This window comes from Acidobacteriota bacterium (assembly GCA_016208495.1).
In the GTDB taxonomy this organism is placed as follows: domain Bacteria; phylum Acidobacteriota; class Blastocatellia; order Chloracidobacteriales; family Chloracidobacteriaceae; genus JACQXX01.
The window spans coordinates 1-105113 of sequence record JACQXX010000030.1 but is presented as its reverse complement, the minus strand read 5'-3'; the positions used below and the strand labels follow the sequence as shown (position 1 = coordinate 105113).

82 protein-coding genes are annotated in these 105113 nt (G+C 51.4%); 47 read left to right on the top strand and 35 right to left on the bottom strand.

Annotated features, from left to right (window positions below; translation table 11 throughout):
• Positions 1-135 precede the first annotated feature (135 nt).
• Together HY774_05705 and HY774_05700 are read right to left on the bottom strand one after the other, a co-directional pair.
• The gene (locus tag HY774_05705) at positions 136-3147 is read right to left on the bottom strand and encodes a protein kinase (GenBank protein MBI4747962.1); all 3012 of its coding nucleotides are present in this window, start codon (positions 3145-3147) and stop codon (positions 136-138) included.
• Positions 3137-3709 (bottom strand): sigma-70 family RNA polymerase sigma factor, encoded by a 573-nt coding sequence (locus HY774_05700; GenBank protein ID MBI4747961.1) that lies wholly within the window; start codon positions 3707-3709, stop codon positions 3137-3139. Before HY774_05700 ends, HY774_05705 begins: the two co-directional genes overlap by 11 nt.
• 577 nt (positions 3710-4286) lie before the next feature.
• Between HY774_05700 and HY774_05695 the strand changes: the two genes are divergently transcribed.
• The 5 genes from HY774_05695 to HY774_05675 all read left to right on the top strand — a co-directional run bounded on the left by HY774_05695 (position 4287) and on the right by HY774_05675 (position 12145).
• A complete protein-coding gene (locus HY774_05695; protein ID MBI4747960.1) occupies positions 4287-5528 on the top strand; it encodes a S8 family serine peptidase in 1242 nt (413 codons plus the stop codon).
• Positions 5525-5794, top strand: a complete 270-nt coding sequence (locus HY774_05690) for a ketohydroxyglutarate aldolase (GenBank protein MBI4747959.1) — start codon at positions 5525-5527, stop codon at positions 5792-5794. Before HY774_05695 ends, HY774_05690 begins: the two co-directional genes overlap by 4 nt.
• A 78-nt stretch (positions 5795-5872) precedes the next feature.
• The gene (locus tag HY774_05685; GenBank protein MBI4747958.1) at positions 5873-6592 is read left to right on the top strand and encodes a hypothetical protein; all 720 of its coding nucleotides are present in this window, start codon (positions 5873-5875) and stop codon (positions 6590-6592) included.
• Positions 6593-6718: 126 nt separating this feature from the next.
• Positions 6719-8518 (top strand): PQQ-like beta-propeller repeat protein, encoded by a 1800-nt coding sequence (locus HY774_05680; GenBank protein MBI4747957.1) that lies wholly within the window; start codon positions 6719-6721, stop codon positions 8516-8518.
• 279 nt (positions 8519-8797) lie between these two features.
• Positions 8798-12145, top strand: coding sequence for a hypothetical protein (locus HY774_05675; GenBank protein ID MBI4747956.1), 3348 nt, complete (start codon positions 8798-8800; stop codon positions 12143-12145).
• Between the two features lie 260 nt (positions 12146-12405).
• On the opposite strand, the gene HY774_05670 is transcribed toward HY774_05675, so the two are convergent.
• Positions 12406-12789, bottom strand: coding sequence for a type II toxin-antitoxin system death-on-curing family toxin (locus tag HY774_05670; protein MBI4747955.1), 384 nt, complete (start codon positions 12787-12789; stop codon positions 12406-12408).
• Positions 12786-13148 (bottom strand): hypothetical protein, encoded by a 363-nt coding sequence (locus tag HY774_05665; protein MBI4747954.1) that lies wholly within the window; start codon positions 13146-13148, stop codon positions 12786-12788. The genes HY774_05670 and HY774_05665 overlap by 4 nt, the downstream gene beginning before the upstream one ends.
• 158 nt (positions 13149-13306) lie before the next feature.
• On the opposite strand from HY774_05665, the gene HY774_05660 reads away from it, so the two are divergent.
• The gene (locus HY774_05660) at positions 13307-14308 is read left to right on the top strand and encodes a hypothetical protein (GenBank protein MBI4747953.1); all 1002 of its coding nucleotides are present in this window, start codon (positions 13307-13309) and stop codon (positions 14306-14308) included.
• Between the two features lie 165 nt (positions 14309-14473).
• Here the strand turns inward: HY774_05660 and HY774_05655 are convergent, their stop codons facing one another.
• Positions 14474-14986, bottom strand: a complete 513-nt coding sequence (locus HY774_05655; protein ID MBI4747952.1) for a hypothetical protein — start codon at positions 14984-14986, stop codon at positions 14474-14476.
• Between the two features lie 234 nt (positions 14987-15220).
• Here HY774_05655 and HY774_05650 point away from each other — a divergent pair, with 234 nt between their 5' ends.
• From HY774_05650 to HY774_05610, 9 genes are all read left to right on the top strand, one after another.
• Positions 15221-16864: a M20/M25/M40 family metallo-hydrolase gene (locus HY774_05650; protein ID MBI4747951.1), complete on the top strand. Its 1644-nt coding sequence runs from the start codon at positions 15221-15223 to the stop codon at positions 16862-16864.
• Between the two features lie 643 nt (positions 16865-17507).
• A complete protein-coding gene (locus tag HY774_05645; protein ID MBI4747950.1) occupies positions 17508-18626 on the top strand; it encodes a citrate synthase in 1119 nt (372 codons plus the stop codon).
• A gap of 349 nt (positions 18627-18975) precedes the next feature.
• Positions 18976-21027: a methionine--tRNA ligase gene (gene metG / locus HY774_05640; GenBank protein MBI4747949.1), complete on the top strand. Its 2052-nt coding sequence runs from the start codon at positions 18976-18978 to the stop codon at positions 21025-21027.
• Between the two features lie 295 nt (positions 21028-21322).
• Positions 21323-21805, top strand: coding sequence for a GNAT family N-acetyltransferase (locus HY774_05635; protein ID MBI4747948.1), 483 nt, complete (start codon positions 21323-21325; stop codon positions 21803-21805).
• 81 nt (positions 21806-21886) lie between these two features.
• The gene (locus HY774_05630; GenBank protein MBI4747947.1) at positions 21887-22186 is read left to right on the top strand and encodes a hypothetical protein; all 300 of its coding nucleotides are present in this window, start codon (positions 21887-21889) and stop codon (positions 22184-22186) included.
• Between the two features lie 40 nt (positions 22187-22226).
• Positions 22227-22847: an adenylate/guanylate cyclase domain-containing protein gene (locus tag HY774_05625; GenBank protein MBI4747946.1), complete on the top strand. Its 621-nt coding sequence runs from the start codon at positions 22227-22229 to the stop codon at positions 22845-22847.
• Between the two features lie 493 nt (positions 22848-23340).
• The gene (locus HY774_05620) at positions 23341-27246 is read left to right on the top strand and encodes a UvrD-helicase domain-containing protein (GenBank protein ID MBI4747945.1); all 3906 of its coding nucleotides are present in this window, start codon (positions 23341-23343) and stop codon (positions 27244-27246) included.
• A gap of 107 nt (positions 27247-27353) precedes the next feature.
• On the top strand, positions 27354-27713 hold the full coding sequence (locus HY774_05615; protein ID MBI4747944.1) for a hypothetical protein: 360 nt from the start codon (positions 27354-27356) through the stop codon (positions 27711-27713).
• Between the two features lie 570 nt (positions 27714-28283).
• Positions 28284-28622, top strand: a complete 339-nt coding sequence (locus HY774_05610; GenBank protein MBI4747943.1) for a XisI protein — start codon at positions 28284-28286, stop codon at positions 28620-28622.
• Between the two features lie 38 nt (positions 28623-28660).
• On the opposite strand, the gene HY774_05605 is transcribed toward HY774_05610, so the two are convergent.
• Entirely contained in the window at positions 28661-29149 is a 489-nt protein-coding gene (locus HY774_05605; GenBank protein ID MBI4747942.1) for a hypothetical protein, read from the bottom strand.
• A gap of 275 nt (positions 29150-29424) precedes the next feature.
• Between HY774_05605 and HY774_05600 the strand changes: the two genes are divergently transcribed.
• From HY774_05600 to HY774_05585, 4 genes are all read left to right on the top strand, one after another.
• Positions 29425-29646 carry a hypothetical protein gene (locus HY774_05600; GenBank protein MBI4747941.1) on the top strand — a complete coding sequence of 74 codons (222 nt, stop codon included), beginning with the start codon at positions 29425-29427 and terminating at the stop codon, positions 29644-29646.
• 194 nt (positions 29647-29840) lie between these two features.
• Positions 29841-31385 carry a hypothetical protein gene (locus tag HY774_05595; protein ID MBI4747940.1) on the top strand — a complete coding sequence of 515 codons (1545 nt, stop codon included), beginning with the start codon at positions 29841-29843 and terminating at the stop codon, positions 31383-31385.
• 117 nt (positions 31386-31502) lie between these two features.
• A complete protein-coding gene (locus tag HY774_05590; protein ID MBI4747939.1) occupies positions 31503-33251 on the top strand; it encodes a site-specific DNA-methyltransferase in 1749 nt (582 codons plus the stop codon).
• Positions 33252-33319: 68 nt separating this feature from the next.
• The gene (locus HY774_05585) at positions 33320-33670 is read left to right on the top strand and encodes a hypothetical protein (protein MBI4747938.1); all 351 of its coding nucleotides are present in this window, start codon (positions 33320-33322) and stop codon (positions 33668-33670) included.
• A gap of 228 nt (positions 33671-33898) precedes the next feature.
• Here HY774_05585 and HY774_05580 read toward each other — a convergent pair whose 3' ends face one another.
• The 3 genes from HY774_05580 to HY774_05570 form a co-directional block, all read right to left on the bottom strand.
• Positions 33899-35278: a sigma-54-dependent Fis family transcriptional regulator gene (locus HY774_05580; protein ID MBI4747937.1), complete on the bottom strand. Its 1380-nt coding sequence runs from the start codon at positions 35276-35278 to the stop codon at positions 33899-33901.
• 158 nt (positions 35279-35436) lie between these two features.
• Positions 35437-36117 carry a hypothetical protein gene (locus HY774_05575; GenBank protein ID MBI4747936.1) on the bottom strand — a complete coding sequence of 227 codons (681 nt, stop codon included), beginning with the start codon at positions 36115-36117 and terminating at the stop codon, positions 35437-35439.
• A gap of 192 nt (positions 36118-36309) precedes the next feature.
• Entirely contained in the window at positions 36310-38091 is a 1782-nt protein-coding gene (locus HY774_05570; GenBank protein MBI4747935.1) for a PAS domain-containing protein, read from the bottom strand.
• A 130-nt stretch (positions 38092-38221) separates the two neighbouring features.
• Between HY774_05570 and HY774_05565 the strand changes: the two genes are divergently transcribed.
• Complete coding sequence (locus HY774_05565; protein MBI4747934.1) at positions 38222-38560, top strand: hypothetical protein; 339 nt, start codon at positions 38222-38224, stop codon at positions 38558-38560.
• A gap of 42 nt (positions 38561-38602) precedes the next feature.
• Here HY774_05565 and HY774_05560 read toward each other — a convergent pair whose 3' ends face one another.
• The 7 genes from HY774_05560 to HY774_05530 all read right to left on the bottom strand — a co-directional run bounded on the left by HY774_05560 (position 38603) and on the right by HY774_05530 (position 51550).
• The gene (locus HY774_05560) at positions 38603-39838 is read right to left on the bottom strand and encodes a prepilin peptidase (GenBank protein MBI4747933.1); all 1236 of its coding nucleotides are present in this window, start codon (positions 39836-39838) and stop codon (positions 38603-38605) included.
• A 197-nt stretch (positions 39839-40035) separates the two neighbouring features.
• Positions 40036-42135 carry an elongation factor G gene (fusA, locus tag HY774_05555; GenBank protein MBI4747932.1) on the bottom strand — a complete coding sequence of 700 codons (2100 nt, stop codon included), beginning with the start codon at positions 42133-42135 and terminating at the stop codon, positions 40036-40038.
• 717 nt (positions 42136-42852) lie between these two features.
• On the bottom strand, positions 42853-43296 hold the full coding sequence (locus tag HY774_05550; GenBank protein MBI4747931.1) for an Hsp20/alpha crystallin family protein: 444 nt from the start codon (positions 43294-43296) through the stop codon (positions 42853-42855).
• A gap of 257 nt (positions 43297-43553) precedes the next feature.
• Positions 43554-45065 carry a response regulator gene (locus HY774_05545; protein ID MBI4747930.1) on the bottom strand — a complete coding sequence of 504 codons (1512 nt, stop codon included), beginning with the start codon at positions 45063-45065 and terminating at the stop codon, positions 43554-43556.
• A 417-nt stretch (positions 45066-45482) separates the two neighbouring features.
• Positions 45483-47519 carry a 3-isopropylmalate dehydratase gene (locus HY774_05540; GenBank protein ID MBI4747929.1) on the bottom strand — a complete coding sequence of 679 codons (2037 nt, stop codon included), beginning with the start codon at positions 47517-47519 and terminating at the stop codon, positions 45483-45485.
• 182 nt (positions 47520-47701) lie between these two features.
• Entirely contained in the window at positions 47702-49117 is a 1416-nt protein-coding gene (locus HY774_05535) for an aminopeptidase P N-terminal domain-containing protein (protein ID MBI4747928.1), read from the bottom strand.
• A gap of 21 nt (positions 49118-49138) precedes the next feature.
• Positions 49139-51550, bottom strand: coding sequence for a GAF domain-containing protein (locus tag HY774_05530; protein MBI4747927.1), 2412 nt, complete (start codon positions 51548-51550; stop codon positions 49139-49141).
• A gap of 512 nt (positions 51551-52062) precedes the next feature.
• Between HY774_05530 and ndhC the strand changes: the two genes are divergently transcribed.
• The 6 genes from ndhC to nuoF all read left to right on the top strand — a co-directional run bounded on the left by ndhC (position 52063) and on the right by nuoF (position 57042).
• The gene (ndhC, locus tag HY774_05525; GenBank protein MBI4747926.1) at positions 52063-52455 is read left to right on the top strand and encodes an NADH-quinone oxidoreductase subunit A; all 393 of its coding nucleotides are present in this window, start codon (positions 52063-52065) and stop codon (positions 52453-52455) included.
• A gap of 111 nt (positions 52456-52566) precedes the next feature.
• Positions 52567-53088 (top strand): NADH-quinone oxidoreductase subunit NuoB, encoded by a 522-nt coding sequence (gene nuoB, locus HY774_05520; GenBank protein ID MBI4747925.1) that lies wholly within the window; start codon positions 52567-52569, stop codon positions 53086-53088.
• Positions 53089-53105: 17 nt separating this feature from the next.
• Positions 53106-53600, top strand: coding sequence for an NADH-quinone oxidoreductase subunit C (locus HY774_05515; GenBank protein MBI4747924.1), 495 nt, complete (start codon positions 53106-53108; stop codon positions 53598-53600).
• 144 nt (positions 53601-53744) lie between these two features.
• Complete coding sequence (locus HY774_05510) at positions 53745-55013, top strand: NADH-quinone oxidoreductase subunit D (protein MBI4747923.1); 1269 nt, start codon at positions 53745-53747, stop codon at positions 55011-55013.
• Positions 55014-55186: 173 nt separating this feature from the next.
• Entirely contained in the window at positions 55187-55651 is a 465-nt protein-coding gene (gene nuoE / locus HY774_05505) for an NADH-quinone oxidoreductase subunit NuoE (GenBank protein MBI4747922.1), read from the top strand.
• A gap of 119 nt (positions 55652-55770) precedes the next feature.
• Positions 55771-57042 carry an NADH-quinone oxidoreductase subunit NuoF gene (gene nuoF / locus HY774_05500; GenBank protein MBI4747921.1) on the top strand — a complete coding sequence of 424 codons (1272 nt, stop codon included), beginning with the start codon at positions 55771-55773 and terminating at the stop codon, positions 57040-57042.
• A 355-nt stretch (positions 57043-57397) separates the two neighbouring features.
• On the opposite strand, the gene HY774_05495 is transcribed toward nuoF, so the two are convergent.
• Positions 57398-57898 carry a hypothetical protein gene (locus tag HY774_05495; protein ID MBI4747920.1) on the bottom strand — a complete coding sequence of 167 codons (501 nt, stop codon included), beginning with the start codon at positions 57896-57898 and terminating at the stop codon, positions 57398-57400.
• 197 nt (positions 57899-58095) lie between these two features.
• Here HY774_05495 and HY774_05490 point away from each other — a divergent pair, with 197 nt between their 5' ends.
• From HY774_05490 to HY774_05470, 5 genes are all read left to right on the top strand, one after another.
• Complete coding sequence (locus HY774_05490) at positions 58096-58917, top strand: hypothetical protein (protein MBI4747919.1); 822 nt, start codon at positions 58096-58098, stop codon at positions 58915-58917.
• A 45-nt stretch (positions 58918-58962) separates the two neighbouring features.
• Positions 58963-59955, top strand: a complete 993-nt coding sequence (locus tag HY774_05485; GenBank protein ID MBI4747918.1) for a hypothetical protein — start codon at positions 58963-58965, stop codon at positions 59953-59955.
• 3 nt (positions 59956-59958) lie between these two features.
• Positions 59959-61440, top strand: a complete 1482-nt coding sequence (locus HY774_05480) for a hypothetical protein (GenBank protein MBI4747917.1) — start codon at positions 59959-59961, stop codon at positions 61438-61440.
• Complete coding sequence (gene aroB / locus HY774_05475) at positions 61437-62585, top strand: 3-dehydroquinate synthase (protein ID MBI4747916.1); 1149 nt, start codon at positions 61437-61439, stop codon at positions 62583-62585. Before HY774_05480 ends, aroB begins: the two co-directional genes overlap by 4 nt.
• A 220-nt stretch (positions 62586-62805) precedes the next feature.
• Complete coding sequence (locus HY774_05470) at positions 62806-63189, top strand: hypothetical protein (GenBank protein MBI4747915.1); 384 nt, start codon at positions 62806-62808, stop codon at positions 63187-63189.
• Positions 63190-63501: 312 nt separating this feature from the next.
• Here the strand turns inward: HY774_05470 and HY774_05465 are convergent, their stop codons facing one another.
• The 3 genes from HY774_05465 to HY774_05455 are packed head-to-tail and all read right to left on the bottom strand — an operon-like array spanning position 63502 to position 65592.
• Positions 63502-64065 (bottom strand): GrpB family protein, encoded by a 564-nt coding sequence (locus HY774_05465; protein MBI4747914.1) that lies wholly within the window; start codon positions 64063-64065, stop codon positions 63502-63504.
• Between the two features lie 42 nt (positions 64066-64107).
• Positions 64108-64932 (bottom strand): metallophosphoesterase, encoded by an 825-nt coding sequence (locus HY774_05460; protein ID MBI4747913.1) that lies wholly within the window; start codon positions 64930-64932, stop codon positions 64108-64110.
• Positions 64933-64959: 27 nt separating this feature from the next.
• Positions 64960-65592 carry a hypothetical protein gene (locus HY774_05455; protein MBI4747912.1) on the bottom strand — a complete coding sequence of 211 codons (633 nt, stop codon included), beginning with the start codon at positions 65590-65592 and terminating at the stop codon, positions 64960-64962.
• A 159-nt stretch (positions 65593-65751) separates the two neighbouring features.
• Between HY774_05455 and HY774_05450 the strand changes: the two genes are divergently transcribed.
• Positions 65752-67422 (top strand): hypothetical protein, encoded by a 1671-nt coding sequence (locus HY774_05450; protein MBI4747911.1) that lies wholly within the window; start codon positions 65752-65754, stop codon positions 67420-67422.
• Positions 67423-67478: 56 nt separating this feature from the next.
• Here HY774_05450 and HY774_05445 read toward each other — a convergent pair whose 3' ends face one another.
• Together HY774_05445 and HY774_05440 are read right to left on the bottom strand one after the other, a co-directional pair.
• Entirely contained in the window at positions 67479-68078 is a 600-nt protein-coding gene (locus HY774_05445; GenBank protein MBI4747910.1) for a DUF4276 family protein, read from the bottom strand.
• Positions 68072-69265 carry an AAA family ATPase gene (locus HY774_05440; protein ID MBI4747909.1) on the bottom strand — a complete coding sequence of 398 codons (1194 nt, stop codon included), beginning with the start codon at positions 69263-69265 and terminating at the stop codon, positions 68072-68074. The genes HY774_05445 and HY774_05440 overlap by 7 nt, the downstream gene beginning before the upstream one ends.
• Positions 69266-69702: 437 nt before the next feature.
• Here HY774_05440 and HY774_05435 point away from each other — a divergent pair, with 437 nt between their 5' ends.
• A complete protein-coding gene (locus tag HY774_05435; protein MBI4747908.1) occupies positions 69703-70677 on the top strand; it encodes an ABC transporter ATP-binding protein in 975 nt (324 codons plus the stop codon).
• 242 nt (positions 70678-70919) lie between these two features.
• Here the strand turns inward: HY774_05435 and HY774_05430 are convergent, their stop codons facing one another.
• Complete coding sequence (locus HY774_05430; GenBank protein MBI4747907.1) at positions 70920-71486, bottom strand: hypothetical protein; 567 nt, start codon at positions 71484-71486, stop codon at positions 70920-70922.
• Between the two features lie 288 nt (positions 71487-71774).
• Positions 71775-72467, bottom strand: a complete 693-nt coding sequence (locus HY774_05425) for a nitroreductase family protein (GenBank protein MBI4747906.1) — start codon at positions 72465-72467, stop codon at positions 71775-71777.
• A gap of 188 nt (positions 72468-72655) precedes the next feature.
• Between HY774_05425 and HY774_05420 the strand changes: the two genes are divergently transcribed.
• Positions 72656-75457 carry an insulinase family protein gene (locus HY774_05420; protein MBI4747905.1) on the top strand — a complete coding sequence of 934 codons (2802 nt, stop codon included), beginning with the start codon at positions 72656-72658 and terminating at the stop codon, positions 75455-75457.
• Positions 75458-75643: 186 nt separating this feature from the next.
• Here the strand turns inward: HY774_05420 and HY774_05415 are convergent, their stop codons facing one another.
• Both HY774_05415 and HY774_05410 read right to left on the bottom strand, forming a co-directional pair.
• Positions 75644-76690, bottom strand: a complete 1047-nt coding sequence (locus HY774_05415; GenBank protein ID MBI4747904.1) for a TonB family protein — start codon at positions 76688-76690, stop codon at positions 75644-75646.
• Positions 76691-77057: 367 nt separating this feature from the next.
• The gene (locus tag HY774_05410; GenBank protein ID MBI4747903.1) at positions 77058-77858 is read right to left on the bottom strand and encodes an SAM-dependent chlorinase/fluorinase; all 801 of its coding nucleotides are present in this window, start codon (positions 77856-77858) and stop codon (positions 77058-77060) included.
• Between the two features lie 183 nt (positions 77859-78041).
• On the opposite strand from HY774_05410, the gene HY774_05405 reads away from it, so the two are divergent.
• A complete protein-coding gene (locus HY774_05405; GenBank protein MBI4747902.1) occupies positions 78042-78824 on the top strand; it encodes an alpha/beta fold hydrolase in 783 nt (260 codons plus the stop codon).
• Between the two features lie 187 nt (positions 78825-79011).
• A complete protein-coding gene (locus HY774_05400; GenBank protein ID MBI4747901.1) occupies positions 79012-79374 on the top strand; it encodes a formylglycine-generating enzyme family protein in 363 nt (120 codons plus the stop codon).
• A 35-nt stretch (positions 79375-79409) separates the two neighbouring features.
• Here the strand turns inward: HY774_05400 and HY774_05395 are convergent, their stop codons facing one another.
• The 4 genes from HY774_05395 to HY774_05380 form a co-directional block, all read right to left on the bottom strand.
• Positions 79410-79688, bottom strand: a complete 279-nt coding sequence (locus HY774_05395) for a transcriptional regulator (GenBank protein ID MBI4747900.1) — start codon at positions 79686-79688, stop codon at positions 79410-79412.
• A gap of 175 nt (positions 79689-79863) precedes the next feature.
• Complete coding sequence (gene mtgA, locus HY774_05390) at positions 79864-80658, bottom strand: monofunctional biosynthetic peptidoglycan transglycosylase (protein MBI4747899.1); 795 nt, start codon at positions 80656-80658, stop codon at positions 79864-79866.
• Positions 80659-80663: 5 nt separating this feature from the next.
• Positions 80664-82772 carry a protein kinase gene (locus tag HY774_05385; GenBank protein MBI4747898.1) on the bottom strand — a complete coding sequence of 703 codons (2109 nt, stop codon included), beginning with the start codon at positions 82770-82772 and terminating at the stop codon, positions 80664-80666.
• A 339-nt stretch (positions 82773-83111) separates the two neighbouring features.
• Positions 83112-84416 carry a M48 family metalloprotease gene (locus tag HY774_05380; GenBank protein ID MBI4747897.1) on the bottom strand — a complete coding sequence of 435 codons (1305 nt, stop codon included), beginning with the start codon at positions 84414-84416 and terminating at the stop codon, positions 83112-83114.
• Positions 84417-84647: 231 nt separating this feature from the next.
• On the opposite strand from HY774_05380, the gene HY774_05375 reads away from it, so the two are divergent.
• Both HY774_05375 and HY774_05370 read left to right on the top strand, forming a co-directional pair.
• Positions 84648-86267 (top strand): long-chain fatty acid--CoA ligase, encoded by a 1620-nt coding sequence (locus tag HY774_05375; protein ID MBI4747896.1) that lies wholly within the window; start codon positions 84648-84650, stop codon positions 86265-86267.
• A 443-nt stretch (positions 86268-86710) separates the two neighbouring features.
• Entirely contained in the window at positions 86711-90913 is a 4203-nt protein-coding gene (locus HY774_05370; protein ID MBI4747895.1) for an Ig-like domain-containing protein, read from the top strand.
• Positions 90914-90975: 62 nt separating this feature from the next.
• Here HY774_05370 and HY774_05365 read toward each other — a convergent pair whose 3' ends face one another.
• The 4 genes from HY774_05365 to HY774_05350 form a co-directional block, all read right to left on the bottom strand.
• On the bottom strand, positions 90976-91962 hold the full coding sequence (locus HY774_05365; GenBank protein ID MBI4747894.1) for a DUF3662 domain-containing protein: 987 nt from the start codon (positions 91960-91962) through the stop codon (positions 90976-90978).
• A 633-nt stretch (positions 91963-92595) separates the two neighbouring features.
• Entirely contained in the window at positions 92596-92973 is a 378-nt protein-coding gene (locus HY774_05360) for a hypothetical protein (protein ID MBI4747893.1), read from the bottom strand.
• A 265-nt stretch (positions 92974-93238) separates the two neighbouring features.
• On the bottom strand, positions 93239-94639 hold the full coding sequence (locus HY774_05355) for a hypothetical protein (GenBank protein ID MBI4747892.1): 1401 nt from the start codon (positions 94637-94639) through the stop codon (positions 93239-93241).
• Between the two features lie 8 nt (positions 94640-94647).
• The gene (locus tag HY774_05350; protein MBI4747891.1) at positions 94648-94872 is read right to left on the bottom strand and encodes a hypothetical protein; all 225 of its coding nucleotides are present in this window, start codon (positions 94870-94872) and stop codon (positions 94648-94650) included.
• Between the two features lie 266 nt (positions 94873-95138).
• On the opposite strand from HY774_05350, the gene pruA reads away from it, so the two are divergent.
• The 9 genes from pruA to HY774_05305 all read left to right on the top strand — a co-directional run bounded on the left by pruA (position 95139) and on the right by HY774_05305 (position 103650).
• Positions 95139-96707, top strand: coding sequence for an L-glutamate gamma-semialdehyde dehydrogenase (pruA, locus tag HY774_05345; protein ID MBI4747890.1), 1569 nt, complete (start codon positions 95139-95141; stop codon positions 96705-96707).
• Positions 96708-96977: 270 nt separating this feature from the next.
• On the top strand, positions 96978-98666 hold the full coding sequence (locus tag HY774_05340) for a DUF885 domain-containing protein (GenBank protein ID MBI4747889.1): 1689 nt from the start codon (positions 96978-96980) through the stop codon (positions 98664-98666).
• 32 nt (positions 98667-98698) lie between these two features.
• Positions 98699-98854, top strand: coding sequence for a hypothetical protein (locus HY774_05335; protein MBI4747888.1), 156 nt, complete (start codon positions 98699-98701; stop codon positions 98852-98854).
• A complete protein-coding gene (locus tag HY774_05330) occupies positions 98851-99609 on the top strand; it encodes a hypothetical protein (GenBank protein MBI4747887.1) in 759 nt (252 codons plus the stop codon). Before HY774_05335 ends, HY774_05330 begins: the two co-directional genes overlap by 4 nt.
• A gap of 23 nt (positions 99610-99632) precedes the next feature.
• A complete protein-coding gene (locus tag HY774_05325; protein ID MBI4747886.1) occupies positions 99633-100379 on the top strand; it encodes a hypothetical protein in 747 nt (248 codons plus the stop codon).
• Between the two features lie 8 nt (positions 100380-100387).
• On the top strand, positions 100388-100993 hold the full coding sequence (locus HY774_05320; protein ID MBI4747885.1) for a Uma2 family endonuclease: 606 nt from the start codon (positions 100388-100390) through the stop codon (positions 100991-100993).
• Positions 100994-101181: 188 nt separating this feature from the next.
• Positions 101182-102711, top strand: a complete 1530-nt coding sequence (locus HY774_05315; protein ID MBI4747884.1) for a TerD family protein — start codon at positions 101182-101184, stop codon at positions 102709-102711.
• A gap of 68 nt (positions 102712-102779) precedes the next feature.
• Positions 102780-103298, top strand: coding sequence for a hypothetical protein (locus HY774_05310; protein ID MBI4747883.1), 519 nt, complete (start codon positions 102780-102782; stop codon positions 103296-103298).
• A gap of 40 nt (positions 103299-103338) precedes the next feature.
• Positions 103339-103650, top strand: coding sequence for a hypothetical protein (locus tag HY774_05305; protein ID MBI4747882.1), 312 nt, complete (start codon positions 103339-103341; stop codon positions 103648-103650).
• A gap of 262 nt (positions 103651-103912) precedes the next feature.
• On the opposite strand, the gene HY774_05300 is transcribed toward HY774_05305, so the two are convergent.
• A complete protein-coding gene (locus HY774_05300; protein ID MBI4747881.1) occupies positions 103913-104950 on the bottom strand; it encodes a radical SAM protein in 1038 nt (345 codons plus the stop codon).
• Positions 104951-105113: the final 163 nt, after the last annotated feature.

Genomic DNA, 105113 nt, shown 5'->3' with positions numbered 1-105113 from the left:
ACAAAAGCTCAGACCCCATTGAAGTCTTTGGATTTCTTTTTCGTGTTTTTCGTGTTTTTCGTGGTTTCCTGTTCTGAAATTCGATCTCTCCGGGTGACTTTCGATAAAAACGGGAAGTTGTATTTTTACAGTCCCTTAGTGTCGTTTGTATTTTTCCAGGGCCATTTCAATGGTCTGGAGACGTGATTTTTCCGGAAGTGAAGGCGAAATGGGCAACAGGTGCAAAAACTTGTTGATCGTTTCGGTTGCGTGGATTGGGTCATTGAGCGTGGTGTAGGCCAGGGCCAGGACCTGAAGCGTTGCCAGATTGGTTTCCTGGGGTTGCCTGTTTGCCCGGTAGGCGTAAACAATCGCCAGCGCCGGGTTGCGGAGTTCCACTGGCTCGCAGGTCAGCAGCAGCCAGGCATATTCGGTCAATTCCCAGGGAGTGGCGGTGGCCTGTTCAATTTGCGTTTTACGGGCGGTCAGACGCTCAAGGGTGAGCCGACGGGCTTCTGCTTCTTGTCCAGCTTTGACCAAAACGGCGCTGAGTTGATTGAGAAGCTGGGAACACTGACGACCAAGCATTGCATTTGATGGGTTGGTCTCCAGGGTTGCCTCACCAAGCTCCAGCGCCTGCCGGTAATGAGAAAGTGCCTGTTTCATCTCGCCAGTTTGGAAATACACTTTTCCAAGTGCCTGGTGGAGGCCAACCAGGAATTGACGGTACTCCGCATTTGTCGGATCGGTGCTCAAGAGGGTTTCCCTGAGTAACAGCGCTGTTTGATATTTCTTGATTGCCCTGGTTGGATTCCCTGCGGCAAGGTCAATGTCTCCAAACCAGTGATTGGTCAAGGAGAGCTGAGAGCGGATTTCCACATTTTTGGGGTCGGCATCCGCCAGTTTTTCGCATAACTCCAGCGCTTTTTGAGCGGTTTGGAGTGCTTCCTGGGTGGCGCCGGTTTTGGCCAGCAGTTTGCTGACGTGAATCAAACTCGAAGCCAGGTCGTGCTGGGTTCGAGCCGTGACGTGGTCGGTGGCTGAAAGCTCCTCAACCATGGCCTGTACCTTTTGGTGTGCAGTCAAAGCTTCACGATAAATTGCCTGGACTTCGGGCAGGTCTCCAATCCGGTTGCTGGTCAGATCGGCGATGGCTTCCAATGTATTGCCGATGCGGTAATAACTCACGGCCTGAGCACGTTTGACCGGGGTTTGAGGGAGTGCGGAATTGAGCAACGATTCGCGGATGAAAAGTGCCTGCTGGTATTTGTCGAGCGCTCCGATCAGGTCTCCGGTGGTGGTCAACGTATCACCCAACTTGGTAAAGCACATCGCCAGGTGTTTTTGATACTCTCCGTTTGAAGGGGCAGCCGCCAGCAATGTTTTTTGCAGTTCGAACGCCTGGGTGTAGTGTTGGATGGCCCCGGTTGTGTCCCCAGTTCTGGCCAGAATATCTCCGACACGCTCAATCCCAACGCTCAAATCGAAGGCAACTTGCTGGTTTTGTGGGTTGTCCTGGGTCAGTTTTTCAAGGATGTGCAGTGATTTGCGATAACTTTGGACGGCTCCAGCCGAGTCTCCGAGATTCGGAGCATATGGTCGGCCCTGGATATCACCGACTTTTTGATACGCCATGGCCAGATCATATTGTAACGATTGATCACCTGCCGCTTCAGCCGCGAGATTGTCCAGATATTCCAGACCTTGTTTGACCAGTAATTCCCGGGCCGGGGTCGAGCCCTGCAGGTTTTCGATTTTATCGTGAAAGTCAAAGATGAAAGCCCGCGCCAGTTTTCGCAGTTCATTAAACCGGCGCTCGGCTTTGGCGCGTTCCACCTGTGCCACACGGGCTTGCCAGGTGGTGGTCATAATGCCACCCAGGAGCGTGATGGTCAGTGCCGCGGCGACACCGACGCCAAGTTTGTTGCGCTGGATGAATTTCCCGGCGCGATAGCCAAAGGTATCCTGCCGGGCGCTGACTGGTCGCCCTTCCAGATGGCGGCGAATGTCCTCAGAAAATTGCTCAACCGAGCTATAGCGCCGGCGTGGATCCTTGCGCAGGGCCATCAAAACAATATTGTCCAAATCTCCGGTCAATCGGCGGCGGAGCCTGTCAGCCGTGCCTTCGCGAACAAGGCTGGCGGCTTCCAGCGCCTGAAGGCTGGCGGCTTTGGGAAATACTTTTGATCGCCGGTTCATCAGTGTACTGGGCCGCCCAGGTTTTTGGGTGCAAATGATCTTGAGCGTTTCATCCGGATTGCTGGCGCTCAACTGATAGGGAAGCTGGCCGGTCAAAAGCTCATAAAGCAAAACCCCCAGACAATAAACGTCGGTGGCCGTGGTCACCACCTCGCCTCGAATTTGCTCCGGACTCGCATAGGCTGGGGTCATCGGGCGCTGGCCAGGTTGGGTCAGATCAACCTGGGTGAAATCTTCCTGAGAGGACTCGTCGGATTTGATGACTTTCGCGATGCCGAAATCCAGGAGTTTCGGGGTTCCGTCCGCCGTCACCAGGATATTTCCTGGTTTGAGATCCCGGTGAACCACCAGATTTTGATGGGCATATTGAATGGCTGAACAGACGGTGCGAAACAGTTTGAGTCGTTCGGTAATCGAAAGCCGGCGGGTATCACAGTAGGTGTGGATTGGCTGCCCATCAATGTATTCCATCACAAAGTAGGGCAACCCGTCCGGCGTCGTTCCGCCATCCAGCAACCGGGCAATGTGCGGATGATCGAGCCCGGCCAGAATCCGGCGCTCGCGGTAGAAACGGCTCAGAATGGAATCTGTATCCATCCCGCGCTTTAAAATCTTGATGGCGACAGGTTTGTAATGCGGGTCATCGGTTCGGACAGCCTGGTAAACAACCCCCATTCCTCCACGGCCAATTTCCTTGACGATGCGGTAGATCCCGATTTGTCGCCCGATCATGCTTTTCGCTTCCTGCTCAAGCACGGTGGTGGAAGCAAATTTCATTCCGGCATCCCGGACAGATGGGTCAATCAGATCGCCGGATTCTTCGTGGCGGGCCAGGAGTTTTTCGACCTGAGCCTGCAGGTCGTGATCATCACCGCACGCCTGGGCCAGGAATGCCGCCCGCAGTTCGGGTGGCTGGTCAAGGGCGGCGTGAAACAACTCCGTGAGTTTTTGGTAGCGTTCAGGCGTCATGGCTCAATTCATTCAACAGCCAGGCTCGGGCCATGCTCCACTCCCGTTTGACGGTTCGCGGTGAAATGTTGATGGCTTCGGCGATTTCTTCAATCGTGAGACCGCCAAAAAAGCGCAATTCAACAATCTGGCCTTGTTGTGGGGAAAGTTTGGCGAGGTGGGTGAGCGCATCATCGAGCGCAATAAATTCCGGTGCCCAATCCACGGCCACAAAGGCGGCTTCTTCCAGTGAGAGTTTCATATCCTTTCGAAATCGTTTATTGGCCGACTGGATCCGCGCATAGTCAACCAGGATGTGACGCATGACCTGGGAGGCGAGAACCAGGAAATGAGCCCGATTTTTCAAATTGACTTTTTCCCAGCCGACGAGCCGCACGTAGGCTTCATTGATCAGCGCTGTGGTTTGCAAGGTGTGGTCAGGGCGTTCCTGACGCAAGTAGCTGTGTGCCAGACGATGAAGTTCATCATAAACCAGGACCATAAGTTGATTGAGGGCCTGCTGATTCCCATTTCCCCAATCCACCAAAAGTTCCGTGAGATGTGTCGGCGATGCGGCTGTCATTTTCTGGTCTCTCCTTGTCTGAAGTTCCTTCCGAAATTTTTTTTTGGATAATGGCCCCAGATCAGTCCACTTCTTCGCTTTAGAAGAGTAGAGGGGGACCTTTACAGCATAATCTTCATTTCCAGGATGTGCCGTTAAGGGTTGCCTTCATGCAATACCGTAAACAAGACGACTTCGAGTAGTATTTCCAAATTTTCTTAAAAAGGTCGTGACAATTTTCTCAACACAAGGGCTGGTTTTCATCAATTTCTTGTGTGGTTATGCCCCAGGAGTTTCAAACGGAGAGAATGAAATAAAGGTATTTTGGATAGGCACTAGCATATCCAGTTAAGGCTCGGAAGTGAAGCCAAAAAGAAGATTTCTCCAGTTAGGAGGTGGTACTGAACGCGAGCAGGCAATGCCTGGACAGCTTCAGCATATATATTGATCCGATAATCATTCTGACAACTCTGTGATTTTACAAGAGTTGATTGTTACAATCACCTGAGGTTGCTAACGCTTGCATTCATTTGGTGAAAATCTATGAATGCCAGGATTTGCTGGTTGACCTCAGTGTTTCCAATGAGGTCATACCCCAATGCAAAAACACAGCCTGATGAGTGACGCTGAAGTTTTTGGTGATTTACCAGTCACCGGACGATACTTCCTGGTATTTCCTCTCGATTTGCAGGCCACCGGAACCCGGTTTCTCGCGACAAATGCCGGGTTGAAGGTGGCGCGCACCGATGATTTTGAGTCGGCTGCGCTTCGGGTGGAGGAACTCGGTGATGCTGAGGCTCTGGTCTATCACAACCTTGGAGTGGCGTTGGTTTCTGTGGATCCAGATCAACTCCAGTGGTTGAGCACTGTCCAACCGCTGGACTTCCTAGAGTTTCGCCCAGAGTTGGAACGAACTATTTCATTGATCAATCCCATTGAGATGCAATTTGACCCAGACACATTGACCAGATCTGAAGTGCTGGCGCCAGAAACCTGGGGGCTCCGGGTTACCCGGGCCGTTCAGTCCACGAAAAGCGGTCAACAGGTCAGAGTTGCGATTCTGGACAGTGGTTTTGATATGACTCATCCTGACTTTACGAATCGAAACATCGCGGGAAACGCCCATTCATTTGTTCCAGGTCAGACGGTTCAGGACCGGATTGGGCATGGAACACATTGCACTGGAACAGCCTGTGGCCCGTTGCATCCAGGCCGGCATCCACGGTATGGGATTGCCCACAATGCCGAAATCTACATTGGCAAGATCATTGATGATGCCGGCAAGGGGACAGACTGCTGGTTGCTGGCTGGCATCAACTGGGCGATTGAAAACCGATGCCAGATTGTCTCAATGTCGGTTGGGACACTCATCAAAAAAGAAGCGTCTTTTTCACCAATATTTGAAACGGCGGCGAGTCGTGCCCTGCAAGCTGGCACGCTGCTGATTGCTGCGGCTGGAAATGACAGTCGTCGGTCATCTGATATTTTCAATCCGGTGACCCATCCGGCCAATTGTCCTTCAATTATGGCGGTTGCTTCAGTGGACCCACAGTTACGGGTTGCCCTCAATTCAAATCAGGAGTTGAATCCAGATGGAGGACAGGTTGATATTGCCGCGCCCGGAGTGTCCATTCATTCAAGCTGGTTAGAACCAGATCGGTACCTGTCTCGCAACGGCACCAGTATGGCCACACCGCACGTCGCCGGAATTGCCGCTCTCCATCTCGAAGCCAATCCGAATATTGTTGGGTTGGGGTTGTGGGCGCGGTTAATGCAAACGGCTCAGCGACTTCCACTGTTATCAAAAGATGTTGGGAGTGGACTGGTGCAGGCTCCATGAAAGAGGACGTGATTGAGATGTCAAATTCCTGTGACCAGATAGATGTGGTGATTGTGATCAATGACGAACACCGTGAGTTGCTGGCTCAGGTTGTCGAGGATTTGCAATCTGCTGGACTCACGGTCGAACGAGTGATGGAAAGTATTGGCACCATTGCCGGTTCGGTTGAGATGAAAGATTTTTCGGCACTCAGCCAGGTGAAAGGCATCGCCCACGTTGAGCCAGCCCGGGAATGCGAGTTGTTGCCACCGAGTGAAAACGCCTGATTGCCTGCATTGCACCGGAAATGTAAAACTCCCTCCAGCCAGGAAATGTACCTCAATTGGTCTGGAGATTTTTCACGCATGGCTTTCGGTGACCGCCTCAAATCGCTTTGGAATCGTCGTGCCATTGAACGGGCTCAACAGATTGCCTTTACCAACTTTGTTCTGGCTGAACTCCGTATGCCGCTCAAGGCGGAATATGAAGTTATTCCAAGCCTGCTCTATGATGGAAGAATCAATGGTGCTGCGTTTAAAGCAAAACCCGACTCCTGGATCATCAGATTCCATTCTGTGAACGTGACCTTGAGTAACTTTCATTTCAAATTCCAGACGTTTCCAGTCCATCTTGATATTTTAGGTTTTCCTGCTGAATCCAAACAGGTTACGGATGCATTGGAATTGGCCGAAACCAGGTATGAGACCTTTTTACAAACTGCAAATCCAAATTACCTGCACTGCATTCGAAGGATCGTTTTCGATGTGCGGTTTATGGCTGAAAAACATAAGCAAAATCTGATAGTTGAAGAACTTGTATTGCAATTGACTGCTGCACTTGGTGGTTCTTCCTGGGTTGATCGTGACATACTGTATTTTGATTCAATGGGCCAGTGGTTGGGAGGCGGCGAAATCGTATTTCCAGAGCCGGTGCCGGAAGCTGCAATTATCGAACGTCTCCGAAAGATTGCGCCCAAATTCACTGGTCCACTGGCCGGACAGGTGGTTGATATTTCGAATCACTCACGAAAAGAAATTGATCTGCCAGGAGTCTGTACGCTGAAGATGCTTGCCCGGCAGTTTTGATACCTGGCTTGAACTTCAAAAAATCAGATTTTGAAGCTATTCGGTGAACTTCAGTTAGCTTTTTGCCGTTTTTGCCGACAATTCCAGGCCCACCTTTGAGTTTTCACCAAAAATCAATCACACACTATGCTTCGATATGTACCTGGTTTGGCCATGCTGTGCCTGCTGGCGATATTTCAGTCGGTTCAGGCGGCTGAGACGTCCATGTTTCAGGCAAATCTTAACCACACGGGAGTTTACTCCACCAAAGCTGCGGCTCAGTTCACGGGCATTAAATGGAAATTCGTTACAAATGGTCCAGTGCGGTCATCTCCGACGCTGTTTGACGGCGTTGTGTATTTCGGCAGCAGCGACCAGTTTTGTTATGCCGTCCAGTCACAAACCGGTCGTCAGGTCTGGAAGTTTCAGGCAGATGGCGCGGTTCATTCGGCCCCAGCCTGTACTACAACGGATGTCTACGTCACCGATTCAAAAGGCACGCTCTATGATCTGAGTCGAGCAGACGGCAAGCTGAAATGGAAGCTTGAAACGGCCAATCATCCGTACCTCGGCGGCTGGGATTACATTTTGTCATCTCCGATTGTTACAAATACGCTGGTGTATTTCGGCAGCGGCGATGGGTATCTCTACGCGGTTGAAAAGACCTCCGGGAAACAAAAGTGGCGGTTTCAGACGGGCGAAGTGATCCGTTCGACACCGGCGGTGGCGGGTGGACTGCTCTACATTGGCGGATTCGACGGAAAACTTTCGGCACTGGATGCCGAAACCGGGCAGGTTCGCTGGGAATTCAAAACCGTTGGCAACCAGTATTTTCCGAAGGGCGAGATCCAGGGTTCACCCGCAATTGTGGATAACATCGTGTGTTTTGGCAGTCGTGACTATCATTTGTATGCACTCGACGCGAAAACCGGAAAAGAGCTGTGGAAAGTGATGCACGAGAATTCGTGGGTGATTACCACACCAGTCATCCACAATGGAATTGTCTATGCTGGCAGTTCGGACGGAAAATTCGTCCAGGCGGTTGACCTCAAAACCGGCGTGGAAAAATGGCATGTGGCGACGACTTCAAATGTTCTGGCTTCGCCGGCACTGGCCGAAGATGTAGTGTATTTTTCCCAGATGGACGGTGTCTTCCTGGCGCTGGATGCGGCCACAGGGAAAGAGAAATGGAAGTTCACGGCGACTGACCCAATTTTTTCTTCGCCAGTTGTCGCCGACAGTGTGGTTTATGTCGGGTGTGACGACGGAGGACTCTATGCCCTGTCTGGTGAACCAGCGGACACATTCCAGCCAGCCGTGTGGAAAGCCGTGTACTGGGATGAAAAAGTCGTCTATCACTGGTTTGAACATCACGTCCCGGTGCGTGACCATTTCGTGAAGGCCGGGTACACGCAAATTGATTCTGTCGGTTTGTATCGGTTTATGAATCGGCGAATCAAAGACAAAACCCCGAGCGTGATTGTCTTTGCGATGGATTGTGTTCCAGGTTTTCTGGCGTCAGAAATTTCCGAGAAAGCGTTGCTGCGTCAGTATCTGAATGCTGGCGGGAAAATTGTCTGGCTCGGAGAGCCTCCGCTGGCAGTGATCAAAGATGAAAACACCGGTTTACTCTATAACTTTAACCCTGAGCGAACGGCGAAAGTGCTTGGATTCAATGACAAGGATGCCGATTCCGGGTTTTACGCCATGAGAGCCACACCCGAAGGGAAAAAATGGGGCATGCCTGATTCCTGGGTTGGTTCGTGGCCGATTGATCCAAAGGAAGTCACTACGGTTCTCGGCACCGATGAATTTGGCCGCCCAATGGCCTGGGTCAAGAACTACGGCGGACCCGAAGGCACGGGCTTTGTCCGACTGTGGGGCCGCCAGAAAGCAGTTGATAACCTGCCGGCGATTCAGGCGATTGCCGAATATGGGCTGCGGTAAGAGTGAGTAGTGCACAAAAGCGAGTAGCGAGTAGCGAGTAGTCAGAAAAAGTTGCACTCAGCTAACAAAAATAAGAAGTTTTGCCAGGGTGACCTGGTTCAAAAATAAGCCCAAGGCGCAATGGATTGACTACTCGCTACTTGCTACTCGCTACTCGCTCTTGTGTTTGTGCTGTTCGTCGCGTCTGTGTGTCGTCTGTCGCAAAAGAATTGAATAAGCCCAGTTTTCGCATAGCTTTAACCTCGTCAAAAAGCTTGTCGGATCACGATGGAGGTTGCTATGCGGAAGTCACGAGTAAACAGGTTGGTGAGTGTCGGTTTTTTCATTGTGAGCGCTGTGTGCGTCACCACACAGCTTCAATTCAAATCGGTGAGTGCCGAAAAACAGTTCACGGAACCAGATTCCACTCAGGTTATTCGGGCGATACCTGCAACAAATGCAGAAGAGCCATCACTTCTACAGGCAATCCAGGACGAACTGACCTTTGATACAAACCGATTGACCGTGGAAGCAAATGCCACGTTTGGTCAGGAAGCCAAATTGATTGCGCCGGATGGTGCTGGGGGAGATGAATTCGGATCTACGGTGGCGATCAGTGGAAACACCGCAGTTGTCGGCTCTTCATTTGCCGATGTTGATGGCAAGGCGGATCAGGGCGTCGCCTATGTGTTTGTTCGGAGTGGTTCTGCGTGGTCATTGCAGCAAAAGCTGATTGCCAGTGATGGATTGGCAGGCGACCGGTTTGGATTTTCGGTCGCGATTGACGGCAATACCCTGATTGTTGGTGCCGTGGTTGATGATGAACCAGCTTTTGGTGAAGGGTCGGCCTACATTTTTGTTCGTTCCGGGACAACCTGGACTGAGCAGGCCAAACTGGTTGCCAGTGACCGCGAAGCCGCCGACCAGTTTGGGCAATCGGTCGCAATCAGTGGCAACACGGTGGCGATTGGGGCCCTGCGCGATAATGGACCCGAAACCGGAGACCAGGGCTCGGCTTATGTGTTTGTTCGTTCCGGGACGACCTGGACCGAACAGGCCAAACTCGTTGCCAGTGATGGAGATAACAATGATCTGATGGGAGCTTCTATCGGAATTAGTGGCAATACGGTTGTTGTTTCAGCCACGCGCAAAGAGGCGGCGTATGTGTATGTCCGAAGCGGAACCACCTGGAGCCAGCAACAGAAATTGACTGCCAGCGACGGCATGGCGGTTGATTTTTTTGCGACATCGGTTGCCATTGATGGTGAACGGATTGCCGTTGGCACATCACAGGATGATGAATCAGGCGGAATTGATCAAGGATCAGCTTATATTTTTGAGCGAAGCGGTACCACCTGGACGGAACGGCAAAAAATAACGGCGAGCGATGCGACGGCTTCAGCAAAATTCGGAACCGGTGTGTGGCTCCGAGGTCCACGGCTTCTGGTTGGTGCCAATGGTGAAAATCTATCGCGTGGTGCCACCTATGTCTTTGATTTGATCGGAAGCACCTGGGTCGAACAGCAAAAACTGATGGCCGCTGACCAGGCTCAAGGTGATTTATTTGGAAATGACACCGGGCTCAGTGAGGACGGAAGCACTGTTCTCGTTGGTTCACTCCGGAGTGACATCAGCGGCGTTTTCAATCAAGGTGCTGCGTATGTGTTTCGTCTCTGTCCATCCATTTCAGCGGTACTCAGTGGAAGTACAACCATTTGTTCGGGTTCATCAGGTTCAGTTTCAGTGACTGTGACGGGCGGGGTTGCTCCGTATACCATCACACTCAACAACGGCGGCGGCACTTTGACCGCAAATAGCCCGTTGAGTTTTTCAGTCAATCCGACCACCGATACCACCTACACGATTCAATCTGCCGTGGATGCGAGCGGATGTCCAATCACGGCCAGCGGAAGTGCTGTGGTGACGGTTCTCCCTGGAGCCACGGTTGATGCTGGAACAGACATGACGGTGTGTGCTGCAACGCCTTCGGTTCAATTGAATGGAAGTTTCGGTGGTGCGGCCACGAGTGCCACCTGGACTGGTGGGAGTGGAACGTTCATTCCAAATCGTTCAACTGTGAATGCCACCTATGTTCCTTCCTGGTCTGAAATTATGGCTGGAAGTGTTACGCTGACATTGACAGCGGATAACCCAAACGCAAGTTGTACTGACCCATTTGACCTGGTGACGATTGTCTTTGCCACGCCGGCGATGATTGACATTGCGAGCCTTCAGCCAGTGTGTGCCACCAGTCCGGCAGTCCAGCTTGTCGGTTCAGTCGGCGGCGGTGCTTCAACCGGCACCTGGAGCGGCGGAAGTGGAACATTTTCCCCGAATGCAAACACACTCACCGTCGTGTATACCCCATCACCACAAGAGATTGCCCAGGGGAGTGTTACCTTGACACTCACCACGGATGACCCCGCCGGTCCCTGTGATCCAGCCAGTCTTGACGTGGTCCTGACTATCGTCCAACCGCCATCAGTTCAAGCTGGACCAGACCAGTCGGTTTGTACCGGGACGGAATCCATCCAATTGAGCGGCAGTCTCAATGGAGTCAGTCAGGCGACCTGGACTGGCGGGGCCGGGACATTTTCCCCGAATGCAACCACCCTCAATGCCACCTATTTCCCGACTTCCTCAGAGATGGAAAGCGGGAGCGTGACGCTGACGCTGGTTTCGGAAGATCCAGCCGGACCCTGCACCGCCGTGAGCGACAATGTGACGATTTCCTTTGTTGACTGTGTTGAACGGTCGGTCGTCTATGTTCCCGATACACTCAATCATCGCATTCAATTGTTTGATGGTCAGCAATGGTCGGTGGTCACCGGTGGAGTCGTCGGTTCCGGCAACGGGCAATTTCGCAGCCCCGAAGCCATTGCCGTGAGTGCCAGCCGCCTGAAACTCTATGTCGCCGATACCGGAAATAACCGGATTCAATGGTCAACGGATGGTGGCGCAACCTGGGCTGAATTTGCCACGGTGGGGAGTGCTCCAAATCAAGTCCGGGCACCGGAAGGGCTCGCGCTGGATGCGCTTGGGAATTTGTATGTTTCAGATACCGGAAACGGTCGAGTGCTGCGATTTAACAATGGCGTTCCCGGAATGGGCGTGGTGATTTCCAGTAACGGGCAGGGAAGCGGTCAGATTGTCAGCCCGCGCGGGATGACGATTGATACTGAATTTACCTTGTATGTCGTGGATGAAGCCAGCAGCCGAATTCTGAAAATCACAAACGCGAACCTCGTGACCATCTCGACCACGGGCACGATTCTTTCAGCCAAAGGCGTTGGATTGAATCACGTTCAAAATCCGCAGGGAATCGCGGTTGATTCGTTCGGGAATCTCTACATTGCGGACACGGGCAATTCGCGCATTCTGAAATTCCCCAATGGCAACCCGGCCAACGGTGTCGCGCTGGCACTCACCGGGACGCAACTTGGGCAAGTCAATCGTCCCGAAGGTGTTACCGTCTGCCGGTTTACCAGCGGACCCCAGGCCGGTGCTCAATTTTTGGTGATTGGTGACACGCTCAATCATCGCATTCAGGGACGACTGGTGTCAGGTGGTCCCTGGTCGCTGGTTGGCCTGCCAAATGGTATCGGCACAACGGTTGGGCGGTTTCGCGGACCGAGCAAAATACGGTGACAGGGTTCGGGGTTCGGGATTCAGGGTTCGGGGTTCAGGGTTCGGGGTTCGGGGTTTTCGAACGTTGATCGGTTGAGGTCTTCGCCGCAGAAGCGGTGGTTGAATTGAGGCAGGTCGGTTGCGACCTGCCTTTCAACGTGTGGGCTGGTCATACCAATGTACAGTAGAATCTCTGTACTAGAAAATAGTCAAGCAATTCAATTCAATCAACTTAGCGAACTACTGACTACTGACTACTGACTACTGACTACAAACTGGTATCATTCAATTGGTCGGGCGAAAGCCCGGAGCCGGGCTTCGAAATCACTCCGGTCAATTGAATGGCTTGCCACTGCGAAAATGAGTCCTTCCAATTGTTCATCTGAAACGTGGTGCAACGTCCAGCCGTGCAGCAAAAGAAAAATTTCGAGTGCGGCGGCGGCAATGCGTTTGTTTCCATCAACACAGGGATGGTTTTGACAGAGGGCATACCCGTACCCGGCGGCACAGGCAATAGCATCAGCATCTTCATAGAAATAAAGATTTTGTGGTGATGCCAGAGCTGATTCAATCAGTCCTTGATCGCGGATGGCCGATGAGCCCCCAAATCGTTCAATTGCCTGCAGGTGAAGCTCTAAAATATCTTCCAAATCAAGAAAATTCATTTGGCGCCTTCTTCCTGAGCTTCATCAACTCCGGCTGCAAGTTGCTTCATCAGTTGATCTCGACGGGTGAAATAGTCTTCAGCCAGTTCGGCAAGTCTCGCTTTGCGCTCAGCATCGGTGAGTTGTGAGATTTGACGTTGCGTTGAAATGGGCGGCGATTGGCCTTCCTCAGTTGGAATCCAGAAGACAAACCAGGGTTCAAGCCCACAGTTCTCTGCTTGCTGGCGTGCGATTTCAGCAGTATCGCCGACTCCACAAAGGGTCCCATCAGTCAATGCAACCCATTGACCAGCATAAGTTTCCCGATGCTGGTCCAACCAGATTTTTTTCCGGGCAGCTTCAGTAAGTTCGCGTAGCATAGGCTTTATAAGGATTGGTGTTTTGAGTCAAGTCAGGTCGTTGACAGCCTGCGTTTTAGAGATTTTTCAGCGAAGTTGACAGAAAGGTTGTGCTTTTTTTCATCGGCCTTTACCTTTTCATATTCACATAATCCCCTTTTTCTTGAAAGCTGACCGTCATGCCATTGCCATTTCCAGACCCTGAAGAAGAAGCCTCCCTCTTTACCGAAGCACCGATTCCAGCCGAAATTCCTGCGGTTGCGACTCCGGTCGAGTCGTCACGATTGAATTATTTTAATTACTACACTGAGGTTGAGGAATTCTTCGTGGCCCGGCGCGGGTCGCCAATGATGATTTCGCCGCTTGACTGGTCACTGGTGGAAAGCTGGAAAGAGGCGGGCATTCCGCTGGCCGTGATTTTACGTGGTATTACTCGTGCCTTTGAGAAGCGGGCCCGCGAGGTGGAGTCTTCCGCAATTCGCAAAACATTCAAGAAGGTCAACACGCTGTTTTATTGTCAGCAATCGGTGATGGAAGAATACGCCACTCATCTGGAAACCCACGTCGGGGAATCACCGTCGGGTGATGCCTCCACTCAGGAAGAAACCGAACTCTCTGAAGCGCAGGCGGCTGAAAACGATCTGTTTCCACCAGCAACGGTGCGGCGCTACCTCGAAGAAGTCTCTGCCGAGCTTGAACACACCCGGCAGGTGGTTCAATTTCAGGCTACCGAAATGTATCCGCACACCCGATGGGTCGAAGCGATTAACCGGGCAATTGCCCATCTGGCTGAATTGATGGGTGAGCTTCCGAAACCGGGCGAGCCGCGCCGGACGCCAATCAACTTTGAAAAAATGGAGCAGGATTTGACCTGGATTGAAGAGTTGCTCTACACCGCGCTCTGTGCCGATGTACCACCCGAAGTCCTGACGGAAGCCACCAACGAAGCCGTATCACAGCTCAAGCCGCACAAAAAACGAATGGACGCAGCCGTTTACCAGCAAACGCTCGAAAACTACCGCGCCCGTCAATTGCGAACCCGCTATCAGGTTCCTTCATTTGGGTCGAAGCCATTTTCTTTTGAGTTCGGTGGCACTTTCCCTGACAAAAGCTCAGACCCCATTGAAGTCTTTGGATTTCTTTTTCGTGTTTTTCGTGTATTTCGTGGTTGCCTGTTCTGAAATTGGATCTCTCCAGGTGACTTTCGATAAAAACGGGAAGTTGTATGTTTACAGTCCCTAAGGATAGAGGGGGGCAAAAGGGACAATATGTAAGGGCGCCGTTGCTTTGAACCGCGCCCTTTTCGAAACCCTGAACCTTGAACCCTGAACCCTGAACCCTGAACCCTACTTAATCAAATACACCGAAAAATGCAGATTCCCGGTGAGGTTTCGAGCTTCGACCTTGAGTGTCAGCGAGTCGGAATAAACCGCCATCGTCATACGTTTCCCACTGGTTTTGCCTGGGCCGGTTTCGATGCTGATTGAGTCATTGTCAATTTCAAATTCTTTGTCGCCATCGCGTACAAGAGTGCCCAACCGAAGCGATGGTGAGGCGACTTTTCCGATCTTTTCGGCTTCGGTCATAAAAATGACCACGCGGGCTTCGCGAAAGCCAAGGGTTGGAACGGTCCAGATGACGGAGCCATTGTTTTCAATCCGTTGATTGGCCGCCAGTTGATAGAATTTGGTATCTGGCGGCACATTGTCAGGATCCCACTGGATGCGGAACGGTGGCTCCATCGGGCGCGTCTCTTTGGGCGCAGGGAGCTTCCCTTGATTTTGGGCCCAGGTGGTTTCAGTGACAAATCCAATTCCAAACACCAGCAGGACACACATCAGCAGGTGACGAACAGTCATGATCATTCTCTCCTTTTATTATGAAAGGTGGATTGGTGGTGAATTTCTTATTGGAAGTACGCGCGAAACAGGTGAATTTCGGTTCACGGGTTGGTATCAGGTACCCAGGTACCAGGAACGAAGTTGAAAGAAACCGCAAATGAGTGATATTTGTGTGCTAAGCTGAGGCTTTTCCAGAGCCGTCCCGGCCATCATACTCCGTCGCACACTTGAACAAGAAGGAAAATCAATTGGATGAATCACGCGCGTTGTTTCCCCAAATCAGCCGTTGTGCGCCAAACGTTGGGCTCGTTTGCCGCGCTCACATTCTGTGTTTTGCTGACGACGGTTCAAACCGTCGCCGCCAAGCTCCCACCTGCACCGAACGTCGAAAAAGTCAAATTGCAGGAACTCAAGCGCCATTTGAGCTTTTTGTCTTCGCCTGAAGTCGGTGGCCGCTTTACATTTAGCGTTGGCAATCGGGTTACGGCCCGGTATCTGGCCTCACAACTTGAATTTTTTGGGTTTCAAGGAGCGATGCCCGACAAAAGCTTCTTTCAGGTTGTTCCGTTTACCCGACGAGAAGTCAATCTGGAAAAAACCCGGCTGATGTTAAGCAACAACCCCACGGCCTTTCAATACCTGGACGACTTCATTGTCTATGAGCAGACCTGTCCGCAAAAAGTAGACACCACGGCGGATCTGGTTTTTGTCGGGTATGGGTACTCAAGCCCTGAAAATGGCTATGACGATTACCAGGGGCTCGATGTCAAAGGCAAAATCGTCGTCACGATTCCGTTTGGAACTCCTAAAATATTGGAAGGGAAAACCTTACCCAATAATGCGATTGGGGTTGGGGCGGCTGAAGCCCACGGCGCGGTTGGGGTCATCACGATTCCGGATTCCTTTTCCGAAGACATTTGGAAAGCGATCAAAGCCGGAGCGGCAATGTATGGCGGACGGCCTTCGCTCAAGTTGACGATTCCAGGCAATGGGGACGCGCTTCCGAGAATTCCCAATATTCTGGCTGGGCCCAAACTGGCGACATCGCTGATGGATTTGCTGGGGATGAAATATGAAGCTTTGCGCAAGCTGGCGGATGTGGGCGATACGATCAAACCTCAAGTGCTCAATACCTCCTGTCAAGCCAGCATTGTCTATCCCGAGATTTTGATTGATCAGGCTCGCAATGTCGTCGGAATTTTGGAAGGGAGCGATCCAAAGCTCAAACATGAATATGTCGTTTTGAGCGCCCACTATGATCATCTGGAAGGGAATGAAAAACGATATTTCCCAGGCGCTGATGATGATGGGTCTGGGACTTCGGCGGTGCTGGAACTGGCCCGGGTCCTCGGTGCCGAGCGTCCACGTCGGTCAGTGATTGTACTCTTTAACACCGGTGAAGAAATCGGCCTGCTGGGGTCAGAGTATTTTGTCGAAAACTCACCCGTGCCCCTGTCGCAGATTGTGGCCAATTTCAACATTGATATGATTGGCCGCTCGCGGGCTGAAGGTGACACAAAGCAGGAAAACTCGAAGCTGACAGATGCCAATTCGGTCTATCTGATTGGCCCGGATAAACACAGTACCGAGCTCTTCAACATTAGTGAAGTGACAAACCAGGAAGTCACCAAATTTTCGATTGATTACACTTACAACAACGAAAATGATCCTTCGCGGTTTTTTTACCGGAGTGACCACTGGAATTTTGCCAAAAAAGGCATTCCCGTCATTTTCTATTTCAACGGCGTACACGAGGACTACCACCGTCCAACCGACACGCTCGACAAAATAGATTTCGAGAAGATGACCCGTGTCACACGACTGGTCTATGCCACGATGTGGCGCGTGGCCAATCTGGATGAGCGCTTGAAAATTGATAAGTGGAAAACTGAATGAAGAATGAAAAAAGTGGTTAGTGATTAGTGGTTAGTGGTTAGTGATTAGTGATTAGTGATTGGTGATTAGTGATTAGTGATTAGTGATGCCAGTTAAGGGTTGAATCGTTTTTGGCTCTCAGTCTACAAAGGAGACGAAGGCTCGTAGCCCAGAGCTCGAAGACTCGCCTGAGCTACGAGCCTTCCACCCGCTCCGCAGGTTCAAAACCGCTCTTTTTCCAACTCTTAATTCGCATTCGTGATTTGTGATTCGTTCTTGGTTCCTGGAAGGTATTGATTTCTAACCACTAACCACTAACCACCAACCACTTTAATCATTCTTCATTCCATCGGAAACTCTTCAGTCAGTTGCGTTGACACGTCTTTGACGGCTTTGTTATGCTCGCTCGGCTTTTATCCTCACCAACCAAAAGCTATCACAATCTTTCTAAAGGCTTTCCTGGCAAGGGGACACGTTTTTTTCATCAATCCTAACCACGCTCCCCACTGCGGTGTACCAACCTGGTTTCTTCCACGAGAGATTGTGCAGGCATTGGGTGAGGTATCTGGTTGTTTTCCGGACTATTATCCTGTGCCATGGGCGCCAGATGTCGCCCCCAACTTCGAGTTGATATGGCTTCATACTTCATCATAGGAGATCCTCAATGGCAGAACCTACCAAAGGCTTACAAGATATCATTGCCGCCGATTCCACAATCTGTTTAATCACGGCGGATGGACGGCTGGCGTATCGTGGACTCGACATCGAAGATTTAGCGGAACACTCAACCTTTGAGGAAACCGTCTTCTTCCTGCTCTATGGTCACTTGCCAAAGCAGGCCGAACTGGACGACTTCAAAGTGAAGCTGGCTGAAGGTCGGAAACTTCCGGCGGAAATCATCACCCTGATGAAAGATTTTCCAAAAACCGCTTTCCCGATGGAAGCACTGCGGACGGCCACTTCAGCCCTTTCGTTTTATGATCCGGACACGCATGACAACTCCTATGAAGCGAGCGTGCGCAAAGCCATTCGGCTGATTGGTCAGTTGACGTTGCTCACCACCGGGTTTGACCGGATTCGTCGCGGACTCGAACCAATTGAACCAGATCCCTCGATGTCAATGGCCGAAGCGTTTCTCTACACGTTGCACGGCGAAAAGCCATCAGCTTCGGGTGCCCGCGCCTTTGATGTATGTTTGATTTTGCACGCCGACCACGAACTCAATGCTTCGACGTTTACCGCGCGCGTGATTGCTTCGACGCTGTCAGACGTTCATGCTGCGATCACCGGTGGAATCGGAGCGCTGGCTGGACCTTTGCACGGTGGCGCCAACCAGCGCGTGTTGGAAATGCTGCTTGATATCGGTGAACTGGATCGCGTGGAATCCTATGTGGATGACATCTTTACCAACAAGAAGAAGATCATGGGTTTTGGTCATCGCGTCTATAAAGCCACCGACCCACGGGCCAACATTTTCCGCGTCTTTTCAAAGAATCTGGGCGAAGAAACCGGCGAACCGAAATGGTTCCAGATGTGCGAAATGATCGAAAAAATGGTCTTCGAGAAGAAGAAGCTGTACCCAAATGTGGACTTCTTCTCTGGCACTGTGTTGCACGCGCTCAAGATTCCGACCGATCTCTTTACCCCAGTGTTTGCTTGCAGCCGGGTGTCTGGCTGGTCAGCCCACGTGTTGGAACAACTCAGCAACAATCGTTTGATTCGCCCGGTCGCAGATTACCAGGGCGCCATCAAGATGGAATACACGCCAATTGATCAGCGCTAAATTCCATCGGTTGTCAGTTGTTTCACTGTAGATTGTAGGTAAAAGGGCGCACGAACAACCGTGCGCCCTTTTTGTTTGGTTTCAACTGGGTCGAGCCCATTGGATCTCATCCCGGAGGGATGGAGCAAGTTTAGCCGGTCAGTTGCTCGGCTACAGCGAGCTACCACCGGAAACAGGTTGGGATTCTCTCCTCCTGGCACGGCCCGCGCCCTGTTGGGGTGCGGGCCGTGCGGGAAAACCATTGAGATTGACCAAATCTGGTGGTGGCGCGTCCAAAGCGACGCTGACCACCGGCTAACTTTGCTCCATCCCTCCGGGATGAGAACCAAAAACCAAGAACGAAAATAGTATGACTCAACAACTTAAACCTTTTTATATTACGACTCCGATTTACTATGTGAATGCCAGGCCGCATCTGGGGCATGTCTACACGACGATTCTGGCTGACACCCTGGCGCGTCACCATCGCCAGCGTGGACAGGACACGTTTTTCCTGACCGGAACCGATGAACACGGCCAGAAAATTGAACGGGCGGCGGCTGACAAAGGCTTGCCGGTCAAAGACCACGTTGATGGCATCGTGGCCGAATTCAAAGAGATGTTTGATCGGTTTGGGTTGCAGCCTGACCACTGGATTCGTACAACCCACGAATATCACAAGCAAGGCTCGCAGGAACTCTTTCGCCGGGTGCAGAAAAACGGCTTTATTTACAAAGGCGAGTATGAAGGCTGGTACTGCACCGAATGTGGTGAATTTAAAGAAGAAACCACGCCGGGCGAAGCTCCATGGTGTGAACAGCATGAACGACCTGCCGAACGTGTCGCTGAATCAAGCTATTTCTTCAAGCTCTCAGAATTTCAGGATCGGTTGTTGAAGTTTTATGCCGAGCATCCCGATTTTATCCAGCCTGAAGCTCGTCGGAACGAAGTCATTAGCTTTGTTTCCAGTGGGTTAAAAGATTTATCGGTCAGCCGTGTGTCGGTAAAATGGGGCATTCCAGTGCCGGATGACCCAGACCATACACTCTATGTCTGGTTTGATGCCTTGTCGAACTACATCACGGCACTTGGGTTTGGCAACGATGCTCGCGGCGGGTTTGAAGAATTCTGGCCGGTGGCAATTCATCTGGTTGGAAAAGACATCCTTCGGTTTCACGCCGTGTACTGGCCGGCGTTTTTGTTAGCGGCTGATGTGGCACCACCTCAGCGTGTATTTGCCCACGGCATGTGGCTGTCCAAAGGCCGCAAAATGTCGAAATCGCTTGGAAATGCGATTGACCTGAGCATTCTGCTTCAGTTTTTTACTTGTGAGCAGGTGCGATTTTTCTGCCTGCGTGAAATGAGCTATGGTCAGGATGGAGACTTTACCTACGAAGCGCTGATTGACCGGGTCAATGGCGATCTGGCTGCCGGCTGGGGAAATCTGATCAGCCGCACGCTGACGATGGTGCGCAATTCGTGCGGCGGCGTGTTGCCGAATATTCCAGCGGATGCTTCGGCAGATGCTGTTGAAGCCATTGAAGTGCTTAAAGTTAAGTTTGCTGAAAATGAAAAAGCCTTTGCTGCGGAACTGGATCGGATTGCAACTGGTCGAGCCATGGAACTGGTGCTGGAACTGGTCGGCACGGTTGATAAATATTTGAGCAACTACGCTCCGTGGAAACTGGCAAAGGACGAGTCTGCCCGGCCACTTTTGCTCACCGTTCTCAACACGGCAGTCGAAGGACTCCGGCACATTACGGTGTTGATGGCCTGTGCGATGCCCGATGCTGCCACCGAAGTTTGGAAACAACTGGGGTTGGTTGGTTCGCCTGCGGATTACAACCCCCAGGCTTTACACTGGGAATCACTTCCCGAACATACTCATATTGGAGAATTGAAAGGTCTCTTTCCGAGACTGAACAAAGAAAAAGTTATGGCTGAAATTCAAGAAGAAGTGAACAAACAAGCTGAAGCTAAAAAGGCCATTGCCCCAGCTTCCGAACCACAAGCCCCCGCGGCGCCAGTTGCCGAAGCCGCGCCAGTTCCAACGGCACCAGTTGCTGAAGCGGCGCCAGCGGAAGAAAAGGGCTACATTACGATTGACGATTTTGTCAAAGTGGAGCTTCGCGTCGGTCAGGTACTCGAAGCCGAACGTATTCCAAAAGCTGATAAACTGTTGAAATTACAGGTTGATCTGGCTGAAGAAAAACCACGTCAGATTCTGGCGGGGATTGCGCAATATTATGAACCGGAAGCGCTGGTTGGCCGCAAAATTGTCGTCGTAGCCAATTTGGCACCTCGGAAAATGCGCGGACTTGAATCACAAGGCATGCTGCTCGCCGCTTCGATTGGTTCAGAAGGCCGTCCGGTACTGGCGACGTTTACTGAAGAAGTTCCAAACGGAGCAAGGCTGAAGTAGGGGAATGAAGAATTGAGAATTGAGAATGAAGAATGAAGAATGAAGAATTGAGAATGAAGAATGAAGAATTGAGAATGAAGAGTGAAGAAAAAAGTTTTGAGCCGATAAATTTCTACATTCTACATTCTCAACTCTTCATTCAAAGGATTCTTCATTCAAAGGATGCTGCATTCACATTTGGTGTGAGTAATAGCAGCTTGTAATGAAGTTCTTGTGTTAGAAAATAGTCAAATAGTTCAATCAACTAAACTTAGTGAACTACTGACTACTGACTACTGACTACTGACTACAAACTATGCCATCCAATTCAGCATTTCGAACCTGGAACCACGGCGAGTACTTCATTTCGGACGACCCTGCCCGGATGGATATCGCCGTGGTTCACGGGTATTTGACGCGTTCATACTGGGCCGCCGGAGTTCCGCTGGAGATTGTCCGACGTTCGATTGAGCATTCACTGGTTTTTGGGCTTTTTCACGGCGAGACCCAGGTTGGGTTTGCCCGGTTGGTGACTGACCGCACGACCTTTGCCTATCTAGCGGATGTGTTTGTGCTTGAAGACCATCGCGGAAAGGGCCTGAGCAAGTGGCTGATGGAAGTTATCACTGGTCATCCTGAAGTGCAGGGACTCCGGCGCTGGATGCTGGCCACTCGCGACGCCCACGGGTTGTACCGGCAGTTTGGGTTTACAGAACTTCCTCAGCCAGAAGTATTTATGCAGCGTCACCATCCAGATGTGTACCAGCAATCTGTTACTGAAAAGAAATTCCAGGACTGACCAATGGATTGGATTTTGATCCTTCCACCTGAGCTGGAACAAAAACTAACTCAGGAAGCGAAGCAATATGAGGAGAACGTTATGCCATATGTAACCAGTTGGGAGCGCATGGGATTTGAAAAAGGAGTCAAAGAAGGGATTCAGCAGGGGATTCAGCAGGGGATTCAGCAGGGGATTCAGCAGGGAAAACACGAGGAGCGCATTCACGAATCTCGTCAATCAATCATTGAGATTTTGGAACTGAAGTTTCAGGCACTTCCAGAATCTCTGATTGAGCTTATCCAGAAACTGGATGAGTACGAACAGTTGCGCCTGGTTCGAAGGCAAGCAATTCAGGCAGCTTCGCTTGAGGAATTCACCACATTGCTGACGAAAACGTAACCGGGGTAGTTTTTGAATTTATTAATCAGGAGGCTGCCTTATGGGAAATGCCAAGCAAGTTCTGGCGGAATTGATTGAAAAACGTCTCCAGCCAGGCGCTGATGTGGCGGCGATTGATCGCCAGATTTGGGCGCTGTTTGGCGAAACCTGGGCGGTGATGCTCCTGGATATGGCTGGATTTACCAAACGGACCGAAGAATTTGGGATTCTCCATTTTCTGACGCTGATTCACGAAATGGAACGCCTTGTCCGACCAATCATCCTGGCGCACTATGGGCTGGTTCTCAAAAAAGAAGCCGACAATTTATTTGTGATTTTTCGGGATCCGGAGCACGCCGTTCGGTGTGCGATTGAAATGCAAGTGGCAACGGCCCAATACAATCTTGATCATTCGGTGGATGCCCAGGTCCTGTTGTGTATCGGGATTGGCTACGGGCAGGTGCTCAAAATCGGGGATGAAGATTGCTTTGGCAGCGAAGTCAATTTTGCCTCCAAACTCGGTGAAGATACGGCCTGTGCCTATGAAACGCTGCTGACGCCGGATGCCCACGCCGCCGTGTCCAGTTTTAACTTTGAGTTTGAGGAAATCACTTTGACTGAAGGCGATAAAACAAGAACCTACTATCAGTTAAAGAGTGAAGAATTGAGAATGAAGAATTGAGAATGAAGAAATTATCTGGTTCCTGGTTCTTCTTCGAAAGTATTGATTTCTAACCACTAACCACTTTCCTCATTCTTCATTCCCTAAATTCCGCCCAAAATACCGACCTCTGCCTCAGTTTTGGTCTTAGATGTGATTGATCGAGCCCGAACCAAAGGACATAAAGGACATAAAGGACATAAAGGACCTGGTGGAAGTCGGTTTTGTGGGAGTGACGCCGAAGATTTTGGTGAATTTTCATTCCACTCACTCACCCCCTCAACCAAATTCCCCCTGTGCGAGTTGTATCCCGAACTGGGCAGCACTCATCTTTTGGCAAGACCCTGCTATTTTGGGCAAAATTCAGGTAATACCAATTTGGGCTGAGGGTATCGGGCTAAGGGCTGAGGGAAATACAATATTTTCAATATTTTAGCCTTTCCATAATGCGATGACTTCATTCCAAAATGGTATAATTCATAATTCATAATTCATAATTCATAATTCCAAGAGCATGTCCAACGAACAGACCCTCGTTTCCCTTGATCCACAAACCGGCTTTACCGAAGCCCAGTTGCGAGCAGTGCTGACGCTTGATCGTCCGGTGGCAACTACTGCCGGTCCTGGCGCAGGCAAAACCCGTGTATTGGTAAACCGTTACATGGAAATTCTGTCGCAACCCAATGTTGATATTGACAACATTGTGGCCATCACCTTTACCACCAAAGCCGCCAACCAGATGCGCGAACGCATCCGCACCGGGATGGAAGCCAAAATCGAAGCGCATCGGGGAACTGACCTTGAAAACACCTGGCGTGAATACAAACGCCACCTTGATGCGGGCGTGATTACCACGATTCACGGGTTTTGTTCGCGATTGCTCAGGGAGTATCCGATTGAAGCCGGGGTTGATCCACATTTTTCGATTCTGGATGAATACACTTCGTCGCTGATGCTCAATGCCGCCGCCGAACAGGCCGTGACGAACCTGATCAACAATGGTGGTGACTCGGCGGCGCATCTCGTTGCGGCTTATGGGCGGAGCGATATGGTCGGCGCACTCGAACGGCTCTATAACCAGTTGCGCGGGCTGGGTGTGCGGATTGACGAAGCCCAGCGCACGACAGATCGCTGGTTGCTCCGGGTGGATGATTACCGCGAACGGTTAGCCGAAGTCAGCGGACGTGTGGCTCAGGTTGCGGCGGCTACTGGTTTGACCCCCACGGCACGCGAGAAAGTTGATACGTTCCTCGAAGCCTGGGGCCGCTACCGCCTGGTGATCGAAGCGTCGCCATCCCCCGAACGCACCACGCCATTTATTGAAGCGATTGAGCATGTTCGCCATCGGATGCCCGATGCCCGGACCAAAGCCTTGAAAGAGTCGGTGCTTGCGCTCCGTGAACTCTTTGGACACAAAGACTTTGGCGCGGGGAAACTGATGGAAGGGTTTTTTGACGTCTGTGCCCGGCTCTATATGCCGCATTTGGTTTCGGCACTGCGGTCAATTGATTTTCTCTATAGCGACACCAAGCGCAGTGCCCAGGCGCTTGATTATGAAGACCTCCAGCTTTTTGCCCGTGATTTGCTTGTCAACGCGCCCGATGTCCGCCGGCGAGCCTCGGCGCGGTATCGCTATTTTCTGGTGGACGAATTTCAGGACACCAACCGGCTGCAACGCGAAATCATTGGTTTACTTGCACTTGACACCGGTTCGCGGAGTGCTGAAGGGCAAAGCCTGTTTCTGGTCGGAGACCGCAAACAGTCCATTTACAACTTTCGCGGCGCTGAAGTTGAAGTCTTTGAAGAAGCCATCCAGGAAATTCAACGTCGTCGGGGCGAACACATTGCCCTTGATGTCAATTTTCGGAGCGATAGCCGGTTGATTCGGTTTTTCAACGGGTTTTTCTCGCGTTTGATGCGGCTTGAAGCTGGCGAAGACCGCGCCCATTTTCTATCGCTTGGGTTTGTCGAACACGAACCGGGGATTCCATTCCGGACCCAGTTGGATGACGGTCCGGCAGTGGAATTTCTCTACTATGTGCCTGAACCGGAAACGGATGAAGAAAAGAAAGAAGCCGATCCGGATGACGAATCGCTTCGCGAAATTGAAGCCCGTCGGCTGGCCGCTCGTGTCAAACAGATGGTTGAAAACGGCGAGGAACTGGTCCGTACCAAAGATGGCGGCAAACGTGGGGCAAACTACAAGGATTTCGCGGTTTTGCTTGGCGCGTTTACCCAGGTAAAAGCCTATGAACAGGCGTTTCAGCGCGCCGGGGTGCCGTACTACGTCGTGGCTGGTCGTGGATTCTATTCCCGCCCGGAAGTGCTGGATTTATTGACCTTACTGGAATTTCTCGATAATCGGACCGATGAAATCAGCCTGGCGGCGATTCTGCGGTCACCGCTCTTTGGCATTTCGGATGAGACGCTGTATTCACTGCGCTGGGCTGAAGAACTGATACCAACCGTGCCGCCGATGGTGCCGCCAAACGAAAGTTTTATGCCACCGACAGAGCCGGCTGTGCCAACGGTTATCGCCAGCAAGCGCAAAGCTGGGCGTCCGATGTTTGCCGCGCTCCTCAACCACGCCAACATTGCCAACATCACCGGTGACCAACATGCGTTGCTCGCGGCAGCCTCGGAAACGCTCCAGGATTTGATGTATGTCCGCAACCGACTGCCGCTTTCGGAATTGATCGAACGTGCCATCCGTCGCACGCAATATGACGTGATGTGTGCCGCCGCCGAAGATGGACCACAACGGTTGTCAAATCTCGACAAGTTGATTGGGCAGGCACGCGGGTTTGAACAGCATGAAGCGCGGTTGCTGCGTGATTTTGTCGAGTACATCCGCAACTTCCGACGACTCGAAGGTCGCGAAGCCGAAGCCCAGCTTGAACTTGGCCTCAATGCGGTGGCGATTCTCACGGTTCACAAATCGAAGGGGCTGGAATTTCCCATCGTGGTGATTCCAGACCTGAACCATAAACGCCGACCCTATCGCGATGTGTTTTTGTTTGACCGTGACCGCGGGCTGGCATTTCAAGTGCCTGACCAGCGCGGAGGCAAAGTCGCAACGGCACTCTATGCGGAAATTCAGGAGCGACTGGAACTCCGCGAACAATTTGAATCCATGCGCCAGTTGTATGTTGGGATGACCCGCGCCGAGGATTACCTGATTCTGTCAGCCGCTTCCAGGCAGATGAAACCGACCGAAAAGCTGATTCGTGAACAGGATAGCTGGCTGCGCTGGTTGTGTACGGTGCTGGGAACACACGATGCGCCGGGTGAATCCGTAGTTGAATGCGGCGAATCTCACGCCCTGGTGCGTGGTCGTGAAATTGAACTCAGCGTCGAACCGATTGTGGTTGACGCTGGCACTCCGGATGCTGGCGGCAAACGCGCGCCCATGCGTACACCCCAGCAACAGCGCGAACGTCAGCGCAATCTGGCCGCGCTCCAATCCCAACTTGAACAGCAAATGGAGCCGGTGCCAGCGTCGGAAGAAACGCAATCGGCACTCCATTACCGCTACAGCGTGACCCAGTTGGTCAACTACCTGAACTGCCCGCGACAGTATTACTTCGCCCGGTTTTTGCAGATGCCGGATATGGAACTCAAAGCCGGAAGCGGACGGGCGGACGATGCCGAAGCCCGCGAAGGTCGCGCCCGGTTAAGTCCCACGCTGCGCGGAACGATTGTTCATCGGTTTTGCGAACTGTTCCGCGAAGGCGACGACCTGTTTGACACGCTTCGGCAGGCGCTCGAAGACATCCGGCAAACCCGCGTAGACGAATGGGCCGACGAACTGGCCTTCATTGATGATGAAGAAGCACTCAAAGACCTCTGGCCGCTGGCGAAAAATTACGTCTATAGTGCACTCCATCAAAAAGTCGAAGAACGCTGGCAGGCCGGATTGTCGCCAGAAGCCGAACGCAATCCAGCGCTCCATCCATTTGTGAAGAGTGAAATGAGTTTTGCCCTGCGCACCGATGCGGCCATGATTTTGGGTTCGGTAGATAAGTTGTTGATTTCAGAGCATCAAGACGGGCTGCACGTTCACGTGATTGACTTTAAGACCAACACGCTCTGGAAAAGCCGCGCCGGATACGACACCGAATTGGCCGAAAAAGCCGCGATGTATCGAATTCAAATGCAGGCATATTCGCTGGCCGCCTGGTGGTTGCTGCCAAACGTGAAGCGCGTTGAAGCGACGCTCCATTTCCTGCATCCGAACCTCGAATACCATTTCCCCGCCGACCAGCTTTCTGAAGACGCCTGTCATCGTGCCGTGCTCAACGTCGCGAAGAAGATCCGCAACGTCCGGGTTATGGAAAGCACGCAATTCGAAGCCAACCCCGGCGCCCGGTGCTTGAATTGCCGTTTCGCCGAAGTCTGCACCGACGCCGTGCGGATGTAACTATTTGATAATAGATGAGAGAATTTCTTTAGGGAGGTTCCCTATGTTAGATTTGGTTTTAACAGGAAGGTGGTCATTAAATTCAATAAATAAAGGAACATTGAGGCATGGCAGATGAATCACCTATAAAGGAAAAACTCAACACAAACTTGATTTGGTCGGTGTCCATTCTGGTGGATAATGTGTTTCTTGCGATTTGGGTATTGGCCCAATGGGGAGTTGGTCGCCTTGTAGAAAAGTTCCCTGCCCATGGGATTGATTATTACGCTATACTTGTCGCCCAATGTTTTTTTGCTTTATCCACCTTAGCCCCGATCGTTTTATTGGCGTGGCAGGATATTTCAACAATGTACTACCGAACGAAGTTAGAGATATCAAAGGCTAAAAAAGTCAGTTTACTTGGTGAGGGGCAGGCGACTCCAATCGGTGAAGCCGCCCAAAAGGAAGAAAAGGAGCTGGTCAAATGAACACGCATGAAATTCCTGATGAGTTAAGACTGCCTCTTGAGAGACCCTTTCCTGAAGCAATGGTAATATATGCGGCGCGGTTTTGTGTTTTTGGGATAACCTTGTTCATTGCAGGTATTCCTTTAGTGCTTGTACTTTTTGGGACTATTCCGAAAGTAATCTTAATATCCATTTTGTTCGTCCTGAGCATTTTGTTTCTATTGTATCGAAATGAGCCAAGTTTATTAAGATCACGGCGATTCTTAGTCCGGTCCATCAGGATCACAACTCTTAAAATAAGACTGAGGCAAGAACCATCGGAACGAGTGGGTGGCGAAGCTAAGCAACCATATAGTCGTCTAACTGGTCGTACTTGATTAATAGAGGGTCTTACCAGTGGCGTAGGTTAGGTTTTTGAGCCAAACCCAGACCAACAAACAGCAGGCGAAGTGGTTGCGTTAAATCCAGGCTTTGCGACACTGACAGGCTTCGCAATACATTTCCTCTTTTTTGATGAACTGATTCAGTTATGGGCTATTTTGCTCGTTTGCCTCTTTTGGCGTAAGCCCTAGATAAAAAGAAGGTTACACAATGGATTCAAAGCTAACCCGCTATCAGCAACTTCTCAAAACCATCGTTTCCCGGCAATCCCAGGTGATTTCGAGCGACCCGAATTGTGAATTGCTCCCGGTGTGTGATTTGGAAAACAACCAGTTTTTGGTGATTGATACCGGATGGAACGTCGCTGGGAGAGTCCATAACCTTGTGTTCCACGCTCGAATCAAGAACGACAAAATCTGGATTGAATGGGACGGCTTTGAAAATGGAGTTACCCAAGAACTGCTTGATGCTGGGGTTCCACATCAAGACATTGTTTTAGGGTTTTATCGTCCCGAGCGGCGTAAACTGACTGATTTTGCTGTTGCCTGACTTGGTTTCTAAAAAGAGCATACCCCTGGATTTGGGACTCACCGAAAATGGATATCCACCGCCGTTGTAACCTGACCACAGCGACCAGACATGCGCTGCATTCGCCACAATTTCTGTTTTTCATGGACGCGGAACAGAAAAACTCCTTCCCGTTCACAAACAAAGTCGTGTGTCTCAATGGAAACTCTCCCTTTGAATTTAAAGGAGTGCGCATTCACTTCGGTAATGATGCCATCAATAATTGACTGGCCTCCCAATCCCTTTGAAAAGAACTGCTGAGCCTGGAGTGACAAAACTCCCTGTTGTTCGGTGACGGTTGCGATGCTTCTATAATCTCCGCGTACATCTCGAACCTCAAATTTGTGCGTTCCAAGCAACTTGGCTTTAGCCGCCTGATGGTTGATTTTGGTCGGTTTGACTTTTTTCGTGGTAACGACAATTGGTGGTAAGGGAGGAGCTTTTTGGGGTTCCAGTGTGACTGGCGACAGGCTGAAGAACCCAAGAAACAGGCACAAGAAAGTTTTCATGGTCACTCCTTTAATAATGCTTTCGATTCAGCGGTAATGTGGACATAACCAGGTCCCTCCATTTGTGGAGACAGAGTATCGAATTCGCCAGAAAGTGTCTGGCGAATTGCACCAAATGGATACATAAGTGCAAATTGCCTGAAATTTTTCAAGTTAGAGGCTGAAAGCCCCTGATATTCGGCACGGTTGAACTCATTTGTTATTAATGCCACTGAAGAGTTGAAAAAATGAGCGGATTTGAACCCACGAAGCGGGTGGCAAGCTTGTAGCCCAGGGTGCAACCCTGGAAAAACGTTGCCTCCTCACCCCCGCCCGGCCAGCCGCCGCCTACGGCGGCTGGCCGGGCGGGGAAAAGGTGGGAAATGACCCGAATTCCCAGGGCTCGAAGACTCGCCCTGGGCTACGAGCCGGCGCCCAGTTCCTGGGCTGAGAACCAAAAACTGCTTCAACTCTTAACTGGCATCTATAACCGATTCCAAAGCTACGTCAAGCCGTAGCAGTTCGAACACACATCCAACCAGTGCTCTTCGTCAGTACTACCCCGCGGATTCACGCCAATCTTATCCATAGCCAAATCTTCAAATTAAGTTGCCAGGTTCCAGAGTTTCGACTGGTCCAGTGAAGCTGGTCTTCGCGGATTAGAGCATTTTTATGTCTTTTTCTGGAATCTGGAAAGAGCAAAGGAATCAGTATGCCACGAATAGGAAAACTGTTGATTCTTCTGTGTTTTATCGGGATATGTGGTTGCTTCAGTTCATCACAGCTCACTGCCGAAGCTCAAAAACTGGCCAAGAACCCGCCAAAAAAAGTGCCCAAAATTTGGGATGACAAACTGCTGGCGACGTGGTCGCTTCCGCTCGCCGGGATTGGGGCCAAACCGCACTACGTTTCTGAAAAAGAATATTATGCGTTGCCGGTTGATAACCTGCGGACCTACCCGGTGTACCATCCCGATTTTGAACCGAAAGGCTACCGCGAATGGCTCAAGCAACAGGGCGCACAGCTTCTGATCGAACCGGAGAAAATTCAATCCGAAGCCGATTGGGTTCAGGCCGGGCAACGGGTGTTTGACGAACTGGATGTGCCGGAAACACGGTCGGATGATCCAGCAATCATGGCTTATATCAGCGACCGGGAAGCACTCAAACGCGATGGTCTCAATATGACCAAAGAGGGCATCCTTCCGGCTCTGCGCTGGGTAGTTGATCGCGATGGAAAACTCAAAATCAGCCTGCCGGAATGCACCGCCTGTCACGTTCGGGTGATGGACAATGGATTGCTCATTCGTGGCGCGCAAGGAAATGAAAATCTGGCCTTTGAAGGCGCTGGAATTCTTTTTGGCAAAGCCTTTGAACGAATCGGCAAAAGTGGCCGGGAATTGTTGCCGATGCCCGCACATTTGTATGCTTCCTACGGGGTGCCGTGGATCAAAAATGACATTCACAAACGCATCAAAACGATGACCGATGAAGAAGCTGGCCAGCTTGACCTGAGCTTTGTCCGTGGTGAAGTTCACCGCTTTAATGGCAGCCCATATTACCCGACCAAAATCCCGGACTTGAATGGCATTAAAGATCGCCGGTATCTCGACAATACTGGCACCCATCTCAATCGTGGACCGGAAGACCTCGCCCGATATGCGATTCTGGTTTCACGAGTTGATGCGAACCGGGTTGGTCCATATCAGTTTCTGACTCCAAAACAACGCGTGGCACTCTTTCGCTTTCCAGATGAAGCCATGTATGCCCTTGGGAAATACCTCTGGACCCTTGAACCTCCGCCAGGTCCCAATCCAGTTGACGAACTGGCCGCTCGTGGCAGGCAAATCTTTGACCAGCAAGCCTGTGCGACCTGTCACACGCCGCCGTTTTACACCAGCAATAAACTGACTCCGGCGACAGAGTTCATTCCACCCAAAGCCCATCTCAAGCAATATGACATCTTTCCGGCTTCGGTTGGAACAGATTCCGGGCTGGCGCTGAAAACTCGCAAAGGAACTGGTTACTACAAGGTTCCATCATTGAGAGGACTGTGGTATCGTGGGCCATTCGAACATTCCGGCTCGATTGCGACGCTTGAAGACTGGTTTGACCCGAAACGATTGCGTGATGACTACGTGCCGACTGGTTGGAAAGGCCCTGGTGTCACTTCGCGAGCCGTGAAAGGTCACACCTTTGGCCTCGACCTTTCACCCGAAGACAAACGGGCCTTGATCGCTTTTCTCAAAACCTTGTAGGGTTTGGGGCTCGCTCTGGCCGTATTCCGTGGGCTTCGCACCACGGCTATTACACAACGACCCTGCGGGCCTAAACCCCTTATCCTGAGCTTAGCCCCTGAAACCCTGACCCCTACCATGTGGACCACGCTTTCCAATCCGACACTCAAACGACTTGCCAGACTCAAACCCGAAAGCCAGCGGGCGGTGGTGGTCAATACCAAATTTGATCCGCGTGCCAAACAAACCGGCGAACCGCCCGTCGCTTACGAATTGACCGAAGCCACCAGACAGGCGTTGACCGAACTGGCCCGCGCGGTCGAAATTGGCGGATTTCTGCTCGTGTATGGCCTGCCGCACGAATTGCCGTTGTATGGCATGTTTCTGTCTGAGCTGAAGGATGAGCGGTGTTCGCTGGTATTCAAGTACTGGATTGCGCTTGATCTGGATGACGCGCCACGCCGTGAAACGCTTCAGCCATCACATGTAGGCTTGCTTTTGTTTCATAAATGCAAATCTGAAGGAAAAACACCAACGCGGTTTCAGCTCAACACGGCGACGGTTCGGGTTCCTCATGCCTTCTGTGCGGCCTGTGGGTTGAACCTGAAAGATTGGGGTGGCAAAAAGCACCTCATGAATCCGCTTGGGACGGCGATGTCCGATATCTGGCGTGATCTGCCAAAACACAAATTAACCAGCCACTTGCTGCCGGAATCGGTGCTGGAACGCATTGCCGCACTGGTTCACAAACCAAAAGCCAAACTCTTGCACGTCATCGAAGGGCAGTCGGGCATCGCCTCTTCGCTCTTGTTGAAAACAAAGACGGATCCGATTGCGGTTCCAACTTCTGAATGGCAAACCCTCACCACACTCGAACCCAATCAGGTCTATCAGGGTGATTGCGTGTCGTTCCTCAATCGTGTGGCGGAGTTGTATCCGGAAGGTATTTTCGATCTGGTCTTTGCCGACCCGCCTTACAATTTGAACAAGCCCTATGGCGAATGTGACGACGGTCTGGCTGAGCGTGAGTACCTTGACTGGTGCCAGGCGTGGCTTGACGGACTCATCCGAACGCTCAAACCGGGCGGGGCGCTCCTGACGCTCAATTTACCCAAATGGGCGATGTATCAGGCGGCATTTCTGAATGAACGGCTTGAGTTCCGGCACTGGATTGTGTGGGATGCCCTCTCTGAACCACGCGGCAAGCTGATGCCGGCCCATTATGCGTTGCTGTACTACACCAAAACTGGCGGGAAGGGCACCGTCAACTATTCGCCGTTGGGCAAAGAGCCAAAACCTGGCGCCGTGATGGCGCCAAATGCACCAATCTATTGTTTGCGACCCAAATGCGTGCGCAGCCGAACCATAGACGGTAATGACACCCGTGTTGAACTGTCTGATGTGTGGAGCGATATTCAACGCATCCGGCACAAGCGCCATCGGGATGCACACCCCTGCCAGCTTCCGGAAAAACTCATGGAGCGAGTCATCCAATTGACGACCAAACCCGGCGGACTGGTGTTTGATCCATTTAGCGGTGCCGGGACAACCGCGCTGGCTGCGCGAAAGCTGGGGCGAAATTTTGTGATGCTTGATCTGGATCCAACTTATGTGGAACTGACCCGCCGCAATCTGGCCTTGATGGAAGCCCAGGCTCAAACGGCTGGTGTGCTTGAAGTTCCACGGGCGCGCATTACGAAACCAAAGTTGAATGGCTCAAAGAAAGAAGTTGAAATGCGGTTGCAATCGCTGGCACGCCAGCTTGGACGGGTTCCGCTTGAAGAAGACATTGCGGCCCATCATCCGACGCTGCTTGAAACGATTGACGGGCTGTATCCAAACCGTTCGGCAGCCATTAAGCGCAGTCGGGTGGCGTTGGTGGAATAGAAATCAAATGGGTAGAATAAGAAGTTGATTGATTGCAATCACAACCCACCCGAAAGATGAGAGGTAATATGTCTTCTCAAGTTTTGCTTGAACTGATGCAGCAGGCCCAGGCCCTTACCTCAACTGAAAAAATTGCCCTGGTAAACTATCTTCTTCAAGATGCAACCGCCTCGGACCAGGGAACTAACCCTGAAGCTATTGATCAAGAAAGGGCCAGAAAACGAAAGCAATCCGTTGAATGGATTAAATCTCATCAGCTTGAGTATACTGATCAGTATGTTGCGCTCGATGGTGATCAGCTCCTCACGTTTGGCATCACCCGAAAAGAAGTGGTTGAAGAAGTAAAAAGAATGGGTATTCAAGATTGTTTCATTACCCACGTTCCAGATCCAAACAAGATGTACTGGAAAGAAACATAAAGGGGAACTGATTGGAAAAATTGTATTTCCCTCAGCCCTTAGCCCCATAAGCGCCAGGATAAGGATTTCAGGCCCGCAGGGTCGTTGTTCAATAGCCGTGGTGCGAAGCCCACGGTCACGGCCCGCAACGAGACCCAAGCCCGACAAGAGCGTCATTCAATGCCAACGGAAAGGACACGGGGTTTCTTATCCTGGCGCTTATGGCCCTTAGCCCCAGGCCCTCAGCGGTTACTCAATCGCCAAGTCTTTCATTCGCGACGCCAGAGTTTTCAGGCTGATGCCGAGCAGCTCAGCCGTCCGGGTTTTATTAAAGCTGGTTTCTTCGAGCGTCAGTTCAATTTTGCGCTTTTCGACCATCCGGGTAACCCGGTCGGTGACTTCAGAAAGCGTCCCACCAAAGTCAATGCCTTCCAAAAACCGATCTGTGCGACTCTTTTGCTGCGAGGGTGTAAAGAGCGAACAATCTCTGGCTTCGATCACTTTTCCATTGCACAGAATACAGGCACGTTCGATACAGCTTTTGAGTTCGCGGACATTGCCTGGCCAGTCGTAAGCGACCATCGAACGCATCGCCTCGTCCGAAATTTTGATGGTGCTCCGGCGAATCTCGCGACCATAGTGTTGGGCAAAGCTTTCGGCCAGTTGTGGAATATCAGACCGGCGTTCCCGCAGGGAAGGAATCCGCACCGGAAAAATTGAGAGCCGAAAGAACAAATCTTCACGAAACGTCTTGTCTGCAACTGCTTGATTCAGATCGCGGTTGGTGGCGGTGACAATGCGGACATCAACTGCAATTTCAGCGCTTCCGCCGATCCGGGTAATGGTGCGTTCTTCAATCACGCGCAGGAGTTTTGACTGGACGGCCAGCGGCAATTCACCAATTTCATCCAGAAAAATAGTCCCACCCTGAGCCAGTTCAAACTTTCCAGCCCGGCGGCTGTCAGCACCCGTGTAGGCACCTCTCTCGTGGCCAAAGAGTTCGTTTTCAATCAAGGTTTCAGGAATTGCCGCACAGTTAAGGGCGATAAAGGGCCGGTTGGCACGCGGGCTGAGGTGATGAACCGCCCGGGCAAACAGTTCCTTGCCGGTGCCTGACTCGCCAAGCAGGAGCACGGTGGTGCTGGTTGTGGCTACCTGCTGAATTTGCTTGCTGACCTGTTGCATGACGAGTGAATCGCCCACAATCCGCGGAAAGCCATAGCGTTTTGAATATTCCTCACGGAGTAAGATGGCTTCACGTTGCAATCGCTGGGCTTCAATCGCACGCCCAACCACCAGGAGTAAATGTTCGGAATCAACGGGTTTTTGCAGGAAGTCAAGCGCCCCGTCTTTCATGGCCTGGACGGCTTCATCAATTGAGCCATACGCCGTCAGAATAATTACTGGGAGGTCTGGGTCGAGCGTTTTAGTGATCCGCAAAACTTCCAGTCCACCACCGTGCGGCATGCGCAGGTCAGTCAGGACCAGTTGGGGGAGCTGATCTTGTAACGCACGACGGGCGCGGGCAGCGTCGCCAGCTTCGGCAACGCTGTACCCGGCCCGTTCAAGCGTCATACACAGCATTTCACGGAGGGAATCTTTGTCTTCAACAACCAGAATATCAGCCATAAAAGCTGGAATTGGGGAGTCAGAAGTTTGGAAAGTCTGGTAGGTGATGGTTATGAGGCGAGAGGTTCTTTCATTTCAATGAAATGCACTTCCGAAATATCCCCGCAAACTGATTTTGCGGGGATATTGAAATAATCCAACCTCACACCCAAATGGGGTTACTGATTGATCGGTTCTTCCACGGGTTCTTCTTCTATTTTCTTCTCCTCTTTTTTCTTTTCATCTTTTTTAGGCTCTTCTTTTTTGACTTCTTCTACCTTGGGTGGAGGTGGCGGCGGTGGGGTTTCACGAAATCCCTTGTCCTGACCTTGCACCAGTAATCGTTCAAGGCGTTTTTCAGCCTCGGCCACTGGATCTGTTTCTGGTTCCGATGGGGTTGACGTGGTTGCGGTCTGGTTCGATTGAGGCTTTGAAAGCTTTTCGATCAAGAGCAAATCTGGGTGGACGTCTGATTTTGGCTCAGCAGCGATTTCCGGTTTTATTTCTTTCGGAGCGCTTTTCTCCTCCTGAGCTGCCTTTATTGCTTCCCGGGCCGCCTTTACCTCGGCTCGCCAGGCTTCTTCTTCGCCAGCCCGTTCTTCAGATGCCTTTTTATACATTTGTTCCCTGGCTTCTTCCGCTGGCGGTGCACCAAAATCTTCGTTGGTAAACACCTTCTTTCGGGGTTTTGTCGGTTGCTGGGCTGGTGGCTGCTGCTGTGAAGGGGAAGGTTCCTGGATTTGGATGGTCAACGGGATGGTCAGATCTCTGGCCAGAATCGTTGCTGAACCTGTTCCGACGAACCCGCAGAACAGCAAAATTGAGAGTGGTTGACGAAGTGAAGCAAGTATGTCCGACATACAAAAGACCTCCAAAATCAAGAAAAGTAAAAAGGCTGGACGACTTTTCGTCAGTAGTCAGTGATCAAGTGTTGGGACAATGATATTCGTGCCAGGTGGATTCAGTTCTAGTCGTGGTATTTATGAATAATTTCTTAAAGGCAGACAATAGGCTTTAAGGCTTTGGATTTTCTACTGACTACTGACTACTGACTACTGACTTGAAAGATTTCGATTGCAGGGCAAATAGCACGTGAAGGTGGTGCTGTGCCCTGGCTGGCTGGCGACTTCAACCCGTCCATTGTGACCTACAAACACTTTTTGCACAATAGCCAGTCCAATGCCGTATCCACGCGATTTGGTTGTGAAAAAGGGAATAAATACGCTGGCCAAATCGGAAGCCGGAATCCCAGAGCCGGTATCCGTGATGGTAATTCGGCAAAATTGGACTGCTTCGTCGCCTGGGTCAATCGGGTCGCTCGTGATGCGGACCTCCCGAAAAACTGCTTCGTCGGGAATGGCTTCGATGCCATTTTGGATCAAATTGAGAAATGCCCGACCAAGCAGTGTGGCATCACCCGCGACAGTGGGAAATTTCCCAGTGAGTACAATCTGGACCTGCCGTTTTTCGGCTTCTGGTCGAAGCCGATCACAGCAGGCATCAAGGAGTTCCTGCAGGTCCACCGGATGAAACTGGGTATCTTGAGGACGGGCAAAAGACAGGAAATCCGTCACCACCTGGGTGAGATGAGTGACTTCGGTCCGAAGTGCCCGGGCGGGCCGGGCCAATCCTGCATCGGTATCAGTTTCAATCATTTGCGCAAATCCGGAAATCGTGGCCAGCGAGTTCTTAAACTCATGGGCAATCCCGGCAGCCATTTCTCCCAGGCTCGCCAGCGTTTCTTTAAGTTGTAGTCCGTGGCGGAGTTCGACGATTTCGGTTTTGTCACTTACCAGGCATAACACCCCCTGCCAGGTGCCGGCCCGACCTGGAATCGGCGAAACGCTGGCTTCAAGGTAATGCCGTTTCCCACCCAGTTCCGCACTCACCTCAGTTGAACGCTGGGTTTCTCCGGTGCGCAACCCTTCCGCCACCAACGTTGCAATGGCAGGTGCTCCGGCAAAGAAATCCTGAAATGGGACCGAGGTAGGTTTGGGTTCCGGGAGCGGCAACCCTCCGTCAACTTTTACAAACAGTCGCCGGGCTTCAAGGTTGGTGATCGAAACCAGGCCGTCAATTGAAACCACAATCAGGGCATCGGGGATACTGACCACCAGGCGGTCGCTGAAGCGTTCACTTGATTCGGCCCGCACACGTTCCGCTTCACGCTGACGTTCTAGCTCTTTCCCTTTTACCTGAAGCCGGTCAATCATTTGCTGATAGCCTTCCATCACAAATCGGACTTCAGAAGTGTCGGTCAGCAGGGAAGGGTCTTCGAGTTCAGAAGGCTGGCGCAAAAAACTAAGTGCCTGTTTGGCAATCCAGAACACAAGTAAACTGCTGACCAGCCAGAGCGGGATTTCAAAAATCGCCCTGGAGGCCAGTTGGGCAACATTCATTCGATCAGGTGCAATGGTAAATTCAGCCTGCCCCCAGATCCGACCTTCGGTATCAACCAGTGGATAGCGCAAAACCTGAGAGGCGTTTGCCGAGGAAGGTGGTGCCGTGGGTGATGTGGTTGGAGGGGTTGTATTGGCCTGCGCCACGATCCCGGATGGCTGTGAAATAACCAGAAGGGCAGTGAGGTGTTGACGATGTAGCAATTCGACCAAACTGGCTGGCGTGATGGCGGACGGGCCATATTTCTGAATCAAAAACTGCAATCGCAGGGCAATGATCTGGGTTTCGGCTTTGTAGCGGTGCTCGCGTTCAGCGACAAATGCTTCGCGCAACTGATGATTGGCCCAAAGTCCAGCCAGATTGACACCAATCAGCAACCCAAGAAGGAGCAGCGGAAATAAAATCGCAATCCATCGCGGTGGCTGACGGCTCATAAGGCAGAATGAAGAATCCTGTTAGTGGTTAGTGGTTAGTGATGCCAGTTAAGAATTGAAAAAAGAGCGGATTTGAGCCCAGGAACTCCCGCGTAGGCACGCTAGCCCAGGGTGCAACCATGGGAAAACATTGCCTCCTCACCTCCCTCCCGGCTATCTGCCGCCTACGGCGGCGGCGGCTGGCCGGGCGGGGAAAAGGTGGGGAATGACCAGGTTCCCAGGGCTCGAAGACGAATACAATGGTGAGCGAGGCGCCGAAAACCCTGCAGGAAACGGGACCCGAACCAGCTTCCAGCGCCCATCCGGGCGCAACCCACTGCGGACCGACGCTCCGGTGGTGTGCCCAAAGCGGCAAACCACCGGCTATTGTCCGGCGCCCATCCGGGCGAAAGCCAATTCGGAGGAACCAAAATTCCATCCCCCATTTATGGGGACTTGTACTGAGGACCAAAACCACTTCAACTCTTAATTCGCATCACTAACCACTAGCCACTAACCACTCTCTTCATTCCTAGCGGCTCAGGTAATTCAAGGCATACTCCATGTATTTGTTGACCATCAGGTGGCCATAGAACAGAGCCACCAGTGCCCCAATGCCGAGTAAAACACCAAAGGGGACAATCGTATCAAGCGCGGAACGCCCCTGACGAATCAATCTGAGCCCGGTAATGACCATGCCGATCAGTGCGCCCAGCAGCATGGTCAAAAAGGTCAATTCAGAACCTAAAAAGGCGCCAACGAAGAGCATCATTTTGACGTCGCCCAATCCCATGCCTTCGCGTGAAGCCCGGAGAATGATGTCTCCGGTCTGGAGTTGATATTCTTTGGCGAGGGAGGAATCCGGAATTTCAGTAATTTTGACACCGCCGGACTCCGTTTCCGCGACCACACCGGAAAGCGATGTCACCTGCAACTCGGGAGAGCCGGTTTCATGCCGCTTAAAGTGGAGTTCTTCCTGGAGTTCCGGTGGGTATTCGGTAAAGTCACCGGCTTCAATGATCACATGGCTGATTCGGTTCTGACGGCGGATGGTGAGCCGGACAAAGGTTTCCGGGACGCATTCTTCAATCAGAAACGTGCTCAGGCGCTCAACCGAATCCATTCGAAACGTTCGCAATCGGAAATAACCAACACCAATCAGCCAGAGTGTGCCGCCGCCAATTGCCATCCCAACCAGGGCATTGATGATCGAGGCGGTGCGTCCAGTGGCGGTAAATGGAATTCCAGCCAGCAGCGCGAAGTCCCGCAGATACTCCACGCCAATAAAATTCAAGACAAACGCACGTACCACCAGAGACACCACCGTGCCTGGAAGCGTGATGGCATCCGGCAAGAGGTGTGTAAAGTAGTCAATGAAGATCAGGGCAATGATCGCACCGATGAAAAACAAGTTGGCCGCCAGATGTGGTGTGAGCCCAAACCGATAGAGTGCTCCGACAAACAGCAGGCCAGTTAAGAATTCAACCAGTGGATATTGGATGGAAATCAGCGCTTTACATTGACGGCACTTCCCACCCAGCAAGAGATAACTGAGGAGCGGGATATTGTCATAGCCCGCGATAATGGCGTGGCATTCCGGGCAAAAAGATCGTCCCTGCGTTTTGCCCCAGACAATGGATTCTCCACGTGGGACACGATAGATGACGACATTTAAGAAACTGCCGATACACAGCCCGAAAATGAAAGCAAAGGTACCCCAAAACCACATGGGCACCAGTTGGAGATCTGACCAGTAGGAAAGAAGCATAGGAGAGGATAGGGTTCAGGGTTCAGGGTTCAGGGTTCAGGGTTCAAGGATTCTGAATGGAGGGTGCTGACTGAACCAAAAGGCGAACCATCTGAAAGTTTCAAAGGAACTTTCAAATAATTAATAGATCAAATGAGGTAAAATTTCTCCAAACCAGAGGTTAAAACCCTGAACCCTGAACCCTGAACCCGAAATTATCATTCTTCCTCAACCTTCAGACGTCCAGCGGCCTGAGCTTCGGCCACAACTTTCTGGACCACCGAGGCTGGAGATTCGTCATAGCGCAAAAATTCCATCGTGTAGCTTCCACGAGCGCCAGTGATTGAATTTAAGCGGGGCATGTAATTGAGCATTTCCGAGAGTGGGACAAAGGATTTCAGCACAACTTGTGAGCCTTTGGTTTCGGTATTTTCAATGCGTCCGCGGCGAGTGTTCATATCGGCAATCAGGTCGCCGTAAAACTCACTCGGGGCCGTGACTTCAACCCGCATCACTGGCTCTAGCAGCACCATTTTGACTTTTTCCATGGCTGCCCGAAACGCTTTGCGTCCAGCGAGTTTAAATGACATTTCGTCTGAGTCCACCGTGTGATAGGACCCGTCAATCAGCTCAACCTGAAAGTCAACCATCGGATACCCGGCCAGGGCGCCCGTGGCTGCCGCTTCGATAATGCCTTTTTCAATCGCTGGTCGGAAGTTGGCTGGAACCGATCCGCCAAAGATTTTATCAATAAACTTAAAGCCTTCACCGCGTTCGGCTGGCGAGAAAATACAGACACAATCGCCAAACTGACCGCGCCCGCCAGTTTGTTTCTTATGGCGGCCCTGAACCTGAACCGAGCCTTTAAAGGTCTCGCGGTAGGCCACTTTCGGCTGATGCAGGATGACATCAACGCCATAGCGTTTCTTGAGGCGTTCAACTGTCATTTCAACGTGCAATTGACCGCTTCCAGCCAGCAAGAATTCCTTGGTTTGAGGATCTCGCAAATATCGGAGCGCCTGGTCTTGCTCCAAAATTTTGGCAATGGCGGTGGAAAGTTTGTCTTCATCGGTACGGGACTTTGGTTCGAGCGCAAACGCAATGGCGGGTTCTGGCAACACCACCGGGGTATACACAATCGGTGCGGCTTTGTCACAGAAGGTGTCGCCGGTGACAGTTTCCCTGAGTTTGGTCAGCGCCACGATATCGCCCGCGTGGGCTTCGGGGAGTTTTTCCAAATTTTTGCCGAGTACCGCCTGAACCGACCCCAGTTTTTCCATCGTGTTGCGGGTAATGTTAAACACGGTTGAATCACTTTTCAGCACTCCGGAATAAATTTTGCAGAGAGTAATGCGGTTGAATTGATCAATAAGCGTCTTAAAGACGAGGGCTGAGAAAGGTTCTTTGGCGTCAATTCGGCGGGTGATTTCTGTTTCCGGTTCATCCGGCGCGGTCCCTTTGGCTTCACCGAGCACATCTGGGCTTGGGGCAAATTTCACCAGCGCATTGAGCAGGTTTTGGATTCCGATATTGAGGTAGGCGGAGCCGACAAACACCGGCACCATCGCCCGGCTGGCCACACCAAGTCGAATCCCTTTGAGCAATTCGTCATCCGTGAGCGTGCCCTCCGAGAAAAATTGCTCCATCAAGTCATCATCCATTTCAGCCGCTTTTTCAATCAGGGCTTCGCGAGCCACCTGGGCGTCATCCTGCAAATCAGCCGGAATGTCGCTTTCTTTAAATTTTCCGCTCCCATCTTTTTCAAACAAAAAGGCCCGCATTGAAATCAGGTCAATCAATCCCTGGAAATTTTTCTCAGCGCCAATCGGAATTTGAAATGGAATGGCATGTGGCGAAAGGTCCTGTTTAATGGATTGGAAGCACTCGTCAAAGTTTGACTGATCCTTATCGAGCTTGTTGATAAAGATCATTTTCGGGATTTGAAATTCATCGGCGTAGGCCCAGGCTTTTTCCGTTCCGACACCAACTCCCTGGTTGGCATCCACCACGACCAGGGCGGTATCAGCGGCGCGCAAGGTGGCGCGGGCATCCAGAATAAATGCGTTTGCTCCTGGAGTATCAATCACATTGACCTTGTGGTCGTGCCATTCCAGGTAGGCCAGTGCTGAATACATCGAGACTTTGTGACCAATTTCAATGTCATCGAAATCAGTTGGAGCTGAACCATCATCAACCCGTCCAAGTCGGGAAACGGCACCGGCGGTAAACAGCATGGCCGCTGCCAGCGACGTTTTGCCAGAGTGGCCGTGTCCTGCCAGTCCAATATTGCGAATCTGTTGTGTGGTATAGACTTTCATACGAGGGTAAGTCTCCTTTCCTGACACATCGCTCGTTGAGGTCAGGGAGTGATTCCAATTGCCACGAGCGGCAGATGGGTGAGTGGGCGTGCAGTTTTGACGAAAAAGAGGTCCGGGAAGTCGTGTTGCCGAGGTTCGCCGACTGCCCGATACAAAGTTGACAAGTAGTTTGATTACAATGAGATGGAAACTGATGGGCGGATTGGCGAACGCTGCTGGAAGCAGAAAGTTTGGCGCGTCAAAACGGGCGAAATACTATCACAGCACTGAACGGGAACAAGCGCAAAATTCGCTGAAGCGTTGAACAGGAAAGAACGGCATCAACTGGCTGGCCAAAAACAAAAAAAGGAATGAGTCCCCCAAAAGGGTTCTCATTCCTTTAAAAAGCGACCTACCGTCACAGAGGAGAAATAACAGTCGAGGTTACAGCTGGATACTACGCGCGGCAAACCCCGATTTTGGGGTGTTCCCGATTTTCATTTGGGTCGAAGCCATTTTCTTTTGAGTTCGGTGGCACTTTCCCTGACAAAAGCTCAGACCCCATTGAAGTCTTTGGATTTCTTTTTCGTGTTTTTCGTGTTTTTCGTGGTTTCCTGTTCTGAAATTGGATCTCTCCGGGTGACTTTCGATAAAAACGGGAAGTTGTATTTTTACAGTCCCTAAGGGCTGAGGGTTAAAATACAAAACCTTCGAAAATCCGGAACCCGGAACCCGGGTTTAGTTGGCTTCAATTGTAATCTGGCGCGAACGCACGCTTTCTTTCTTCGGCAGGGTAATTGTCAATACACCTTCCTTCAAATCCGCCTTGACGGTATCAACGTCAATGGTGCTCGGAATTTTGAATGAGCGGGTAAATTGGCCAAAGAACCCTTCGACTCGATGATATTTGCGGGTGTCGTCATTGGGCAGTTCGCGGTTTCCCTTGAGGGTCAGCGTCTGGTTTTCAAAGTCTACGGTGACCTGGTTTGGCAACCAACCTGGCAATTCAGCCTGAACCACGAAGGCTTCGGCGGTCTCATACACAATCACGGCTGGACCCTGGGTCTGGCTCAGGGATGGAGATTCAAACCGTGTGAAGGAATCCTGCAGCCAGCGATTGAGCAGTTGATTTGAAAAAGCTGGTACGGCTGAAGCTGGGGTGCATGCAAGTGCTCGGGACATATCTTAATAACCTCCTGGTGTTCAATGAATGAACTGACGTCATGATGTGTAAATGTGTAAATGTTGATGTTGCTGCTATAATAAAAATCTGAGTGTATTGATGTCAAGTATATTTTACCGGAAATAACTAAGCTTTTGTTGAGTGTCTTAAAATGATGATTTTCTGACTGTTTCGCCAGAAACAACAAACCCCAGCTCGTGTCTGCAATCAGACTCAGGCTGGGGCAAGGGGCTCAACGCGTATTTTTAAGAAGCGATCACCCGGAAGATAAGGGAATCAGGTAATTCTGCTTGATGAGGGATTGGGCCAGCACCAGTGCCTCCAGGTCTCCGGTTAGAATCGCCAGGCAGTCCTGCAACGTACGCTGACCATTAAACACGGCCATTAAATAATTAAAATGGGCCGCCAGTTCCGGTTCGGTCGTGGTCAGTTGTTGGAGTTCAATTGTGGATTTAAACACCAGCGACTGATCTGGAAAGGTATCCATAATTTGCTGGGCCTGTTGATAGCGACGGATGGCTTCAACGACCAGCGTCTGGGTCGGGAGTTCAATGGTGTCGCTGGCTGTCACCTGACAGGATCGAAATTCAAAATCGCCAGTCAACCAGTACACCGCTTTATAAATGACCATCCGCCCTTGAATCGAGTCCAGGATCGCGTTGATAACCTGACCATCGCTGATATACACCCAGGCTTTATATGGTTTTGAGCGAAGTGTCAAAATACCGGTATTCTTTTTTGAATCAAGGAATTGCAGGAGTTCAACCACGCTCATTTCCGAAAGCCGTCCTGATAAATCGGCGGGTGGGCGCAGCCGCTTCAACAGATTCCGCATTTTGAAGAGCAGTTCAGGCAATACAAACGGCTTGACCCAGTATTCCTCGACTCCCTGAGCCAGGGCCGCCAGTCGTTCTTCTTCCTGGCCACGCGAAGACATGCAAACAAACGGAACTTCGCTCAGGGTTGGGTGTTGCCGCAAGGCGGTAAAGAACTCACACCCATCCATGCGCGGCATAATCAAGTCCGAAACAATCAGGGTTGGCTTCTGTTCAATCGCTTTGGCCAGTGCTTCTTCGCCATTGGCCGCCGTGATGATTTTACAGTCAAATGGAATGAAAAGAGTGGTTAAGACCTGGAGCATTTCCGAGTCGTCGTCAACAATCAGAAGGGTTTGTTCAGGAAATTTGTCGCTGACTTTCGGAAACATCCCCTGGCTGGGCAAGGCTGCTTTATCAAGCACCCAGGACCCGGATGATTCAACGGATTTGCCTTCCGGCCCAACCCGCATCATCTCCATAAACTCGCCACGGTATAATTGATCTTTTTTCCCAAGTGGCGGCAGGCTTTCAATAAAGGCTACCGCTTCGGTTCGCTGCTGGTTGGTGATGAAGGAATCAAGTGCCTGCCGAATATGTTGGGCGGCTTCATCATAGCGTTTCAACTGGGTATAGATCTCAACCAGCGGGCGAATAATGGCTGGACGCTGCTCTTTGGTCGCAAGGCGTTCCGCCTGTCGCAGCAGGCCCAGGGCGAGATCAATGGATTGGCGCTGGCGGTGGATGTCTGCCGCCCGGGCCAGGATTTCGGCGGCTTTATTATTCTCGCCAATTTCCTGATACAGGGCACTGAGTTCCTGGAGGGCGTGGACGCTGTTGGGATTGGTGCGGAGTTCTTGTTCGTAGCGGTCAATTTCACGCCGGGCTTTGGCGTCGTCCAGCATCGTGGACATCTGGTGCGTGATCGAGCGAATTTGGTCGAACAGTCCCATACGATCTTCCTTGGTGAACGGTAAGTTTCCCCTGGCTTGTCGTGTGTGGTTGCAAGCTGAAACCCAACGCCCGCCAGACTTTCGCTGGCTGAGGTGAACGTGAGTGGTTTCGAAAACCCCGCTGGTTGCCCCCTTGGAAGTGTCTTGAAAATAGCGGAAAGGAAAAGATGGAGGTGGTAAGCATGCACGGCTTTGGGTTCACGGGCAACTGTCTTTTTGCAGGGAGCCCAAAAGAAGTTTGACCGAATATTCCGGCGATTGAGGGGCACAGGTTTGGGTTCCAGGGTTCGGGGTTCAGGGCTAGAAAGGACATAAAGGACGAAAAGGACATAAATTCGAAAACCCTGAACCCTGAACCCTGAACCCTGAACCCTGAACCCTGAACCCTGAACCCTGAACCCTGAACCCTAACTGGCATTATTTACCCTGGGCGATGTGCTTTGGAATAGCTGGTTTATATTCCGTAATGCGCCCGGCAATCGCTGAGGCGGCAACGGTCAGGGGACTGGCCAGATACATTTGTCCCGGTCCGCTCCGGCCAGGAAAGTTTCGGTTGATGGCCGAAATGGTGATCTGGTCGGGTCGGGTACTGACACCCGGCCCGGCACTGATACAGGCACCGCAGCTTGGTTCGATGACCTGGGCGCCGACCTTCTCAAAGATTTCCAGATACCCGCGTGCCACGCTGTATTCCCGAACTTCCTGTGAGCCAAATTGAATAAAGCACTGGACCGAGTCGGCCACTCGATTTCCCTGATCAAGTGCTTCGCGAAAGACCTGGGCATAGAGATCCATGTCTTCGGCTTTGCCGCCGGTGCAGGAGCCGCCGTAGGCAATATCAATTTTGACCGGCTCGGTCAGTTCATCAATCGCCACGCCATTGCCCGGGTCGCCGGGCAGGGCAACCAGCGGTCGCATGGCTGAGGCATCAATTTCGATGACTCTGGCATATTCGGCATCCGGGTCGCTGTACCGGCCAGCACAGAGCCGTTCGGCTTCAGCCCGTGACATGCCGCGTTGGGCAATCAGGTACTCGACCGTTTTTTCATCAGCCGCCACAATGCCGGTAAAGGCACCGACTTCGGCGGCCATATTGGTCATTGTGGCGCGCTCGTCAATGGACAGGGCAGCCACGGCTTCGCCGGTATATTCGACAATGCTGCCGATGGCTTCGCCATTTTTGACATAGGGGTGTCGCAAAATCTCCAGCATAAAGTCTTTGGCCGTCAGGCTTTCCGGTTTGCGACCATGAACCACGATTTTGACTGATGGCGGTACCTTGACCCGCACATCCTGGGTAATCCAGGCATTAAAGACATCGGTTGTGCCAATGCCGAAGGCAATACATCCGACAGCGCCTGAATGGGTCGTGTGTGAGTCCGAACCGACGATGATCTGTCCGGGGAGCACATAGGATTGCAACATTTTGCTGTGACAGATGGCTTCTGACCCTTTGCGGTCAGTGAGTTCGCCGTGGAGCGTGAGTCCCTGCTGGCTGGCAAATGACTGTTGTTTAATAGCCAGTCCGGCGGCGGCGTCAAGCAACCCAAGTTTGCGGCGTTCTGGCGACAAAACCTGATCCAGAAAGGTCAAATGATCGCGGAACAGGAGCACTGATTCCGGATGAGTGACTTTTTCATCTGCGCCAACATACTTTTCAAAAAAGCTGGCGGCCATCGGCGTCACATATTCATGGCTGAATCGCCAGTCAACCCGCACAAAACCGGCATCTCCTGGTTTAACGGCGGCGACGCCAAGTTGATTGTGGGCCAGATCCACCACCATGTGCTCGGCAAAAATCTTCTCCGCGAGCGTCATCGGGCGCGGGGCCGTGGTGATTTCCGGAATGCTGACCTTGCCCTGGAGTCGGGCCAGATTGAAGGCAAACAGCCCGCCATATTCAATAATTTGCCGCGTGATGTCGTCTGCGTCCCTGGTAAATTCGGACAACGGGATTTCTTCACCGGCTTTGATTTTGTCGAGCAGCGCAAAATTCGTTGACGTCAAAATGCCCAGGTTCTGGCAATTCTGGTTGTAAATGCGCTCAATATTTTCGGCAATCACAACCTGAATCCCGGCAGTGAGTTCGGCAAACGGCGATTGCTCGCGGCTGGAGCCTTTTCCACGACGGGTGCCTGAAACCGAGACCGCAAAGCCACCCTGGCGGATGTCATTTCGGCCAATCGGCAACTGGTCGCCGCATTTCAAGCCGACGTAGGGAAATTCACCCAATGTCTCATCATAGTAATAACACACATACCCAGGGGTAATTTCGTCGGTGCTGATGTTGTCGCGTAATTTCAGGGCCGGGTTATCCGGTGACCAGTCAAGGTCTTGACCAGCCAGTTGCTGTTTGATCACGGCGGGGTCTTCGGTGAGGTACAAAATCCGGCCAGTCATCGTGAGCGAGTCCGCTCGACGTTGAAGAGAACGAGTAAGAAGGCTTTGAATCATAGCGTGTAGGTAGAGAGGGAGAAGGGGATAGGGGTCAGGGGTCAGGGGTCAGGAAAAGACAAAAAAGATCAAAAGGACATAAAGGACGAAAAAGACATAAATATCGAAAACCCGGAACCCGGAACCCGGAACCCGGAACCCGGAACCCGGAACCCGGAACCCGGAACCCGGAACCCGGAACCCTATTTCCGGTTTTCCGCCATCAGGCGTTCAATTTCATCTGGTTTGGAAGGAATGTTTTTCGAGAGTTTTTCCAATCCTTTTTCGGTGACCAGAAAATCGTCTTCGATTCGAATTCCAAGTTTTTCATCTGGAATGTAGATCCCTGGTTCGATGGTAATCACCGTGCCCGGTGCCAGCGGTTTGGTAAGATCCCCGACATCGTGGACATTCATCCCAAGATAGTGGGTCAGGCCATGGATGAAAAAATAATCCATCGGCAGGTTGTTCCCACCTCGCAGTGGGCTTTGGCTAAAGAAATCACGGACAACACGATTCAGGTCGTTGATCGTTGTCACGCCGGGTTTAAAGCCTTTGGTGGCTTCTTCCTGGGCAGCCAGCACCAGGTCGTAAATTTCACGCTGGCGTTTGGTGAATTTTCCATTGGCTGGATAGGTGCGCGTGATGTCAGCCGTGTACTGGCTGTATTCGGCGCCGATGTCAATTACCACCGTGTCGCCGTCGTCAATCTGCTTTTTGTTTTTGTTGTAGTGCAGGATGGTTGAATAAGTCCCTGATCCGACGATGCAGGGAAATCCGGCTCGTTCTGCCCCATTGCGCAAAAAGGCGCCGATGATGAGGGCTTCGAGTTCAAATTCATGCCGTCCTGGCGCTAAAAATTGGGCGGCGTCGCGTTGCGCTTCACCCGTGATATCAATTGCTTTTTGCAGTAAGGCAATTTCCGAGGCGGCTTTAATCTTGCGCAGTTCGGCAATTTTGGGGTTCACGTCTACAATTTGCAGGTTGAAGAGCGTCTGACGAAGCGTATCGGTGAACTCGCGTTCGCGGGTAAATTTCGCACCATTCCCGAAATCAATCGTGTAGAGCTTTTTCCAGTCGCTGCGAAATTCCGCATTGGTAATGTCATAGAGCACCCGGTAAAAATCGCTCGCCGACAGAACGCGATCTACATTGAACAATTTCGCCGTTTCTTCACCTGGGCCGATCTGCGGACCGGTCCAGCGTTCCTGGTTTGGGTTGCGTGGCGGAATAAACAGCAGTTCTTTCGCGCCCTGATATCCATCTGGCGCCAGAATCAAATAGGCGCCAGGGGTTTCCACACCGGTCAAATACAAAAAGTTGTCATTTTGGCGAAATTTGGTGTCAATCCCGTTGCCTTCGTCCAGATTGCCGAGCAGGACCACAATCCCGTCACGGGTTTGATCCATCAGTTTTTGACGACGAAGTTTGTATTCGCTGATTGGTTGATTGACCAGCGTTCGAACCGGTGCTGACGGCCCTTCGGCTGAAGCGGTTGGGACCGGCACCCAGTTGGAAAGCAGAAGCAGGGCACACCAGACGCCAAATCCGACCCGGCGAATGTGGCGTGAATTCAGGAACAGGCGGCTGAAATGCGCGCGATTGAGTACAAAGCCCATGATAAAACCTCTCTTAAAACATCAAAGCGGCGTCAAGCCGCCGCACTCCAAAGCAAGTTGTTTTTGAATCATTTCCGCCAGTTGATATTGCCGCACCGGCTTGGCCAGAATGCCGTCAAACATCGCTTTTTCCATGTGAGCCCGGTCGGTGTTGGTGACAAATGCCGTCAAGGCAACAACCGGTGTGTGTGCGGTGTGCGGTGATTTGCGCACCATGGTGAGAAATTCAAATCCATCCATTTCCGGCATATTGATGTCTGTCAGAATCAGTGCCGGCGTCCATTGCTCAAGAAGTTGCAGGGCGAGATGCCCACTTTCCGCCAGATGTGGCGTGTAGCCCAGGTGTTCGACCATTCGCCCGACCAGTCGAAGGACCAGCGGGTCATCCTCAACCACCAGAATTTCCTTTTGTGACGAATCGGCGCCGACTGACCCGTTGGTAGCTTCTGTCTGTGGTAGCGATTGGGTGTGGATGATTTTGGTGGGAAGTGGAAAGGTCAGGGTAAAGGTCGTGCCCTGGTTGCGGCCTGCGCTGGAGACGCTGATTTGTCCGTGGTGGGCTTCAATCAACGCTTTGGTAATGGTTAAGCCAATCCCCAGCCCCTGGAAGCGCCGTTTTTTGGTGCCTTCCTCCTGGCGGAACCGATCAAAGACATAAGGCAGGAACGACGGTTCGATTCCAATGCCGGTATCCTGCACCAGGACTTCAATCTGTCCTTCCTGGATCTGCGTGGTGACGGTGATCTTGCCATTGGGAGGCGTAAACTTCAGGCTGTTGCTCAACAAATTCCAAATGACCTGCCGGATGCGTTGGGCATCAATCGGCATGGCAGGCAGGTGGCTGTCCTGGCGTAGCTCAAGTTGAATTTGCTTGTTTTTGGCTTGCTGGCGAATCATCTGCAGCGCTTCTTTGATTGGCGCATGGATGTCAGTTGGAATCAGGTCAAGATCAAGCTTGTCATTTTGAATCCGCGAAAGGTCAATCAAATCCTCAATAATCTGAGTCAGCGCGGTTGATGAATTTAGAATGGTGTTGAGACCTTCGCTGAGTTCAGGGGTGCGCAGTCCCAGGTCTTTGGCATAGAGGGTATCAAGCAGTTCGGCCCAGGCGGTGATCGCGGTCAACGGGGTGCGGAGTTCGTGCGAGAGATTGGCCAGGAATTCATCTTTCAGCTTATTGACCTTGGCCAGTTTCTGGTTGGTTTCGCGCAACTCGTTGACCAGGTGGGCATTTTCGGCGCTGTGGCGGATGACTTCGTGGTGAAGCTGGGATTGATAGAGCGAAACCGCCAGATGATCAGCCACGGCCTTGACCAGCGTCACGTCGCTTTCGCTCCATTGGCGAGCGGTGTTTTGGTTGAGTTCAATCACCGCCGTCAATTTGTCCTGTGAAATCACCGGTACATACACCACGGCCCCGATTTCAAAAATCCGATGCAGGCTATTAATGGCAGCCGGCGCTGAATCAGCCGATGTATCGGGAAAGGACAGATGGTGGCCCTGGATCAAATCAGAGGTCACTGCTTCACGAATCGTCGGCCAGGTAGCGGCACCAGAAAACGCCGGGTCAAGGGCAAAACAACTGGCCCGAACCGAGCCGGAACGATCTGTATCTTCCAGTGTGTAGACCAGACACCGGTCAGCCTTGGTATGTCGCCCGAGCTGTTCGGCGGTCGTATGCAAAATTGATTCGGTGTCGAGCGTGCGCCGCATGGCGCTGACAATGCGGTTGATGGTCTCTTCACGGGCCGCAACGGCCTGGGCTTCCTGCAGGCGGGCTTCGGCCAGCGACAACAGGCGCAGGTTATCAACGGCAATCGCAATTGGATCCGCCACCAGCCGAATAATGTCCAGATCAACTTCGCTATAGCAGTTTGCCTGACGGCTGGTGAAATTGAGGGTGCCGAGTTTTTGTTCGCGGACGATGAGCGGGTACGACACCGACGACCGAAAGCCGTGGGCCAGCATATTGGGATGCGAGACAAATCTCGATTCGGCCTGTAAATCATTGCTAATCACCGGCTCCCCGCGATCAACCACCCACTGGGTCACCGTTCCGTCAGCCGGATTGCTGTTTCCGACCTGGAGCGAAGCCGGGTCATCTGATGACAGGGCATAGACCTGCACTCGCGTCCGATCTTCATTTAAAAAAGCCAGGCTGGCACGATCAAACGGCACCAGATGACGAACTTCTGCCGCAATCACTTCAAAAATCCCGTTTAAATCGCGGCTTGAATTCACGGCACTGCTGATTTTGACCAGTGCATCCAGGCGATTGCGTGCGGCCTGCTCCCGTTGGAGAGCCGCCTTGAGTACATTTGGATTAGCCCCGGTCGTGGGCGCTGTCATAAAATGCTCCGATGGGGGATTGGATAACAGCTTTTCCTCCGAACTGGTGGCCTGGGGGACGGAAGAAGATCGTTTGTCGTTCATTGTGATGTACGTTCCCTTGGCGAAAGAGTGGGTTTTAGCCGCAGGTCTCTCAGAACGCTCCCGGCACGCAATATAAAGAGTTTTGGAGTGGATGAAGATATCGTGACAGCAACTTGACTGATGAGAGTCTCACATAATAAGGATAAGAGGTGGTTTGGAGCAAGGGTGAGTGGTGATCTTCCAATCAGGGAAGGCAGCCTGTCCTTGACACTCCAAAGTCGGCTGGCCTAGTATCACGGAGCAAATTCTTGCCCCCGCGTTTTTCCTAACATCTTGACGCAGCAACGCTTTATGCCGATCAACCGGGAATGCACCCTGTTTCTGGCGCAAGCTTTGCGGCGCAAACGCCGTGGTACTCTTCAGTCCTCATGAATGTGTCTGGTGGTCGGTGCTTCCTCTTGAGACCCCTGCATGTCAATCGCTGACCAAAAACCAGAGACCTCGAAACCAAGAATGCGCATCGCCCATTGATCTGATATCCAATTTTTGCGCACTGCACGAAGGATTCCGTCATGCAACCTGACAGCTTGCTTGCCTATTTTCCGATTTTAATGGTGTTTTTTCTGGCCGCCGGAACAGCCCTGGTCATGCTCAATACGTCCCGCTTCATCGGCCCCCGCCTCAATACCCGTGAAAAGCTGATGCCGTATGAATGCGGGAAAGATCCAGTTGGGTCGGCCCACGAACGCTTTTCCGTGAAGTTTTATCTCGTCTGTCTGCTCTTTATTCTCTTCGACATTGAAGCCATTTTCTTGATTCCCTGGGCCGTGGTGTTTAAGGACCTGGCGGCGATTTCACCATCCTTCAAGATTTTTGTGTTTTCTGAAATGATGGTGTTTATTGCCATCCTGTTTATTGGGTATATCTACATCTGGAAAAAGGGTGTCTTTCGCTGGAACAAATAGGGAATGAAGAATGAAGAAGAACTTCCCTGATTGAGGATTCATACTTCATCTGGTTGATTACCAAAGAGTTAGGTGACTCAGAGTTCAGAATTCAGAAGTGAGGGTTGAGATATGGGTTTAGAGACAAAGCTTGCAGACATGTTGCCGGAAGTTGGTCTGACGACACTGGATTTTCTGGTGAACTGGTCGCGCAAATCGTCACTCTGGCCAGCCACTTTTGGGTTGGCGTGCTGTGCGATTGAAATGATGAATATTACCTCCGCGCGCAATGACTTAGCCCGGTTTGGCGCTGAAGTGTTTCGGGCCAGCCCGCGACAGGCGGATGTGATGATTGTGGCGGGCCGGGTTTCGCGCAAGATGGCTCCGGTCCTGCGCCGAATCTATGACCAGATGCCGGAACCGAAGTGGGTGATTTCGATGGGTGCCTGCGCCACGGCTGGCGGAATTTTTGACAATTACGCGATTGTGCAGGGCGTCCATCAGGTGGTTCCGGTTGACGTCTATGTGCCGGGTTGCCCGCCGCGTCCTGAAACCTTGATGTATGCCGTGATGAAGCTCCAGGAAAAAATCATGACCGAGAGTCTGCGTGATCGCAAAGACATTGATCTTTTAGAAGAGGTGGCTACGAAATGAGCATCAATGAAACTGCCATGGAAACCCTTGACGCCCAGCTTTCCACCGTAAAGGGGGCCACTGATACTCTGGCCGAACTGCGATTGCGGTTTGAAGATGCGGTCGAAGACATCAAAGTCCAAAATGGTGAGGTCACTGTTTACGTCAAGCGTGAATCCATCGTGCCCGTCTGCCGCTTCTTGCGCGATGAACCCAAATTGTTGTTTAACCTGCTGTCGGATTTGTGTGGGGTTGATCGCGGACTTGAAGAAGATCCACGCTTTGAAGTCGTGTATCACCTGTTTTCAATCCCCAATAAAATCCGGTTGCGGCTCAAAGTCCGCGTTCCAGAAGACGATTGTCAGGTGGCCACCGTGTCGGGAATCTGGGCCACTGCCAACTGGCATGAGCGCGAAACCTTTGATTTACTGGGAATTACGTTTGTCAATCACCCCGACCTCCGCAAAATTCTGACACCGGAAGATCTGGAAGGGTATCCGTTGCGCAAAGACTTTCCGTTGCGTGGGTACTGATTTCTTTTCGGACATAGGGCTTGGGGATGAAGAAGTTAGGATGAAGAATTGGTTTTATTTCATCCCTCATCCTTCATCCCTCATCCCTTGAGTCGCCCCAAGCCCTCAGCTCTCGATTTTCCGTCAACCATCAGGGAACAACATATGCCTGAAATTGCCACAACAACCGGGAATACAGTTGTTGATCTCGATTATGCGCCACAAGATAAGCTGGCTCAGCATATTCGGGAACAATCTGCCCTCGACAATACCGTCACCATCAGCATGGGCCCTCAGCACCCGTCAACCCATGGTGTGTTGCGGTTACAACTGGAACTGGACGGTGAAACCGTCATCCAGGCGATTCCAGACATCGGCTATCTCCACACTGGGATGGAGAAGCAGATGGAAACCAAAAAGTACCAGCAGAATATTGTGATTACCGACCGCATGGACTATCTCAACCCGATGGGGAATAACCTCGGGTATGTGATGACGGTCGAAAAATTGCTCGGGATTGTGGATGACATTCCGCCGCGAGCCCAGACCCTGCGCGTGCTGCTGACTGAATTGCAGCGCATTGCCTCGCATCTGGTCTGGCTGGGAACCCACGCCCTTGATCTGGGCGCGATGTCCATGTTTTTCTATTGCTTCCGCGAGCGTGAAAAGATTCTCAACATTTATGAAGCTGTCTGCGGTGGTCGCATGACGGTGAGTTACTTCCGCGTTGGGGGGCTTCCGTATGACGTGCCGCCGGGCTTCGCCAAGATGGTGCGCCAGTTTTTGGAAGAATTTCCAGCCGCCATCAAGGAATATCACGGGTTGTTAACCGGCAACCAGATTTTCCAGAAACGAACCCGAGGCGTGGGGCACATCAGTGCCGAAGATGCCATCAATCTGGGGGTGACCGGCCCGAGCCTGCGTGGGTCGGGATTACCGCATGACGTTCGTCGGAGCGAGCCCTATTGCGGCTATGAAACCTACGATTTTGATATTCCAGTCGAGCAGGATGGCGATATTTTCGCCCGGTATATGGTGCGCATGCGCGAACTGCACGAAAGCTGGAAAATCTGCCGTCAAGCCCTGGACCGCTTAAAACCCGGCCCGGTCAAGGCCAACACTCCGAAAGTTGTGTTGCCTGAGCGGGAAGAAATGAAGCACCAGATGGATGCGCTGATCCACCACTTCCTGCTGGCGGCCTATGGGTTTAGCGTCCCGGCGGGTGAAGCCTATCACGCGATTGAAGGCTCAAAAGGCGAACTTGGCTTCTATATCATCAGCGACGGTACGGAGCGACCCTGCCGGGTACACGTTCGTGGGCCGTCATTTGTGAACCTGCAGGCCCTACCGAAAATTGTCGAAGGCACCATGATTGCCGACGTGGTGGCAGTTATCGGCAGCCTCGATATCGTGCTCGGAGAAATTGACCGCTGAGGAAGACTGAAGAAAGTGGTTAGTGGTTAGTGGTTAGTGATTAGAAATCAATACTTTCCAAGAACAAAGAGCCAGGAACTAACCACTAACCACTAACCACTCATTGATTTCTTCATCTGAAACTCAGGGTTTATCACCACTTCTTATCCCTCTCATTCCCCGCTGAGATCACTATGTTTAGCGAACAAATCAACAAAAAAGCCGACGAAATCATTGCGCGGTACCCTGTCAAACGCTCTGCTATTCTGCCCTTGCTGCATCTGGTTCAGAATGAAGAAAACCAGATTAGTAAGGATGGCATGCGATTTGTCGCCAAAAAGCTCGGAGTTGAAATGAACGACGTGTATGAAGTGTTAACCTTCTACACGATGTATTTTACTGAGCCAATTGGTAAATATCATATTCAGGTATGCCGGACAATCAGTTGTTATTTGTGCGGTGCCGAAGATATCACCGCCCATCTGGTCAAGCGATTGGGAATCAAGCCTGGGCAGCGCACCGAAGACGGACGGTTCCGGTTGAGCGAAGTCGAGTGTTTGGGCTCGTGCTGTACGGCACCGATGTTCCAAATCAACTTTGATTACCATGAAAATCTGACGCCGGAAAAAATCGACCAGATTTTGGACTCGCTCCCGTAAGGAATTGAATTCATTCAGACTTTTCGTCGTGTTCTGGGCAAATGACCTGCCGGATGCCAGGCGCTGTTTGTGGCAAGGAAAGCTGGTGTTCAGGGCAAACGATACTATTTGAGGCAATCATGGAAATGAAGCTGCTTACCAAACGATTTGGGATGCCAAATTCTCAAAGCATTGATACCTACCTGGCGACTGAAGGCTATCAGGCGCTCAAAAAAGTCGTCACCACGATGACCCAGGATCAGGTGATTGATGAAGTCAAAAAGTCAGTCTTGCGCGGACGCGGTGGTGCTGGCTTCCCGACCGGACTCAAATGGAGTTTTGTGCCGCGCCAATCGCCCAAACCCAAATATGTGGTGTGCAATGCCGACGAGAGCGAACCAGGGACGTGCAAAGACCGCCCGTTGATGGAATATGATCCCCATCAACTGATTGAAGGAATGGCGATTGCGGCTTTTGCGCTTGGGGCCAAACTCTCCTACATCTACATCCGCGGCGAATACTGGTATCTCATCAAAATTCTTGAAACCGCGATTGCCGAAGCCCGCGAGCGCGGATATCTCGGCAAAAACCTGTTTGGAACAGACTTTGAGTGCAATATTTTTGTCCACCCAGGGGCAGGTGCCTACATTTGCGGCGAAGAAACCGCACTGCTCAATTCACTTGAAGGTCTACGTGGTCACCCACGCATCAAGCCGCCGTTTCCAGCCGTGGCTGGCCTCTATGGCTGCCCGACAATTGTCAACAACGTCGAAACCTTTACCGCCGTCCCGCACATCATCCTGAAAGGTGGTGACTGGTATCGGGGCCTCGGTACTGAAAAATCAGGCGGTACCAAGATGTTTTCGGTCAGCGGGCACGTCAACAAACCCGGAAACTTTGAAGTTCCAATGGGTTATCCCTTGATGAAGCTGATCAATGAAGACTGTGGCGGAATCCGGGGGGGACGCAAATTGAAAGCGATCATTCCTGGCGGTTCGTCGGTGTACATTATGACGGCCAAGGAATGCGAAGACGCCACGCTGGACTATGAAGGTATGGTCAAAGCGGGTTCTTCGATTGGGTCCGGTGGCGTGATTGTGATGGATGAAACCACCGACATCTTTGAAACCACGTTTAACCTGATTCACTTCTATAACCACGAATCCTGTGGCTGGTGTACGCCGTGCCGGGAAGGCACCGACTGGCTCTTGAAACTCTTCAAGAAAATTAAACGCGGCGATGGGACAACCGAAGATTTAAAGATCATCGAACGGATTTGTCCCAATATCGAAGGCCGTTCGCATTGCCCGCTCGGTGAAGCTGCCGTCTGGCCAATCACCAGTGCCATGAAGAAATTCCGTGAAGATTTCGAACGTCGGGTTCGCAAAGTTGAGACCGTGGCCGCTGATTAGGGTTCGGGGTTCCGGGTTCGGGGTTCGGGGTTCGGGGTTTTCGAAAGGTTCAACAGCTAGAAAAGGTGAAAGACGTGCTGGTCTTTCACCTTTTGTGTTTGGGGCTGGGAAAACAGCGAAAGGACGAAAAGGACATAAAAGACGAAAGCATGATGTGATACCAATTTGGGGTCAGGGTATCGGGGTCAGGGGTCAGAGAAACCCAATTCTTTCAATAATTTAACCTTGCCGTAATACGGTGGGTTCATTCCAAAATGGTGTGAACCTCCTGAGCTTGAGCTTCTAAGTTTTTGACTTTATGTCCTTTATGTCCTTTTCGTCCTTTATGTCCTTTTTTCTTTCCACCCCAACTCCCCTACTCTTTCGCCGAGTTTATCGCATCCACCAGATCCTCAAATTCCAACTCAATGGCGAGCAGGGCGTCTTTGACATCATCATTGCTACCGTGTTCGTTGACCACCCGTACCAGATCGCTGGTGGCTTCATCAAGAAAACTGAGCAATTCGTGGATGCCCGGTTCTTCTTCGCTTCGGACTGGCGGGAGTGGGGATTGCAGAATCTTTGTGCGCAACCGGCTCAGGACTGGGGTACTGCGGCGGATTCGGCCAAAATCCTTGTTTGGCAATGCCTGCTTGACCAGTGGGGAAAGGGCTTTATGAAATTCAGCCAGTTCTCGGGTTGGGAAGGCCGTGGGTTTGGATCTGGCGGTTTGGGCGCTGACGGTTGACCCCAAAAACAAGATCACCAGCAATCCCAAACCGCAAATCTGGATACCGGCGAGCCGAAAGCGTTCAATAAACCCCGAGAAGCGAACGTGTTGAAGACCTGTTTTTTGGTCAACATGAATGGTTTTCATGGCTTGGATCTCAAAACTGAAACCTGTGACAGGTTGAAATTTGGGGAAGATAAAAGTAGTCTGGCAGTCCACACCGATCAATGTGTTGATGGCTGTACCCGCCAACGAGGTGCGCTCAAAGACGTCCCACACATTGCTGATTTCATCCATCTGGAGGCAGTCATGCAGCCCAATTGGGTTGCAAGTACACACCACTTATGCAGAAGAAGATATCCGTTCGTCAATCCTCACGTTTTTTGACCGTTTTAGGCAGTGCCCTCTGTTTGCTGGTACTGGTTGTTCCAACCTGGGCAGATGTGATCCGAATGAAAAACGGCCAGGCCATTACGGGAAAAATCGTCAGCTACAGTGATCGAAAATTTGTCATTGTGTATGAAGGGGCTTCGGCTGAGTCACGAGCGATTATTGCCCTGGATGACATTGACAGCGTTGAATTTGATGGTCGTCCGTTACCGTCTGGGTTTGGTAGTTCCTATGGAGAAAAGTCACCGACCCGAACCGATACCTACACCAGTCCCTCAGCGACTTCAACCCAACCTTCCGACCCAGGAACCGGTGCTTCAACCTCCGGCACCACAACCACTGAGCCGCCAGTTACTGGTGAATCTGATCGTACGACCACTCCAACCACCAATCCTGAACCACCACGACCAGCCGTCCCACCCGTGATTGGGTTTGCAACCGTTGTGGCCAAAGAAGATTGGACTTACGCCAAAATTGATGTCGAAAAAGGAGACCGGGTGACAATTTCGGCGGATGGCACCATTCAACTTGGAAAAGGGTTTGAAGCTTCTCCGGATGGGATTGAAAGCGAGGACCCTGGAAAACTCGTGGCTGACCGTCCGACCGGAGCACTGATTGCGGTGATTGGTGATGACAATGATGAATTTTTATTCATCGGAAAATCACGTGAATTTACTGCCCCCCGCAGCGGAAAGCTCTTTCTGAGTGTCAATGAAAATGACTTAGCCGACAACTCAGGCAGCTATACTGTGCGCATTCAAGTTGAGAAACGATAGCGATTGCGGATAGCGATTTTTCTGGTTGCCTGAGTTGGATAAACTATGGGAAAGCGTCTTTATTTACTTGAGCCTGAAGGGATTACGGGTGGAAGAGTCTATTTGCGGATGGTTCACGAGGCGCTTGCTCCCTACGCTTCACTCCACACGCTGGTGGACCACAAACGGACAGGCGATCCGCGTCGCAATCGCCGATTACAGCATCTCTGGCGGACCGCCTGGTCACTTCCCTGGTTTGACCGAAATGCCTTCTTTCTCTGGGACGATTTCAGCTTCTGGTTGTTTCGCAAGACCATGCGGCAGCGAGCCATTTTTATCCTGCACCATTATGATCCAACGATTCTTCGCACCTGGCAGGAAGATTGGCTGTGGGAGAAAACGCTAAAGGCACTGGCTGACTGTTTTGAAGTGGTGTGTGTGTCACCCTACTGGCAGACGTTTCTGGCTGAGCATCATATTCGATCACGGGTGATTTACAATGCCTATGATGTCAACCTGATTGACGCCATCAATCTGCTTCCCAAAAGCGACCTCAAAACAAAATTCAATTTTCCACCAAACAAGCCAGTGGTGTATGTCGGGCGTGTCAAACACAATATTGAAGTCCGAAAATTGACGGAGTTTATTGACCACCACCCTCAATACCACTTTGTGACCACTGGGAACAAAGCTGTATTGAATGCCCTGATGCCCAACACCAGCCTTTCCTATTCAGCGTATCTCGAATTTCTCAGAGCCTGTGACGTGGCGATTTTTCCATCAACCGTGCTGGAAGGGTGGGGACGGTGTGCGACTGAAGCCATTTTGGTGCATGTCCCAACTCTTTTGAACCCGGTTGCGGGGATGAAACAACTGGCTGAACTGGCCCGGCAGCCGTTTTTGGATTGGAACTGCCTTTCAACCCAAATTCAGGCGCAGCTTCAAACACCGATGGAAACCAGACTTGCCGCCTATACCCAGGTTGCCCGATTCAATCAGGCGTACTTTCAACAGGAGTGGGTGCATTTAGTGAATGAGCTTCAATCCGGCCAGAACTGACCTATGAATTTTGATGAGTATCGAGTTGAGTTTCAGACGTTTCAGACCGCCCTCAATCTGGCTCTGTGCCAGGGGTGGCGGTCTATAAACCCAACTGAACCAATGCCTGGATCCATATTTAGCCGATTTCAGGACCTGTTTACTGATTCGGGGCTCGATACACTTTCCAAAGAACGCGAAGCTGCCAAACCGCGAGGGGAATCGGCACGGCGGGCGATTGAGACATTGATTGTTTTTGCCCAAACCGAATTTGTTGAAATGCAGGCTCGCGAAGTGAGTCTGGAACTGGCCCGGGCCACGAGTAAGTATCAGTTGCAGTGGAAAAGCGAACCACTTGGTTTTTTTCAGGCTGAACGCCAATTATCGCAACTCCATCCTCGACACCATCCCGAAGCGCTGACTCGACAGTGGGAAAATGCGCTGGCATCACTGGTTGATTTGTACGTGGAACGCATTGTTCGGCTCGATGAAGGCGCCGCGCGGCTGGGCGTTTCGAGTTGGGGAAAACTACAGGTTGACCAGGCTCAGGCATTCGGATGTGAATTTTCATCACTGCTAAGTCTCTGCGAATCGTTCCTGCACTTGACCGAAAACCAATGGAATCAGGCGCTTTCCCTCTGGGCCAATGAGTTGTGCCGCTCAGTTGTCTCTCTTCGTCGGGCTGATTGTGTGAGTTGGGGGCACGTCGGAGCGCTCAATGAATTCTTCCCGGCTGAAAAACTGGTGCGATCTTATGAGGCGACGGTTCGTGGGTTTGGCGTCCGGCCCTGGCAACAACCAGCGCTTCGGTTTCAGGCCGTTTCTCAACTGCAACTCTATTGTGCCCGAGTTCAGATTCCAGATGACATTCGGGTTGGGTTTCAATCAGACAGTGGATGGAATGCCTTTGTCCGCTTTTTTCAAACGGCGGCAATGGCCCAACAGGCAGTGTGGACGTCCCGCCAGTTGCCGATTGAGCTTCGCTATGGTGCCGACACTTCTGTTCGCCAGGGGTTTGCGGCGTTCTTTGGGCAATTATTGCTGGAAAAACAATGGTTAGGGGAAATGCTGGACCTGCCGTTGCCCCAACGCATTCTAAGCCCGGTTCGCCGGGCAAAGCTGTGGGAACTCCGCGAAGCCGCTGCCTGCCTGCTCTGTGCCGCCAGGTATTTTCAAACCACCCCTGGGGAACCCCGCCCGTCGCTCGAACAGGTCGCCAGACGTTTTTCAGAGTTGATGCAGATCGAATACACCCCATCTGAGGCACTCTTTTTACTCAATCGCGGGTTTGAAGCCGGGGTGACCGTTCGAGCCTATTGTTTTGAAGCGCAGTTGAGAGACTATGTGAAAACCCGGTTCGGATACTGGTGGCGATCCCGCCGGGCAGGGGACCTGGTGATTGATTTATGGAATACCGGGCATCGCTACACCCTTGAAGAACTGGCTGCCCAAATTGGACTTGGAGCTCTCAATGCTGAAGCCCTGAGTGAGGATTGGAACCGATGACGGAAACCACAATTGTTGAAGTGGCCCTGGGAGAGCGATCTTATCCGGTTTGGGTTGCCGCCGATGTATGTCGCCAGGCTGGTCAGGCAGTCAACGACCGGCTTGGAAAGTATGCCCGCACGGTGGTGATTGTTTCAAATCCAAAGGTGTGGAGGTTGTATGGTTCAACCGTGGACGCCAGCCTGCAGCAAGCTGGAATTCGCACCCTGGTTTTTTTGATGGGAGATGGGGAACGCTTTAAGACGATTCAGACTGCCAACCGAATCTGGTCCTTTCTGATTGAACAGAAAGTGGAACGCGAAGCTTCGTTGCTCGCCCTTGGTGGTGGCGTAGTCGGGGATATGACGGGATTTATCGCCGCCACCTACCTGCGTGGAGTTCCCTATGTTCAGATGCCAACCACGCTGCTGGCCCAGATTGATAGTTCAGTCGGCGGCAAAACAGCGGTCAATCATCCACGAGGCAAGAATCTAATTGGTGCCTTTCATCAACCGGCACTGGTTCTGATTGACCCAACGACGCTCCAAACACTCCCAAAGCGTGAGTGGAACGCGGGGTGGTGCGAGGCGCTGAAGTATGGTGTGATTCGGGATGCCTCGTTTTTTTCCGAGCTAGAGCACTTTCTCCCGTTTCCAACCCGCCGAGTCAGTACCTGGAGTTCTGAGGATACCGCTTTTTTGCGTCAGGCTATTGCCCGATGTTGCCGCATTAAAGCTGATGTGGTGGAGGCTGATGAGCGGGAAGGGGGGCTTCGGCGAATTTTGAACTTCGGGCATACGTTTGGTCATGCGTTTGAAGCCGTGACCCGGTATCGGTGGTTCCGTCATGGGGAAGCGGTGGGATATGGCATGATTGCCGTCTTTGAGCTGGCACTCCAACTGGGGATGTGTACTGAGTCGGCTGCCAATCGGGTACTGGATGTTGTTTTGGGTTTGGGTCACCTGCCAGGGCTGGATCTGCTTGATGGTGATGAGGTTCTTCAAGCGCTTCAACTCGATAAAAAATCAAGCGGAGGCACCGTTCGGTTTATTGTGCCGACAACCATTGGTGAAGTGGTGGAGATTCCATCTCCAGAAGCCACGGTGTTAAAGGCAACCCTCAGGACTGTCCAACGAAAAGTAAGTGAGTGGAATGCTTCAGGTTGACGACTGCGCCTATTTTCATCTGGTAGTCCTTTGGATCTTATGCCAATATTGAGTTCTTGATCGAGTCACCACTTTCGTTCATCATTCACAAAACCCATTCAAATCAACCAGGAACAAATCTGAAAGCAACAATCTGCGCTCAGGTTTTAGGAATAGAATTCTGACTTTTTCGAGAAGAATTATTTTCCTCGAAATTTCAATTTGAAGAAGGAGTTTAGGCATGCGCATTCCAGCACTTATGAGACGGCGGTATTCAGAGCGAGGAGAGGGCAAAGGCCAGTTTTATGTGACGATGTTGGTCCTTGGGGTGGTTGGGTTTGTTCTCTTCAAAATTATTCCAGTGTGGTACACCACGACTGAGTTTAATAACAAAGTTGGGGAACTGGCGAGTGTGGCTGCCTTACGTGGATATAAAGATCAAAAAATCAATGATGAATTTGTCAAAATTCGAAACGATGCCCGCATGCCTGAAGAAACTGAGTTCACCATTGAACGAAAAGGGAATGACCTGGTTCTCAAGTTGAAATACACCGTGCATATTGACTTTATTGTTTATGCCTATGACTGGGAGGAAAGTAAGTCGTTTACCTTTGGGTCGGTTTAGGGAAGGTGAGACTTCACATTGATCGATCCCTTTGTGAATGGTCAGATGCTGAGCTCTGGTAATCGAATAATCACCCGTTCTTCAGGTTGAAGTTTTGAGTTCAGGACTGAAGACCGCCGGGTACAGTCACCCAAATTCCTGGCGGTCAGGTCAGGCCGGTTTGTGGCCAGTAATTCACTAAATTTATTTAATGGAATGACTTGACTGTTTCCTGAAACAAAAAGCAATTGATCAAGAAGTTAAAAATTGTTATTCGATTGGGTCGTGATATTGGCTGAAATAAAGTTCACCATCATAGTCAATCAAGCCGATTTATTGATTATAAAAGCTTTTAGCCTGTTCAGTAGCCTTAATAACAAATTCGGTTTTGCCTTTTGTGTAAGTAATCCGGTCGGCTGGATATTGTTCTGCCAGAAGGCGTTTGAGGCTGGCATATTGACAGGCAATGTCAGGATTTTCGCGCAGGTAATCACGAAACAGAAGCCGTTCCCAGAGGATCGAATCGGCTTCGACCAGATGGAGATGGTGAGTACGTTTGCCTTCCAGATTGCGCTTGATAAACCACGCATAGGGTGGGGAAACATCAATCCGCCAGAAGTAGTCGTAGCCTTGAGACTCCAGCGCCGGAGCGATGAGTTGCTGGGCTTCGGTCAGGCTTCGGACTTCAACGAGCAAATCAACAATCGGTTTGGCAACCAGCCCTGGAACCGCCGTACTGCCGAAATGTTCAATGCGGCCAAGGGACCCTTCCGGCAAAAAATTGCGCAGAAAGGCGGCTTCGAGATCAAACAAGCGCGGCCAGTCGGGATTGTATGGCGATAGATCAATTTCTTCGCGGATCACTTCGACAATCCGCTGCTCAAGGTTTTTCTTCATCAGAGAACCCCCTTTCCGAACAGTTGTCAAATTTCAACCCTCTTACTGAACTTCGTTGATCTCGCCGTCCTGATTCGCTTCGAAGATCGCTACCGACTCAGTGCCCTGATGGACATTGGCCAGACAGCAGATAGTCATGGCCTCATTTTTTGAGGATTGAAGCTGCCGCCGGTACTTTTTGTGCATATGACCGCACAAAACCAGTTTCGGTGATAGCCAGTGCATGACGATCTCACTCATTTCGTTTCCAACGCAGTCATAGCGCATGCTTCGGCGGGCCTGCTCAAATTCAGCCTGGTCGGCTGGGTCAATGATATTGGCAGGCCATTCGTGGAGCAGCAGGATATCAATGTTTCGCTCAAGACCCAGGAGCAATTGAAGGTCTGATTCATTGAAGTAAATAAACGACTTATTGCTGATCGTCCCAAACAAACTCACGTCAGGTCGAGGTTGAGAAAACCAGTCCGAATTGTAAATTGCGGACAGACCAGCAATGGTAAATCCGCCATCAAGTTCGAGCCATCCTGAGCGGCCAAGGTAGCGGCAATTCTCAGTCAACCATTCGCCTTGTGGAAACTGGTCCAGGTAGCCATATGGTTCGTGATTGCCGCCAATAAAATAAATCGGCCAGGGAAAGGATTGCCAGCCTTGATGATAATGGTGAAAATCACCCAAATCACGATATTTGGACGGCGCGGCCATGGTTTGGAGGTCCTGTTCGTCGCGATGGGGTTCGAAATCTCCAACTTGCAGAACGAATTCAATCTGGATGCCCCGCTTTTTCTCCATACCTGAGAGCAGGGCAACCATACGCTGCATTTCTCCGTGAACATCTCCGACGGCACCGAAATAAAATGGCTTTTCCATAGCATTGTTTTCACTGTGTGACAAACTTTAATCTCTCAACCGCCGGATGGCTTTCATCTGTTCAGCAAACCGCCGGAGATGGTCATCTAAATTCCAGTGTTTGTTCGCATTGAATTCTTCCCAGGCTGGCAGGAATTGAGCTAGAACATTCGTTCCGTTTTGTTGATCAAGATAAGCGATTGCCCCCATTGCTTCTCCCTGGTCATACCATAAATCTTTCTGTTTCAAGTAATAATCAAGATAGTGTGTCAGAAAATCAACTGATTCCGTAGTATTAAAGGTTGCTAGTGCGAGACAGTATCCCTTTCCGGCATAACACATATCACTGCGGAGCAAAAGATAGCCGATAGGGATTTCCAGCAGTCCATAATTTTTAATAGCGGCAAACATTGCTGCTACAAGGCGAGGTCGCCAGTTGAATTGAGCGAGCAACTCTTTCACCAGGTCAATCGTGATTTCATTGCGGACAGGCAGAAACCGTTCAGCAAATTCTTCAGATTGTAAGTCAGTCATATAAAAGGGTTTCACCCAGTACAACAGTTGGTCGTGGTTCATTGGAGTCAACCTGGTCAAAACCGGCAGGTCGTGAAACGGACTCTGGTGGCGCACGATGGCACCAGCCGTGTGTAACAGGACTTCATCGAGATGGTTTTGATCCATATACTTTTGCTCGATTCTTGAAAATCCTGGTTTCATTCCACACCAGGAATTGTTGCAACCAGAACGTGGTTTATTTCACTTACCCGGCCAAAAGCACCGAAATGCTTTGTTCGTGCAGTCTCTCACCTGAATTTTTTCATTCTCCAAAGGAAGAAACCCGTGAAACGAAACCCCATTGCCCTGATGATATTTGTGATTTGGTTGGTGCTTCAACCAGTTGGAGTACAGGCCCAACAAAATCCTGATGCACTGGTCACCCAGGCTGAACAAGCCTACGCGAAAAAAGATTATGCCCGAAGTGCCGAGTTGTTTGTGGCAGCGACCAAAATCCAAACCGATGATTCCGGGTTGTTCTATAACGCCGCCTGTGCCTGTGCACTGGCTGGTCGAAAGGACGATACCTTCGATCTACTGAACCGGGCGCTCAAGCTTGGGTATGGGAACTCAGCCCAACTCAAACAAGATACTGATTTCCAGTCAGTGCGCGAAGATCCACGCTGGCAACCCACACTGGACGCCTGCGCCCGCAACGAAAAGCGGCTGGCTTTGATGTGGAACAACCTGGCGCTCCAGTCGCCCTATCGTGAGAATCTGTCCGAAGACGAAAAAATCGCTGGTCTCTCAAAGTTGTGGGCTGAGGTCAAGTTCAACTTTGCCAATTTTGATCTTGTCCCAGAACTGGATTGGGACAAACTCTATCTGGTGTACCTTCCAAAAGTCCGGCAAACCAAAAGTACCGATGAATATTATCGGATTTTGGCCGAACTGGTTGCTCAATTAAAAGATGGCCACACCAATTTGAGTCCTCCAGATGAACTGGCCTTGCAGTGGTATGCCGTTCCGGCGCTTTCGACCAGAATGATTGAAGATCGGGTCATGGTGCGCCGGGTTTGGGATCCACAACTGGTGGAAGCCGGCATTCAACCAGGGCTGGAAATTCTGGAAATCAATGGAATGCCAGTCAAAGCGTATGCCGGGAAATTCATTCAACCCTATGTTGCTGCTTCGACTCCACAGGATGCGGAAACCCGGTTGTTTTCTTATGAATTGCTCCGGGGGCCGGTTCAGCAAGCCCTTGAACTGACCTTTCGAACTGAATCTGGCGAGATCTTCAAAAAATCGGTGCCGCGTTTGAACGGTGAACAATGGGCGGTTTTAAAACTTCCACCATCCCCGATCCTGGAATTTAAAATTCTGGAGTCCAATGTTGGGCTGCTGGTGCTCAACAGCTTCAACGACGGCAAAATCGAAGCCGAATTTGCCAAAGTCCTTCCGCAACTGATGACGACGGATGCACTGATCATTGATGTTCGCAACAATGGCGGAGGAAACAGCGGTTACGGATGGAACATCCTGGCTCATTTGACGGATAAACCCTTCAAAACCTCGATGTGGCGGACACGAATGTACCGACCCTCGTTTCGTGCCTGGGGACGCGGCGAAAGCTGGTATCATGGGCAGGTTTCAGAAGTGGCCCCGCTGCTCGACAAGCCATATGTAAAGCCCGTCGTGGTGTTGATCAGTCCGCGTACTTTTTCAGCGGCTGAAGATTTTGCTGTGGCGTTTGATGCGATGAAACGCGGGACGCTGATCGGAGAGCCCACCGGCGGCAGTACTGGTCAGCCGTTGAATATTCAATTGCCGGGTGGCGGTGGCGCACGCATTTGTACCAAACGCGACACCTACCCGGATGGCAAAGAATTTGTCGGCGTCGGTATCCAGCCCCAAATTCTGGTGAAACCGACCCTGGCAGATTTTCGCGCCGACCGTGACCGGGTGCTTCTGACAGCATTAGACGAAGTCAAGCGACTCCGACAGGCGGCACGATAAACGGCAGGCTGGTGGTTTGTCTGGTCAAAATCCTTCAAATCACCAGCCGGATTGGTTCAAAGTTGATCTTTGAGAATCCTCACAACTCGAACAAAGCTGGGCAGATGGTGTTCTAAAACAGTCGGTGACAATTTTCCAAGAATTTCAAACGACCGCTTTCCTTTTTTGTAAGCATTTGAGCAATTGCGAGTTGCGTGTTCCAGGCTCTCTAAAACTTCTTTGCGAGTGCGTTCTTCAAGCTTTTTCAACGGCAGAAGTGCTGATAACTGAAGGTCACTCCCAAAGTGTTTTTTCAGTGTTTCCCGGTCAGCCACAATCCAGGTTTCCATGCACGTTGTCATAAAAAGTACCTGACCATCAGTGGCATCTTCAGGTTTTTCCCAGTTGTCACGGTTCAGCAAGTGTTCCCAGGTGGCTTCAAGGTCGTCCAATGGGTCTTCGCTGTCAATCCATAAACCGACAAAATCATAGTTGGATTTTTTGACCTCGGTTTTGAACTGATCAAAGGCCCTATGCCTGCCACCGCAAGGTTTTAAGGTAGGGAGGCGGTTGGTAAAACCACAACTGATTAAAAGTTTATGAAATCCTTTCCGACAGCGGCTCTTCAGTTCATTTGAATCACCACCACCTTCAAGAAAAATTATGGCCTTTACCATCGAGTTCCTCCGATCTGACCTGTCATCCAAAGCTGTCCAAGTCGGTAGTTATCCAGCCACTCAGTTAAATCTTCTTGATTCAGTCGTTTCATTTCAGTCTGACCGTTGTGTTTTTCGCACACCACGACAAATTCAGGATGTTCAGTCAAAGCGTCAATCAGAATATCGGAATGTGTGGTCACAATGAGCTGGGTTCGATTTGATGCTTCAACGAGAAGGTCAGCCAGGTCTGGCAAAATATCTGGGTGGAGACCCAGTTCAGGCTCTTCAATACAAATCAACGGCGGGGGTGTCGGAGCACACAAAATAGCGAGCAGACACAAATACCGGAGTGTCCCATCTGACAACCGTGTGGCTGGAATGGTGAATCCACCTTCAGTCAAAACCACTTGCACTGTGCTGCCACCTTTAATATTGATGTCAAAATCAGTGATTCCAGTGTAAAGATCCTTCAGTGCTTCTAAGACTGCGATTTTAGCGTCGGCAGTTTGGCGAAGTTGGTTTAAAAATATCCCAAGATTGGAAAAATCTTCTTCAAGGCGATCATCTCGGGTATCCGTTTTCTGTGGCTCCCGAAAAATAGTGTTACGCCCCAAAGCCCACTCTCGATAAAGCCTTATTTTTTCATAAACTTCAGCCAGATAAGATACTTCTGGGTAAAGTTCTGGATCACGGCGTTGAGCTAAAATTGATAGGTTTGGGTTGATGGTTTCCCGTGCCAGTGGTCGTTTCTTATTTCCAGCCATATTCATTACTGGGCGACCTTGCTGAAAACGATAATAAAAGTAAGTCTCCTTTTCTCTCCCAAAAGGAGCTTTGTTCTCAATTCGTTCATCCTCAAATTCAAAGCGTTGATTATTCTCACGAAATTCAATCACATGCCTGATTGGTTGTTTTCCGTGCGGATATCTGAGTACCATATCAATGGTTGCAGTCCCTGTTTTGTTTCCCTTCCAAATCCATTCTTCAACACCACCGCCTCGACGAATAACAGCAGCCATATCTCCAGGAGCAGCCCGCATAAGTGCAATTGTTTCAATCAGATTTGATTTACCTGAGCCATTCGGCCCAATGAGCACATTCAGGTTTTCCATCGGCAAAGTCTCGGTTTGTGGGCCGAATGACAACACGTTGCGCAGGGTGATTTCCTGCAATAAGCGGTGATCTGTGGCGCTTGCTTTGGTCATGGTCTTTTTCCTGGTATTGAAAGCTTTCTGGGAGTTGGTTTTCAAATGTAGCACACACTGCAAGTGGTGAAGAATTCCCCAAATCCGTATACACCTTGTATTTGTTATAATTCATTACAAAACAAAATGAGACGTTACTGTGAACTCGATCTGAGATCAAACACACGCTCACCGCAGCGGACACAGAGAAAACAAAAAATGTCGCTGTGTCTTCGGTGGTTCAAAAAAGCCAGGGCTGAAATCTCCTGGATAAAATGGTAAGGTACTCAGATAATACCGGTCAGTAGTCAGTAGTCAGTAGTCAGTAGTCCACTAAGCTTATTTGATTGAATTACTTGACTGTTTTCTAACATGGGCATTTCATTGCAAAATGGGATAGCTCAGGAGACAGGATGAATCATCCTTTATCCCACATCCTTCAAAAATTCACTCCATTCATGAGTCTTCTTACTGTAAACCATTTGCAAACTTATTTTTACACCCAGCAAGGCGTTGTTCGGGCGGTTGATGACGTCAGTTTTTCGCTTGAGCAGGGACAGGCACTTGGCATTGTCGGGGAATCCGGCTCGGGAAAATCCGTCACGGCCCTTTCAATCATGGGGCTGGTTGGGGGAACGGGAAAAATCACTGGCGGGGAGATTCACTATAATGGCACAAATCTGCTCAGCCTTTCTGCCGATGACCGCCGCCGAATGCGTGGTTCGGAAATTGCCATGATTTTTCAGGATCCGATGACGTCGCTCAATCCGGTGTTCACCATTGGCGAGCAAATTGCTGAAGCCATCCGCCTGCACAAAAATTTGCCACGCAAGCAAGCCTGGGATGCGGCGGTCGAATCATTACAATCAGTTTCGATTCCAGATCCGGCCAAACGCGCCCGTGATTATCCTCATCAGCTTTCAGGTGGAATGCGACAGCGAGCCATGATTGCCATGGCGCTCAGTTGTGACCCAAAAATCCTGATTGCAGACGAACCGACAACGGCACTCGACGTCACCATCCAGGCCCAGATTCTGGAACTCATCAATGAGCTTCGGGTTGAGCGGCAACTGGCACTCCTGTTGATTACCCACGATTTGGGAGTCGTGGCTGAAACTGCCGACCGGGTAGTGGTGATGTATGCTGGAAAAGTCGTTGAAGATGCCGCCGTCCGTGATTTATTTGCCAGTCCTCAGCATCCATACACCGCCGGGCTGCTGGCAAGCATTCCACGTCTCGGAGATCGGACGCGCAACCGGCTCAATACCATCGAAGGCGTTGTTCCAAAATTGACCGAACTCCCTCCAGGATGTGCCTTTGCTCCACGGTGTGGCGAAGTCCAGCCCCAGTGCCGGGATGGGGAAATTGTTCTCGGAAGACTCAAAACGGCAACCGACCATAAAGTCCGTTGCCGCATGCGGATGACTGAATGAAGAAACTATTTAGTGGTTAGTGGTTAGTGGTTAGTGATTAGTTATACTGACAACTCACATTGTTTTGTGTATCCCTGGTAATTCTTTGAAAAACCAGATGAAAGCTCAAAATTATCAAAACAATGTGGGCTGTCAGTATAGTTAGTTCTTAGCTTAGTTCTTGGTTTTTCTTCGAAAGTATTGATTTCTAACCACCAACCACTAACCACTAACCACTAACCACATTCTTCATTCAAAAGGGTTTACTTGACGTCAACTTCAATCTGACGGGCGATTTGTTCGAGGGCTTCGAGTTGCTGAAGCGCCATTGAGAGATACTGGTTATGGTCCACAATCATGCGTTGCATGCTGGCGAGCGTGTTTTCAGTCCGGCGAACCTGAAGTGCCACCCGGTTTCGTTCTTTCTGGGCCACGGCCAGACCGCGTGATGACAGCGATAAATTATCACCTGGGTGCTGGTACACTGGATCGTTAAACTGCAATTCATTCCACGTTTTACGGGCGACTGTGGCAATTTTACTTGCTTTTTTGGCTGCCTTTTGGCGTTCGGCATACGTGATATTCTGGTCGAGCAGTTTGGCGAGTTCTTCGGACGTTTGCCGGAGCTTCACAAACGTTTCATACAAATCATGCCTCCGACGCCGAGCTTCATCACGTGCAAGTGATTTGTTGTCCCACCGGCGGGATGGGGAAATAATCTCATACCACGAAGCCGCTACCAGGTGTGACGGCGCCGGAGCTGGGCCAGTAAATCCAAAAACAGGGGCAGTCAGGGCATACATGAGAATTCCAATGACGATAAATCGCATAGAAAACCTCCTCGAATCTGTATCTTGAGTGAGATATTCATTTCAAAAGCAGTTGAATACCAGACTCAATCCACTTTGATTATTTTCAGAATGATGTGCGATGTGCTGCGAACCGATTTCACCCAAAAAAGCACATGCAATATGGAGAAGTTTTGGGGAGTTGCTGAGAGTATAGAAAGAATGAGGAAACTTACCAGATCATTACAGCTTTTTTCAAAAAAATTCATGTTTTTGAAGAAAATTGCTGGTCAAAACTGGGAACTCCTGCCACCCATTCCAACAGTTGGACTAAATAACCTGCATCACCTCAGAAAGCGGTTTTTTGGTGATGTCTGGTACCCGAGCGCCTTCGGCTGGGTAGCCAACTGGAATCAATACATATGGCTTTTCATTTTTCGGGCGACCCAGAATTTCAGTCAGAAATTTCATTGGATTGGGTGTGTGCGTGAGTGTGGCCAGGCCAGACCAGTGCAGCGCCGCCAGCAGAAAGCCAACCGCAATCCCAACCGATTCATTGACATAATAATGTTTGATATGGCGCGGTTGACCGTCTTCGGTTTCAGGCGGAGCAAGTTCGTAGTCAATTTTAAAGACCACGATCAAATACGGAGCAATTTCAAGAAACTCTTTGTGCCAGTCAGTTCCGAGCGGTGCCAGGACCTGCAACCAGTCGTCCGGAAAGCGGTTGCCGTAGTTTTCGCGCTCTTCGGCTTCAGCAGCCAGGCGAATCTGGCGTTTGATGTCAGCATCCTGCACCACAACAAACCGCCAGGGTTGCTGGTTGGCGCCCGACGGCGCGTGGGCTGCCGTGTGAATCGCTGATTCGATCAGTTCAAACGGCACCGGGTCTGGCGCAAAGTCACGTACCGTACGTCGGGTCAGGAGCCGGTCGTGAAATGCTTTGGCTTCGGCAAGCTGAGTTTCAAGCGGAAGTTGATGAAAATTGAGCGGTAAGAATTGATAGAGGTTTGGTTTGGTCATACTGTGGGAACTTCTTTTCAAGGAAATAAAAATAGAGTCAACCAGCCCAGAATTCACATTCGTGAAAAAGTATTCGTCAAGCGGCTGAAAAAAGGGTAAAACTCTCCGCACTCAAAAGCCAAACAAATCCGAAGAAATTTTGGAGCGCGGCCCACTTGACGCCGCTTTCCAGAGACGGGGGAAATTGAATGAAACCGCATATTTCAGTTGTCACGGCACTCTTGCTGCTGGGTTCCTGGTCTACCCTGCCAGTACTGGCCCTGACCGCTGCACCTCACTTTGAGACCGCACAGGAAAAGCCTGAATCACCAGCATCGCTGGCGAAACTACCCAATGGCATCGAACGGGTCACTTCGCTGGCTGGAATTACCCAATACCGACTGGCCAATGGCCTCAAAGTTCTCTTATTTCCTGACCAATCCAAAGAAACCATCACCGTGAATATGACCTACCTGGTCGGTTCCCGGCATGAAAACTACGGCGAGACCGGTATGGCGCACCTGTTAGAGCACATGCTGTTTAAAGGAACGCCCAAACACCCAAATATTCCTGAAGAGCTTGATAAACGCGGCGGTCGTTACAATGCCACAACCTCGTATGATCGAACCAACTATTTTGAAATCCTTCAGGCAACGGATGAATCGGTGCGCTGGGCGTTGGAACTCGAAGCCGACCGGATGGTCAATAGCTTTATCGCCAAAAAAGACCTTGATTCAGAAATGACGGTCGTCCGCAATGAGTTTGAACTGGGCGAAAACAGCCCGTTTAGCATTTTGATTGAGCGCATTCAGTCAACGGCCTATCTCTGGCACAACTATGGCAATTCAACCATCGGGGCCCGCGAAGATATTGAAAAAGTTCCGATTGAGCGGCTGCAAGGCTTTTATCGAACCTACTATCAGCCCGATAACGCTGTTTTGTTATTAACCGGGAAGTTTGATGAATCAAAGGTTTTAACCTATATCAATGAAACGTTTGGATTGATTCCCAGGCCGCTCCGGGTACTTCAAAATACCTACACGCTGGATCCGGTGCAGGATGGTGAACGAACCGTCACGGTGCGCCGCACTGGTGATATCCAGATTCTGGCCGCTGCCTATCACATCCCAGCCGGCAGTCACGCTGATTTTGCCGCGCTTGAATTACTTTCCACCATTTTGGGCGACACGCCATCAGGCCGCCTGCACAAAGTTTTAGTGGATAGCGGGAAGGTCACGGGTGTTTTTGGGTCTAATTTTCAATTACGCGAGCCTGGGCTGGCTGCTTTTGGAGCCGTGGTACCCAAAAACCAGTCGCTGGATGAAGTTCGTGATTTGTTTTTAAAAGCCGTTGAACAGGTGGCTGCTCAGCCGATTACTTCCGAAGAAGTTGAACGCGCCCGGTTGCAGGCGCTCAAAAACATCGAATTGACAGTGAATTCTTCCGACCAGTTTGGCCTTGAACTCAGCGAGTGGATTGCGATGGGAGACTGGCGGCTCTTTTTCCTGCATCGCGACCGGATGAAAAAGGTAACGGTTGAAGACGTCCAACGCGTCGCCAACACGTACCTGATTCCGTCAAACCGGACACTTGGGACATTCATTCCGACTGACAAGCCGGTCCGGGCTGAGATTCCGGCGTCACCGGATGTGGCAAAACTTCTGGAAGGATTTCAGAGTGATGATGTCGTCGAAGCTGGTGAAGTGTTTGAACCAACCCCCCCAAATATTGAATCACGTGTCGCGCGCCGCGAAACCAAAGGTGGGGTCAAACTGGCGCTGCTGCCCAAGAAAACCCGTGGTGGCATTGTGATTGGCAATGTACGGCTGCATTTGGGCTCGGAAAAAACGCTGACAGGTCGGGATCTGGCAGGTCAACTGGTGGGCGAAATGTTGATGCGTGGCACGAAAAAACACACCCGGGAGCAACTCCAGGATGAACTCGACCGGTTGAAAGCCCGGTTGGGAGTCTATGGCGGGGCAACGGCTGTGATTGCCTCCTTTGAGGTTCCCCGCGAAAATTTGGCTCCGCTTATAGCATTAGTCACGGAAATTCTTCGCGAACCGGCATTTCCAGCCACCGAGTTTGAGAAACTCCGTCAGGAAAACATTACCGATATTGAATCAAGCCGCAAAGAACCAGAAGTCCTGGCCCAGGTAGCTTTGAGTAAACACCTCAATCCATATCCCAAAGGGCACATCAATTATGTGGCGTCACCAGAAGAACAAATTGCGGACCTGAAAGCCGTCAAACTGGCGGATGTCAAAAAATTTCACGCTGATTTTTATGGCGCGTCCTTTGGTGAAATGGCGGCAATTGGCGAGTTTGATCCGAAGGAAGTCGAATCTTTAATCGAAAACCAGTTTGGCGACTGGAAAAACCAAACCCCGTTTGAGCGAGTTGCCGATACATTTCAATTGGTATCACCGATCAACCAGATTTTGGAAACCCCAGACAAGGCCAACGCCATTTTTGTCGCGGGGTTGCCACTGAACCTGCGCGATGATGATCCAGATTACCCGGCGCTGGTGCTTGGAAATTACATTTTGGGAGGGAGCGGCACCCTCAATTCACGGCTCGGTATTCGGATTCGTCAGAAAGAAGGACTGAGTTATGGGGTGTATTCTTCGCTCTATGCCAACTCATTTGATAAAATCGGCCTTTTTGAAGTGTCAGCCAGTTGCGCACCGCAAAACGTCAAGCAGCTTGAAGTTGCTTTTCAAGAAGAAATGGCCCGCACGTTGAAGGATGGTTTTAAACCAGAGGAAGTTGAAGCCGCCAAAGCTGGCTACCTTGAATCCCGTAAGGTATCCCGCGCCCAGGATCGGGAACTGGCTGGTCGGCTTGTTTCATACCGATACCTCAACCGGACGCTGGCCTGGGATGTTGAATTTGAAGCGAAAATCCAGGCATTGACGCCTGATCAAATTTTACAGGCCCTGCGCAAACACCTTGATGCAACCAAAATTTCCATTGTGAAGGCTGGGGATTTTACAAAGAAAAGCGAGTAGCGAGTAGCGAGTAGCGAGTAGCGAGTAGTCAGATAACTGCTTCCAAATCATGAAGTTACTCGATTGGCTTATTTTTCCTACTGGAAATAATCTCAATGATTCGCAAACAAGTTTTAAGTGAGATGGATTGACTACTCGCTACTCGCTACTCGCTACTCGCTTTTCCTTCGCTACTTCGCTCACGCATCAAGAGCCGGGTGGGGTTGCGGCATTCCCGAAACTCTTGCGCATCATGGTGTTGGCTGTTCCACGGCTGATGGAAAGGCTCCCGATGAGGCGGTTGCCGTCGGCTTTGACCTGCATGCGACGCAGGAGTTCACCTTGTTCGGGGCGATCCTGTTTGGCAAATGCAGCCAGGACGAGCAGGGCATTGAGGCTGTTGGCCAGTTCGGTCGCTTCGGTTGCCGTTCCGGCAAATCCAATGACTCGAAGGCTGGAAAGATCGGTGCCGTTGTTGAGGGTAATGGTCATTGAACTCAAACTGGCCAGCGGCGCCATGGCGTGTGATTCGCCGACGGCATGAATGATATTGAGTGCCGCTTCATCAATCTGGCTTGATCCGGAAGATTTCACCACTTTGAGATTGGACAGTGATCCATCCTGGTTGATTTTAAATCCGACGGTGACGGAAAAAACGGCATTCTCAACACCTTGCAGCTCACCTGATTTATATTTCTGATACACCTTGCCGACAATTTCACGAATCGGGCGGCTGTTGATTTGGCCAAATTTGGGCGGTCCGGTTGGTTTTCCCGTTTCGCCACCTGGTTGACCGACAGTAGCAGTCTGGTCTTTTTCGGTTGGTTCCCCGTCTGTATCCTGGCCAGGTTTTTCTTTTTCCTTCTGCTGCTTGAGCTTTTCTTCACGGGCTTTGTGGGCGGCCCGCCGCTTTTCTTCTTTGAGTCGCTCTTTTTCCAGTTCTTCGAGGGTTTTGATTTCTTTGTGGGCGAAGAGTTTGGCCAGGTCTGCCCGACTTGGGAGAACAAATTCACCCTTTGAATTTACCTTAATCCACCTGACGTCATAGTCGCGATCAACAATTTCCCAGCCACCAAACTGACTGACAAACCCTTGATAAATCAAGAGTTTATACACTCCAGCATGAAAGATCAGTGACAGCACGACGCCAATCACCCAGCGATAGCGGATGACAGGTGTCGGAGGGCCTTCGAACCCGACCGTTCCCGGCGAGGCATAGAGATAGTCATGTAAAATAAGGTCTTTGTTCTTCATAGCTCCAAAAATGAAACACTGGGAATTTTCCACAGCCTCCTGTGGAAAACGTGTGCACTCTTTTCAATGCAACTGGCACACCAGGCTTACAATAGTGAGGGGGTCCCAGAAGTGGACATTCTTGGCGATGGATGCGGATTTGACAAGGGGGGATGTCAGATGGATAGCGAGTAGCGAGTAACGAGTAGTCAATCCATCTCATTTAAAACTCATTTGAGAATCATTGAGGTCATTTCCGGTAGGAGAAATAAGCCAATCGAGTAACTTCACGATTTGGAAGTATTTGTCTGACTACTCGCTACTCGCTACTCACCACTCGCTGTGTCTGACTACTCGCTACTCGCTACTCGCTACTCACTTTTTCTCGCTAGGGCACGATGAACTGGACTTCCATTCCCCGGCGGGCTTCGAGGACCCGGGCAGCGGGGGTTTTTAGGGCTGCAATTTCCAGCAAATTGGTGCTTGAAAAGAGCATAAAGAGTTCATTGGGCTGGGCTTCGGCATAATGGGTGCAGAATTTGGCCACTTCGCGATTGTTGATAACCAGTTTCCCGCCCGCCCGGAGTGCTGGAAGCGTGATTTCATTGCGAGTGAGGTTGGTAACGCAGTTGCCAAACCGGTCAACGTGCAAAATAGCGCCGCGAATCATCTTCGGGTTGCTGGCATCGGGTTTCGGTGTATCAAATCGAGCATAATCGGTGATCTCGTCTCCGACCTTGCGGGGGTCAACCCCTTTGGCAATGTAGGCTGCAATCGGCGCGAAAATATCCCGGGCGTGAAACGTTGGACTGACCGGATGCCGGAAATAGTGCTCGGCGTTGATATGGAGCACCCGGTTGACGGTTTCTTCCTGGTAAATGTAACTAAATAAACCGTTATCTGGGCCGATAAAATTGAAATTGTCGGTCATCACCACAATGGGCCGCCGCGCGGAACCAACACCTGGATCAACTATGGCCATATGCAGCGTGAAGCGCGGAAAGAGCGAAATCGCATTTCGAAGGGTAAAGGCCCCAGCAAAAACATCGTGGGCTGGTATATCGTGGGTGATGTCAATAATGTCCACATCCGGATGGATATTCAAAATTGAGGCTTTTACGGCGGCGACAAAATGATCACTGGTGCCAAAATCCGTCATCAAGGTAATAATTTGGCGTTTGTGGGCCATGGACAGTTCCCCCTGAAATGGTGATGATCAATTGAACTGGAGAGAAAAGAAGCTGGAAACGTTTGAAAAATGGGTATGAGGTGCGTTACCCATGACTTCTGTGAGGCCGTTACTCTAGCATAGGTGATTTTCAGTGCCAAACAGGGTTTTTTCAGCCACATGCGCATTAAGGAGCAAACCATTATGATTTACACATATGATCTTTCGACCGGAGTGAGTCTCCGAGTCAATATGTCAGGTGAAGGCGAACCGGTTGTATTCATCCACGGTCTGGGCGGGAATTTTTCATTTTGGGCCGGGCAGGTTCGCGATCTGGCCTATCGGTTTCAGGTGATTCGCTATGATCTGCGTGGCCATGGTGGGTCTTCGGTTTCAAGCGTCCAGACGCCACAGGATCATGTTGCGGATTTGAATGCGCTCCTTGAAACCCTTGAAGTTGATCATGTCCGACTGGTTGGACTCTCAATGGGCGGTGTGATTGCCCAAACTTTTGCCGCAACCTATCCGGAGCGCGTCCGACAACTGGTTTTGGTCAGTACCACCTCAGCCTTTCCACCAAAAGGAAAAGAAGCCCTGGAACAACTGGCGCAACTGGCTGAAAATCGTGGGATGCGAGCGGTTGCTGATGCCTTTGCGCCGCGATTGTTTGGGAGCGTGATTGATTTAAAACTGGATGATCGGTTTCAGGCGCTGGCGGCAGCCTTTGCTGAACAGGATCCGGCGAGTTTTGCGGCGACCTGCCGGGCACTCGCCCTGGCCGATGTCAGACCGGAATTGCCGAAAATTCAGATTGAGACATTGCTCGTGTATGGGGAAAATGACCGCCAGACGCCACCATTTTTTGGCGAAGCCCTGGCCTCAACCCTACCCAATGCCCGAATGGTGGTTGTCCCCAAACTGGGTCACGTCCTGCCGATTGAAGACCCCAAGACATTTAACCGGATATTGCTGGAATTCTTGAGATAGCCGAAACTGCAATGACTGAAACCTCACTCTTTCTCAAATTAGCTGATGATCTTGAAATGGAATTTGTGCTGATCCCATCTGGAATTTTTCTGATGAGGTCATCAGATGGTGAGGTTGAGGCAGCTTTTATTGAAGCACAGCGGTACAGCCCAAATGCAAAACGGGACTGGATCAGTTGTGAACAGCCGTGCCATCAGGCGACGATCAGTCATCCCTTTTATCTGGGGAAGTTTCCTATGGCGCGGTGCCGAAAGAAAAGTATCCCCGAAAAACCACGTCCGTCGGAAGCTTCTCTCCGAATCCCTGGGGGCTGTATGACATGCACGGCAATGTCTGGGAATGGTGTCAGGATCGGTTTCGCACCTCTTATGATAACGCGCCTGTGGACGGTAGCGCCTGGGAAGCCGGGATTAGCGAATCGCCACGGATGATCCGGGGTGGATCGTGTCATTGCACTGCCGGATACTGCCGTTCAGCGAGTCGTATCGGCAACAAACCTGATCATTCGCGCGAGGATCTTGGCTTTCGGGTGGTTGCCACGTTGAGATAAAGCAAAAAGATATTTTGCAGGCGATTCTTTTGAGTTCAGGCAACTTTGCGTTTGAAGACAAGTTGCAGGCCCAGTGCATTCAGAATTTGAATCAAGTCGGAGAAGTGAGATCTGTCTGTTTGGGACAACAATTGATCCGGTGCCGTTTGGCTGATTCCGTAGGCTTCGGCGACATCACGCAGTGCCAGCAGAAGAACTGTGTCATCGCCTTCTTCAAGTGCCGCGTTGATATACTGTTCAGCTTCGTCAGGATTTCTTAACCCTTCGAGGAGCATTTCTTTATAGTTTCCAGTCAAGAATTGAGGATTGCTCATAGAGCCTCAGAAGAGAAACCACGAAATACACGAAACACACAAAAAATGAATCTTTTGCTTTAACCGCAAAGTGGTGACACTCCGGCTGTATTTCGCTGGAATTCCAGAAAGTATTGAAGAACTTTGGTTTATCTTTCGTGTATTTTGTGTGTTTCGTGGTTTCTGTCTTTAACTGTCACGACTTTGATGAAGGTAACCGGATGCCATTCATATATCGCAGAATGATGCGTTGGCGACTGCGGACGCGCCCTGGGTTTTTGTCTGGATTATAGACCGTGCGTGGATTGGGAATCATGGCTGCCAGAAACGCAGCTTCGCTGGCCGAAAGCCCGGAGGCGGATTTTTTAAAGTAGCGCCGGGCGGCGGCTTCGGCGCCGTAAATACCGTCACCCCATTCGATCACATTCAGATACAATTCCAAAATTCGTTCTTTGGAAAGACTTTGCTCCATTTGCCAGGTAATGATGGCTTCTTTGAATTTGCGGAATGGGTCTTTGGATTCTGAAAGATACAGGTTTTTGACCAGTTGCTGTGACACGGTGCTGGCACCACGGACAAAGTCTTTTTTCTCCCAGTTTTCCTCCATCGCCTTTTCAATTGCTTCGCGGTCAAAACCATCGTGGCCAAAGAAGCGGGAGTCTTCACCAGCCAGGACGGCACGTTTGAGATTGGCGGAAATTTGATTGTAGGGCACCCAGGTTTGTTCGCGTTTGGGTTCGCGACCATCGGCTTTGGCCTGAGCCAGCCGGTTTTCAATCATGGCCGTGGTGGCCGGGTTTTCGACTTTGAGCCGACTGACATTGGGCCAGGTGACCGCCTGGTATCCGAGAAACAAGACCAGGAGCAGGCCAAAAATTTTCAAACTTTTGCGAAACCAGCCGCCTTTTTTCAGTTGGCCTTTGGGGAGGCGAACGGCTGGGGCCGTGAATGCCTGGTCCGGGTTGTCAGGCAATCGGTGTTTCTTCTTCATGATCGTCAGTAAGTATTCGAATTTTTTTCGATATAGGAGAAGCCACTCGAATCGGCGGCGTTACTGGAAAATCTCCCATCGAGCGTGTTGGTGTCAGGATGAACCGTCAAGATCATTTGACCGGCGGTGGTGCGTTTGGCGCCGACTTCGGTGATGTTGAGGGTGACGGAATCCCCACTGATGGTGCCTTCAAGATAAATCGGGGTCCGGGCGGTTGGCGAAGAAATTTCGACGCCGTTTTCCCAGCGTTTTTCCCCATTTCCCTTAAGTGAATTTCCATCTTGTTGCAGGTAAATGCGATAACCAAGTCGCAATCCTTGATAGGCGCTGTAAGACGTCTGTTCAATCGTGTTGGTCAAAATCCATTCACCTGAAAGGTTAGCGACTGGGGTGACATTTTCTTTTTTCGGTTTGTTTTTGTTTTTTCCTTTGCCTGAACCAGACGGTGAACTACCGCTTTCGCCCGAACCAGATGATGAATTGTCGCTACTTGATTCACCGGTTGGGGTGTTTTGCGTTGATTGGCCATCAGCATTGGAAAGGGCCGCCAGTAACAGGAGCGCTCCGATGCCAAGCACAAGCACAACCACAATCACGCCAATGATCAACCCTAGATTACTCCGTCCATTGGCTGTCGGCGGCATATTCCCTGACTGCATTGGTGGTCCTTGCAGGTGTGGCATATTGGGCCCGGATTGCACGGCGGGTCCTTGTGGATAGGGAACTGTCGGCAGGTTGCCAGGTGTGTTTTGGGGAGGAAATGTGTTACTTGCTGGCGGTCGTTGACCTGGGAGCGGCATGCCGGGGGTGTTCATTGGCGGCATGTTTGCTGGCGGATTGGTTGGCGGCTTCATCAATGATGGAGGCATTCCCGGAGCGTTGGCCGGAGCCGTCGGTCCGGAACTTGAATATCCAGGTCCGGGCATCGGGGGCGGTGGTGACTGTCCATATCCTGGCGGGAGTGGACCCGGGGGTGGCATTGGTGGCTGTCCCATCGGTGGTTGCCCCATGGGTGGTCGTCCAGACTGTGAGTGTGGTGGAGTGGCTGGATTTGTTCCAAAGTGTGGCGGAGGTGGTGCGGTGCGACCCGGCGCTGTTTGTGGAAGGGTCTGAGGACCGGGTTGGAAAAACTGTTGCTGGCCAGCCGATTGAGCCACGGCCATTTCAAGATTTCTGACAAACTGTTCAACCGAAGGTGGGCGATAGTCCCGAACTCGCGCCAGCCCCTGCATAATCACGGCTTCGATTTGGGGATGAACCCGGACATTTGGATTGGCAACCTGGAGCGGCATTGGCGGATCGGTCAACCGTTTGACCATAATGGCCTGTGAATTCTCTCCTCGAAACGGCAACGCCCCAGTCAGCATTTCATACACAATCAGGACGAAACTATAGAGATCCGACCGGGCATCAAGCTTGTCCCCAGCCGCCTGTTCTGGCGACATATAGGCCGGCGTTCCAATCGTCATTCCAGTTTGGGTCACATGCCGCTGGTCATCAGTGGTTTTGGCAATTCCGAAATCAAGCACTTTGATCCAGTCTTGCCCATTGTTTTTGGTCAACATGATGTTGTCGGGCTTGAGGTCGCGGTGAATGATGAGCATTCGGTGGGCGGCTTCGATGGCTGACCCCGCCTGACGGGCAATGTTGAGGACCATATCGAGCGGCAATGGTCCCCGTTTGGCCAAAATTTTCGAAAGCGTTTCACCTTCGACATACTCCATCGCCAGATACACCAGCCCGCCTTCAGCTTCACCAAAATCATAAATGGTAACGGCATGAGGATGATTAAGTTGGCTCGACATCTGGGCTTCGCGGTTAAATCGCGCCATTGCCTCCGGATCGTTGGCAATCTGGGCATTCATAATCTTGATGGCGCACATCCGGTTCATTTTGGTGTGTTTCGCCTGATACACCGCACCCATCCCACCCTGACCGAGTTTGCCCAGGATTTGGAAGCGATCAGCAATACATTTTCCCATCAATGGATCCTGTTGGGGCAACGAGCGGGCATCAATGGTCTTCGATTCAGGTGAAATCAATCCCACGCCGTCGTTCGGGCAAACTCGCATTGAGTCGGGAAATTGTTTATAACAAATCGGACAGGTGTTCATGAGGTGTCTTCGCTTTTCGAGAAGCGCTTCTTGTGTCGGTCGCCGGGCAACCGTGAGGCGCAAACAAAGAGGTTTTTTTCCGGATCAACTGGTTTGAAAAGAGAGGTTGTTGAGATTCTGGAAAGAACCAAAAGTGAACAAGTACCAAAAACGATACTGCTTTTTGAACCCAGAAAGCAATTTCTCAAGTTCCAGCCACCGTAAAAAATACAAAACCTGGCTTGGTCACAAGCCAGGTTTTGTGTGACTGGGTTCCGCGTTCCGGGAAAACACATATCACGGACGAAAAGGATGAAACCCACTGGACCTGGTGCCTGATTTTCAGCCCTGAGCCCCATTCTAATCTTCGTCTTTTTCTTCAGAGCCAAGGTATTTAAACGCCCGACCATCCCAACTCCAGTAATCACGAACTCGGGCCCGGTTGCGTCCAGTGCTGACAATGACCACGCGAGGCCGTTCGGCTTCGGTACCGGGACGGACACGGAGTCGAATGATATCGCGCAATGGAAGCGAGGTCTCACGAGCTGAGATGGTCAGTGGATAGGTTCGGCTCCCGATTTCGACCACAGCTTTGGTTGCCCCACGGCGGTCATACACAACAACCAGATCATTACCGCCATCGCCGGTCACATCACCACGGACAGCCTGCAGCACCCGTGCTCCAGATTCACGCATTCTGGACAGTAACTGCTCGGCATCTCGTCGGACAGCCGCCGTATCGGCAGGATTGCTTCCGCTTGAAGACCCACCGCTATCAGCCGTGTTGCTGGCGCTGCCGGTCAGCCGTCGTTTCATGGTGTCGTAGGCAGCCGTTGAGCGAATACCTCGTTGGTTGGTTCCAGGCAGATTTTCTTTGATCTCCCGCTCGGTATTGGCCAGTCGTTCGGCGGCTGGTGGGTGCGAGGCAAATGCCTTTTCCAGAGCACCAGGTTGTTTGCCCAGCGAAGCCAGCAATCGGAACATATTGTTCATTTCATCGGTGTTATAGCCGGTGTCCTTCAAATCGTAGAGCCCAAGATAGTCAGCTTCCCGTTCAGCATCGCGTGAGCGTTTAAACAGGTATCCGCCGGCCAGCAACTGGGTGGCTAGTTGGGTGACATTCCCGAGCGCCCCATTTCCAAGGATGGCACCGGCAATCCCGGCCAGAATTCCCAGCGTTTGGGCGCGTTTGATCTGGTCGCTGACGTGATAGCCAACATTATGGCCAATTTCGTGGGCCAACACGGAGGCAAGCTGACCTTCGGACGTGGTACTTTTCAAAAGGCCAGTATAGACGTAAATCCTTCCACCACCTGGAGTAAAGGCATTGATCTGATCATTGTCGATCAGGTAGAACTGATAGGGTAAATCCGGACGCTCTGATTTGGTGGCAATGCGTTTGCCAAGATCGTTGAGGTACCCAACCAGAGCCTGATCGGTGACAAACCGATTTGTCTTGGCGATTTCATCATGAGCGGCGGCGGCAAATTTTAATTCATCATCCTGGCTCATGGCCCCTTTCCCTCGCTCGCGGTTGCGAAATTTGTTATAGGGGTTATCTTCAACAAACGCGGCTGGTACAGCCGGAGTGAGGGTTGTCATACACAGTAAAATCAGCAAAACGGAGACAATACGGCGCTTGAATGTGGTAGATTGAGAGTTCATAGGCTGTGTCCCTTGGAGAGAATGAGATAAGTGGCGGTACGATGACATTGATTAAAACCAGGGTTGCAGCGATGATAGCAGCTTACAACAACACACGTCTAAACCGTTTTTCCCTGCCTTACCCAAATATTTTTACTCACTCTGATGACAATGCCGCTTTGATGCACCTGGGGTGAGCGATTCCATTGCGTTTTAAAGCCATATTTTGACTGCACAAGGAGCCATCGAATTATGCTCGGACAGATGATGGATTATCCGTTGACCATCACTTCACTTTTGAAACGTGCACAGAAGCTTTTCCCGGATCGTGAAATTGTCACCCGCCTCCCGTCGGTTGCCATGCATCGCTATACCTATGGCGACTGCTTTCGTCGGGCGGGTCAACTGGCCAACGCCCTCAAGCGTCTCGGGATGGAGCCAGGTGAGCGGGTCGGGACCTTTGCCTGGAACAATTATCAACACCTGGAACTATATTTTGCCGTGCCTTGTAGCGGCGGCGTGGTGCATACGCTCAATATCCGACTTTCACCCGATCAACTGGCCTATGTGATTAACCACGCCGAAAACAAAACCATTTTTGTTGATCATTGCCTGTTGCCATTGCTGGAACGGGCGGCTGACCAGATCAAAACTGTTCGCCAGTATGTATTGATCGGCGCTCCGCCGGATGTTCAAACATCGCTTTCGCCAATCCTGCATTATGAAGATTTGCTGGCTCAGGAACGTGACGAGTTCCACTGGCCGGACCTGGACGAACGCTCGGCTGCCGGGTTGTGCTACACGTCAGGAACGACTGGTAATCCAAAGGGTGCGCTCTATAGCCACCGATCACAGTTTTTGCATTCGGTTGTCGCCGCACTTGGGGATGGTATCGGAATTTGCAACCGCGATTCCGTGCTGGCAGTTGTCCCCATGTTTCATGCCAATGCCTGGGGTTTGCCCTATACCTGCGCCATGCTTGGGGCCAGGCTGGTGTTGCCTGGACCACATCTCAAACCAGCCGATCTGGCGGAACTGATTCAAGATGAAAAAGTCACGGTGGCCGCCGGCGTGCCGACGCTCTGGATTGGATTGCACCAGCATTTAAAAGTTCACCGGTACGACATCAGCAGTCTTCGGGTGTTGTTAATTGGCGGTGCGGCGGCGCCATTGGGTCTGATCCAGGGGTTTGAAGAAGACTTTAATGTTCCGGTGATGCACGCCTGGGGGATGACGGAATTATCCCCAATGGGCACCAATTCAGGGTTGCTCAATGACCAGCCTCATCTAGCCCGGGAAGAACGCTATGAACGCAAACTCCGTCAGGGAGCACCCGTTCCTGGAATCGAACTACGAATTGTTGGCGAAGACGGGAAAGAACTTCCCTGGGATGATAAAGCGGTTGGTGATTTGCAGGTTCGCGGGCCGTGGGTGGTTTCTTCGTATTTTCGTGATCCAAGCGGAGACGCACAATTTACCGAAGATGGCTGGTTTATCACCGGCGACGTTGCCCGCATCAATCCTCAAGGCTCAATGCAACTCACTGATCGCAGCAAGGACCTGATCAAGAGTGGTGGTGAATGGATCTCCAGCGTGGCGCTTGAAAATGCCCTGATGTCGCATCCAAAGGTTTTTGAAGCCGCTGTGATTGCCATTCCCAATGAAAAATGGACTGAACGCCCACTGGCGGTTGTGGTGCCTCAGCCTGGGCAAATCCCAACCCATGATGAATTGATTGATCACCTGGCGGGTCAGTTTGCGAAGTTTTGGCTGCCGGAAGAAATCCGACTGGTGCCTGAAATTCCGAAGACCAGTGTGGGTAAATTTGACAAAAAAGTTCTTCGGCAACGCTATGCTGAGGGAAAGCTATAATCTTTTTGGAGTGCGGTGGCTTGACACCGCTTTGGTATGGCACATTTTGTTTCAGTTGTGCACCCGAGTGACTCGATTTTGATGAAAATTAACCTGGATTGATTGAGAAAGCCGGGTGTTTGGTTCGAAAAAGACTGGAACAGGTGTTGCCTTATATTTTGGAAGGTCCAAAACTGAACTTCTTTGGGATTCAGCGCGTGCCTTTCGGATTGATATTGAAACCGCTTGTCCGACAGTGGTGCCGGATATCCAAAGATGCTTACGTCCGGAAAAATCTTGTGTATTCTCTCGGCGTCTTGAAGGAGACCCAGCAGTCTGAAAAAGATTGGAAGTGTTTTCGGTGGGATTGAGTTCGTTCTGACTGCTGGGTAGTCCTTCTCGGATCTTTGGCATTTGCCTTCACAAAGCACCGCACCATTCCTTAAAGTCTGTGAGGAGTTTCTATGAAGGTATTTCTTCCACACGCCAAACGACCTGGTTCCCTCGCACTTTTTTTCCTCGTTAGTTTTTGCTTCTGGTTTACTTCGTTTTATCCTCACTCCTTTGCACAGGCAACTCCCCAGATTTCAACTGTCTCGATTAAGAACACCACGCTTTTGGTGAAAGGCCAGAACCTGACGGCTGCGACCATTGAAGTTGATGGTTCCAGGCTTGATGACACCAAAGCGGCGGCTTCTGGAAAAAAGCTGAAATCCAAACAAGGCGGAACGCTGGTGCCGGGTTCCTACATTGTGACCGTTCGCAACCAAAGTAATCAGCGGTCAGCCCCGGTTATCTTCGACAATCAAGTTTCACAAACTCCCAAAGTCACCCTCACCATCGCCGCTGCCAGTGCCCAGGTACCGGTTGGCACCACGTTGCAATTTACCGCCACGGCTCGTGATGCTGCCGGCGGCGAACTGACCGGAGTGAATTACACCTGGCGGAGTACTGACCCAACCGTGGCCACGGTGAGTGCCACGGGGGCGGTATCAGGTGTGACCGTTGGTACAACCCAGGTGGTGGTTTCAGCTTTGCGAAATGAGGCTTTGCTGGAGATTCAGGTGGTTGGTGGAGGGGATCCGGGAACGCCAGCCAGTATCACGGTGATTCCGGCCAATCCGGTCCTCAATGAAAATGAAACATTGCAACTGAAAGCCGAAGTGCAGGACGCATCCGGCAATGTCATTGCCGATGCACCCGTAACGTGGAGTTCCGACAACACTTCGCAGGTGGCCATTGATGCTGGTGGAGCGGTTCAAGCCGTCAAGCGAGGATTTGCGGCTGTCACGGCTAAAAGCGGAACGATCCAAACCATTATTTCCGTGGCGGTGGTGAAAGTTGAATCCGGGAATCCGGCCAGTTCAGGCGGTCCCGGTGAAGTCCGAACCGATCTGGCGAATCGGGTATATCAAACCGATCTGGCCCAGCATGTGGTTCGGCGCGGCGAATTTGGAAAACCCCTGGAAGTCTACACTGGCGAAGTGAATGCCCCTGGCCGCTCAGATGGCCCGCTGGCTCAGGCACGGTATAACGGCCCGCTTGGGATCGGGATTGATAATCAGGACGGAGATGTCTTTATTGCCGACACGGCCAACCAGGTGGTTCGTTCCATCAGTAGTCGCAATGGTCGCGTCGTGACTCTGGCGGGTGTTGCCGGACAGGCCGGATATCGGGATGGCCCGTTGGATCAGGCGTTGTTTAATTCACCGCGTGGTGTGGTGATGTCGGGTGACGGCAATGTGTATGTTGCTGATGGCTTAAACCATGTCATTCGTGTGATTGATATGCGGCGCAAGGAAGTCCGAACGGTGGCGGGTTCACCGGGTGTTTCAGGGCTGGCTGACGGATCAAAAGGCAATGCCCGCTTTAACCAGCCTCAAGGACTGTCGCTCGATACTTCAAACCGCAACATCGTGGTGGCTGATACGGCCAACAACCGGATTCGACTGGTAACACCCGAAGGACAGGTCCTAACCCTTGGGGCGCTCACCGGATCCCGGAAACCGGTGTATAACCAGTGGCAACATCGTTCATCAGCCACATTGACGGCTTCAGTTTCAGATTTCCAGAGAACATTTCAGGCACAAGTGGATACCCCACTGGTGCTTGACCAGCCACGAGCCGTCAGTGTTGATAAAATTGGAACCATCTATGTCACCAACAGTCAGGGTGTTCAGGTTCTTCCAACTCGTGCCGGGCGGGCTTTAGGGCAATTTCCGCTGGCTGATTCACGAATGTTGGGCAGCGTCAGCGGCGTGACGGTTGCCAGTGTCGAAGGCAATTTCGCTGGCGGTACCCGCGCCAATGCCGTGGTGGTCAACTCACAGGTAAACGGTCAATCCCAGTTGGTCCGCGTGACCGTTGGTGTGCCAAGTATCTCAAGCATTTCACCCCAATCCGCACCGGTTGGAGGTGGCGTTGAAGTGACCGTGGCAGGGGTGAACTTTACACCCGACATGCAGGTCTTTTTGGATGGTGTGGAAGTTGAAACCCTCAATATTGAAGGCTCGACCCAATTTACATTCGTGACGCCGCCGTTGACGGAAAGCGGTCTGCGGACCTTAACCGTGCAGGGCCGCGGCGGAAGCCGCCAATTTCCATTTTTCTTAAAGCCTCCCTCTTTTGATGAAATTGGTCCCGGCGAAATCACCACGTTTGTGGGTGGCACCACCTATGTTGGCGATGGTGGTGAAGCCGTCAAATGTACACTGGCTGGCCCGGCTGGTTTGTCGGTTGATAGTGAAGGAAACTTACTCCTGGTGGATAGTTACAACAACCGCATTCGTCAGGTGGACTTTCAAACCAATTTGATTACCACCATTGCCGGGCGCGGCACGCTGGGGGCGACTGGAGATGGTGGGTCTGCTCTGCAAGCCAGTCTCGGTACTCCCGAAGATATCATCACTGATTTTGACGGCAATTTCTTTGTCAGCGATTCGGATAATTTCCGCATTCGCCGCATTGACGTCGTGACTGGAAAAATCTCGACGTATGCCGGTGGACAGGAAGGATTTGGCGGTGACGGCGGTCCGGCCACTGAAGCCAAACTGGGCCGACCAGCCGGTTTGGCCCTGGACGAAGCTGGGAACCTCTATATTGCCGATCCTGAAAATCAGCGCATCCGGCGTGTTTCACCAGAGGGGATCATCACCACGATAGCTGGAATCGGAAATAAAGGATATTCAGGAGATGGTGGCCCGGCGGAACAGGCGTTACTTCATTCTCCAACCGATGTGGCCGTTGACGAATCCGGCAATCTATTTATTGCTGACGAAGGCAATAATTGTATCCGACAAGTTGACCCAGCAGGTGTCATCACGACGCTGGCTGGTCAGGGATTTGGGCCAACCTTGCGCTCCCCGCACGGCATTGAATATGCCGGCGGCGGATATTTGCTGATTGCTGATACTTTCAGTTCCTGTGTGCGGGTATTTGAAATCAGTTCCGGGTTGCATTTTGTGGTGGCGGGTCGGGAAGGGCAGTTTGGCATTTCGGGTGATGGTGGTCCTTCAACCGATGCGCTGTTGAGTGGCCCAACTCATATCACGCTGGATGGGGCTGGAAATCTTTATATTTCCGATGCTTTCAATAACCGCATTCGGCGGGTGGATGGTGAAACACTAACGATCAGTACCTATGTTGGAACTGGTGCCCTTGATTTCCTGCCTGACGGATTACCAGGGGCTGTTTCGCGGTTGTATTACCCTGAAGGATTGCATCTTGATGGGCAGGGCGGTCTCTATATTTGCGAACCGTATATTGGACGGGTTCGCCGCCTGGATATCTCATCCCAAAGCCTGTCAATTTTTGCCGGTGTCTTTGATTTCGATAAACCAGCTTCGGGTGATGGCGAACCAGCTCGTGGTGCCGCCCTGGTATCGCCGGCTCGGCTCGTGACCGATGTCCAGGGAAATAGCTATATTATTGATAATGCTGATGGTACCATTCGGCGGGTTGATGCTGCAACTCAAACTATTTCAACGTTTGCCGGAAATCCAAATGGAAGTTTGCTTGACGGGCAAAAAGCGACTGATTCCCGATTAGTCTATCCAATGGGCGCCACTTTTGGGCCAGATGGCAATCTGTACTTTGCTGAAGCTGGAACGCACCGGGTTCGGAGAATTGTCATGTCAAGTGGTGTTGTTGAAACCGTGGTTGGCCAATCGGCTATCAAAGGATTTAGCGGGGATGGCGGACCTGCCATACTTGCCAGTCTCTCGACCCCATTTGATGTGGCTTTTGACCGAACTGGAAAGCTCTACATTGCGGATGCGGGAAATAATCGGATCCGGGTGGTTGACCGATCAGGCCGGATTTCGACGGTTGCGGGGAATGGGGAAGTTGGATTTAACGGGGATGATCGCCCGGCGATTATTTCCAGTTTGACTTTTCCAATTTCCCTGGCGGTTGATGGTGCCAATAACATCTTGATTGCCGATTATGGGAACAACCGCGTTCGGCTGGTCACTACTGCCACGCAACTGATAACCACTCTGGTTGGAAATGGAGAGGTTGGGAGTGCTGGTGACGGGGGGGCGGCAACTGCCGCACAACTCTTTGGGCCAGCCGATATCGCCGTTGATTCACTGGGAAATTTGGTGATCAGCGATCAGGTCAACAACCGCATTCGAGTCGTTCGGCAGGCGGTTCAGCCAGTTAAATAATTGAAATAATCGGGTTCAGAGAGAATTATTCAGGCGGCCCAGTGACGGGCCGCCTGAATGTTTTAACGGAGGTCTTTTGGAAAAACGCGCAAGGTTTCCAGCCCTTCCAGGTCATAGAGGGAATCACTTCTTTCCTGAGTCGTCTCGCCGCTGGTTTGTAATCCGCCAACCTCTTCGGGTGTGTGAATCACTTCAAACAAAATTCGAGCCGCGCCTAGCGTGATGATGTCATGGTCATGGAGTTGAACCCGCTGCAGGAAGTTGGTTGACGTGGCAACTGGGATGGTCATTCCTGCCCGCTCGATGGCACTGCCATTGACGCTGCCGGTGTCGTAAAAGAAAAACTCTCCGTCTTCAAAAGAAATCCGCCCATGCTGACGTGAAACGCTGGCGTTTGGTGAATCAGGCACCTGCTGGCGGGCAAACACAAAGTCGTTGCGACGCAATACCTGACCCGTGTGTTTATCAATCACATTGCGCAGACGTCCTATCGAAACCGATGGGCGGGTGATGGTGTATTGGTTCCGATAGACTTCGGCGTTGAGCGCTGTCAGGCGAGCCAGGCGGGGAATATCTGGCTTTGGTTCGCACAATTCTAAAATCTTGCGTTCCTGGAGGTCATATTTGACCGTCACTTGCTCGGTTGAGTCATTGGCGTTTGGCCAGTCAAAGTAGAGGTAACATGGACCGGCAAACTGCTGCTGGTCCGTTGGCGCGACCTTAATCTCGATGCGCATGAAATCAAACAACTTAAAGCCTGACTCGGTGATGTGTTCATAGAGATACTTGGTAAACACCATTGAGTTGAACAGGACTTCAAGTTCTTCAAGTTTTTCCGGGGTTGGTTCAACCACAAACACGGTCAGGAGATTGGGGACGTAAATTGCTCCGTCCAGCCATTCAAACCGTCGGTCCATCAGTTGTTCCTGGATTTCTTCCGTGACTGCCACCGGATTGACATCCGCAAAGGTCAACCAGTAGTTGGCTTCCACCGAAATGCGTAAAAAGTGCTCCAGTTCACGCAAGCTTGGACTATGCAATTCAGACATACTGACTGACCCTCCTTGGCGTTGTGGTGAAAAATCAGTTGAGAATGAAGAATCAGACGAAGATCTTATGGATCAATGAGATGCATTTCTCCGGCTCAATTGTGTCAGTTTCCGGCAAGAAACGCTTTGCATTTTTGACCTGCAAATTGAAACGTACGGTTCTTTCTTACCCAAGATGAGCCAAAAACTCAACAGGGAAAACACATCCTGCTGATTGAAAAAGGGTTATGTTTTCAGGTGAAACGTTCTTCGTACCAGAATTTCGGTCTGAAAACGAAACGGGCCGGAGGTTGATCAACCTCCGACCCGATGTCTTCAGTCCTGGTTTTGGGGCTTGGGGCGATTGAAGGGATGAGGGATGAAGGATGAGGGATGAAATAAAACCAATTCTTCAGCCCTGAGCCCTAAGCCCCATAAGCGCCAGGATAAGGAAACAGAACCCGATCTGGGCAAGGGGACAAGCGGACAAGGAGAAAAAATATTCTCCCGCTCCCAACGTCGGTCGGAGGATCTCCTTGTCTCCGTGTCTCCCCAGCTCCTTGTCTCAAACAGGCTCACATTTCCTTATCCTGGCGCTTATGGCCCCAAGCCCTGAGCCCGAAGTCTTCAGCCCGACGTTTTCAGTCCCGGCTCTCACGCTTTTTTCGGTTTCAAGGCAGATTTCAAATCAGACTTGACCTGATCAAACTTCGCGATTTGATCCTGGGTCAGAACTGCTTTGATTTGTTCTTTGGTTTGTTTTTTCCGGGTTTTGTTCAGCTTTTTGAACGCTTCTTTATTTCCAGCCGCCGAAGCCCGGTCTTTTTCAGATTGCTCATAGCTTTTGGTCAGAATGTCTTTGATTTTGGTGGCCTGGTCGGGGGTAAGTGACAGTTTGGTCTTCATTGATTCAACCACTGTCAGGTTGGGGCCGCTGGTTTGAAAGGCGGCGGCGGCCAGTACTGGCGAAAAGCCTCCGACAAGTAGGACCATCAACATCATTCCGGTCATCAAAAATTTGGTCAAACGCATTGCAAAAAACTCCTCTATGTCAACGGCAGGGCCGTTTTTAGCTTTCAAATTTCAGGGTTATTCAACCCAATCAGTTATAAGAAAATGAAGAAATTCAAGGTTGGAAGAGAACCCCGCACTCTAGCATGGCTTGCCGATAGGGTGAAAGCTCTGTGATTTTGAACCATTTCTGACGGATATTGAGCGCGGGCCTGAATACAAAAAAGCTCTGTGAGATGGCTGAAATCTCACAGAGCACAACGAAGGAAAACGATTGGCACCTGGGTCATCGAATGATCAATACCCCGTCAGTGGTGGCTTCACCGCTGTTACCCGCTGTGTCCCGAGCGAGAACTCTCAACCGGCCTGTCTTGGTTTTTGCCAGATTGGTGGGGATTGACCAGGAAAACGATTGTGTGCTTCCTGTCAATCCAGAAGCCACAGGCGTGGTAAAGGTTGCCCCGTCCCCAGCGAAGGCCAGATCCTGAGATTCAACCCCAACATTGTCAGTTGAACGCCAGGTAATGGTCACGGTGGCATCTTTTTTGCGGATGACTTTCCCTTTTGAGGTGCGAGCCTCTGACACAACCGGGCTTTCTGTGTCACCGGTGGTGGCTCGCTGGAAAAACAGCAGGGCTTTATGATTTACATCGCTGAAGAATTTGTGATTGGCACGGCACACACTCAGTTCGTCTTCGATGCCATTGCGAAACGGAGTGAATTCACCCAAAAGCCGCTCCCAGTTTGAGGTTGCCGGCGATTCTTTCAGGAAACCCTGGTCATCGAGAAACCCGTTGTTTTTGAGCCGGTTATAAAACTCGGTTGAATCGGCTTCGCCCATGCCTTCGATCCGGGCAAAGCGGAGCGGAAAAACCGGAGACGGTGCATTGGTGTAGAGCTCTGCTGAAATATTTCTGCCGCTCAGGGCTCTAAAATTGGTAACTGCGTCGGTGTTTTTGACCACCTCGTCATTTTCAGCCAGACACCAGATGGTCGGAACCTGAGTTTGCTCAATCACAGAGTCGTACCCGGCGGCACAAAAAATAGCTGTGGCCCGAAATCCAAGCAGGGCAGAGACGAGCGGTGAAAATCCTCCGCCGTTTGACATTCCAACGGCAAATACCGGAGCCTCAGGGCGCATTTCACCACGTGCTTTGAACGTTTCTAAAATGGTCTGGACGTTTTCGACGTCGCCATTGTTGGTCCCACGGTTGCTCCATTGTTTATCCACCCGGTTCTGGCTTTCAGTCGCCACAATTGCAAACCCAGCCGCCACAGCATCGCGACAAAAGAGCAGATTTTCCGGGGCACCACGACCATCGGTCCAACTGGAGGCATTCCCGCCAGTTCCATGATAGAAGGTGATGACGCCACGATGGGGTTGGGGAAAATAAGAAAACACCCGGCTGTCGTTAATCCGCTCTTCGGTTGGTGTCCACTCAGCCGCTGGTTTGAAGCGGGCGATTAGCTCAACACTTCTGGCCGGCATCACCAGTGTCGTATGGGCTGCCAGCGGGTCGGCCAGCAGTTCGGAGTTTCCCTCCCACCGCTCAAACACCTGTCCAGGCAGGTGGACATTTGCCCAGATATGGACGGTTTGCCCAGGTGTCACCACTGGGTTGCCGCTGCCATTGACCACCGAAAGCTGAACGGTCTGCGCACGAGTTGATTTCACCGAAATCAGCATCCGTCCACTCAGAAACAACAGAAGACCGAGACAAACAACGTACCTCTGGCTTTGACAAACAGCGCGCAGCATTTTGAATATCCTTTTTCAATGGTTTGAGTCGAAATATCAGTAATTTCCCGCCAGTCCAAAAACTCGCGTCTGGCAGTTGGACTGATGCACAAGATGCCTTCATCCGTGATGGTCATGTGATATTCGCAGGCAAGGGGGGGCAGGTGGTGGAGCATGGTCATAATCCTTCTGAAAACCCAATTCAATGAGTCTGATTGAAAAAGTGTTTTCAGAAACGAACCAGGAAAGAGTCTGCACCTGAGACGTCTTGCCCAGTCAAAAAGTCGTGCAACTTTGGCTGGCGGCGCAAAAGACTGGCAAAAAAAATCGAAGCACGATATTAAACAAAGCCACTTTTCTTCATCGAGCACGGCGTCATTCAGACGCTGACGCATACTTTCCTTTTTTCATTGATGGAGTTGTTTTCAAACCCTTCGGAGACCTGTGTATGACCTTTACCATTGCATCCTTTCGGAACGAACCGTTTACCGATTTTTCGAAAGAAATTCATGCCAACGAAATGCAACGCGCGCTCGATAGCGTTGCTGGCCAGTTGGGTCGTGAATATCCATTGATCATTGGTGGTGAACGCTACACCACCGGCGATCTGCTCAAGTCAATCAACCCGGCCAAAACAGATGAACTAATCGGCAGCGTCCACCGGGCCACGCGTGAACTGGCCGACAAAGCGATTGAATCAGCCACGACCGCTTTTCAAAGCTGGCGGCGGGTGCCGGCGGCGGACCGGGCGCGATACCTGCTGGCGGCGGCAGCCAAAATGCGTCGCGAAAAAATGCTCTGGTCTTCCTGGCTGGTGTATGAAATCGGCAAAAGCTGGGCCGAAGCTGATGGCGATGTGGCTGAAGCCATTGATTTTATGGAGTTTTATGCCCGCGAAGCCGTGCGCTATGGCGAGCCGATTGGGGTGACGACTTCGCCGTTGCCCAATGAAGTCAACCAGGCATTTTATATTCCGCTTGGGGTTGGCGTGGTGATTCCACCGTGGAACTTCCCGCTGGCGATTATGGCTGGGATGACCACGGCGGCGATTGCGGCTGGAAACACTGTGGTGCTCAAACCATCCAGTGACACACCGGTGATTGCCGCAAAATTTGTGGAATTGCTCGAACAGGTTTCGCTCCCGGCTGGTGTTTTGAATTTCCTGCCGTGTAGTGGTGGTGCCGTTGGTGATTTTCTGGTGGAGCATCCAAAAACGCGCTTTATTGCTTTTACCGGTTCCATGGAAATTGGCTTGCGGATTAACGCACTGGCCGCAAAACGCTCTCCGGGTCAGCTCTGGATCAAGCGCGTCGTGGCCGAAATGGGCGGAAAAGACACGATTGTCGTGGATGAAACCGCCGACCTCGATGCTGCTGCCGAAGGGATTGTGGCGGCGGCGTTTGGGTTTTCTGGTCAGAAGTGTTCAGCCTGTTCACGGGCGGTGATTGTTGAAGACGTCTATGACGCTGTGCTTGAGCGCGTCGTGGAACGCACCCAGAAATTGACGGTTGGTCCGACCACGGATCCACGCAACTTCACTGGTCCGGTGGCGAGCAAGAGCGCCTACACTTCAATTCTTGAATACATCGAAATTGGAAAAGGCGAGGGCCGCGTGGTGGCTGGTGGTGGCAAACTCGAAGAAGCCGGCAACGGGTATTTCATCCAGCCGACCGTGATCGCGGATGTTGACCCTCAGGCACGCATTTCACAGGAAGAGATCTTTGGCCCGGTGCTCGCACTGATCAAAGCCAAAGATTTTGACAATGCGCTCGACATTGCCAACAACACCGAATTTGGTCTGACTGGGGCGCTTTATTCGCAACGTCGTGAACGGTTGGAACGTGCCCGGGTGGATTTCCACGTCGGCAACCTGTACCTGAACCGCAAATGCACCGGCGCGCTGGTTGATGTGCATCCGTTTGGCGGCTTCAATATGTCTGGCACCGATTCGAAAGCTGGTGGCCGTGATTATTTGTTGCTGTTCCTGCAGGCAAAATCAGTCGCTGAAAAATTCTAAAGTGACTGGTGCGTGGTGCTTAGGAATGAAAATTAAATAACTTCATCATTTTTTCACCACAGAGGACACAGAGGAACACAGAGGAAAATCAATCAACCGAACCCTCTGTGTTCCTCTGTGTTCCTCTGTGTCCTCTGTGGTGAGTTTTTGACTTCCGATAGAGTTTGTTTCAGTTGACCAAGTTATTTTGTGTCCATTCCTTAGGAACCATATCTTTCCAAGAACCAAGCACCAAGCACCAAAAACTAAGAACCAAGAACCAGAACCCCAATGAATGTTTTTGACCAGTTTGTCAGCCGTTTTCTGAATGAATACAACCGGTTTCATCCGGTCAATGCCACACTGCTCGGACATCATGACTTCAATACTGAACTGGATGACCTGTCAGCCAGCGCGATTGAGGTTCAGCGTGCCTGGTTGGAATCAGCGCGTCAGGATCTGGCCGCGATTTCGATTGAATCGCTGGACACTGGGCGCCAGGTGGATCACACCATTTTGTCCAACAAAATCTTTGCCCGACAACTTGACCTGGACGTGTTGCGGGTCTGGCGGCGTGACCCATGTTTTTATAATGATCTGGCGACGCGCTCGATTCACGGATTGATCACCCGTCCCTATGCCCCGCTTGATGAACGTGCCCACGCCTTTATTGCCCGGTTGCGCCAGATTCCGGTACTCCTGAATCTTGGCCGGCAGCATCTTGAAGCTGAACTGAGTGACCCGCCAGCCTTGCCGCTTCACACATCAGGTTTGCAGCCTCTGGTCGGTATTCCACATTCGTTTGTTGAAGCCGCATTAACCGAATTTGACGGTGGCCTGTGGTTTTTTGAGCACGATGTAACCCGAGTTCTGGACAATGTCTCGGATTCACAGTTGCGGCGTCAGGGGTATGATGCCAACGATCAGGTGGTGGACATCTATCGGGACATGCTTACCTGGCTTGAAACCAGCGTTCGGCCTCGAAGCTCAGGCAGTTTTGCGCTGGGGCATGATGTCTTTGCCGCCAAACTGCGGGCCGAAGAACACATCACCACACCGGTTGAGGAAATTGTAGCGGTTGCCACTGAAAAACTTCACCAGACCCAGGCGCGAATGCACGAGCTGGTGGCTCGAATCGGCTCTTGCGAAACGGTGTGGGAATGCGTCAAACACCTCTCTGAACGTGACCAGCCGACGGTTCACGATGTGCTCCCAGCCTATGCCCACGAACTCGGCGCGGCTCGACAGTTCATTCTGGATCAAAAGCTGGTTGATGTGCCGCCGGGTGAACTGCGGATGGAGGAAATGCCACCGTTTTTGCGTGACATCACCATTGCCGCCATTGAGCGCACCGGTCCCTTTGAAAAAGCTGAATTACCGAGTTTCTTTTTTGTGACGCTTCCGGATCCAAAAGCCTGTTCAAATGAGCAAGCTGAAATGTTACGCGCCCATAGCCGTATGATGCGCCAGACCACGATTGTCCACGAAGCCTATCCGGGACATTTCGTCCAGGGATTGCACTGGGCATTGACTCCGTCAGCCGTTCGCAAATCCTTTAGCAGTATGACGTTTGTCGAAGGCTGGGCCCATTACTGCGAGCAAATGATGGCGGAGCAGGGGTTTTGGGATGATGACCCGCAGTTGTTTCTTTTCCAGGAATTTGATGCCTTGTTACGGATTGGCCGGGTGATTGCGGCCACGCGGATGCACACCGAAGGCATGACCGTGGCCGAAGCTGAAGCCTTTTTACAAAAGGAAGTCTGGCAGGAACCGGTACTGGCTCGAATGGAAGCCCATCGCTATATGCGTGACCCGTTTGTTTTGGTTTACAGTTGGGGGAAATGGCAGTTTCAATCGTTGCTCGAAGAGTTTCGCCGTCAGCAGGGAAGTGACTTTTCACTTGGCGACTTCCACAATCAAGTCCTGGCCCACGGCGAACCACCCGTGGAACTCCTGCGTCGGCTGGTCCTTGAAGCTTGATGGCTGTTTGGCGGACAATGACAGTTAAATTCATGCCAGGTGAACATAACATCTTGCGATTGGTCTCCCGCCGTGAGACCAATCAGGCCGCCGAATTCTGGTCGTCACCCGCCCGTATTGGGTATGATTGGCGGGCGCGAGGCCGACGGCCCCGGCGCGATATTCCCGCCCCAGGAGAGCGATTATGAGCAGTCCCACCCGAACCCAGGTTTCCGAAATGTGTCCCGATTGCGGACGTGACGACTGTCCACAGTGTGCGTCGGTTCGGCGCGACGACGAGCTCCGCAAAGTGCGGGCCGCTGCTCGCAACCGGCAGTATTACGAAACCCACCGCGAGGCGATCCTGGCCCGCCGCAAGCACCACCGCGAGGCCAACCACGCCGAAGTCACAGCGCGCGAAAAGCAGTATTACGCGGCCCACAAGGAAGAAATCCTGGCCCGCGCCCGGCAGGCCTCCGAGGCTGACCGCGACCGTTGGCGGGCAGCGGCGCGGCGGTATGCCCAAACCCACGCGGCGACGAACCGGGAAGCGAACCGCGACCGCCGTCGCCGCTACCGCGCGGCGAACCGCGACCGCTGCCGGGCGGCGAGCCAGCTCTATCGCGAATCGCACCAGGTGGAGATTGCCGCCCGGCAGCGGGAGTATTACGAAACCCATCGTGAGACGATCCTGGCCCGCCGCAAGCACCACCGTGAGATCAACCGCGCCGAAGTTACGGCGCGCGAAAAGCAGTATTACGTAGCCCACAAGGAAGAAATCCAGGCCCGCGCCCGGCAGGGCTCCGAGGCTGACCGTGACCGCCGGCGGCTCTACAACCAGACCTACTATGCGACCCACAAGGACGCGATAGCCGAGCGCCGCCAACGCCAGCGAACCGAAGCCCGCACTCGACCGCCGGCAATTGAGGAAACCGGCAGCCGGAATGATGGCTCATCCGGGTGACCCATTCCTTTGAATCCAATGACTTGAAGAGGTTTTCACCAATGAGCGTCACGACCAGAAAACGGTGCCACCGAATTTGTCCCAATTGCCAGATCAAAGTTTGCACCCAATGCGAGCAGGCCAAACCACCCGCCGACTTTTACCCGGACAAGCGCGCCATCGACGGCCTCCAGGTGGAATGCAAGACCTGTCGCGCTGACCGACAACGGGAATATCTCGCCCGCCGTCGGATACCGAGAGGCGTCCCGAAGAAACCCAATCCGCCCAATTTTCAACCCCGCCGGTGTCCGGTCTGTGACTATAAAGTCTGCACTCACTGCCGTGAGGCGAAGCCGGTGTCGGAGTTCACGCGTGAGCCGACGAGCCTTGACGGCTTTGATTTTCGGTGTCGGGACTGTGCTCGGCAGCAAGCGGCAGAACTGGCACGCGATTGGCGCGCGACCAATCGTGACCAGCACCAGGAAACACGCCGGCGCTATGCCGCGACCCATAAAGAAGCTGAAGCCGCCCACAACAAACGATCCTACGAGGCACATCGGGAAGCTCGCCTCGCCTACCGAAAACGCTACCGCGAGACGCACAAGGAAGAAATCGCCGCTGCCCAAAAACGCTACCGCGAGACGCACAAGGAAGAAATCGCCGCCTATCACCGGCACTACTACCAGGAACACCAGGAACAAGCCATCGCTGCTCAAAAACGCTACCGCCAAATCCATAAGGAGCAGGTTGTCGCCACCGAGAAGCCCTCTGACGAGGCCCACAAGGAGTAAAACCCCCTATGTCATCAGCCAGAATTCCCCGAATCACACTCTACACACTTGAAGAATATTTTGCGATTGAACGGGTCGGCATGAGCCGCTATGAGTACTGGGACGGCGAAATTATCTGCATGAGTGGTGGAAGTTTTGCCCATAGCACAATTTCTGGAAATATATTCGGACTTCTTCGTGAGCATCTTCGTGGAAAACGATGCCGCCCGTTCACTGCTGATCAACCAATCAAAGTACCAGCGCTACCTCCCTATCGTTACGCGGATGCCAGCGTTGTCTGCGGAGACATCCAGGGCGAAAAAGTCAGTGGTTTTGATACCCTGGTCAATCCAACAATTTTAGTGGAAGTTCTCTCGCCAGACTCGGTTGATCGTGATTTAAACGTCAAAGGGAGGGCATATCAGGAAATTCCCAGTTTGCGGGAATATGTGGTGATTGCTCAGGAGTCACCAACCATCACGCTCTTTGCCCGCACAGATGATGGAAACTGGCAGACGTACATCATTTCCGGTCTTGAAAACAGTTTCGAGCTGGCTTCCATCGAAGGCCGCTTTGCACTGGCAGATGTCTTTGAAGGCGTTGAATTTTCACCGGTTGAATCTGCGATTTGCTGAGTTACAATGGCGATTGACAGTCAATATTTTCCAGGAACCAAGAGCCAGGAACTAACACCACATTGCAATAAACACCTGGTATTAGAAAAGAGTCAAGTGGTTTAATCAGACGAATTTAGTGAACTACTGACTACTGACTAAAAACTGGTATCAAAACCGATAGAATCTTTCAAAAAAGGGCGGTGAATATGAAAGAGTTTATCCGTGGGCAGAAATCAAAATTGTCGGACCTGACACCTGCTCAGACCATTGATGTTGAAATCCAGTTGACCTTTCCCGGTTCGAGGGTTGTTGACATCAGTTGTTTTGGCGTGGATGCCAGCAATCAGCTTTCAGACGACCGATATTTCATTTTCTATAACCAGAAACAGTCACCGGAAGGCGCGCTCATCCTGGTTGGAAACACTGGCAGCAATCGCGAACGGTTTACCGTGGATGTCTCGCGACTCCCCCAAACCATTCGAAAACTTGTGTTTACCGCTACGCTTGACGGCGATGGAACAATGGCTGAGTTGTCACAAGGCCAGTTTCAGATTGTTGTGCAGGGCCAGCCCATTGTGATGTTTCGGTTTGCCGGGTCAGATTTCGGTACCGAGAAGGCCATCATTGTTGCTGAAATTTATTTCAAGGACGTCTGGCGGTTTGGGACAGTCGGCCAGGGGTTTAGCGGTGGGCTGAGCGCGTTGCTCAAACATTTTGGAGGCAGCGAAACGCCGCACCCCTCACCACCACCACCACCGCCTCCGATTCAAGCGCCACCTCCGCCGATCAGTCCACCGCCGTATACTCCGCCAGCCCCGACCGCCCCATTTCAATCACCTGCGGCAACCACGCCACTTTCTTCACCGCCTTCGTATCCGCCGCCACCAGCCCCCGTGACGCAACCGTTAGCTCCACCGGCAGGGCCTCCGTCCTATCCACCACCGCCGGTGATGTCGCCGTATCCAGCACCACCGCCAGCGTATCCGCCACCAGCCTACCCACCACCACCAGCCTATCCACCGCCACCACCGGCCTATCCAGCCCCGCCGATGCCGCCGGCTTACCCACCACAACCACCACCGCCAATGATGGGAATTCCACCCATGGCGCCACCACCTCCGCCACCTCCGGCTGGTCCAACCAAAGTCACGTTGGAGAAAAAAGGCGACCGCAAAGCCGTGAGTTTAAAGAAAGAAGTCGGTGGGCGACCAATCCATATCAATCTCAACTGGGATAACCCCAATGCCAGCAAGGGATTTTTCGGATTTGGAAAAGCGGCGGCGGCACCGGATTTGGATCTTGGGTGTATGTTTGAACTGATCAATGGAGATAAAGGGGTGATTCAGCCGCTCGGAGGATACTTTGGGGCGCGCAATGAGCCACCATTTATTTTCCTGGATAAAGATGACCGCTCAGGGGCCGCGGCTGACGGGGAGAATCTCTACATTTACCGCCCGGATTTAATCAATCGAGTGATGATTTTTGGGCTTCTGTATGAAGGTGCGGATGATTTTCGATCCGTCAATGGTCGAGTGACGATCCGCGACCAGCACGGAAATGAAATTTTTATGTGGCTCAATAATCCGGAGCCAAATCAAATTCTGTGTGCTGCCTGTTTGATTCAGCGTACACCAAACGGGCTCGAAATCATTAAGGAAGAGCGGTACTTCCAGCGTGCCTCGCAGGCTGACCAGCATTACCAGTTTGGCTTCCAGTGGTCACGAGGATCAAAGTGAAGACTGGCGGCGGTTCGGTCAATGTATGAGCTACTCTGCCAATCTTCTTTTACCAGCGGAGGTGTCGTATGTTTTGCCCTGGTTGTGGAAAAGAGTCTTCGCCAAATCAAAAGTTTTGCCGGTCCTGTGGCCTCGGTTTGGATCAAATTGAACAGTTGGTGAATGATCAACTTGAACCTGACCTGAGAGAAAATATGCGGGCCCGGAAGGAAAAACTTGAGCGATGGGGCATGCTGGCCTTGAGTGTATTTGGCTGTGGAATCATTGGACTTATTTTGTATGGGATTGTTTACAAAATGATGTTCGAGCAGGGGAAGATCCTGGCCGGATTGGGAATGCTCGGGTTTCTTTTCATGATTGCCTGTGGACTTCTATCCGTGGTTCTGTTTGCCCAGGCCCAAGAAAGCGAAGAACGCTCACCTGAGCTCCAAAAATCACCTGAGCCGCTTCCTGCCAGAAATACGAATCCACGCTTAATGGAACCAAATGCTGAGGCACTGATCAATGTCATTGAACCCACCACTGACCTGCTGCCGATTGTCAATCAACCAGAACCCCGCCCGCTGAGGAAAAAAACGACCGGGTAGATGTGTTCTGACAAAGACAGTTTTTTCGCTGGTACCCAATATGCCTTTTTATGTTCGCCTGATTGTGTTTTGTGTTTTGCTAGGGTTGGCTTTTATCATTTTGCCAATTGAGTACCGCTACATTCGCAGTTATATCCTGATGCTTGGGTATCCACTCAAGATTCTGACTGGTCATTTGTTTGCGGTGCTTGGAATCCTGGCGGCACTGGGAATTTCCGCTTATTGGGTATTTGTCGGTTCAGGAGAAAAATCGAAAGAAGCCGCTGATTCACCAAAATCTATATCTCAAGGTGGAAATCGGATCAATCAGGCTACGACCACTGTGCCGCGTCGAAAAACTGAACACCAATGAGACAATTTACTTACCGTTCGCTCAAATTTGGGATGCTTCTGAACCTTCAACTTGACCTGCATCCCGGCACAGGATCCCTCCAAACAGCCGTGGGTGGCGCTGACGCTGACCCACGGCTGATGCAGGTATCCCCGTTGGGGATCAATCACCCTCATTTTTCAAAAACCATTCAAAATTTGAGCGAACAGCAAGAATTTAGGATTTGGGTTTCAGGATTCAGGGTTCAGAGAATCAAGCCACTCAAGGAAATAAACTGAGTGGACTACTGACGAATAACTGGTTTTACAAAGTCGCGAATATCCTCAAACGGCAATTCCGGGTTACTGAAATCCGGGCGGTAATAGGTTGAAGCGCTTTCAATTTCCTGTTGCCAGCCTTCGCGCATCCCGAGCCGTTCCATTGTATCAAGCACCCGCGCGTACTCGCCAAATCCAACCCGCCGATTGAGGAGCATATATCGTTCGCCAATTGAATCATCCCGTGGAACTTTGTTGGTCGGGTAATACTGCGCCATAACCGAGAGCGCAACATCAGGTGAAAGCGTGTCGTGAATCCACTGCAACGATTCACAAATTCCGCCGATATTGTTTGGTAAAACGAGCAACCGAATAATCAACCCGCGTTTGAGCAGGTTATCTTCCCCAAACTGAAGATCAGTTCCAACCTGACGGTGCATTTCCGCAATCGCTGCCCGGGCATGGGTGACATAGCCCTCAACTTTGGAAAATTCCTGGCCCATCTCTTCGTCGCTGTATTTCAAATCGGGCAAATACACATCCACAATTCCATCGAGCAAGCGCAGCACTTCCACCGAGTCATAGGCATTGGTGTTATAGACAATCGGCAGGTGCAATCCCTGTTCAACCGCAATCACCAGCGCGCGGACAATTTGCGGGACAAAGTGTGTTGGCGACACAAAATTGATGTTGTGGCAGCCATGAGCCTGCAACTTGAGCATCATGGCCGCCATTTCTTCGTGGGTGACTTCGTTTTTGCGTTCGATTTTCGGGTTCTGGCTGATTTGGAAGTTCTGGCAATAGACGCACCGGAGGTTACAGTTACCCAGAAAAATATTGCCGGCACCACGTGTGCCAATCAGGACTGGTTCTTCACCAAAGTGCGGTGTGTAGGTCGAGACAACCGGCAAGCGACCAGAAAAACATTTTGCGATCTGGTCTTCAAGGCGGTTAATAAAACAGTCGCGCGGACAGATGTTGCAGCTTTCGAGCATTGCCTCAAGCTGGTCAGCCCGGTCATGGAGTTCTCCGGTGCGAAAGAGTTTAAGATATGAAGCCGTCATAAGAATGAAGAATTGAGAATGAAGAATCTCGTGTTTTACCAATTGAGAAAGTGAGGTGACAAAAGAAGGCCCGATCAGGAAAAATGGGAAGATATGAAAAAAACAATACTCAAATTTCCAAATGATCAAGGCCGGGAAGCAGTATATCTGGCCGGAATGGCAG

Excerpts from the sequence above, each read along its gene's own strand:
- HY774_05315 (MBI4747884.1), top strand. The coding sequence starts at position 101,182 with ATGAAAGAGTTTATCCGTGGGCAGAAATCAAAATTGTCGGACCTGACA.
- HY774_05585 (MBI4747938.1), top strand. The coding sequence starts at position 33,320 with ATGTCTTCTCAAGTTTTGCTTGAACTGATGCAGCAGGCCCAGGCCCTT.
- aroB (MBI4747916.1), top strand. The coding sequence starts at position 61,437 with ATGACGGAAACCACAATTGTTGAAGTGGCCCTGGGAGAGCGATCTTAT.
- HY774_05575 (MBI4747936.1), bottom strand. The coding sequence starts at position 36,117 with ATGTCGGACATACTTGCTTCACTTCGTCAACCACTCTCAATTTTGCTG.
- HY774_05670 (MBI4747955.1), bottom strand. The coding sequence starts at position 12,789 with ATGAATTTTCTTGATTTGGAAGATATTTTAGAGCTTCACCTGCAGGCA.
- HY774_05650 (MBI4747951.1), top strand. The coding sequence starts at position 15,221 with ATGAATCACGCGCGTTGTTTCCCCAAATCAGCCGTTGTGCGCCAAACG.
- HY774_05550 (MBI4747931.1), bottom strand. The coding sequence starts at position 43,296 with ATGTCCCGAGCACTTGCATGCACCCCAGCTTCAGCCGTACCAGCTTTT.
- HY774_05690 (MBI4747959.1), top strand. The coding sequence starts at position 5,525 with ATGAAAGAGGACGTGATTGAGATGTCAAATTCCTGTGACCAGATAGAT.
- HY774_05440 (MBI4747909.1), bottom strand. The coding sequence starts at position 69,265 with ATGACCAAAGCAAGCGCCACAGATCACCGCTTATTGCAGGAAATCACC.
- nuoB (MBI4747925.1), top strand. The coding sequence starts at position 52,567 with ATGGGTTTAGAGACAAAGCTTGCAGACATGTTGCCGGAAGTTGGTCTG.
- HY774_05380 (MBI4747897.1), bottom strand. The coding sequence starts at position 84,416 with ATGAACTCTCAATCTACCACATTCAAGCGCCGTATTGTCTCCGTTTTG.
- HY774_05635 (MBI4747948.1), top strand. The coding sequence starts at position 21,323 with ATGCCATCCAATTCAGCATTTCGAACCTGGAACCACGGCGAGTACTTC.
- HY774_05470 (MBI4747915.1), top strand. The coding sequence starts at position 62,806 with ATGCGCATTCCAGCACTTATGAGACGGCGGTATTCAGAGCGAGGAGAG.
- nuoF (MBI4747921.1), top strand. The coding sequence starts at position 55,771 with ATGGAAATGAAGCTGCTTACCAAACGATTTGGGATGCCAAATTCTCAA.
- HY774_05530 (MBI4747927.1), bottom strand. The coding sequence starts at position 51,550 with ATGAACGACAAACGATCTTCTTCCGTCCCCCAGGCCACCAGTTCGGAG.
- HY774_05420 (MBI4747905.1), top strand. The coding sequence starts at position 72,656 with ATGAAACCGCATATTTCAGTTGTCACGGCACTCTTGCTGCTGGGTTCC.
- fusA (MBI4747932.1), bottom strand. The coding sequence starts at position 42,135 with ATGAAAGTCTATACCACACAACAGATTCGCAATATTGGACTGGCAGGA.
- HY774_05355 (MBI4747892.1), bottom strand. The coding sequence starts at position 94,639 with ATGCTGATTTCGGTGAAATCAACTCGTGCGCAGACCGTTCAGCTTTCG.
- HY774_05610 (MBI4747943.1), top strand. The coding sequence starts at position 28,284 with ATGGATTCAAAGCTAACCCGCTATCAGCAACTTCTCAAAACCATCGTT.
- HY774_05695 (MBI4747960.1), top strand. The coding sequence starts at position 4,287 with ATGCAAAAACACAGCCTGATGAGTGACGCTGAAGTTTTTGGTGATTTA.
- HY774_05350 (MBI4747891.1), bottom strand. The coding sequence starts at position 94,872 with ATGACCATGCTCCACCACCTGCCCCCCCTTGCCTGCGAATATCACATG.
- nuoE (MBI4747922.1), top strand. The coding sequence starts at position 55,187 with ATGTTTAGCGAACAAATCAACAAAAAAGCCGACGAAATCATTGCGCGG.
- HY774_05630 (MBI4747947.1), top strand. The coding sequence starts at position 21,887 with ATGCCATATGTAACCAGTTGGGAGCGCATGGGATTTGAAAAAGGAGTC.
- mtgA (MBI4747899.1), bottom strand. The coding sequence starts at position 80,658 with ATGAAGAAGAAACACCGATTGCCTGACAACCCGGACCAGGCATTCACG.
- HY774_05590 (MBI4747939.1), top strand. The coding sequence starts at position 31,503 with ATGTGGACCACGCTTTCCAATCCGACACTCAAACGACTTGCCAGACTC.
- HY774_05480 (MBI4747917.1), top strand. The coding sequence starts at position 59,959 with ATGAATTTTGATGAGTATCGAGTTGAGTTTCAGACGTTTCAGACCGCC.
- HY774_05375 (MBI4747896.1), top strand. The coding sequence starts at position 84,648 with ATGCTCGGACAGATGATGGATTATCCGTTGACCATCACTTCACTTTTG.
- HY774_05320 (MBI4747885.1), top strand. The coding sequence starts at position 100,388 with ATGTCATCAGCCAGAATTCCCCGAATCACACTCTACACACTTGAAGAA.
- pruA (MBI4747890.1), top strand. The coding sequence starts at position 95,139 with ATGACCTTTACCATTGCATCCTTTCGGAACGAACCGTTTACCGATTTT.
- HY774_05705 (MBI4747962.1), bottom strand. The coding sequence starts at position 3,147 with ATGACGCCTGAACGCTACCAAAAACTCACGGAGTTGTTTCACGCCGCC.
- HY774_05660 (MBI4747953.1), top strand. The coding sequence starts at position 13,307 with ATGCCATTGCCATTTCCAGACCCTGAAGAAGAAGCCTCCCTCTTTACC.
- HY774_05335 (MBI4747888.1), top strand. The coding sequence starts at position 98,699 with ATGCCAGGTGAACATAACATCTTGCGATTGGTCTCCCGCCGTGAGACC.
- HY774_05645 (MBI4747950.1), top strand. The coding sequence starts at position 17,508 with ATGGCAGAACCTACCAAAGGCTTACAAGATATCATTGCCGCCGATTCC.
- HY774_05625 (MBI4747946.1), top strand. The coding sequence starts at position 22,227 with ATGGGAAATGCCAAGCAAGTTCTGGCGGAATTGATTGAAAAACGTCTC.
- HY774_05490 (MBI4747919.1), top strand. The coding sequence starts at position 58,096 with ATGCAGAAGAAGATATCCGTTCGTCAATCCTCACGTTTTTTGACCGTT.
- HY774_05430 (MBI4747907.1), bottom strand. The coding sequence starts at position 71,486 with ATGCGATTTATCGTCATTGGAATTCTCATGTATGCCCTGACTGCCCCT.
- HY774_05680 (MBI4747957.1), top strand. The coding sequence starts at position 6,719 with ATGCTTCGATATGTACCTGGTTTGGCCATGCTGTGCCTGCTGGCGATA.
- HY774_05580 (MBI4747937.1), bottom strand. The coding sequence starts at position 35,278 with ATGGCTGATATTCTGGTTGTTGAAGACAAAGATTCCCTCCGTGAAATG.
- HY774_05570 (MBI4747935.1), bottom strand. The coding sequence starts at position 38,091 with ATGAGCCGTCAGCCACCGCGATGGATTGCGATTTTATTTCCGCTGCTC.
- HY774_05425 (MBI4747906.1), bottom strand. The coding sequence starts at position 72,467 with ATGACCAAACCAAACCTCTATCAATTCTTACCGCTCAATTTTCATCAA.
- HY774_05435 (MBI4747908.1), top strand. The coding sequence starts at position 69,703 with ATGAGTCTTCTTACTGTAAACCATTTGCAAACTTATTTTTACACCCAG.
- HY774_05560 (MBI4747933.1), bottom strand. The coding sequence starts at position 39,838 with ATGCTTCTTTCCTACTGGTCAGATCTCCAACTGGTGCCCATGTGGTTT.
- HY774_05605 (MBI4747942.1), bottom strand. The coding sequence starts at position 29,149 with ATGAAAACTTTCTTGTGCCTGTTTCTTGGGTTCTTCAGCCTGTCGCCA.
- HY774_05385 (MBI4747898.1), bottom strand. The coding sequence starts at position 82,772 with ATGAACACCTGTCCGATTTGTTATAAACAATTTCCCGACTCAATGCGA.
- HY774_05455 (MBI4747912.1), bottom strand. The coding sequence starts at position 65,592 with ATGGATCAAAACCATCTCGATGAAGTCCTGTTACACACGGCTGGTGCC.
- HY774_05410 (MBI4747903.1), bottom strand. The coding sequence starts at position 77,858 with ATGGCCCACAAACGCCAAATTATTACCTTGATGACGGATTTTGGCACC.
- HY774_05535 (MBI4747928.1), bottom strand. The coding sequence starts at position 49,117 with ATGGGCTTTGTACTCAATCGCGCGCATTTCAGCCGCCTGTTCCTGAAT.
- HY774_05510 (MBI4747923.1), top strand. The coding sequence starts at position 53,745 with ATGCCTGAAATTGCCACAACAACCGGGAATACAGTTGTTGATCTCGAT.
- HY774_05595 (MBI4747940.1), top strand. The coding sequence starts at position 29,841 with ATGCCACGAATAGGAAAACTGTTGATTCTTCTGTGTTTTATCGGGATA.
- HY774_05620 (MBI4747945.1), top strand. The coding sequence starts at position 23,341 with ATGTCCAACGAACAGACCCTCGTTTCCCTTGATCCACAAACCGGCTTT.
- HY774_05415 (MBI4747904.1), bottom strand. The coding sequence starts at position 76,690 with ATGAAGAACAAAGACCTTATTTTACATGACTATCTCTATGCCTCGCCG.
- HY774_05615 (MBI4747944.1), top strand. The coding sequence starts at position 27,354 with ATGGCAGATGAATCACCTATAAAGGAAAAACTCAACACAAACTTGATT.
- HY774_05700 (MBI4747961.1), bottom strand. The coding sequence starts at position 3,709 with ATGACAGCCGCATCGCCGACACATCTCACGGAACTTTTGGTGGATTGG.
- HY774_05370 (MBI4747895.1), top strand. The coding sequence starts at position 86,711 with ATGAAGGTATTTCTTCCACACGCCAAACGACCTGGTTCCCTCGCACTT.
- HY774_05395 (MBI4747900.1), bottom strand. The coding sequence starts at position 79,688 with ATGAGCAATCCTCAATTCTTGACTGGAAACTATAAAGAAATGCTCCTC.
- HY774_05465 (MBI4747914.1), bottom strand. The coding sequence starts at position 64,065 with ATGAAGAAAAACCTTGAGCAGCGGATTGTCGAAGTGATCCGCGAAGAA.
- ndhC (MBI4747926.1), top strand. The coding sequence starts at position 52,063 with ATGCAACCTGACAGCTTGCTTGCCTATTTTCCGATTTTAATGGTGTTT.
- metG (MBI4747949.1), top strand. The coding sequence starts at position 18,976 with ATGACTCAACAACTTAAACCTTTTTATATTACGACTCCGATTTACTAT.
- HY774_05675 (MBI4747956.1), top strand. The coding sequence starts at position 8,798 with ATGCGGAAGTCACGAGTAAACAGGTTGGTGAGTGTCGGTTTTTTCATT.
- HY774_05655 (MBI4747952.1), bottom strand. The coding sequence starts at position 14,986 with ATGACTGTTCGTCACCTGCTGATGTGTGTCCTGCTGGTGTTTGGAATT.
- HY774_05495 (MBI4747920.1), bottom strand. The coding sequence starts at position 57,898 with ATGAAAACCATTCATGTTGACCAAAAAACAGGTCTTCAACACGTTCGC.
- HY774_05685 (MBI4747958.1), top strand. The coding sequence starts at position 5,873 with ATGGCTTTCGGTGACCGCCTCAAATCGCTTTGGAATCGTCGTGCCATT.
- HY774_05485 (MBI4747918.1), top strand. The coding sequence starts at position 58,963 with ATGGGAAAGCGTCTTTATTTACTTGAGCCTGAAGGGATTACGGGTGGA.
- HY774_05515 (MBI4747924.1), top strand. The coding sequence starts at position 53,106 with ATGGAAACCCTTGACGCCCAGCTTTCCACCGTAAAGGGGGCCACTGAT.
- HY774_05540 (MBI4747929.1), bottom strand. The coding sequence starts at position 47,519 with ATGATTCAAAGCCTTCTTACTCGTTCTCTTCAACGTCGAGCGGACTCG.
- HY774_05300 (MBI4747881.1), bottom strand. The coding sequence starts at position 104,950 with ATGACGGCTTCATATCTTAAACTCTTTCGCACCGGAGAACTCCATGAC.
- HY774_05360 (MBI4747893.1), bottom strand. The coding sequence starts at position 92,973 with ATGCGTTTGACCAAATTTTTGATGACCGGAATGATGTTGATGGTCCTA.
- HY774_05445 (MBI4747910.1), bottom strand. The coding sequence starts at position 68,078 with ATGGTAAAGGCCATAATTTTTCTTGAAGGTGGTGGTGATTCAAATGAA.
- HY774_05405 (MBI4747902.1), top strand. The coding sequence starts at position 78,042 with ATGATTTACACATATGATCTTTCGACCGGAGTGAGTCTCCGAGTCAAT.
- HY774_05340 (MBI4747889.1), top strand. The coding sequence starts at position 96,978 with ATGAATGTTTTTGACCAGTTTGTCAGCCGTTTTCTGAATGAATACAAC.
- HY774_05330 (MBI4747887.1), top strand. The coding sequence starts at position 98,851 with ATGAGCAGTCCCACCCGAACCCAGGTTTCCGAAATGTGTCCCGATTGC.
- HY774_05305 (MBI4747882.1), top strand. The coding sequence starts at position 103,339 with ATGCCTTTTTATGTTCGCCTGATTGTGTTTTGTGTTTTGCTAGGGTTG.
- HY774_05545 (MBI4747930.1), bottom strand. The coding sequence starts at position 45,065 with ATGGGACTGTTCGACCAAATTCGCTCGATCACGCACCAGATGTCCACG.
- HY774_05310 (MBI4747883.1), top strand. The coding sequence starts at position 102,780 with ATGTTTTGCCCTGGTTGTGGAAAAGAGTCTTCGCCAAATCAAAAGTTT.
- HY774_05365 (MBI4747894.1), bottom strand. The coding sequence starts at position 91,962 with ATGTCTGAATTGCATAGTCCAAGCTTGCGTGAACTGGAGCACTTTTTA.
- HY774_05460 (MBI4747913.1), bottom strand. The coding sequence starts at position 64,932 with ATGGAAAAGCCATTTTATTTCGGTGCCGTCGGAGATGTTCACGGAGAA.
- HY774_05665 (MBI4747954.1), bottom strand. The coding sequence starts at position 13,148 with ATGCTACGCGAACTTACTGAAGCTGCCCGGAAAAAAATCTGGTTGGAC.